This is a genomic window from Mycobacterium sp. 852013-51886_SCH5428379 (assembly GCF_001665575.1).
In the GTDB taxonomy this organism is placed as follows: Bacteria; Actinomycetota; Actinomycetes; order Mycobacteriales; family Mycobacteriaceae; genus Mycobacterium.
The window spans coordinates 1-115,343 of the sequence record NZ_LZSU01000019.1; the positions used below are offsets into that span (position 1 = coordinate 1).

General features: G+C 69.4%; 103 protein-coding genes (1 of these 103 running past the window's edge). 30 read left to right on the forward strand and 73 right to left on the reverse strand.

The window, feature by feature from the left end:
* From lgt to A5757_RS07465, 6 genes are all read right to left on the reverse strand, one after another.
* Positions 1–1,424, reverse strand: a 1,424-nt coding sequence (gene lgt, locus A5757_RS07440) for a prolipoprotein diacylglyceryl transferase (RefSeq protein WP_066830884.1), incomplete at its 3' end; no start/stop codon positions are given.
* Positions 1,421–2,209: a tryptophan synthase subunit alpha gene (trpA, locus tag A5757_RS07445; RefSeq protein WP_066830886.1), complete on the reverse strand. Its 789-nt coding sequence runs from the start codon at positions 2,207–2,209 to the stop codon at positions 1,421–1,423. The genes lgt and trpA, both read right to left, overlap by 4 nt.
* Positions 2,206–3,453, reverse strand: coding sequence for a tryptophan synthase subunit beta (gene trpB, locus A5757_RS07450; RefSeq protein WP_066830888.1), 1,248 nt, complete (start codon positions 3,451–3,453; stop codon positions 2,206–2,208). The genes trpA and trpB overlap by 4 nt, the downstream gene beginning before the upstream one ends.
* A 1-nt stretch (position 3,454) precedes the next feature.
* Positions 3,455–4,273 carry an indole-3-glycerol phosphate synthase TrpC gene (trpC, locus tag A5757_RS07455; protein ID WP_066830890.1) on the reverse strand — a complete coding sequence of 273 codons (819 nt, stop codon included), beginning with the start codon at positions 4,271–4,273 and terminating at the stop codon, positions 3,455–3,457.
* Positions 4,274–4,356: 83 nt separating this feature from the next.
* Positions 4,357–4,968: a TIGR02234 family membrane protein gene (locus A5757_RS07460; protein WP_066830892.1), complete on the reverse strand. Its 612-nt coding sequence runs from the start codon at positions 4,966–4,968 to the stop codon at positions 4,357–4,359.
* A complete protein-coding gene (locus A5757_RS07465) occupies positions 4,965–6,470 on the reverse strand; it encodes an anthranilate synthase component I (protein ID WP_156618238.1) in 1,506 nt (501 codons plus the stop codon). The genes A5757_RS07460 and A5757_RS07465 overlap by 4 nt, the downstream gene beginning before the upstream one ends.
* Positions 6,471–6,502: 32 nt before the next feature.
* Between A5757_RS07465 and A5757_RS07470 the strand changes: the two genes are divergently transcribed.
* Positions 6,503–6,967 carry a peroxiredoxin gene (locus A5757_RS07470; RefSeq protein ID WP_066830897.1) on the forward strand — a complete coding sequence of 155 codons (465 nt, stop codon included), beginning with the start codon at positions 6,503–6,505 and terminating at the stop codon, positions 6,965–6,967.
* On the opposite strand, the gene hisI is transcribed toward A5757_RS07470, so the two are convergent.
* From hisI to hisD, 8 genes are read right to left on the reverse strand one after another with little or no spacing between them, the layout of a single operon-like run.
* A complete protein-coding gene (gene hisI, locus A5757_RS07475) occupies positions 6,955–7,323 on the reverse strand; it encodes a phosphoribosyl-AMP cyclohydrolase (protein WP_066830899.1) in 369 nt (122 codons plus the stop codon). The two genes, A5757_RS07470 and hisI, sit on opposite strands and share 13 nt — an antisense overlap.
* Positions 7,320–8,105 carry an imidazole glycerol phosphate synthase subunit HisF gene (gene hisF, locus A5757_RS07480; protein ID WP_066830901.1) on the reverse strand — a complete coding sequence of 262 codons (786 nt, stop codon included), beginning with the start codon at positions 8,103–8,105 and terminating at the stop codon, positions 7,320–7,322. The genes hisI and hisF overlap by 4 nt, the downstream gene beginning before the upstream one ends.
* Position 8,106: 1 nt before the next feature.
* Complete coding sequence (locus A5757_RS07485; protein WP_066830903.1) at positions 8,107–8,922, reverse strand: inositol monophosphatase; 816 nt, start codon at positions 8,920–8,922, stop codon at positions 8,107–8,109.
* 8 nt (positions 8,923–8,930) lie between these two features.
* On the reverse strand, positions 8,931–9,689 hold the full coding sequence (gene priA / locus A5757_RS07490; RefSeq protein WP_066830905.1) for a bifunctional 1-(5-phosphoribosyl)-5-((5-phosphoribosylamino)methylideneamino)imidazole-4-carboxamide isomerase/phosphoribosylanthranilate isomerase PriA: 759 nt from the start codon (positions 9,687–9,689) through the stop codon (positions 8,931–8,933).
* 5 nt (positions 9,690–9,694) lie between these two features.
* Positions 9,695–10,324 carry an imidazole glycerol phosphate synthase subunit HisH gene (gene hisH / locus A5757_RS07495; protein ID WP_066830908.1) on the reverse strand — a complete coding sequence of 210 codons (630 nt, stop codon included), beginning with the start codon at positions 10,322–10,324 and terminating at the stop codon, positions 9,695–9,697.
* Positions 10,321–10,947 carry an imidazoleglycerol-phosphate dehydratase HisB gene (hisB, locus tag A5757_RS07500; protein ID WP_066830910.1) on the reverse strand — a complete coding sequence of 209 codons (627 nt, stop codon included), beginning with the start codon at positions 10,945–10,947 and terminating at the stop codon, positions 10,321–10,323. The genes hisH and hisB overlap by 4 nt, the downstream gene beginning before the upstream one ends.
* Complete coding sequence (locus A5757_RS07505) at positions 10,944–12,074, reverse strand: histidinol-phosphate transaminase (RefSeq protein WP_066830912.1); 1,131 nt, start codon at positions 12,072–12,074, stop codon at positions 10,944–10,946. The genes hisB and A5757_RS07505 overlap by 4 nt, the downstream gene beginning before the upstream one ends.
* Positions 12,071–13,393, reverse strand: coding sequence for a histidinol dehydrogenase (hisD, locus tag A5757_RS07510; protein ID WP_156618258.1), 1,323 nt, complete (start codon positions 13,391–13,393; stop codon positions 12,071–12,073). Before hisD ends, A5757_RS07505 begins: the two co-directional genes overlap by 4 nt.
* 77 nt (positions 13,394–13,470) lie before the next feature.
* Between hisD and A5757_RS07515 the strand changes: the two genes are divergently transcribed.
* Positions 13,471–13,866 (forward strand): nitroreductase family deazaflavin-dependent oxidoreductase, encoded by a 396-nt coding sequence (locus tag A5757_RS07515; protein WP_066830920.1) that lies wholly within the window; start codon positions 13,471–13,473, stop codon positions 13,864–13,866.
* Between the two features lie 13 nt (positions 13,867–13,879).
* Positions 13,880–14,518: a LysE family transporter gene (locus A5757_RS07520; protein ID WP_066830922.1), complete on the forward strand. Its 639-nt coding sequence runs from the start codon at positions 13,880–13,882 to the stop codon at positions 14,516–14,518.
* On the opposite strand, the gene A5757_RS07525 is transcribed toward A5757_RS07520, so the two are convergent.
* Positions 14,519–15,289 carry an SDR family NAD(P)-dependent oxidoreductase gene (locus A5757_RS07525; RefSeq protein ID WP_066830924.1) on the reverse strand — a complete coding sequence of 257 codons (771 nt, stop codon included), beginning with the start codon at positions 15,287–15,289 and terminating at the stop codon, positions 14,519–14,521.
* An 86-nt stretch (positions 15,290–15,375) separates the two neighbouring features.
* On the opposite strand from A5757_RS07525, the gene A5757_RS07530 reads away from it, so the two are divergent.
* Together A5757_RS07530 and A5757_RS07535 are read left to right on the forward strand one after the other, a co-directional pair.
* On the forward strand, positions 15,376–15,762 hold the full coding sequence (locus A5757_RS07530; protein ID WP_066832217.1) for a hypothetical protein: 387 nt from the start codon (positions 15,376–15,378) through the stop codon (positions 15,760–15,762).
* Positions 15,759–16,343 carry a zeta toxin family protein gene (locus tag A5757_RS07535; RefSeq protein ID WP_066830925.1) on the forward strand — a complete coding sequence of 195 codons (585 nt, stop codon included), beginning with the start codon at positions 15,759–15,761 and terminating at the stop codon, positions 16,341–16,343. The genes A5757_RS07530 and A5757_RS07535 overlap by 4 nt, the downstream gene beginning before the upstream one ends.
* Here the strand turns inward: A5757_RS07535 and nadC are convergent.
* The 3 genes from nadC to nadA are packed head-to-tail and all read right to left on the reverse strand — an operon-like array spanning position 16,340 to position 19,787.
* Complete coding sequence (gene nadC, locus A5757_RS07540) at positions 16,340–17,206, reverse strand: carboxylating nicotinate-nucleotide diphosphorylase (protein ID WP_066830927.1); 867 nt, start codon at positions 17,204–17,206, stop codon at positions 16,340–16,342. The two genes, A5757_RS07535 and nadC, sit on opposite strands and share 4 nt — an antisense overlap.
* Positions 17,197–18,768 (reverse strand): L-aspartate oxidase, encoded by a 1,572-nt coding sequence (locus A5757_RS07545; protein ID WP_066830929.1) that lies wholly within the window; start codon positions 18,766–18,768, stop codon positions 17,197–17,199. The genes nadC and A5757_RS07545 overlap by 10 nt, the downstream gene beginning before the upstream one ends.
* On the reverse strand, positions 18,765–19,787 hold the full coding sequence (gene nadA / locus A5757_RS07550) for a quinolinate synthase NadA (protein WP_066830931.1): 1,023 nt from the start codon (positions 19,785–19,787) through the stop codon (positions 18,765–18,767). The genes A5757_RS07545 and nadA overlap by 4 nt, the downstream gene beginning before the upstream one ends.
* Positions 19,788–19,834: 47 nt before the next feature.
* Here nadA and A5757_RS07555 point away from each other — a divergent pair, with 47 nt between their 5' ends.
* Positions 19,835–20,539: an NUDIX domain-containing protein gene (locus A5757_RS07555; RefSeq protein WP_066830933.1), complete on the forward strand. Its 705-nt coding sequence runs from the start codon at positions 19,835–19,837 to the stop codon at positions 20,537–20,539.
* 42 nt (positions 20,540–20,581) lie between these two features.
* Positions 20,582–21,934 carry a lipase family protein gene (locus A5757_RS07560; RefSeq protein WP_066830935.1) on the forward strand — a complete coding sequence of 451 codons (1,353 nt, stop codon included), beginning with the start codon at positions 20,582–20,584 and terminating at the stop codon, positions 21,932–21,934.
* Here the strand turns inward: A5757_RS07560 and A5757_RS07565 are convergent.
* From A5757_RS07565 to bioB, 3 genes are read right to left on the reverse strand one after another with little or no spacing between them, the layout of a single operon-like run.
* Entirely contained in the window at positions 21,870–22,517 is a 648-nt protein-coding gene (locus tag A5757_RS07565; RefSeq protein WP_066830937.1) for a DUF2567 domain-containing protein, read from the reverse strand. The genes A5757_RS07560 and A5757_RS07565 overlap by 65 nt on opposite strands.
* Positions 22,514–22,741: a hypothetical protein gene (locus A5757_RS07570; protein ID WP_066830938.1), complete on the reverse strand. Its 228-nt coding sequence runs from the start codon at positions 22,739–22,741 to the stop codon at positions 22,514–22,516. Before A5757_RS07570 ends, A5757_RS07565 begins: the two co-directional genes overlap by 4 nt.
* A 2-nt stretch (positions 22,742–22,743) precedes the next feature.
* On the reverse strand, positions 22,744–23,739 hold the full coding sequence (gene bioB, locus A5757_RS07575; RefSeq protein WP_066830940.1) for a biotin synthase BioB: 996 nt from the start codon (positions 23,737–23,739) through the stop codon (positions 22,744–22,746).
* Positions 23,740–23,820: 81 nt separating this feature from the next.
* Between bioB and A5757_RS07580 the strand changes: the two genes are divergently transcribed.
* The gene (locus tag A5757_RS07580) at positions 23,821–24,411 is read left to right on the forward strand and encodes a TetR/AcrR family transcriptional regulator C-terminal domain-containing protein (protein ID WP_066830942.1); all 591 of its coding nucleotides are present in this window, start codon (positions 23,821–23,823) and stop codon (positions 24,409–24,411) included.
* A 2-nt stretch (positions 24,412–24,413) separates the two neighbouring features.
* Here the strand turns inward: A5757_RS07580 and A5757_RS07585 are convergent, their stop codons facing one another.
* The 4 genes from A5757_RS07585 to A5757_RS07600 are packed head-to-tail and all read right to left on the reverse strand — an operon-like array spanning position 24,414 to position 28,122.
* On the reverse strand, positions 24,414–24,941 hold the full coding sequence (locus A5757_RS07585) for a 2'-5' RNA ligase family protein (RefSeq protein WP_066830944.1): 528 nt from the start codon (positions 24,939–24,941) through the stop codon (positions 24,414–24,416).
* Entirely contained in the window at positions 24,942–25,631 is a 690-nt protein-coding gene (bioD, locus tag A5757_RS07590; RefSeq protein WP_066830947.1) for a dethiobiotin synthase, read from the reverse strand.
* The gene (locus A5757_RS07595) at positions 25,628–26,776 is read right to left on the reverse strand and encodes an 8-amino-7-oxononanoate synthase (RefSeq protein ID WP_066830949.1); all 1,149 of its coding nucleotides are present in this window, start codon (positions 26,774–26,776) and stop codon (positions 25,628–25,630) included. Before A5757_RS07595 ends, bioD begins: the two co-directional genes overlap by 4 nt.
* Before the next feature lie 53 nt (positions 26,777–26,829).
* Positions 26,830–28,122 carry an adenosylmethionine--8-amino-7-oxononanoate transaminase gene (locus A5757_RS07600; protein WP_066830951.1) on the reverse strand — a complete coding sequence of 431 codons (1,293 nt, stop codon included), beginning with the start codon at positions 28,120–28,122 and terminating at the stop codon, positions 26,830–26,832.
* 44 nt (positions 28,123–28,166) lie between these two features.
* Between A5757_RS07600 and A5757_RS07605 the strand changes: the two genes are divergently transcribed.
* From A5757_RS07605 to treZ, 4 genes are read left to right on the forward strand one after another with little or no spacing between them, the layout of a single operon-like run.
* Positions 28,167–30,332, forward strand: a complete 2,166-nt coding sequence (locus A5757_RS07605; RefSeq protein WP_066830953.1) for an acyltransferase family protein — start codon at positions 28,167–28,169, stop codon at positions 30,330–30,332.
* Positions 30,333–30,334: 2 nt separating this feature from the next.
* Positions 30,335–32,467: a glycogen debranching protein GlgX gene (gene glgX / locus A5757_RS07610; RefSeq protein ID WP_066832233.1), complete on the forward strand. Its 2,133-nt coding sequence runs from the start codon at positions 30,335–30,337 to the stop codon at positions 32,465–32,467.
* Positions 32,467–34,779 (forward strand): malto-oligosyltrehalose synthase, encoded by a 2,313-nt coding sequence (gene treY / locus A5757_RS07615; RefSeq protein WP_066830955.1) that lies wholly within the window; start codon positions 32,467–32,469, stop codon positions 34,777–34,779. The genes glgX and treY overlap by 1 nt, the downstream gene beginning before the upstream one ends.
* Positions 34,772–36,496, forward strand: a complete 1,725-nt coding sequence (gene treZ / locus A5757_RS07620) for a malto-oligosyltrehalose trehalohydrolase (RefSeq protein WP_066832235.1) — start codon at positions 34,772–34,774, stop codon at positions 36,494–36,496. Before treY ends, treZ begins: the two co-directional genes overlap by 8 nt.
* On the opposite strand, the gene ilvA is transcribed toward treZ, so the two are convergent.
* Positions 36,493–37,776 (reverse strand): threonine ammonia-lyase IlvA, encoded by a 1,284-nt coding sequence (gene ilvA, locus A5757_RS07625; protein ID WP_066830957.1) that lies wholly within the window; start codon positions 37,774–37,776, stop codon positions 36,493–36,495. The two genes, treZ and ilvA, sit on opposite strands and share 4 nt — an antisense overlap.
* Before the next feature lie 49 nt (positions 37,777–37,825).
* Positions 37,826–38,263, reverse strand: coding sequence for a nitroreductase family deazaflavin-dependent oxidoreductase (locus A5757_RS07630; protein ID WP_066830959.1), 438 nt, complete (start codon positions 38,261–38,263; stop codon positions 37,826–37,828).
* A gap of 102 nt (positions 38,264–38,365) precedes the next feature.
* Between A5757_RS07630 and A5757_RS07635 the strand changes: the two genes are divergently transcribed.
* On the forward strand, positions 38,366–38,599 hold the full coding sequence (locus A5757_RS07635; protein WP_066830961.1) for a hypothetical protein: 234 nt from the start codon (positions 38,366–38,368) through the stop codon (positions 38,597–38,599).
* Here the strand turns inward: A5757_RS07635 and A5757_RS07640 are convergent.
* A complete protein-coding gene (locus tag A5757_RS07640) occupies positions 38,578–39,024 on the reverse strand; it encodes an SRPBCC family protein (RefSeq protein ID WP_066830963.1) in 447 nt (148 codons plus the stop codon). The genes A5757_RS07635 and A5757_RS07640 overlap by 22 nt on opposite strands.
* A 29-nt stretch (positions 39,025–39,053) precedes the next feature.
* On the opposite strand from A5757_RS07640, the gene A5757_RS07645 reads away from it, so the two are divergent.
* A complete protein-coding gene (locus tag A5757_RS07645; protein ID WP_066830967.1) occupies positions 39,054–39,719 on the forward strand; it encodes a hypothetical protein in 666 nt (221 codons plus the stop codon).
* Between the two features lie 4 nt (positions 39,720–39,723).
* Here A5757_RS07645 and dnaE read toward each other — a convergent pair whose 3' ends face one another.
* The 5 genes from dnaE to lspA form a co-directional block, all read right to left on the reverse strand.
* Positions 39,724–43,287 carry a DNA polymerase III subunit alpha gene (gene dnaE / locus A5757_RS07650; protein WP_066830969.1) on the reverse strand — a complete coding sequence of 1,188 codons (3,564 nt, stop codon included), beginning with the start codon at positions 43,285–43,287 and terminating at the stop codon, positions 39,724–39,726.
* A gap of 70 nt (positions 43,288–43,357) precedes the next feature.
* Positions 43,358–43,999 (reverse strand): TetR/AcrR family transcriptional regulator, encoded by a 642-nt coding sequence (locus tag A5757_RS07655; RefSeq protein ID WP_066830971.1) that lies wholly within the window; start codon positions 43,997–43,999, stop codon positions 43,358–43,360.
* Between the two features lie 9 nt (positions 44,000–44,008).
* Entirely contained in the window at positions 44,009–44,911 is a 903-nt protein-coding gene (gene rarD, locus A5757_RS07660; RefSeq protein ID WP_066830973.1) for an EamA family transporter RarD, read from the reverse strand.
* Positions 44,908–45,837, reverse strand: coding sequence for an RluA family pseudouridine synthase (locus A5757_RS07665; protein WP_066830975.1), 930 nt, complete (start codon positions 45,835–45,837; stop codon positions 44,908–44,910). The genes rarD and A5757_RS07665 overlap by 4 nt, the downstream gene beginning before the upstream one ends.
* Entirely contained in the window at positions 45,837–46,508 is a 672-nt protein-coding gene (gene lspA, locus A5757_RS07670) for a signal peptidase II (protein ID WP_066830977.1), read from the reverse strand. Before lspA ends, A5757_RS07665 begins: the two co-directional genes overlap by 1 nt.
* Positions 46,509–46,552: 44 nt before the next feature.
* Between lspA and A5757_RS07675 the strand changes: the two genes are divergently transcribed.
* Entirely contained in the window at positions 46,553–47,479 is a 927-nt protein-coding gene (locus A5757_RS07675) for an asparaginase (RefSeq protein ID WP_066830979.1), read from the forward strand.
* 91 nt (positions 47,480–47,570) lie between these two features.
* Here A5757_RS07675 and A5757_RS07680 read toward each other — a convergent pair whose 3' ends face one another.
* Positions 47,571–48,938, reverse strand: coding sequence for a DNA polymerase IV (locus A5757_RS07680; RefSeq protein WP_082929361.1), 1,368 nt, complete (start codon positions 48,936–48,938; stop codon positions 47,571–47,573).
* 32 nt (positions 48,939–48,970) lie between these two features.
* On the opposite strand from A5757_RS07680, the gene A5757_RS07685 reads away from it, so the two are divergent.
* A complete protein-coding gene (locus A5757_RS07685; RefSeq protein ID WP_066830981.1) occupies positions 48,971–49,183 on the forward strand; it encodes an RNA-binding S4 domain-containing protein in 213 nt (70 codons plus the stop codon).
* Here the strand turns inward: A5757_RS07685 and A5757_RS07690 are convergent.
* Together A5757_RS07690 and A5757_RS07695 are read right to left on the reverse strand one after the other, a co-directional pair.
* On the reverse strand, positions 49,170–50,042 hold the full coding sequence (locus A5757_RS07690) for a helix-turn-helix domain-containing protein (protein WP_066832239.1): 873 nt from the start codon (positions 50,040–50,042) through the stop codon (positions 49,170–49,172). The two genes, A5757_RS07685 and A5757_RS07690, sit on opposite strands and share 14 nt — an antisense overlap.
* A 32-nt stretch (positions 50,043–50,074) precedes the next feature.
* A complete protein-coding gene (locus tag A5757_RS07695) occupies positions 50,075–51,565 on the reverse strand; it encodes a carotenoid oxygenase family protein (RefSeq protein WP_066830983.1) in 1,491 nt (496 codons plus the stop codon).
* Between the two features lie 51 nt (positions 51,566–51,616).
* On the opposite strand from A5757_RS07695, the gene A5757_RS07700 reads away from it, so the two are divergent.
* Positions 51,617–52,828, forward strand: coding sequence for an acetyl-CoA acetyltransferase (locus A5757_RS07700; protein WP_066830985.1), 1,212 nt, complete (start codon positions 51,617–51,619; stop codon positions 52,826–52,828).
* Between the two features lie 3 nt (positions 52,829–52,831).
* Here the strand turns inward: A5757_RS07700 and ileS are convergent, their stop codons facing one another.
* Complete coding sequence (gene ileS, locus A5757_RS07705) at positions 52,832–55,948, reverse strand: isoleucine--tRNA ligase (protein ID WP_066830987.1); 3,117 nt, start codon at positions 55,946–55,948, stop codon at positions 52,832–52,834.
* Between the two features lie 237 nt (positions 55,949–56,185).
* Positions 56,186–56,761 (reverse strand): hypothetical protein, encoded by a 576-nt coding sequence (locus tag A5757_RS07710; RefSeq protein WP_231983915.1) that lies wholly within the window; start codon positions 56,759–56,761, stop codon positions 56,186–56,188.
* A 213-nt stretch (positions 56,762–56,974) separates the two neighbouring features.
* Between A5757_RS07710 and A5757_RS07715 the strand changes: the two genes are divergently transcribed.
* The 4 genes from A5757_RS07715 (at position 56,975) to A5757_RS07730 (ending at position 61,228) form a co-directional block, all read left to right on the forward strand.
* Positions 56,975–57,334: a DNA-binding protein gene (locus A5757_RS07715; protein ID WP_066830989.1), complete on the forward strand. Its 360-nt coding sequence runs from the start codon at positions 56,975–56,977 to the stop codon at positions 57,332–57,334.
* A 51-nt stretch (positions 57,335–57,385) separates the two neighbouring features.
* A complete protein-coding gene (locus A5757_RS07720; protein ID WP_066830992.1) occupies positions 57,386–58,120 on the forward strand; it encodes a hypothetical protein in 735 nt (244 codons plus the stop codon).
* A 136-nt stretch (positions 58,121–58,256) separates the two neighbouring features.
* Positions 58,257–59,993, forward strand: coding sequence for an AMP-binding protein (locus A5757_RS07725; RefSeq protein ID WP_066830993.1), 1,737 nt, complete (start codon positions 58,257–58,259; stop codon positions 59,991–59,993).
* Positions 59,990–61,228, forward strand: coding sequence for a hypothetical protein (locus A5757_RS07730; RefSeq protein WP_066830995.1), 1,239 nt, complete (start codon positions 59,990–59,992; stop codon positions 61,226–61,228). The genes A5757_RS07725 and A5757_RS07730 overlap by 4 nt, the downstream gene beginning before the upstream one ends.
* On the opposite strand, the gene A5757_RS07735 is transcribed toward A5757_RS07730, so the two are convergent.
* Positions 61,225–61,926 carry a glycosyltransferase gene (locus tag A5757_RS07735; RefSeq protein ID WP_066830996.1) on the reverse strand — a complete coding sequence of 234 codons (702 nt, stop codon included), beginning with the start codon at positions 61,924–61,926 and terminating at the stop codon, positions 61,225–61,227. The genes A5757_RS07730 and A5757_RS07735 overlap by 4 nt on opposite strands.
* 134 nt (positions 61,927–62,060) lie before the next feature.
* Here A5757_RS07735 and A5757_RS07740 point away from each other — a divergent pair, with 134 nt between their 5' ends.
* Genes A5757_RS07740 through A5757_RS23125 form a run of 3 tightly spaced genes read left to right on the forward strand, consistent with a single transcriptional unit; the run spans position 62,061 to position 64,518 of the window.
* Positions 62,061–62,993, forward strand: a complete 933-nt coding sequence (locus A5757_RS07740; protein WP_066830997.1) for a daunorubicin/doxorubicin resistance ABC transporter ATP-binding protein DrrA — start codon at positions 62,061–62,063, stop codon at positions 62,991–62,993.
* A complete protein-coding gene (locus tag A5757_RS23120; RefSeq protein ID WP_066830998.1) occupies positions 62,990–63,733 on the forward strand; it encodes an ABC transporter permease in 744 nt (247 codons plus the stop codon). Before A5757_RS07740 ends, A5757_RS23120 begins: the two co-directional genes overlap by 4 nt.
* Positions 63,730–64,518 (forward strand): ABC transporter permease, encoded by a 789-nt coding sequence (locus A5757_RS23125; protein ID WP_066830999.1) that lies wholly within the window; start codon positions 63,730–63,732, stop codon positions 64,516–64,518. The genes A5757_RS23120 and A5757_RS23125 overlap by 4 nt, the downstream gene beginning before the upstream one ends.
* A gap of 3 nt (positions 64,519–64,521) precedes the next feature.
* Here the strand turns inward: A5757_RS23125 and A5757_RS07755 are convergent, their stop codons facing one another.
* Positions 64,522–67,686: an RND family transporter gene (locus A5757_RS07755; protein ID WP_066831000.1), complete on the reverse strand. Its 3,165-nt coding sequence runs from the start codon at positions 67,684–67,686 to the stop codon at positions 64,522–64,524.
* A 173-nt stretch (positions 67,687–67,859) separates the two neighbouring features.
* Here A5757_RS07755 and A5757_RS07760 point away from each other — a divergent pair, with 173 nt between their 5' ends.
* Positions 67,860–69,116: a glycosyltransferase gene (locus A5757_RS07760; protein WP_066831001.1), complete on the forward strand. Its 1,257-nt coding sequence runs from the start codon at positions 67,860–67,862 to the stop codon at positions 69,114–69,116.
* Here the strand turns inward: A5757_RS07760 and A5757_RS07765 are convergent.
* The 8 genes from A5757_RS07765 to mutA form a co-directional block, all read right to left on the reverse strand.
* Positions 69,113–70,453 carry a hypothetical protein gene (locus tag A5757_RS07765; RefSeq protein WP_066831002.1) on the reverse strand — a complete coding sequence of 447 codons (1,341 nt, stop codon included), beginning with the start codon at positions 70,451–70,453 and terminating at the stop codon, positions 69,113–69,115. The genes A5757_RS07760 and A5757_RS07765 overlap by 4 nt on opposite strands.
* Positions 70,450–71,793, reverse strand: a complete 1,344-nt coding sequence (locus A5757_RS07770) for a hypothetical protein (RefSeq protein ID WP_066831003.1) — start codon at positions 71,791–71,793, stop codon at positions 70,450–70,452. The genes A5757_RS07765 and A5757_RS07770 overlap by 4 nt, the downstream gene beginning before the upstream one ends.
* A 2-nt stretch (positions 71,794–71,795) precedes the next feature.
* Positions 71,796–73,274: a condensation domain-containing protein gene (locus A5757_RS07775; protein ID WP_066831004.1), complete on the reverse strand. Its 1,479-nt coding sequence runs from the start codon at positions 73,272–73,274 to the stop codon at positions 71,796–71,798.
* A 76-nt stretch (positions 73,275–73,350) separates the two neighbouring features.
* Positions 73,351–79,611, reverse strand: coding sequence for a type I polyketide synthase (gene pks2, locus A5757_RS07780; RefSeq protein WP_066831005.1), 6,261 nt, complete (start codon positions 79,609–79,611; stop codon positions 73,351–73,353).
* 732 nt (positions 79,612–80,343) lie between these two features.
* A complete protein-coding gene (locus A5757_RS07785) occupies positions 80,344–81,621 on the reverse strand; it encodes a serine hydrolase domain-containing protein (protein ID WP_066831006.1) in 1,278 nt (425 codons plus the stop codon).
* A gap of 41 nt (positions 81,622–81,662) precedes the next feature.
* Complete coding sequence (gene meaB / locus A5757_RS07790; protein WP_066831007.1) at positions 81,663–82,661, reverse strand: methylmalonyl Co-A mutase-associated GTPase MeaB; 999 nt, start codon at positions 82,659–82,661, stop codon at positions 81,663–81,665.
* Positions 82,662–84,956 (reverse strand): methylmalonyl-CoA mutase, encoded by a 2,295-nt coding sequence (gene scpA / locus A5757_RS07795; RefSeq protein ID WP_066831008.1) that lies wholly within the window; start codon positions 84,954–84,956, stop codon positions 82,662–82,664.
* Positions 84,957–84,958: 2 nt separating this feature from the next.
* Positions 84,959–86,818: a methylmalonyl-CoA mutase small subunit gene (gene mutA, locus A5757_RS07800; RefSeq protein WP_066832243.1), complete on the reverse strand. Its 1,860-nt coding sequence runs from the start codon at positions 86,816–86,818 to the stop codon at positions 84,959–84,961.
* Between the two features lie 140 nt (positions 86,819–86,958).
* Between mutA and A5757_RS07805 the strand changes: the two genes are divergently transcribed.
* The gene (locus tag A5757_RS07805; RefSeq protein ID WP_231983916.1) at positions 86,959–87,756 is read left to right on the forward strand and encodes a TVP38/TMEM64 family protein; all 798 of its coding nucleotides are present in this window, start codon (positions 86,959–86,961) and stop codon (positions 87,754–87,756) included.
* On the opposite strand, the gene A5757_RS22705 is transcribed toward A5757_RS07805, so the two are convergent.
* The 3 genes from A5757_RS22705 to A5757_RS07820 are packed head-to-tail and all read right to left on the reverse strand — an operon-like array spanning position 87,661 to position 89,691.
* Entirely contained in the window at positions 87,661–88,023 is a 363-nt protein-coding gene (locus tag A5757_RS22705) for a DoxX family protein (RefSeq protein WP_082929364.1), read from the reverse strand. The genes A5757_RS07805 and A5757_RS22705 overlap by 96 nt on opposite strands.
* A complete protein-coding gene (locus A5757_RS07815) occupies positions 88,020–89,240 on the reverse strand; it encodes an SPFH domain-containing protein (protein ID WP_066831010.1) in 1,221 nt (406 codons plus the stop codon). Before A5757_RS07815 ends, A5757_RS22705 begins: the two co-directional genes overlap by 4 nt.
* A gap of 16 nt (positions 89,241–89,256) precedes the next feature.
* Entirely contained in the window at positions 89,257–89,691 is a 435-nt protein-coding gene (locus A5757_RS07820) for an NfeD family protein (RefSeq protein WP_066831011.1), read from the reverse strand.
* A gap of 59 nt (positions 89,692–89,750) precedes the next feature.
* Between A5757_RS07820 and A5757_RS07825 the strand changes: the two genes are divergently transcribed.
* A complete protein-coding gene (locus A5757_RS07825; RefSeq protein ID WP_066831012.1) occupies positions 89,751–90,608 on the forward strand; it encodes a hypothetical protein in 858 nt (285 codons plus the stop codon).
* 41 nt (positions 90,609–90,649) lie between these two features.
* Here the strand turns inward: A5757_RS07825 and A5757_RS07830 are convergent, their stop codons facing one another.
* From A5757_RS07830 to A5757_RS07870, 9 genes are all read right to left on the reverse strand, one after another.
* The gene (locus A5757_RS07830) at positions 90,650–91,693 is read right to left on the reverse strand and encodes a ferrochelatase (protein ID WP_082929365.1); all 1,044 of its coding nucleotides are present in this window, start codon (positions 91,691–91,693) and stop codon (positions 90,650–90,652) included.
* Positions 91,693–92,502 carry an NADH-dependent enoyl-ACP reductase InhA gene (inhA, locus tag A5757_RS07835; protein WP_066831013.1) on the reverse strand — a complete coding sequence of 270 codons (810 nt, stop codon included), beginning with the start codon at positions 92,500–92,502 and terminating at the stop codon, positions 91,693–91,695. Before inhA ends, A5757_RS07830 begins: the two co-directional genes overlap by 1 nt.
* Positions 92,503–92,519: 17 nt before the next feature.
* Positions 92,520–93,284, reverse strand: a complete 765-nt coding sequence (gene fabG1 / locus A5757_RS07840) for a 3-oxoacyl-ACP reductase FabG1 (protein WP_066831014.1) — start codon at positions 93,282–93,284, stop codon at positions 92,520–92,522.
* 55 nt (positions 93,285–93,339) lie between these two features.
* Entirely contained in the window at positions 93,340–94,347 is a 1,008-nt protein-coding gene (locus tag A5757_RS07845; protein ID WP_066831015.1) for a VWA domain-containing protein, read from the reverse strand.
* A 23-nt stretch (positions 94,348–94,370) separates the two neighbouring features.
* Positions 94,371–95,318: a DUF58 domain-containing protein gene (locus A5757_RS07850; protein WP_066831016.1), complete on the reverse strand. Its 948-nt coding sequence runs from the start codon at positions 95,316–95,318 to the stop codon at positions 94,371–94,373.
* The gene (locus tag A5757_RS07855; protein WP_066831017.1) at positions 95,315–96,484 is read right to left on the reverse strand and encodes a MoxR family ATPase; all 1,170 of its coding nucleotides are present in this window, start codon (positions 96,482–96,484) and stop codon (positions 95,315–95,317) included. The genes A5757_RS07850 and A5757_RS07855 overlap by 4 nt, the downstream gene beginning before the upstream one ends.
* A gap of 140 nt (positions 96,485–96,624) precedes the next feature.
* Positions 96,625–97,350 carry an NlpC/P60 family peptidoglycan endopeptidase RipB gene (gene ripB / locus A5757_RS07860; RefSeq protein WP_082929366.1) on the reverse strand — a complete coding sequence of 242 codons (726 nt, stop codon included), beginning with the start codon at positions 97,348–97,350 and terminating at the stop codon, positions 96,625–96,627.
* Positions 97,344–98,777: an NlpC/P60 family peptidoglycan endopeptidase RipA gene (gene ripA, locus A5757_RS07865; RefSeq protein WP_066831018.1), complete on the reverse strand. Its 1,434-nt coding sequence runs from the start codon at positions 98,775–98,777 to the stop codon at positions 97,344–97,346. The genes ripB and ripA overlap by 7 nt, the downstream gene beginning before the upstream one ends.
* A 198-nt stretch (positions 98,778–98,975) precedes the next feature.
* Positions 98,976–99,497 carry a DUF6676 family protein gene (locus tag A5757_RS07870; protein ID WP_066831019.1) on the reverse strand — a complete coding sequence of 174 codons (522 nt, stop codon included), beginning with the start codon at positions 99,495–99,497 and terminating at the stop codon, positions 98,976–98,978.
* 178 nt (positions 99,498–99,675) lie between these two features.
* On the opposite strand from A5757_RS07870, the gene A5757_RS07875 reads away from it, so the two are divergent.
* Positions 99,676–102,540 carry an aconitate hydratase gene (locus tag A5757_RS07875; RefSeq protein ID WP_066831020.1) on the forward strand — a complete coding sequence of 955 codons (2,865 nt, stop codon included), beginning with the start codon at positions 99,676–99,678 and terminating at the stop codon, positions 102,538–102,540.
* 22 nt (positions 102,541–102,562) lie between these two features.
* Positions 102,563–103,144 carry a TetR/AcrR family transcriptional regulator gene (locus A5757_RS07880; protein ID WP_066831021.1) on the forward strand — a complete coding sequence of 194 codons (582 nt, stop codon included), beginning with the start codon at positions 102,563–102,565 and terminating at the stop codon, positions 103,142–103,144.
* On the opposite strand, the gene A5757_RS07885 is transcribed toward A5757_RS07880, so the two are convergent.
* From A5757_RS07885 to A5757_RS07945, 13 genes are all read right to left on the reverse strand, one after another.
* Positions 103,134–103,331 (reverse strand): helix-turn-helix domain-containing protein, encoded by a 198-nt coding sequence (locus A5757_RS07885; protein WP_066831022.1) that lies wholly within the window; start codon positions 103,329–103,331, stop codon positions 103,134–103,136. The two genes, A5757_RS07880 and A5757_RS07885, sit on opposite strands and share 11 nt — an antisense overlap.
* Positions 103,332–103,408: 77 nt before the next feature.
* On the reverse strand, positions 103,409–105,037 hold the full coding sequence (locus A5757_RS07890; RefSeq protein ID WP_066831023.1) for an ABC-F family ATP-binding cassette domain-containing protein: 1,629 nt from the start codon (positions 105,035–105,037) through the stop codon (positions 103,409–103,411).
* Between the two features lie 22 nt (positions 105,038–105,059).
* Positions 105,060–105,869: an enoyl-CoA hydratase gene (locus tag A5757_RS07895; RefSeq protein WP_066831024.1), complete on the reverse strand. Its 810-nt coding sequence runs from the start codon at positions 105,867–105,869 to the stop codon at positions 105,060–105,062.
* Positions 105,870–105,895: 26 nt separating this feature from the next.
* The gene (trxA, locus tag A5757_RS07900) at positions 105,896–106,261 is read right to left on the reverse strand and encodes a thioredoxin (protein ID WP_066831025.1); all 366 of its coding nucleotides are present in this window, start codon (positions 106,259–106,261) and stop codon (positions 105,896–105,898) included.
* A 130-nt stretch (positions 106,262–106,391) separates the two neighbouring features.
* Positions 106,392–107,870, reverse strand: a complete 1,479-nt coding sequence (locus A5757_RS07905; RefSeq protein ID WP_156618243.1) for a hypothetical protein — start codon at positions 107,868–107,870, stop codon at positions 106,392–106,394.
* A gap of 366 nt (positions 107,871–108,236) precedes the next feature.
* A complete protein-coding gene (locus A5757_RS07910; RefSeq protein ID WP_231983917.1) occupies positions 108,237–108,761 on the reverse strand; it encodes a hypothetical protein in 525 nt (174 codons plus the stop codon).
* 77 nt (positions 108,762–108,838) lie between these two features.
* Positions 108,839–109,183, reverse strand: a complete 345-nt coding sequence (locus A5757_RS07915) for a metal-sulfur cluster assembly factor (protein WP_066831028.1) — start codon at positions 109,181–109,183, stop codon at positions 108,839–108,841.
* On the reverse strand, positions 109,180–109,623 hold the full coding sequence (gene sufU / locus A5757_RS07920) for a Fe-S cluster assembly sulfur transfer protein SufU (protein ID WP_197497298.1): 444 nt from the start codon (positions 109,621–109,623) through the stop codon (positions 109,180–109,182). The genes A5757_RS07915 and sufU overlap by 4 nt, the downstream gene beginning before the upstream one ends.
* A 19-nt stretch (positions 109,624–109,642) precedes the next feature.
* On the reverse strand, positions 109,643–110,914 hold the full coding sequence (locus A5757_RS07925; RefSeq protein WP_066831040.1) for a cysteine desulfurase: 1,272 nt from the start codon (positions 110,912–110,914) through the stop codon (positions 109,643–109,645).
* Between the two features lies 1 nt (position 110,915).
* On the reverse strand, positions 110,916–111,686 hold the full coding sequence (gene sufC, locus A5757_RS07930) for a Fe-S cluster assembly ATPase SufC (RefSeq protein ID WP_066831044.1): 771 nt from the start codon (positions 111,684–111,686) through the stop codon (positions 110,916–110,918).
* A 1-nt stretch (position 111,687) separates the two neighbouring features.
* A complete protein-coding gene (gene sufD / locus A5757_RS07935; protein ID WP_066831046.1) occupies positions 111,688–112,887 on the reverse strand; it encodes a Fe-S cluster assembly protein SufD in 1,200 nt (399 codons plus the stop codon).
* The gene (gene sufB / locus A5757_RS07940) at positions 112,884–114,314 is read right to left on the reverse strand and encodes a Fe-S cluster assembly protein SufB (RefSeq protein WP_066831049.1); all 1,431 of its coding nucleotides are present in this window, start codon (positions 114,312–114,314) and stop codon (positions 112,884–112,886) included. The genes sufD and sufB overlap by 4 nt, the downstream gene beginning before the upstream one ends.
* Positions 114,311–115,036: a metalloregulator ArsR/SmtB family transcription factor gene (locus A5757_RS07945; RefSeq protein WP_082929367.1), complete on the reverse strand. Its 726-nt coding sequence runs from the start codon at positions 115,034–115,036 to the stop codon at positions 114,311–114,313. The genes sufB and A5757_RS07945 overlap by 4 nt, the downstream gene beginning before the upstream one ends.
* Before the next feature lie 116 nt (positions 115,037–115,152).
* Between A5757_RS07945 and mptB the strand changes: the two genes are divergently transcribed.
* Positions 115,153–115,343, forward strand: partial view of a polyprenol phosphomannose-dependent alpha 1,6 mannosyltransferase MptB gene (gene mptB / locus A5757_RS07950; protein ID WP_066831051.1) — the 5' end (the start) only. It continues 1,519 nt past the right edge of the window; 191 of the gene's 1,710 nt are visible here — the first part of the coding sequence; its start codon is at positions 115,153–115,155; its stop codon lies beyond the right edge, outside the window.

A 115,343-nucleotide genomic window follows, 5' to 3' on the forward strand; every position in this document is an offset into this window, starting at 1 on the left:
GCGGCGACTTCTTCCGCGACGGCGTCGGCCTCCTCAGCACGCTCGACCGCAGCCTCGTGGGCCTCTTCCGCAGACTCCTCGACCGCGACCGCGTCCTCACCCTCGACACTGCCCAGGGCTGTCGAAGCGTCCGCTTCCTCACCGGCTTCTGCGAACTCCGCCGCCTCGACGATCTCCTCCGACGGTGCCGCCTCGACCGCGCCGATCAACTCCTCGGCCTCGGCCACAGCTTCCATGTCGGTGTCACCGTCAGCGGCATCCTCGGCAGCAATCTCCTCAGCCACCGCCTCCGCTTCATCGGCCCGCTCAGCGGCCTCCTCGAGCTCCGCTTCCTCACCGGCCTCGGCGAACTCCGCTGCCTCGACGATCTCCTCCGACGGCGCAGTTTCCACCGCCTCGGTGAGCTCCTCAGCCTCCGCGACCGCCTCGAAATCGTTGTCGACGTCCGGCGCAAGTTTCTCGGCGTCCGCGACCTTGACCGCCGCCCCGATCCCGGTTGCCGCGACGGCGCCGGTCGCGAAGTCCATGATGGCCTCTTCGACGCCCTCATGCTCCTCGTCGGTGTCTTCCGAGCGCAGCGTCTCCGGATCCTCGCGCCCCTTCGGCGCCAGCATGATGTAGACCACCGCACCGATGAACACGAACATCGACGTGAACGAGTTGATGCGGATGCCCGCGATGTGCGTGGCCATATCGCTGCGCAGCAGCTCGATCCAGAACCGGCCGAGGCAGTATCCCGCAACGTACAGCGCGAACAATCTGCCGTGACCGAGCTTGAAGCGGCGATCAGCCCAGATCAGCACCGCGAAAACCAGCAGGTTCCAGAGCAGTTCGTAAAGAAACGTCGGGTGGACCGTCTCCAGCACCTGGCCCGTTGACACCCCGATCAGGTCGTTGCGAACCCCGTTCGCGTCGACCCGCTCGTAGATCTGCAGACCCCACGGCAGGGTCGTTGGCCCGCCATAGAGCTCCTGGTTGAAGTAGTTGCCGAGGCGACCGATCGCCTGCGCCAGGATGATCCCCGGCGCGATGGCATCCCCGAACGCGGGCAACGGGATTCCTCGCCGCCGGCACGCGATCCACGCGCCGACACCGCCGAGCGCCACCGCGCCCCAGATGCCCAGGCCGCCCTCCCAGATCCGGAAGGCCGCCGCCAGACCGGCGCCGTCGGGACCGAAGTACGTCTGCCAGTCGGTCAACACGTGATAGACCCGGCCACCGATCAGGCCGAACGGCACTGCCCACAGCGCGATGTCGTAGATGACGCCCTGATCGCCGCCGCGCGCCTGCCACCGTCGGTCACCCAGAACCAGGGCCACGACGATGCCGACGATGATGCACAGCGCGTACGCGCGCAGCGGGAACGGCCCCAAATACCAGACGCCTTGCGGCGGACTCGGTAGATAGGCCAGCGTGCTGGTCACGCCGTCGCCTTCTGCCGGACGCCCTCGGCCAGTTCCTCGGTCAGCGCACGCAAGGCCGGGACTCCGTCGGTGAGCGCCGACACCAGCGCCGAGCCCACGATCACCCCGTCGGCGAACGCGCCGATCTCCGCGGCCTGCTGACCCGAACGCACGCCGAGGCCGACGCCAACGGGAATGTCCGACACTGCCTTGATCCGGCTCACCAGCTCAGGCGCCGCGGACGACACCGCATCCCGTGCGCCCGTGACGCCCATGGTCGATGCGGCGTACACGAATCCGCGGGAGGCCTGCGCCGTCTTCGCCAGCCGCTCAGGAGTCGACGACGGCGCCACCAGGAAAATGCGGTCCAGGTCGTGTTCCTCGGAGGCGGCCATCCACTCGTCAGCCTCCTCCGGGATCAGATCCGGCGTGATGAGCCCCATCCCACCGGCCGAGGCCAGGTCACGGGCGAACGCGTCGATCCCCCAGCGCAATACCGGATTCCAATAGGTCATGACGACCGCGCTGCCGCCCGCCGCGCTGATCGCCTCGACCGCTTTCAGCGAATCGCGCACCCGCACGCCGCCCATCAGTGCCGCCTCGGTCGCCGCGGCGATCGTCGGGCCGTCCATGCCGGGATCGGAGTATGCGACTCCGACCTCGATGATGTCGCAACCGGATTCGACCAGGGCCGTCATCGCGGAAATCGATGACGGCACGTCGGGGAACCCCGTCGGCAGATAGCCGATCAGTGCCGCCCGCTGCTCGGAGCGGCAGGCGTCGAACAGACCACCCAGCCGACTCATAGCAGTCCGAACCACTTCGCGGCGGTCTCGACGTCCTTGTCGCCGCGTCCGGACAGGTTCACCAGGATCACCGCCCCGGCGCCGAGTTCGGCGCCGAGTTTCAGCGCGCCGGCCACGGCGTGGGCGGACTCGATCGCAGGGATGATTCCCTCGGTCTTGGACAGCAACGACAGCGCGTCCATCGCCTCGGTGTCGGTGATGGGCCGGTACTCGGCCCGACCGATGTCCTTGAGCAGGGCGTGTTCGGGTCCGACGCCGGGGTAGTCCAGCCCGGCCGAGATCGAATGCGATTCGATGGTCTGACCGTCCTCGTCCTGCAGCAGATAGGAGAACGACCCCTGGAATGCGCCGGGCGAACCACCGGTGAATGTCGCTGCGTGCCTTCCGGTCTCGACGCCGTCACCGGCGGCCTCGTAGCCGATCAGCCGGACGCCGGGATCGTCGATGAACGCGTGGAAGATGCCGATGGCGTTCGAGCCGCCGCCGACGCAGGCGGTGACCGCGTCGGGCAGCCGGCCGGCCTGATCCTGGATCTGGACCCGCGCCTCCATCCCGATGATCCGCTGGAAGTCGCGCACCATCAGCGGGAACGGGTGGGGGCCGGCGGCGGTGCCGAAGCAGTAGTAGGTCTCATCGGCGTTGGTCACCCAGTCGCGGAACGCCTCGTTGATCGCGTCCTTGAGCGTCTTCGACCCCGCCTCCACCGACACCACCTCGGCGCCGAGCAGTCGCATCCGCGCCACGTTGAGCGCCTGGCGGGCGGTGTCGACGGCACCCATGTAGATGACACATTCCAGGCCCAGCAGCGCGCATGCGGTCGCGGTGGCCACCCCGTGCTGACCGGCACCGGTCTCGGCGATGACGCGGGTCTTGCCCATCTGTCGGGCGAGCAGCGCTTGGCCCAACACGTTGTTGATCTTGTGAGACCCGGTGTGGTTGAGGTCTTCTCGCTTCAAGAAGATCCGCGCACCGCCGGCGTGGTCACTGAGCCGTTCCGCTTCGTAGAGCGGCGACGGGCGGCCGCTGTAGTTCTGCTGCAGCCGGTCGAGTTCGTCGAGGAAGGTCTGGTCGCCGCGGGCCTTCTCGTAGGCCGAGGTGACCTCCTCGATGACCGCCATGAGTGCCTCGGGCACGAGGCGGCCGCCGTAGGCACCGAAGTGCCCGCGTTCGTCGGGATCGTGGGTGGTGGGTTCCGCGACGGCTGCGCTGGCGCGCGGTACGTCGGTACCTGCGAAGTCGGCCACGCTATCGCGAGGGCTTCGGGCAGGACGGATGGGTACCTGCGGTGACGAGGTCGGCGACTGCGCTGCGCGGATCGCGGCTGGTGACCAGCCCCTCCCCGACGAGCACTGCGTCGGCGCCCGCGCCGGCGTAGGCCAGCAGGTCGGCGGTGCCGCGCACCCCGGACTCCGCCACCCGGATGACGTTGGACGGCAGTCCCGGAGCAATCCGGGCGAAGCAGTCGCGATCGACCTCGAGAGTCTTGAGGTTCCGGGCGTTGACACCGATGACCGACGCCCCGGCCTGCAGCGCCCGGTCGGCCTCCTCCTCGGTGTGCACCTCGACCAGCGCGGTCATCCCGAGCGATTCGGTGCGCTCGAGGAGCGACTCCAACGCCGACTGATCGAGTGCGGCGACGATCAGCAGCAGCATGTCCGCGCCGTGGGCCCGGGCCTCGTGGATCTGGTACGGCCGGACGATGAAGTCCTTGCGCAGGATCGGGATCGACACCGCAGCCCGCACCGCGTCCAGATCATCGAGGGACCCGTGGAAGCGGCGCTGCTCGGTCAGCACGCTGATGACCCGGGCGCCGCCGTCTTCGTAGGCGCGGGCCAGCTTGGCCGGATCGCCGATCGAGGCGAGTTCGCCGCGCGACGGGCTGGCACGCTTGACCTCGGCGATCACGCCGATACCCGGCTCGCGCAGGGCGGCCAGCACGTTGATCGGCGGAGGCGCCTGCTTGGCGCGTTCCTTGATCTCGCCGAGACTGACGACGGCCTCGCGGGCAGCGACGTCAGCGCGGACTCCCTCGATGATGGAGTCGAGCACAGTCGCCGCACTCATCGGTCCGGTCCCTCCTTGCGCGGTGCCAATTGGTATGCCTTTTCGATCCCTTCAAAGGGTAGTCGCCACGGACCCATTGGCGGTCACCGCCCCTTGGTGTCGGGATTGGTGGGATCGTGCCCCTCGTCGAGCGCGTCCCAGATCATCCGTTCCGACATCGCATCCTCCGCAGACTCCCCCGCCTTCGCCTGTGCGGCTTCGCGTCGCGCGGCCGGTGCCGCGTACTTCGCCGTCGCCGCCGGCGCCCCGGACGAACTCCTGGCCGCACGCATCAGCAGTACTGCGGCGGCCAGCGCGCAGACGGCCGCCACCAGGGTGATCACCGCACCCGTGAAGTAGCGGTGTGTGCCCGTCAGGTCGACGATCGAAATTTCTGCCAGATCCGCGGCACGCGGGGCGACGTCCTTGATGATCCACAGGCTGATCGCCAGATACGCCATCCCCGCACTGGCCGCCGCCACCAGCACGGCCAGCAGCCGCAGCAGCCAGCCCCGCACGGCGAGCACGGCCACGGCTGCCGCGAGCAGCACCAGGGCCAGCGGGATCAGCGCCGTCGACCAGGCCGCTCCGTTGAGTGCGGACGTCTTGGGCAGGCCGAGGCCATCGAAGGACTGCACGTCCACCCAGGTGAAGCGCGACGCGACCCAGAGGGCCGCCGCGGACAGGACCAGGAGGAGTTGGGCGATGCGGGTCATGGTCCGGCCAGCGTCTCCGCGGCGGCGATGGCGCTGAGCACCGCACGCGCCTTGTTCGCGGCCTCGGTGTATTCATAGGGACCGTTCGAGTCGGCGACGACGCCGCCGCCGGCCTGCACGTAGGCGGTGCCGCCGCGCATCAGCGCGGTGCGGATCGCGATCGCGAAGTCGGCGTTGCCCGCAAAGTCGAGGTAGCCGAGCACACCGCCGTAAAGGCCGCGCCGCGTCAGCTCGACCTCTTCGATGAGTTCCATCGCGCGGACCTTCGGCGCACCGGAGAGCGTGCCGGCCGGGAAGCACGCCGTCACGGCGTCCAGCGCGGAGCGGCCCTCGGCGAGACGGCCGGTCACCGTCGAGACGAGATGCATGACGTGGCTGTAGCGCTCGATGTGGCTGTAGTCCTCGACGCGGACCGAGCCCGGCTCGCACACCCGGCCCAGATCGTTGCGGCCCAGATCGACGAGCATCAGGTGCTCGGCGCGTTCCTTCTCGTCGGCCAGGAGCTCCTTCTCGAGCAGGATGTCCTCCTCCTCGGTCTCCCCCCGCCACCGGGTGCCGGCGATCGGATGGGTCTGTGCGCGACCGTCCTTGACCGTCACCAGCGCCTCGGGGCTGGACCCGACGACCGAGAAGTCGAGGTTGCCGTCGGCGTCGGGAACATTGAGCAGGTACATGTACGGGCTCGGGTTGGTGACGCGCAGCATCCGGTACACGTCGAGCGGATCAGCGGGTGTGTCCATCTCGAAGCGCTGCGACGGCACCACCTGGAACGCCTCACCGGCCTCGATGTCACCGACGAGCTTGTCGACGATAGCGGTGTACTCCTCGACCGTGCGCTGCGATCGATGCTGCGGCTGGGGGCGGTCGAACGTGGCCACCGCCGACGCCAACGGCTGGCTCAGCGCCTCGGTCATCACGTCCAGGCGCGCGACGGCGTCGTCGTAGGCCCAGTCCACCCGCTCGTCGGTGCCGTTCCAGTTCACCGCGTTGGCGATGAGGGTGATGGTGCCCTCGTGGTGGTCGACGGCGGCGATGTCGGTCGCCAGCAGGAACAGCATGTCGGGCAGGCCGAGGTCGTCGGTCGCCAGTTCGGGCAGGCGTTCGAGCCTGCGCACCATGTCGTAGGCGAAGAAGCCGATCAGACCGCTGGACAGCGGCGGCAGGCCCGGCAGCGCGGCCGTCTCCAGCAGCGTCAGCGTGTCACGCAGGGCGACGAGCGGATCGCCGCCGCGGGGTGCGTCCTTCGGCGTCTCGCCCAGCCACACCGCCTCGCCGTCGCGGACGGTCAGCGCCGACGGCGCCCCGGCGCCGATGAACGACCAGCGCGACCATGACCGGCCGTTCTCGGCCGATTCAAGCAGGAACGTGCTCGGGCGGTTGGCGGCCAGCTTGCGGTAGGCCGATAGCGGGGTCTCACTGTCGGCGAGGACCTTGCGGGTCACCGGCACCACGCGGTGGTCGGCGGCCAGGGCCCTGAAGTCCTCGCGCGAGGTCGTCTGCACGCCGCGATTGTCCCAGACGTAACGTGTCAACCATGAATCGAGGCGACCGGGTCGACGACTTCACCCTCCCCGACCAGACAGGCACCCCGCGCACGCTGAGCGCGCTGCTCGCCGACGGTCCCGTGGTGCTGTTCTTCTACCCCGCCGCGATGACGCCGGGCTGCACCAAGGAGGCCTGCCATTTCCGCGATCTGGCGGCCGAATTCGCCGCGGTCGGGGCGACGCGGGTCGGGATCAGCACCGACGCGGTGGACAAACAGGCCAAGTTCTCCGACACCCAGCGCTTCGACTATCCGCTGCTGTCCGACACCGACGGCGCAGTCGCGCGGCAGTTCGGCGTCAAGCGTGGGCTGCTGGGCAAGCTGATGCCGGTCAAGCGCACCACGTTCGTGATCGACACCGACCGCACCGTGCTGGAGGTGATCTCCAGCGAGCTGAACATGGAGACCCATGCGGACAAGGCGCTGCAGGTGCTCCGGCAGCGTCAGTCGGCCTGAGGTTCGTCCTGGGTTTCTGCGGCCAGCAGCTGATCGGCGTCGAAGCAGGTGTGCTCGCCGGTGTGACACGCCGCCCCGGTCTGATCGACCTCGAGCAGGACGGTGTCGCCGTCGCAGTCCAGACGCACCGAGTGCACGTACTGCGTGTGACCTGACGTCTCGCCCTTGACCCAGTGCTCGTTGCGCGACCGCGACCAGTAGGTGGCCCGACGGGTGCGCAGCGTGCGGTCGAGCGCGACATCGTCCATCCACGCCACCATCAGCACCTGTCCGGTGCCGCGTTCCTGCGCGACGGCGGTGAACAGGCCGTTGGCGTCGCGTTTGAGGCGCGACGCGATCGCGGGATCGAGACTCACCTGACTGTGATTCCTTCCGCCGCCATCGCCGCCTTCACCTCGCCGATCGTCAGCTCCTTGAAGTGGAAGACGCTGGCGGCCAACACCGCATCCGCGCCCGCGTGCACCGCCGGCGCGAAATGCTCGACCGCCCCGGCGCCGCCGCTGGCGATCACCGGCACGGTGACCGCGCCCCGGACCGCGCGCAGCATCGGCAGATCGAAGCCCGCCTTGGTGCCGTCGAAATCCATGGAGTTCAGCAGGATCTCGCCGACGCCGAGTTCGGCGCCGCGGGCCGCCCACTCGACGGCGTCGATGCCGGTGCCGCGTCGGCCGCCGTGGGTGGTGACCTCCCAGCCGGACGGCGTCGGGTCCGAACCCTCCGGCACCGTGCGTGCGTCGACCGACAGCACGATGCACTGCGAGCCGAACTGACGGGACAGCTCGGCCAGCAGTTCGGGGCGGGCGATCGCGGCCGTGTTCACCGACACCTTGTCCGCGCCTGCGCGCAGCAGCATGTCGACGTCGGCGACCGAGCGGACCCCGCCGCCCACGGTCAGCGGGATGAACACCTGCTCGGCGGTACGCCGCACCACGTCGAGCATCGTCGAGCGGCCGGACGACGACGCGGTGACGTCGAGAAAGGTCAGCTCGTCCGCACCCTCGGCGTCGTAGACCGCCGCCAGCTCCACGGGATCGCCCGCGTCCCTGAGGTTCTCGAAGTTGACGCCCTTGACCACGCGCCCGGCGTCGACGTCGAGGCACGGGATGATGCGGACGGCGAGTCCCCTGTCGGCGGCCATCTCAGTAGTCCTCCGGTGCGCCCGCGGCGAGCACCAGTTCGAGGAGGTCGGCGTGCACCTGTGGGGATGCGGCCAGCACCGATTTCGACGCCGGAGTCCAGGGTTGGCCGGCCAGATCGGTGACGATGCCGCCCGCCGCGCGGATCAGCGCGACGCCCGCGGCGTGATCCCAGATGTGGTGGCCGAAACTGATGGCGCCGCCGAGGACTCCGGCCGAGACGTAGGCCAGGTCGACACCCGTGGCGCCGTGCATCCGCAGCCGGTTGCACTTGCGGCTGAGCTGCTCCAGCACCGCCAGCCGCCACCGGCCCGGAAACCGTCCCCGCGAGTCGATGTTGAACGTGCCCGTCCCGACCACACACTCCGAGAGCGGCCCGGTTCGCAACGCCGGCTGCTCGACTCCGTTGGCGTACAACGGCTTTCCGACCACTGCGGTATAGCGCTGATCGGTGAAGGGCAGCCAGGTCAGCCCGGCGACCGGTTCCCCGTCGCGCAGCAGGCCCAGCAGAATCCCCGCGGTGGGCAGCCCCGCGGCGTAGTTGAACGTGCCGTCGATAGGGTCGAGCACCCAGACCAGCGGGGCGGCGATGTCCTCACCGCCGTATTCCTCACCGTGCACGCCGATCCCGGTCCTGGCGGTGAGCGCCTCGGTGACCTGCCGCTCAATGCTGAGGTCGACCTCGGTGGCGAAGTCGTTGCCCTTCTTCTGGACGGCCGAGTCGGCGCGGTGTCCGGCGACGAACTCCTCGGAGGCGGCGTCGAGGATGGTGGCGGCCTCGGCGACCAGGCTGTGGAGGTCCACCTCGCTGCGTGCCATCGACTCCCCTATCGACTGACCGCTGCGAGAGCCTGCGGCAGCGTGAAACGTCCGGCGTAGAGCGCCTTCCCGACGATCGCGCCCTCCACCCCGCGGGCGGTCAGGGTCGCGATGGCCGTCAGGTCGTCCAGGCTCGACACCCCGCCCGAGGCGATGACGGGGGCGTCGGTGCGGTCGGCGACCGTGCCGAGCAGTTCGAGGTTGGGCCCGCCCAGGGTGCCGTCCTTGGTGACGTCGGTGACGACGTAGCGCGAGCAGCCTTCACGATCGAGTCGGTCCAGCACCTCCCACAGGTCGCCGCCGTCGGTCTCCCACCCGCGGCCTCGCAGCCGGTAGCTGCCTTCGGGATCGCCCGCCTCGCGTTTGACGTCCAGCCCCACCGCCACCCGGTCGCCGTATTCGGCGACGATGCGGGCGCACCACTGCGGGTTCTCCAGCGCCGCGGTTCCGATGTTGACCCGGGCACAGCCGGTCGCCAGCGCCGCGGCGAGCGACTCGTCGTCGCGGATTCCGCCGGACAGTTCAACCTTCACGTCGAGCCGGCCGACGACGTCGGCGAGCAGTTCGCGGTTCGAGCCGCGCCCGAACGCGGCGTCGAGGTCGACGAGGTGGATCCATTCGGCGCCGTCCCGCTGCCAGCCGAGCGCGGCGTCGAGCGCGGAACCGTATTCGGTTTCGCTGCCCGCCTTGCCCTGGACGAGACGCACGGCACGGCCCTCGACGACGTCGACGGCGGGGAGGAGTACAAGACGCGGCTTGGCAGACACTTGCGTCAACCTAGTGCCTCCACCCAGTTCGACAGCAACGCAGCACCCGCATCCCCGCTCTTCTCCGGATGGAACTGGGTGGCCGACAGTGGACCGTCCTCGACGGCGGCGAGGAACGGCACCGAATGCGTGGCCCACGTCAGCTTGGCGTCGTCGCCGCCCTGCCACTGCTGCGCGGCATAGGAGTGCACGAAATAGAAACGGGTGTCCGCGTCGAGGCCGGCGAACAGCGTCGAACCCGCGGGCGCGTCGACCAGGTTCCAACCCATGTGCGGGATGACCGGTGCGTCGAGGCGCACCACCGACCCCGGCCACTGACCGCAACCGGCGGTCTCCACGCCGAATTCGACGCCGCGCGAGAACAGGATCTGCATGCCGACACACACGCCGAGCACCGGCCGGTTCGCCGCGACCCGTTCGGCGACGATCTTGTCGCCGCCGATGTCCCGCAGCCCGGTCATACAGGCTTCGTAGGCACCCACCCCGGGCACGACGAGTCCGTCGGCGTTCAGTGCCGTGTCGGCGTCGGCGGTCACCTCGACCTGGGCCCCTGTCCGCATCAGCGCCCGCTGGGCCGACCGGAGATTTCCCGAGCCGTAGTCGAGGATGACGACCCTCTTGGATGAGGCTGTCACAGAGTGCCTTTCGTGGACGGCACCCCGGTCACCCGGGGATCGAGCTCGACGGCCTGACGCAGCGCCCGGGCCACGGCCTTGTACTGGGCCTCGGTGATGTGGTGCGGATCGCGGCCGTACAGGGTGCGCACATGCAGCGCGATGCGCGCGTTGAACGCCAGCGACTCGAAGACGTGCCGGTTGATCACGGTGTGGTACGGCACGGTGGACCCGGCGATGGTGAACTCCACCATGGATTCCGGCTCGCCGGTGTGCACGCAGTACGGCCGGCCGGAGACGTCCACGGCGGCGTGCGCGAGGCATTCGTCCATCGGGATGAAGGCGTCGCCGAAGCGGCGGATGCCCTTCTTGTCGCCGAGGGCCTGACCGAGCGCCTGGCCGAGCACGATGGCGGTGTCTTCGACGGTGTGGTGGCCCTCGATGTCGATGTCACCGGTGGCGTGCACGGTCAGGTCGAAGCTGGCGTGGCTGCCCAGCGCGGTCAGCATGTGGTCGAAGAACGGGACGCCGGTGGCGATGTCGACAACGCCGGTACCGTCCAGGTCCAGGTCGACGACGATGTCGGATTCCTTGGTCTTGCGTTCGACGCGGGCGCGACGGGTGCCGGTCAGCATGTCGGTCATGACGCTCCTAGGGTTTGGAGTTCGGTCTCGGCGAGTCGGGTGGAGGCGGCCAGCAGCGCGTCGTTCTCCTCGGCCAGCCCGATGGTGGCGCGCAGGAAGCCGGGGATGCCGACGTCGCGGATGAGGATGCCCTGGTCCAGATAGCGCTGCCAGGTGGCTGCTGCATCGGGGAACTCGCCGAAGAGGATGAAATTGGCGTCGCTGGGGATGACGCGGAAGCCGAACTGGCACAGGCCGTTCACCACACGATCCCGTTCGGCGGCCAGCGTGGCGACGCTGGCCAGGGTGTCGTCCGCGTGGCGCAGCGCGGCTCGCGCGGCGGCCTGGGTGATCGAGGACAGGTGGTAGGGCAGCCGCACCAACAGCAGCGCCTCGATCACCGCGGGTGCCGCGACCAGATAGCCGAGCCGCCCGCCGGCGAACGCGAACGCCTTGCTCATCGTGCGGCTCACGACAAGCCGGTCGGGATACTCGTCGATGAGCGCGACCCCGCTGGGCTGCGACGAGAATTCGCCGTAGGCCTCGTCGAGGATGAGGATGCCCGACTCCATCACGTCGAGCAGCCGGCGCAGGTCGTCGAGCGGAACGCTCTGTCCCGTCGGGTTGTTCGGGCTGGTGACGAACACGATGTCCGGCCGGCGTTCGGTGATGGCCCGCACCGAGGCGTCGACGTCGAGTGCGAAGTCCTCCGCGCGGGTGGTCTGCAGCCATTCGGTGCGGGTGCCGTCGGCGATGATGGGGTGCATCGAGTAGGACGGGACGAAGCCGATCGCGGTGCGGCCAGGCCCGCCGAATGCCTGCAGCAGCTGCTGCAGCACCTCATTGGATCCGTTTGCCGCCCAGACGTTGTCGACGGAGACGTCGGCTCCGGTCTGCCGGTCGAGGTAGTCGGCGAGATCGCTGCGCAGCGCGACCGCGTCGCGGTCCGGGTAGCGGTGCAATTCGGTGGCCGCCTCGGCCACCGACCGTGCGACGTCGTCGACGAGGGCCTGGCTCGGCGGGTGCGGATTCTCGTTGGTGTTCAACCGGACCGGTACGGCCAGCTGCGGCGCGCCGTAGGGCGATTTCCCCCGCAGATCGTCGCGCAGCGGCAGATCGGCCAGCGTGATGCGCTGTCCCAGGGTCATGACTCGAACCTCCGCCGTACCGCCTCGCCGTGGGCGGGCAGGTTCTCCGCCTTCGACAGCGTGATGACGTGACCGGCCACGTCTTTGAGCGCGGCCTCGCTGTAGTCCACGACATGGATACCGCGCAGGAACGTCTGCACCGACAGCCCGCTGGAGTGGCGGGCGCAGCCAGCGGTGGGCAGCACGTGATTGGAGCCCGCGCAGTAGTCGCCCAGGCTCACCGGCGAATAGGCGCCGACGAAGATCGCCCCGGCTGAGCGGATCCGGCCCGCGACACCGGCTGCGTCGGCGGTCTGGATCTCCAGATGCTCTGCGGCATAGGCGTTCACGACGCGTACACCGGTCTCGAGGTCGTCGACCAGCACGATCGCCGACTGCTGACCGGTCAGCGCCGCGCTGACCCGCTCGCGGTGCACGGTCGTCTCCAGCTGTCGCCGCAGTTCGGTGTCGGTCGCATCGGCAAGGTCGGGGCTGGTGGTGACCAGCACGCTGGCGGCCATCTCGTCGTGTTCGGCCTGGCTGATCAGATCAGCCGCCACGTGCACCGGATCCGCGGTGTGGTCGGCCAGGATCGCGATCTCGGTGGGGCCGGCTTCGGCGTCGATGCCGACCTGCGAGCGGCAGATGCGTTTGGCGGCGGTGACGTAGATGTTGCCGGGCCCGGTGATCATGTCCACCGGCGCCAGCTCCGCACCAGCTGCGTCTCCCACGTCGGTACCGCCGAAGGCCAGCAGCGCGACGGCCTGCGCGCCGCCGACGGCCCACACCTCGTCGACGCCCAGCAGCGCGGCCGCGGCCAGGATCGTCGGGTGTGGCAGTCCCCCGTGCCCGGCCTGCGGCGGGCTGGCGATCACCAGCGAGTCGACGCCCGCGGTCTGGGCCGGCACGACGTTCATCACCACACTCGACGGGTACACGGCGTTTCCGCCGGGCACGTAGAGGCCGACGCGTTGGACAGGAACCCAGCGCTCGGTCACCGTCGCCCCCGGCGCCAGCGTCGTCGTGGTGTCGGTGCGGCGCTGATCGGCGTGCACGGCACGGGCCCGCTCGATCGCCACCTCGAGGGCGGCCCGCACGTCCGGGGCCAGGTCGGCCAGCGCCGCGGCCAGCCGCTCGGCCGGCACCCGCACGGCGCCGGGACGCACGCCGTCGAACGACTCTCCGTACTCCAGCGCGGCCTCGGCGCCGCGCTCGGCGACCGCGTCGACGATCGGGCGGACCTTCGGCACCACCGCGTCCACGTCGACCCCGCCGCGCGGGAGCACCGACCGCAGCTGCGCCGCGGACAGCGTCGCGCCGCGGAGGTCGATGCGGGACATGGAGACCGTGCCGGTCGCCGGCGATACATTCACGCTGTCCATTGTCCCAGAGCAGGCCAAATCGAAATGAGGCCGACATGAACGCACCGCAATCGAACCTGCCCACGATGTTCCCGCAGTGGCTGGACCGTATTCAGATCAAGTACTTCAACCCCGTGATCAGGCCGCTGGCGGGCCGCGTTCCGGGGCTCGCACTGTTCAAACACACTGGTAGGAAGTCCGGACGCCGCTTCGAGACGCCGGTGACGGCCTACCGGAAGAACAGCCAGCTGGCGATCGTGCTGGGCCACGGGATGACCGACTGGGCGCGCAACGCGATCGCCGCCGGCTCGGCCGACGTCGCGCTGTTCCGTGACGAAGTGCACATCGTGAATCCGCGGATCGTGCCCAACGGGCGCGACGTCGCGGCGCTGCCGTCGTTCGCGAAACGTCAGGCGCGCAATATCGCGGTGTTCGTCGCCGACATTTCTTGACAGAATCTGCGGAATGACCTGGCAGGTGTGGCTCGCGTTCGTGGGCGCCGCCATCGTGATCGCGGTGTCGCCCGGTGCGGGGGCCGTGCAGTCGATGGCCACGGGACTGACCCACGGCGTGAAGCGCGGTCTCTGGAGCATCGCCGGCCTCGAAGCCGGCCTGATGCTGCAGTTGGCGCTGGTCTCGCTGGGTCTCGGGGCCGCGGTGGCCAACTCGATCCTGGCCTTCCAGGTCATCAAGTGGATCGGCGTGGCGTATCTGCTCTACCTGGCGGTGCGACAGTGGCGTGCGGTCCCGGTGAATCTGCGCGAACAGGTCGACCGGACCGTACCCGGTGGTCGCGCGGCACTGGTCGTGCGCGGCTTCCTCGTCAACGCCACCAACCCGAAGGGTCTGGTGTTCTTTCTGGCCGTGCTGCCGCAGTTCGTCGTCCCGACGGCGCCGCTGGTGCCGCAGTACCTGGCGATCGGCGTGACGATGGTGGCCGTCGACGTGGTGGTGATGACGCTCTACACCGCGATGTCGGTGCGGCTGGTGCGCCGACTGAGCTCTCCGCGTCAGCAGACGCTGCTCAACCGGGTGTTCTCCGGGCTGTTCGCGACGGCCGCCGTGGCGCTGTCGCTGGTGCGGCGCGGACCCGCCGCGGTCTGATCAGGCCCGGAACGTCACGCCCCCGTCGACGCTGATCGTCTGCGCGGTGATGAAGCTGCCGTCGTCGGAGAGCAGCAGGGCGCCCAGGGCGGCGATGTCGTCGGGATCGCCGAACCGGGATTTGATCATCTGGCGGGCGCGGGTCTGGTCGACCACACCGTCGGGCATCGGCGTCTCGTCGAATTTGTAGTGCCAGATCAGCCCTGGCGCGATCGCGTTGGCGCGGATGCCCTTCGGTCCGTACTTGCGCGCGATGTGGCGCATGAGCGCCAACTCCGCGGCCTTGCTCATCTGGTAGGCCACCCGGGTGCTCGCGGCGTTGTAGGCGTCGATCGATGCGGTGAACACGATCGCGCCGCCGCCGGCATCGACCATCGCCGGAATCGCGTGCTTCGCGCAGATCACGAAGCCGCGGGTGTTGACGCGCATCACCTCGTCGAACACGTCCAGCGGGAGGTCGGTGACCCCGCCCGGCAGGTAGGCGTCGGCGGTGTTGGCGAAGTTGACGTGGATGCCATCCAGGCGGCCGAAGTTCTCGACCGCCCGGCCGACGATCGCGCGCACCGAGTCCTCGTCGGCACCGTCGAGGGGCACGCCGAGCACGCGCGTGGCGGTCGGGTCGACCTCGGCGGCGACCCGGGCTGCGAGTGCGGCGTCGAGGTCGCCGACGACCAGCCGGGCTCCCTCGTCGGCGTAGCGCCGCGCCAGCCCGTTGCCGATGCCGCCGAGTCCGGCGACGATGACGACCTTGTCCGCAAGCAGTCCTGCCACCGGCCCATAGTGCCGTACCGCGGGGGCGGAAACAGGCGTAGCATACCGCTACAGTTCGTAGCAATCTGCTACACGGAGGTGTGTCGATGACCAACGTCGCCGATCGAGTGACCCGTGTCGCCGCTGATCTCATCGACAGCGCGGCCGCCGAGGGAGCGCGGCAGAGCCGCTCCGCCAAGCAACAGCTCGACCACTGGGCGCGGGTCGGCCGGGCCGTGTCGAGTCATCACACCGCGGCACGGCGGCGCGTCGAGGCCGCCCTCGCGGGTGACGCCGAGCTGAGCACCCTGAGCCCTGAAGAGGGCATCGTCTTCAACGCCGAGATCTCGGCGGCCATCGACGAGCAGCTTGCCGCCACCGATTACGGGCGACTGCTCGCTGAACGTGGCGTCACGACCGTTTCGCTCGACGACGCAGGGCGGATCGTCGAATATCGGCCGGACGGCACGTCGGTGCTCCTCGGCGAGGAGTGAACAGGCTCGACCTCGTCGTCGGCTCGAACGGCGCCGGGAAGTCGACATTCGTCGCATTCACCCTCGCGCCGCTCCTGCCACGCAGCCCGTTCGTGAACGCCGACGAGATCGCCAAACTGCGTTGGCCCTCTGACGCCGAGGCGCATTCGTACGAGGCCGCACGGGTCGCCGCCGCCACCCGATCCGCGCTCATCGCCGCCGGAACCTCGTTCATCGCCGAGACCGTCTTCTCCCACCCGTCCAAGCTCGAACTGATCGACGAGGCCCACGCCCACGGATACGTCGTCGTGCTGCACGTGATGGCGATCCCGGAGGATCTCGCCGTCGAACGCGTCCGGCACCGGGTGAAGGCCGGTGGGCATCAGGTCGCGGAGGAGAAGATCCGCGAGCGGCACCGGCGGCTGTGGGATCTGGTGGCCCGGGGCATCGAGCGCTCGGACAGCGCGACGGTCTATGACAACAGCCGGCGCACCGGTCCGGCGATCGTGGCCCGCTTCGCCGGCGGCGAGATCATCGGCTCGCCGCGCTGGACGAACTGGACCGCCGGGGCGCTGCAGACCCGCTGGCCTACCGCCGGTTAGACATCCAGACCGACGTCGAGCACCCGCACCGAATGGGTGAGCGCACCGATCGCCAGATAGTCGACCCCGGTGCCGGCGTACTCGGCCGCCGAATCCAGCGTCAGCCCGCCCGACGACTCGAGCTTCACGTGCGGGGCGCGGGCGTCCCGGCGCTGCACCGCGATCTGGGTCTGCCACACCGGGAAGTTGTCGAGCAGGATCAACTCGACGTCCTCGCCGAGGATCTCGTCGAGTTGTTCGAGCGAATCCACCTCGACCTCGCAGGACAGCCCGGGCGCGGCCGCCCGCACCGCGCGCAGCGCCGGCCCGACACCGCCGGCCGCCGCTACGTGGTTGTCCTTGATCAGGGCCGCGTCGCCCAGACCCAATCGGTGGTTCTGCCCGCCGCCGACCCGCACGGCGTACTTCTGCAGCAGCCGCAGTCCCGGCAGCGTCTTGCGGGTGTCGCGGATCGCGGCGTTCGTGCCGGCGACCGCATCCACCCACGCCGCGGTCGCGGTCGCGATACCGGACAGATGGCAGACCAGGTTGAGCATCGTGCGCTCGGCGGTCAGCAGGCCCTGGGTCGGTCCGTCGAGCGTGAGCAGCGCCTGACCCGGTTCCAGCCGGGCGCCGTCGTCCACCCGCTGGATGACGCGGTATCCGTCGGCGCCGAGCACCTCGTCGAGCACCAGTAGCGCGACGTCCACGCCCGCGACCACCCCCGGTTCGCGGGTGATCATGGCCGCCGTGGTGCGGGCGTCGGCGGGCACCGTCGCCCGGGTGGTGACGTCCGGGCCGTACCGCAGGTCCTCCTCGAGCGCGCGAGAAACGGTGGCCCGCGCCTCGGCCAGTTCCAGCTCCGACAGACCGGTCAACAGCATGCGCCCGCCCTCACCTTCACCTCGAGCTGATTGTCGGCGATCACCGCGGTGCTGACGGCCTGCACAGGGTCCGCATCAGGGTGGTCGGCCCGGTGGTGCGACCCCCGCGTCTCGGTGCGCTGCCCGGCGGCGGCGGCGACCGCCCGCGCCGTCAGGGTCAGCGCCGCGTCCTCGACGTCGCTGCGTCCGCGCAGGGGGCGGCGCGGGGCGGCGTCGAGCAGCTCGGCGAGGGTGTCGAGGCCGTCGCGGTCCCGTACGACCGACGCGTAGCGCGTCATGGCGTCCTGCAGTGCGGCCCGGGACAGCGCGGGACGGGTCGGGGGGACGACGGAATCCGCGTGCGTCGGACCGGTCGCCGCCGCATGGTCGGCGGCGGCGCGCCCGGCCCGGTCGCCGACGACCAGACCTTCCAGCAGGCTGTTGGACGCAAGCCGATTGGCGCCGTGCATCCCAGTGCGGGCGACCTCCCCTGCGGCGAACAGACCGGGCAGTTCGGTGCGACCGGCGGTGTCGGTCACCACGCCGCCGCAGCTGTAGTGCGCGCCCGGGCGGACCGGGATCGGGGTCTGGGCGGGATCGATGCCGGCGCGCAGACAGGCCGCGGTCACCGTCGGGAATCGCACCGCGAGATCGGGCAGGTGGCGGGCGTCGAGGTAGACGCACGCGTCGCCGGTGGCCCACAGACGCGCCTCGATCGCGGCCGCGACGACGTCGCGGGGCGCGAGATCGCCCATCGGGTGCACTCCGGCGGTCACCGAATCACCCCGGCGGTCGACGAGGTGAGCGCCCTCACCGCGCAGCGCCTCGGTGATCAGCGGCCGCCGACCGCCGTGTCCGTCGAACAGCATCGTCGGATGGAACTGGATGAATTCGATGTCGCTGATCGGCACACCCGCGTCGAGCGCCAGCGCGATGCCGTCACCGGTCGATCCCTCCGGGTTGGTGGTGGCGGCGTAGAGGTGACCGAGTCCGCCGGTTGCCAGCACGACCGAGGGCGCGTGCAGGATGCCGGGCCCGTCGGGGCTGAGCACGAGCACACCGGTGACCGCGGTGTCGTCGCGCAGCACCTGAACGGCGGTGTGGTCGCGCCGGATATCGAGCCGCCGCGCGGCGCCGTCCAGCGCGCGCTGCACCTCCGCACCGGTGGCGTCGCCGCCGGCGTGGATGATGCGTCGGCGGGTGTGCCCGCCTTCGCGGGTGAGCGCCCAGCGGCCGTCGGCCTCGTCGAAGCGCGCACCGGCGTCGACCAGATCGCGCACCGCCCGGAAACCGTCGGCGGCAATGGAGCGCACCGCATCCGGGTCGCACAGTCCGCCGCCGGCCGCCACAGTGTCGGCGACGTGGGCCTCGACCGAGTCATCGTCGTCGTGCAGACCGTCGGGCAGCACCACCGCGATACCGCCCTGGGCGTAGCCGGTCGCGGTCTCGCCGGCCTTGCTGAGTACCACGACCCGCTTGCCGCTGCGGTGTGCGGCCAAGGCGGCGACCAGACCGGCGACGCCGGTGCCGATGACGACGACGTCAGCGCGCTGCTGCCAGAGGCCTGCGCCGCCGCAGTTCATTCTCCGCCGCCGGGTTGTCCGATCTCGATCATCCGCTGAACGCTGCGGCGGGCCAGCCGGGCGGTCTCCCGGTCGACGTCCACCTCGTCGGTGCCGTGAGTGAGGCTGCGCAGCAGGGCGCCGGGGGTGATCATCTTCATGTACCGGCAGGACGCGCGGTCGTTGACGGCCTGGAAGTCGACCTCCGGCGCGGCGCGGCGCAACTGGTGCAGCATGCCGACCTCGGTGGCCACCAGAACCTGGCGGGCGTTGGTCTCGCGGGCGGCGTCGAGCATGCCGCCGGTGGACAGGATCTTGACCCGGTCCTCCGGGAAGGCGCCCTCACCCGCGAGGTACAGCGCAGACGTCGCACAGCCGCATTCGGGGTGGACGAACAGCTCGGCGTCGGGGTGGGCACGGGCCTGATCGGCCAGCTCGTCGCCGTTGATGCCGGCGTGCACGTGGCACTCCCCGGCCCACACCTGCATGTTGGTGCGGCCGGTGACGCGACGGACGTGGGCGCCGAGGAACTGGTCGGGGCAGAACAGCACCTCGCGGTCGGCCGGGATCGATGCCACCACGTCGACGGCGTTGGAGGACGTGCAGCAGATGTCGGTGAGCGCCTTCACCGCCGCGGTGGTGTTCACGTACGACACGACGACCGCGTCGGGGTACTCGTCCTTCCACGCCCGCAGATCGTCGGCGGTGATCGAATCGGCGAGCGAGCAACCGGCCCGCGCGTCCGGAATCAGCACTGTCTTGTCCGGCGAAAGGATCTTGGCCGTCTCGGCCATGAAGTGCACCCCGCAGAACACGATGGTGTCCTCGGGCGCGTCGGCGGCGATCCGCGACAGCGCCAGCGAGTCCCCGACGTGGTCGGCAACGTCCTGGATCGCCGGGAGCTGATAGTTGTGGGCGAGGATGGTGGCGCCGCGTTGACGGGCCAGCCTGCGGACTTCGGCCGCCCACTCCTCGGTGGGCGCCACGTCGGCGAAATCTCCGGCGACGTCCTGGCTGAAGGCGTTCTCAAGCACCGTCATCGGTGGCTCCTCGGTGTCGATCCGGTTTTCGACTTACAATCGAAAACATGGCTCATCCTAACACCGCCCATGAAGTGCTTGCGGTCGTGTTCCAGGTGCGTGGGTTGGCAACTTCCGGTGACGCCGCGCAACCTGGACTTCACGTGCTGCTTTGGCAACGCGCCCTGGATCCGGAGCGCGGGCGGTGGTCGCTTCCGGGTGGACGCCTGGGCGACGACGAGGACCTCACCACCTCGGTCCGCCGCCAGCTCGCCGAGAAGGTCGATCTGCGTGAGGTGGCCCACCTCGAACAGCTCGCGGTATTCTCCGACCCCCAGCGTGTGCCCGACACCCGCACCATCGCGTCGACCTTCCTGGGGCTCGTACCCTCCAACGCGACCCCGGCCCTGCCCGCTGACACCCGCTGGCACCCCGTCGCAGAACTGCCGGAGATGGCGTTCGACCACCGCCCAATGGTCGAACACGCCCACACCAGGTTGGCCGCCAAGCTGTCCTACACCAACATCGGATTCGCCCTCACTCCAGCCGAATTCGCGCTCTCGTCCCTGCGCGACATCTACGAGGCGGCGCTGGGTTACCAGGTCGACGCCACCAACCTGCAGCGGGTCCTGGAGCGCAGAGAGGTGATCACCCGCACCGGATCCGTCGCGCGTTCCGGACGCAGCGGAGGCCGTCCACCGGCGCTCTACCGCTTCACCGAATCTCGCTACCGCGTCACCGACGCGTTCGCCGCGCTGCGCCCGCCCGGGTGAGTCGGCTGGCTTCTTAACGACTCCTTAAGTAACAATGGCCGGATGGACGTGGGCAATGTGGCACGGGAGACCGGCGCCGAGTGGATCGGCCAGCCGCATCACGAGGACGTTCCCGCAGGTGCCCGCCCATCGGTTCCCGCCAAGGACCCGTTCTACGAGCCGCCCGCCGGATTCGAACACGCCCGCCCGGGGACGATTCTGCGATCCCGCAACGTCGAATTGGCGTTCATGGGCGTCGTGCGGCAGAAGCTGACCGCGACCCAGCTGCTCTACCGCACCACCGATTTCAACGGCGACCCGCACGCCACCGTCACCACCGTCGTGGTGCCCACCGAACGCGACCACCGGCGGCCCTGCCCGATCGTGTCCTACCAGTGCGCGATCGACGCCGTCGCCGGCCGGTGCTTTCCGTCGTACGCGCTGCGGCGCGGCGCCAAGGCCGTCGGCGCGCTGGCCCAGATCGAGTTCCTGCTGATCGCCGCCGCGCTGGCCGAGGGCTGGGCGGTGTCGGTGCCGGACCACGAGGGGGTGCAGGGCATGTGGGGTGCGCCCCACGAACCCGGCTACCACATCCTCGACGGCGTCCGCGCGGCGATGAACTGCGAACGCCTCAGGCTGTCGGCCGACGCACCGGTGGGTCTGTGGGGGTATTCGGGCGGCGGCCTGGCAACCGCGTGGGCCGCGGAGACCTGCGGCACCTACGCCCCCGAGCTCAACGTCGTCGGCGCCATCCTGGGCTCGCCCGTCGCCGATCTGGGCCATGCGTTCCGCCGCCTCAACGGCAGCGTCTTCTCCGGGCTGCCTGCCATGGTCGTCGCGGCGCTGACGCAGACCTACCCCGACCTCGACCGCGTCATCCAGGAGCACGCAACCGAAACCGGTAAGGCGATGCTGTTGCGCATCCAGAAGATGACCACCGCCCACGCCGTGTTGCGTTGGGTCGGGATGGACATGGGCAAGCTGGTGGACCGGCCGCTCGAAGAGATCCTGCAGACCCCCGAGGTGCAGGCGGTGTTCGACCGGATCAAACTCGGTACCGCGATCCCGGCACCGCCGATCCTGCTGGTCCAGGCGGTGCACGACCGCATCGTGTCGGTCGACGACATCGACGCGCTCGCCGCGACCTACACCGCGGGCGGGGCCAGCGTCACCTACCACCGCGACATGTTCAGCGAGCACATGCTGCTGCACCCGATGTCCGCGCCGATGACACTGCGCTGGCTGCGCGACCGATTCGCCGGGCGCCCGCTGCGCACCCACATCACGCGGACCACCTGGCCGACGCTGCTGAACCCGTCCACCTACCGCGGTATGGCGCGCCTGATGGTCATCACGGCGAAGGTGGCGACGGGACGACGGGTAGAGCGCCGTCCACTGTCGCTGTTCGATCAGTGAGGCCAGTGGGGCGGTAGTCGACCGGCGGCCAGCCGCCCAGGTCGTCGCGGGACGTCGCGACCGCGCACAGCCCGTAGACCAACGCCGCGATGCCCGCCGGGAACAGCACGAACGTGATGATCTGCAGCGGCGTGTGCCCGAAGAACACCGCAGGCGCCTCGACGACGTAGTGCACCCGGTTCTCCGGATTGATCGGCGCGGCGTCGACGTCGATCGACCCGTACCGCAACCGCACCAGCGCGGCCCCCACCCCGGCCGCTGCGGCCGCTGCGGTCATACAGCCGGCGGCCAGTGCGGCGGCGAGTACCGGACCGCGGTGCGCGCGCCACTGCCAGACCGCGACCGCGGCGACGGCGGCCAGCGCCAGCAGCATGCCGGTGAGCAGGAACGCGGCGGTGAAGAAATGGTCGGCCTCGGCGCCGAGATAGGCCCTGACCCGGTCCCCGGACCGCGACAACGCGACCACACCGCGGATCGGCGGGGCCAGCAGCGCCCACAGTGCACCGACGACCGTCCCGGCCAGAGTCAGCGCCGCGACGGTCACCGCGGCGGCGCGGCGATGCGAGACCCGCGGCGCGGTCACCGCTGGGTCTCCAGGTCCTTCGAGTCGACGACACCGTGGCGCGAGCACTTCGCCCACCAGCCGTCGGGACGCACCTGGACGATCATCCGGCGGCCACAGTCAGCACAGAACCGCGGCGGTTCGAGCCCGAGCTGCGCGGCTGTCGGCACCGCGGTCCCCGCGGACGCGCCGGTGTAGACGTTGTAGCGGCCCGCGCCGACGGGCGCCGGCAGTTCGTCGACCATCACTACAGCGTCGCGTTGAGCGCCTTGATGGGCATCTGCAGGTCGTCGAGCAGCTGGAGATCGGCTTCGGCGGGACGGCCCAGCGTGGTCAGGTAGTTGCCGACGATGACGGCGTTGATGCCGCCGAGGATGCCCTTCTTGGCGCCCAGGTCGCCGAGGGTGATCTCGCGGCCGCCGGCGAAGCGCAGCATGGTGCGCGGGAGCGCCAGCCGGAACGCGGCGACGGCCTTGAGCGCCTCGGTCGCGGGCAGCACCTCCAGATCCCCGAACGGCGTGCCCGGACGCGGGTTCAAGAAGTTCAGCGGGACCTCATGCGGATCGAGTTCGGCGAGGTTCGCGGCGAATTCGGCGCGCTGCTCGAGGGTTTCGCCCATACCGAGGATGCCGCCGCAGCAGACCTCCATGCCGGCCTCGCGCACCATCTCGAGGGTGCCCCACCGCTCCTCCCACGAGTGCGTGGTCACCACGTTGGTGAAGAACGACCGCGCCGTCTCCAAGTTGTGGTTGTAGCGGTGCACACCCATGTCTTTGAGGCGGTCGACCTGCTCCTGGGTCAGCATGCCCAGCGAGCAGGCGATCTGGATGTCGACCTCGTTGCGGATCGCCTCGATGCCGGCGGCGACCTGAGCGAGCAGCCGCTCGTCGGGTCCACGCACGGCGGCCACGATGCAGAACTCGCTGGCGCCGCTCTTGGCGGTCTGCTTGGCGGCCTCCACGAGGCTGGGGATGTCGAGCCATGCGCTGCGCACCGGCGAGGCGAACAGGCCGGACTGCGAACAGAAGTGGCAGTCCTCCGGGCAGCCGCCGGTCTTGAGGCTGATGATGCCCTCGACCTCGACGTCGGGTCCGCAGTGCGCCATCCGCACCTCGTGCGCCAGTGCCAGGAGATCGTCGAGCCGGTCGTCGGGCAACTGCAGCACCTGCAGCGTCTGCTCCTGATTCAGACCTTCGCCGCGCTCCAGCACCTGCTCGCGCGCCACCGCCAGAATGTCGCTCACCCGATCTCCTCTTCAGTTCGTCTGCTCTTCGCGCAAGCGCCCATCACACGACTTGAACGGTGTTCAGGTTAGGGTAACTGCGTGCAACTGCACAAACGCGACGTGGTGGACGCGGCCACCGCCATCCTCGACGACTTCGGCATCGCCGATCTGACGATGCGCAGGCTCGCGCGCGAACTCAATGTCACCCCCGGCGCCCTGTACTGGCATGTCGCCAACAAGCAGGAGCTGCTCGGCGCGGTCGCCGATCGGATTCTGGCCGGCGTGCCGGAGGCGACCGGGATCGTCGAGGTCTGCACCCGGCTGCGGGATGCGCTGCTGTCGCACACCGACGGAGCGGAGCTGGTGTCCGCGAGCTTCGCGGCCGGCCAGTCCGCGGCGATGACCGACGTCGTGGCCCGTCTGACCGAGGCGGTTGTCGACGCCGGCGTCGCCGCGCACCATGCCGGGTTGGCGGCGCGCACCGTCGTCTACTACGTGCTGGGCTTCACCGTCGACGAACAGTCACGGCGGCAGTGGGACGCTGCGGGCGCGGAGCTGCCCGGCGCCGAGCCGGTATGGAGCGACGATGCGACCGCGCGCTTCCGGTTCGGCGTCGATCTGCTCGTCAACGGAATCAACGCCGGCGAACGTGAGCTCGTGATCGACGATTCGCCGATTTCTCGCGCATGAGCTCACGCTCGCGAGATCGGATGCTCGACGCGGTGCTCGCCGTCCCAGTGCCGTAGCCCGGTGAACCGGCAGGCGATGTCCGAGCCGATACCCGGCACCGTCATCGCGGCGGGCAGTTGCTCGGGCGGGAGCCGCCGGGCGAGCGTCACGTGCGGCGTCCACTGCCCCGGCGCAGCGTGCGGCAGCGGCCCGTCCGGGTTGTGCGGGCGGCACGCGTCGTCGACCGCGGCGTGCAACGCGAGCAGGTCCGTCGAGGGCACCAGCAGCCGGACGAGCGTGAGCGTGCGGTGGCCGAACAGCATCGGGGCGCCGATCAGACCGTCGAGCGGCAGCAGGTCGAGCAGCGGGCGCAGGGCGTCGTCGACGGCATCGGGCAGGGTGGCGGCCACGGTGAGGGTGACGTGCGGACGGTTGGTCGGCGAGCGATGGCTCTCCTGACTCCGAATACCCGCCGCGCTGAGATCCGTCCAGAGCCGGCGCACCGCGGCGTCGCTGTCGGGGTCGAACAGCAGCTCGACGGAGTGCACCACTTAGACCAGCTCCGTGATCCATCCGCGGTCGAAGACGGCGGCGCTGAGGTCCTCGAACGCCTCCGGCGACAGCGTTGCCGCACCCGCAGGCAGCACCGCCCGCAGTGCGGCCAGCCCTGCCAGCGCCTCCCGGTTTCCCGTTTCGGCGACACCCGGCGCGGCCGGCCATGCGCCGATGATCAGCCCGGCGCAGGAAACACCCTGCGCGACAAGCGCTTCGAGTGTCAGCGCGGTGTGGTTGAGGGTGCCGAGGCCGGGGGCGACGACAAGCAGCACCGGCGCGGCGAGCGCGACGGCGAGATCACGCAGCGTCACCCCGTCGCGGCCGAGTTCGACGAGCAGTCCGCCTGCTCCCTCGACGAGCACCAGCCGGCCGGGCCCGTCGGCCGTACGCACCAGCTCCACCAGGTCGGCACGGGTGGGCAGCGCGGCATCGGCCCGCGTCGCCGCAGCGACCGGCGCCAGCGGCTCGGGGTAGCGCCAGCCCGGATACAGTTCGCGGACCCCGGACAGCCGCGCGATCTCGACCAGGTCATCGTCGCCAGGCCCGTAAACCGGGTCGATACCGGTCTGGACCGGTTTGCACACCGCGACGTCGATTTCGGCCAGCCGGGCCGCGCAGGCCAGCGCCGCGGTGGCGACGGTCTTACCCACACCGGTGTCGGTTCCGGTGACGATGAGGACGCTCACCCGCGCGCTTCTGACAGCACCTCGGTGAGCACCCGCTCGGCCAGGGCCAATTCCTCGCCGCTCAGCGATGCCCGCGCCGTCAACCGCAATCGCGAGGTACCCGCGGGCACCGTCGGCGGGCGGAAGCAGCCGACGCGTACGCCGCGCTCCAGGCACGCCGTCGCCGCGCCGAACGCGACCTCGGGTGCGCCCAGGATCACCGACACCACCGCCGAGGCCGGGACGTCGGTGACCCCGCACGCCCGCGCCAGCGCGGCGGCGTTGTCGAGAACCGCCTGCGCCCGCCACGGTTCGGCGATCAGCACCTGCAGTGCGGCCGCCGCCGCGCCCACCGCCGCGGGCGCCAGTCCGGTGTCGAAGATGAACGGCCGTGCGGCATCGATCAGGTGGGCCCGTACCTCGGCCGGGCCGAGCACCGCGCCGCCCTGGCTGCCGAGCGCCTTCGACAGCGTCGTCGTCACCACCACGTCGGGCGCACCCGCCAGACCGACCTCGTCGACGAGTCCGCGTCCGCCGCTCCCCCGCACCCCGAGGCCGTGCGCCTCGTCGACGATGAGCAGCGCGCCGTGGCGCCGGCACACCTCGTGCAGCGCGGTCAGCGGGGCCAGCGCACCGTCGGCGGAGAACACGGAGTCGGTGACGACGACCGCCCGCTCCTCGTCGCGCGCGGCCAGCGCCGCCTCGACCGCCGCCACCTCCCGGTGCGGGGTGACCACGACGCGGGCACGGGACAGCCGGCATGCGTCGACCAGCGATGCGTGGGTGAACGCGTCGGACACCAGCAGAGAACCGGGGCCGGACAGCGCGACGACCACGCCCATGTTGGCGGTATAGCCGGCCGAGAACACCAAAGCCGACTCCGCACCCATGAAGGCGGCCAGCTCGCGCTCGAACTCTTCGTGCAGTTCGGTGTTGCCGGTGACCAGGCGCGACCCCGTCGAACCCGCACCCCAGGTACGCAGGGCGTGGACCCCGCCGTCGATGACGCGCTGATCGGTCGACAGGCCGAGATAGTCGTTGGAGGCCAGGTCCAGTCCGTCCGCGATGGCGGGCCGGGCCCGCAGTGCGCGTCGCAGCCCGGCGGCCCGGCGCTGGTCCTCGACCTCGTCGAGCCAGGCCAGCGGGGACAGACCGGCGCGTGTCACAGGGCTACTCCCGGAATGGTGGACGCGAATTGAACACCGTTCAGGTTAGTGCATCAACTCAACGCGCTGGCGACACCCACCACCGCCGAGGTGATCTGCGCGAGCTCGTCGGAAGAGCAGATGTAGGGCGGCATGACGTAGACGAGGTTGCGGAACGGCCGCAGCCACACGCGATGGCGCAGTGCCGCCTCGGTCGCGATTCTCATGTCGACCGGTGCGCGCATCTCCACCACACCGATCGCCCCCAGCACGCGCACATCGGCGACGCCGGGCAGGGTGCGGGCCGGTTCCAGGCCCGCACGCAGCTGCTCTTCGATGCCGGCGATGGTGGCCCGCCAGTCCCCCGCGAGCAGCAGTTCGATCGAGGCCGCGCCGACCGCGCACGCCAGGGCGTTGGCCATGAACGTGGGTCCGTGCATCAGCGCCCCGGCCTCACCGGTGCTGATGGTGTGGGCGATCTCGGTGGTGCACAGCGTGGCGGCGAGCGTGAGATAGCCGCCGGTGAGGCCTTTGCCGACGCACATGATGTCCGGTCGCACCCCGGCGTGGTCGGCGGCGAACAGTTCCCCGGTGCGGCCGAATCCGGTGGCGATCTCGTCGAAGATCAGCAGGACGTCGTGGCGGTCGCACATCGCGCGCAGCTCGGTCAGATAGCGCGGATCGTGGAACCGCATCCCGCCCGCACCCTGCACGACGGGTTCGACGATGACGGCGGCCAGCTCGTGGGCGTGTTCGGCGAGCAGGGCCTCGAACTCCGCAACGTAATCGGCGTCGAACTCCGACGGCACCGCAGGTGCGAACACCTGGCGAGCCAGGATGTCGGTCCACAGCCCGTGCATCCCGCCCTCGGGATCGCACACGCTCATCGGGGTGAAGGTGTCGCCGTGGTAGCCGCCACGCCACGTCATCAGCCGGTTACGGCCGGTCCGGCCCGCCGCGCGCCAGTACTGCAGCGCCATCTTGACGGCCACCTCGACCGACACCGAGCCGGAATCGGAGAAGAACACCGTGTCCAGGCCGGCCGGGGTGACGTCGACGAGAAGTTGCGCGAGCCGCACCGCGGGTTCGTGGGTCAGCCCGCCGAACATGACATGGTTCATGGTGTCGAGCTGCTCGCGGATCGCCGCGTCCAGCACCGGGTGCCCGTGGCCGTGAATGGCCGACCACCATGACGCCATCGCGTCGATGACCTCGACCGGCCGGTCGTCCTCGATGACCGTGATCCACGCGCCGCGCGCCCCGACGGCGACGACCGGCGGCAGCGCCTCGGCGCCGACGGTGCTGTACGGATGCCACACGTGCGCGGCGTCCAGCGCGCTGATCTGGGCGGGCGTCAGGGCAGGCACGGGAAACGAGACTAGCCCCGAGTTAGGTAAATTGACCCTCAACCATGAGCACCTTCACCCCAGCCCGGTCGGCGCGCCCCGCAGACCGGGGCGGGTTCCGGAGTGCCGGAACGGGGACCCGCGACGCGGGGTTCTACCGTCATGACCTCGACGGACTCCGCGGGGTGGCGATCCTGCTGGTGGCCGTGTTCCACGTCTGGTTCGGCCGGGTCTCCGGCGGCGTCGACGTGTTCCTGGCGCTGTCGGGCTTCTTCTTCGGCAGCCGGCTGCTGCGCGCGGCACTGACCCCGGGGGTCAAGACGTCGCCGGTGTCGGAGATCACCCGGCTGATCCGGCGGCTGCTGCCCGCGCTGGTCGTGGTGCTGGCCGCCTCGGCGGTACTGACGATCCTGATCCAGCCGGAGACGCGGTGGGAGACCTTCGCCGACCAGAGCCTGGCCAGCCTCGGCTACTACCAGAACTGGGAGCTGGCGACCACGGCGTCGGACTATCTGCGCGCCAGTGAGACGGTCAGCCCGCTGCAGCACATCTGGTCGATGTCGGTGCAGGGCCAGTTCTACCTCGCGTTCCTGATGCTGATCCTCGGCTTCGCCGTACTGTTTCGCCGCATGCTGGGCCGCCACCTGCGCCTGGCGTTCGTGCTGCTGCTCGTCGCGCTGACGGTGGCCTCGTTCGTCTACGCGGTGTACGCCCACAACGACGATCAGGCGTTCGCCTACTACAACACTTTCGCCCGCGCGTGGGAGTTGCTGCTCGGCGCCCTCGCCGGGGCGGTGGTCGGCCACCTCCGGGCACCGATGTGGCTGCGCACGGTGCTCGCGACGGTGGCGCTGGCGGCGATCCTGCTGTGCGGCTGGTTCATCGACGGCGTCCGGGAGTTCCCCGGCCCGTGGGCGCTGGTGCCGGTCGGGGCCACCGTGCTGTTCGTGCTGTCGGGCGCCAACCGCAATGCCGACCCGCTCCTGGCGACGTCGGGCGGTCGGCTACCCCTGCCGAACCGGCTGCTGGCCACCAAGCCGTTCGTGACGCTGGGCTCGATGGCCTACTCGCTGTACCTGTGGCATTGGCCGCTGCTGATCTTCCTGCTCGCCGAGACCGGCCAGACCCGCGTGAACTTCTGGCAGGGCGCCGCCGTGCTCGCGGTGTCCGGGGTGCTGGCGTGGTTGACGATGCGCTACGTCGAGGAGCCGCTGCGGGCCAAGCGCACGGCGGCCGGCACCGCTCCGGCGCGGACCGGGTTGCGGCGTTCCACGATCGTGCTCGGGTCGACAGTCGCGCTGCTCGGCGTCGCCCTGACCGCGACGTCGTTCACCTGGCGCGAGCACGTCACCATCCAGCGGGCCAACGGCAAGGACCTGCCGACGCTGTCGACCGCCGAGTACCCGGGCGCGCTCGCGCTGACCAACCGCATGCGGGCGCCGAAGCTCCCGATGCGGCCGACGGTGCTGGAGGCCAGGAAGGATCTGCCCGTCACCACCACCGACGGCTGCATCTCCGACTTCGACAACGTCGGCGTCATCAACTGCACCTACGGGGACAAGACCGCGCCGCGGACGATCGCCCTGGCCGGCGGATCGCACGCCGAGCACTGGATCACCGCGCTGGACATCCTTGGACAGCAACACGGGTTCAAGGTGGTCACCTATCTGAAGATGGGCTGTCCGCTGACCACCGAGCAGATGCCGCTGGTGATGGGCGACAACCGGCCCTATCCGGAATGCCACCGGTGGAACGAGGCCGTGATGCCACGGCTGCTGGCCGACCGCCCCGACTACGTGTTCACCACCTCGACGCGGCCGTGGAACATCAAGGACGGCGACGTCATGCCGTCGACGTACCTCGGTATCTGGGAAACCATGGCTCGCAACAACATTCCGGTGCTGGCGATGCGCGACACCCCGTGGCTGGTGCGCGACGGCGAACCCTACATCCCCGCGGACTGCCTGGCCGACGGCGGCGACGCCGTCTCCTGCGGCATCGAGCGCTCCAAGGTACTCTCCGACGACAACCCGACACTCGACTACGTCGAGCGGTTCCCGCAGTTGCGGCCGCTGGACATGAGCGACGCAGTGTGTCGTGACGACTACTGCCGCGTGGTGGAGGGAAATGTGTTGGTCTACCACGACGCTCACCACATCTCGGCGACCTACATGCGCACCATGGTCGACGAACTGGGACGTCAGATCGCCGCCGCCACCGGCTGGTGGTGACGATGTCCCCGTACAACGCGTGGCCTGGGGAGCCCTATCCGCTCGGCGCGACCTACGACGGCGCGGGCACCAATTTCTCGGTGTTCTCCGAGTGCGCCGAACGCGTGGAGCTCTGCCTGATCGCCAAGGACGGCACCGAGGAGCGCATCAACCTCGAAGAGGTCGACGGGTACGTCTGGCACGCATATCTGCCGAACGTGAGTCCGGGCCGGCGCTACGGCTTCCGCGTGTACGGACCGTGGGATCCGGCGGCCGGGCACCGCTGCGATCCCAGCAAGCTGCTGCTCGACCCCTACGGCAAGGCGTTCTACGGCGACTTCCAGTTCGGTCAGGCGCTGTACTCCTACGACCTCGAAGCCGAGGATCTGGCCTCCGGCGGCACCCCGCCGCGGATCGACTCGCTGGGCCACACGATGACCAGCGTCGTCATCAACCCGTTCTTCCAGTGGGGGTCCGACCGCGCACCGCGCACGCCCTATCACGACACGGTGATCTACGAGGCGCACGTCAAGGGGATGACCCAGCGGCATCCGGCGATCCCCGAGGAGTTGCGCGGCACCTACGCCGGTCTCGGCCACCCGGCGATCATCGACCATCTCAAATCGCTGAACGTCACCGCGATCGAACTGATGCCGGTCCACCAATTCATGCACGATCACCGGCTGCTGGACCTCGGGTTGCGAAACTACTGGGGTTACAACACCTTCGGCTTCTTCGCCCCGCACAACGACTACGCCGCGGCCAAACATGCCGGCGGCCCGGTCGCGGAGTTCAAGGCCATGGTGCGGTCGTTCCACGAGGCGGGTATCGAGGTCATCCTCGACGTCGTCTACAACCACACCGCGGAGGGCAACCACCTCGGGCCCACCATCAACTTCCGCGGCATCGACAACGCGGCCTACTACCGGCTGCTCGACGGCGACCTGCGCTACTACAAGGACTTCACCGGCACCGGTAACAGCCTCAACGCCCGCCACCCGCACACCCTGCAGCTGATCATGGACTCGCTGCGGTACTGGGTGCTGGAGATGCACGTCGACGGGTTCCGGTTCGATCTGGCGTCCACGCTGGCCCGCGAACTGCACGACGTCGACCGCCTCAGCGCGTTCTTCGACCTGGTCCAGCAGGATCCGGTGATCAGCCAGGTGAAGCTGATCGCCGAACCGTGGGACGTCGGCGAGGGCGGATACCAGGTCGGCAACTTCCCAGGTTTGTGGACCGAGTGGAACGGGCAATATCGCGACACTGTGCGCGATTACTGGCGGGGCGAGCCCGCAACTCTCGGCGAATTCGCCTCCCGGCTGACGGGCTCATCGGACCTCTACGAGGCCACCGGTCGGCGCCCCAGCGCCAGCATCAACTTCGTCACCTGTCATGACGGCTTCACAATGAAGGACCTGGTGTCCTACAACGAGAAGCACAACATGGCCAACGGCGAGGACAACCGGGACGGTGAGAGCCACAACCGGTCCTGGAACTGCGGGGTGGAGGGCCCGACCGACGATCCGGCCATCAACGAACTGCGCGGTCGGCAGATGCGCAACATGATGGCGACGCTGATGGTCAGCCAGGGCACCCCGATGATCGCGCACGGCGACGAGATCGGCCGCACCCAGCAGGGCAACAACAACGTCTACTGCCAGGACTCCGAGCTGTCGTGGATGGACTGGTCGTTGTGCCAGGCCAACGCCGATCTGCTCGAGTTCACCCGCAAGGTGGTGGCGTTCCGTAAACGCCACCCGGTGTTCCGGCGCCGCCGCTTCTTCGAGGGCAAACCGATCCGCAGCGGCGACCAGGTGCGCGACATCGCGTGGCTGACGCCGGCGGGCCTGGAGATGACCCCGCAGGACTGGGGCGCCGGGTTGGGCCTGTGCGTGACGGTGTTCCTCAACGGCGACGCCATCCCCACGCCCAACGCCCGCGGCGAGCGGGTGGTCGACGATTCGTTCCTGCTGTGCTTCAACGCCGGCGAGGACCCCCACGAATTCGTCCTGCCCGACGCCGACTACGGCGCGCAGTGGGAAGCCGACTTCGACACCGCCCAGCCGTCGGGTCACTCCGACCTCGTCGCTGCGGCCGGCGACACGGTCACGCTGTCCCCCCGATCGATACTCGTACTCCGAAAGACGGCGTGATGTCTGATCCGCGGATCTCCCCTGTCCTGTCCACCTACCGACTGCAGATCCGCGGCGCCGAGAGCGGACAGGCGTTCACCCTCTCCGATGCCGAGGATCTGCTCGACTACCTCGCCGATCTCGGGGTGTCGCACGTCTATCTCTCGCCGATCCTGACCGCGACCAAGGGCTCCACCCACGGCTACGACGTCACCGATCCGACGACGGTGTCGGCCGAACTCGGCGGCGCCGACGGGCTGGCCTCGCTGTCGGCCGCCGCCCGTGCGCGCGGACTCGGGGTGGTCGTGGACATCGTGCCCAACCATGTCGGCGTCGATCAGCCCACCCAGAACCGGTGGTGGTGGGATCTGCTGGAGAACGGCCGTAACTCCGCCTACGCCACGTACTTCGACGTCGACTGGACCGCTGACCCCGATGGTCGAATCCTGTTGCCTGTCCTGGGATCTGACGACGACGTCGCCGATCTCACCGTCGACGGCGACGTGCTCCGGCTGGGCGATCTGGCGTTCCCCGTCGCGCCCGGCACCGGGGACGGCACCGGACCCGAGGTACACGATCGCCAGCACTACCGGCTGATCGGCTGGCGCAACGGCATCTGCGGCTACCGGCGGTTCTTCTCGATCACCTCGCTGGCGGGTCTGCGGCAGGAGGACCGCGAGGTGTTCGATGCGACGCACGCCGAGGTCAAACGCTGGTTCACCGAGGGCCTGGTCGACGGTATCCGCATCGACCATCCTGACGGCCTGGCCGACCCGCCCGGATACCTCGCGTGGCTGCGCGAACTTGTCGGACCGGACGCCTGGATCGTCATCGAGAAGATCCTCGCCGTCGACGAACCCCTGGACCCCAGCCTGCCCGTCGCTGGTACCACCGGATACGACTCGCTGCGCGAGATCGGCGGCCTGTTCATCGATCCCGCCGGCGAGGAAGCGCTCACCGCGCTCTACGAATCCACCGGCGTGGACTACGCCACGATGCCGCGCACCGCGCGCGAGCTCAAGGTCGCCGCGGTCACCGACACCCTCGGCAGCGAGCTGGCCCGGCTACGGCGCGCGATCGTCGCCGCCACCGGTCAGGACCACGAGCAGCTGCCCGCCGCCGTGGCCGCGGTCATCAGCCGCCTCGGCGTGTACCGCTCCGACTATCTCAACCTGGCCACGGTGCTGCCCGTCGCGATCGCCGAAACCCTCGACGAGACACCGGATCTGGCGGACCCGCTGGAGATCGTGTCGGCGGCGGTGGCGGCCCACGGTGAGGCCGCGACACGGTTCCAGCAGTTGTGCGGTGCGGCGACGGCCAAGGCCATGGAGGACTGCCTGTTCTATCGCGACGCCCGACTGGTGTCGCTCAACGAGGTCGGCGGGGAACCCGAGTGGTTCGGCGTCAGCCCGGCGGAGTTCCACCAGCGCGCGGCCGCCCGCGCCCAGATCTGGCCGAACGCGATGACCACGCTGTCGACGCACGACACCAAACGCGGTGAGGACGTCCGCGCCCGCATCGGGGTGCTCTCGCAGGTGCCGACGCTGTGGGCGCAGTACGTCGACGGCTGGCTGGCGCGCACCTCTCCCCCGGACCGGGCGACGGCACTGTTCCTGCTGCAGAACATGTTCGGGGTGTGGCCGGTGACCGGGCAGGTCTCCGACGAGCTGCGCGGCCGGTTGCACGCCTACGCCGAGAAGGCGATCCGCGAGGCGGCGGTGCAGACCACGTGGAACGACCCCGACGAACAGTTCGAGTCCGGCGTGCACAGCTGGATCGACGCGGTGATCGACGGACCCGTCGGGGTGGAGCTCACCCGGCTGACCGAGCAACTCGATCCGCATGCCCGCAACGACGCCCTCGGCCAGAAGCTGTTCGCGCTCGCCGCCCCCGGCGTGCCCGACGTCTACCAGGGCACCGAACTGTGGGACGACAGCCTCGTCGATCCGGACAACCGGCGACCGGTCGACTACGCCGACCGGCGCAGCGAGCTCGCCGCGCTGCAGCACCCCAAGATCCGGGTGGTGCAGGCGGGGCTACAGGCCCGCCGCGACCGTCCGGACAGTTTCCTGGCGGGCGGCTACGCACCGGTGCCGGCGACCGGCGCCGCGGCCGGGCACCTGCTGGCGTTCCGCCGCGGAACCGACGTCATCGCCGCGGCCAGCCGCCACACCGTCGGCCTGTCCGAATCCGGTTGGCGCGATACCACTCTCACACTTCCCGACGGCGACTGGACCGACCGGATCACCGGGCGGCGGGTGAGCGGCACCGTGGCCGCCGCCGACCTGTTCGCCGAACTCCCCGTCGCACTACTGGAGCGTGACCATGCCTGAGTTCGCCGTCTGGGCCCCACGCCCCGAACGCGTCCGACTCGACGTCGAAGGCACCCTGCACCCGATGACCCGCGGTGAGGACAGCTGGTGGCGCGCCGAGGTCGACGCCGCACCCGATGCCCGCTACGGCTTCGTGCTCGATGACGATCCGAAGGTGCTGCCGGACCCGCGTTCGGCCCGGCAGCCCGACGGGGTGCACGAACGCTCCCAGCTGTGGGCGCCCTCGCCGGACGCCTGGACTGACGGCGACTGGGCCGGCCGGTCCATCGAGGGCCGCGTCATCTACGAGCTGCACACCGGGACCTTCACTCCCGAGGGCACGTTCGACGCGGCGATCGGGAAGCTGGATCATCTTGTCGACCTCGGGGTCGACTTCGTCGAGCTGATGCCGGTCAACGCGTTCGGCGGGACCCACGGCTGGGGCTACGACGGCGTGCTCTGGTACGCGGTGCACGAACCGTACGGCGGGCCCGACGCGCTGATCCGGCTCATCGACGCCTGCCACCGCCGCGGGCTCGGCGTGCTCATCGACGCGGTGTTCAACCACCTCGGGCCGTCAGGGAACTATCTGCCGATGTTCGGTCCGTACCTGTCGACGGGCAGCAACCCGTGGGGTGAGTCGATCAACATCGCCGACTCCGACGCCGACGAGGTGCGGCGCTACATCCTCGACTGTGCGCTGCGCTGGATGCGCGACTTCCACGCCGACGGGCTGCGCCTGGACGCCGTGCACGCGCTCGTGGACACCACGGCCATCCACATCCTCGAGGAGCTGTCGGCCGAAACCGACGCGCTGGCAGCCCACTTGGGCCGGCCGCTGTCGCTGATCGCCGAGAGTGACATGAACGATCCCCGGCTGATCACCCCGCGGGATCAGGGTGGGCTCGGGATGACCGCCCAGTGGGACGACGACATCCACCACGCCATCCACGCCGCGGTGTCGGGTGAGCAGCAGGGCTACTACGGCGATTTCGGCTCCGTCGAGACGCTGGCGCAGACACTGCGCCACGGCTACTTCCACGCCGGCACCTACTCGTCGTTCCGGCACCGCAGGCACGGCAGGCCGCTGGACACCGCGACGATTCCGGCCACCCGGCTGCTCGCCTACACCCTTACCCACGATCAGGTCGGCAACCGTGCGATCGGTGACCGGCCGTCGCAGAACCTGACCACCGGCCAGCTCGCGGTCAAGGCCGCGCTCGCGCTCGGATCTCCATATACCGCAATGCTGTTCATGGGCGAGGAATGGGCGTCGTCGTCGCCGTTCCAGTTCTTCAGCAGCCATCCCGAACCGGAGCTGGCGCGGGCGACGGCCGAGGGCCGCAAGAAGGAGTTCTCCGACCACGGCTGGGACGCCGACGAGATCCCGGATCCGCAGGATCCCGACACGTTCCTGCGCTCGAAGCTCGACTGGGACGAGGTCACCGACGGCGACCACGGACGGCTACTCGAGATCTACCGCGGGTTGATCGCGTTGCGCCGCAACGAACCCGACCTCGCCGACCCGTGGCTGGACCACATGACCGTCGACTACGACGAAGCGCAGCGCTGGATCGTCATGCGCCGCGGCAGCGTCGCCGTGGCCTGCAACATGGGCGACGACGCCGTCGTGGTGCCGGTGTCCGGTGAGGTGCTGCTGGCGTGGGGCGAGCCCACCGCCGACGGCGACGGCACCCGGCTGGCGGGTCAGTCGTTCGCCGTCGTCCGGACCGGTTAGAGCAGGTACCGGTAGGCCGGGGAATCCGGCGCGAGCGTCTCGATGTGCATGTCGAGGGCCTGCATGCGGTGCAGCAGCCCGTCGAAATCGGCAGCCGATCCGAGCTCGATACCGACCAGCGCCTCACCGGTGTCGCGGTTGTTGCGCTTGACGTATTCGAAGAGCGTGATGTCGTCGTTCGGACCGAGCACCTCGTCCAGGAAGCGCCGCAGCGCACCCGGCTCCTGCGGGAAGCCCACCAGGAAGTAGTGCTTGAGCCCGAGGTGCACCAGCGACCGTTCGAGCACCTCCCCGTAGCGCGATACGTCGTTGTTGCCGCCGGAGATCAGGCACACCACCGTCGACCCCGGTTCCACGGACGTCTCCAGCAGTCCGGCCACCGACAGCGCACCCGCGGGCTCGGCGATGATGCCCTCGTTCTGATAGAGATCGAGCATCGCCGTGCACACCGCACCCTCGTCCACCGCGGTCAGCGACACCATGTCCCCGGCCGCGCTGAGCACTTCGAACGGCAGCTGGCCGGCCCGGGCCACGGCGGCGCCGTCGACGAACTGGTCGACGTGCTCGAGAGTGACCGGCTCGCCCGCGGTCAGGGCGGTCAGCATCGTGGCCGCACCCGCGGGCTCCACCCCCAGGATCGAGGTGCCCGACGTGCGTTCGGCGAGGTAGGTGGTGATCCCGGAGATGCAGCCGCCGCCGCCCACCGGCACGATCACCAGATCCGGTTCGGCACCGAGATCGTCGAGGATCTCCGCGGCGATGGTGCCCTGCCCGGCCATGGTGCGCAGATCGTCGTACGGCGGCACCAGCGTCGCGCCGGTGCGCTGGACGTCGTCGAGCGCCGCGGCCGCCGCCATGTCGTACGTGGCGCCGCCGGCGATGAGCTCGATGAATTCCCGGCCGTGGTAGCGGATCCGGTCGCGCTTCTGCTTCGGCGTCTTGGCCGGGATGTAGACCCGGCCCTTGACCCCCATGGTGCGACAGGCCAAGGCGAAGCCCTGCGCGTGGTTACCGGCCGACGAACAGACCACCCCGGCGGCCAGCTCGTCGGCCGTCAGCTGGGAGAGCAGGTTGAATGCGCCGCGCAGCTTGTACGAGCGCACCGCCTGCAGATCCTCACGCTTGAGGTAGACGGTGGCGTCGGTGGCATCGGACAGCCGTTCGGAGTACTGCAGCGGGGTCCGGATCACCACGCCCGAAATTCGCGCGGCGGCCTCGTCGATGTCGGCCGCGGTCAGCGGCGGCGAGGTACGAGGTTGCCGGCTCAGATCGGTGGACACCGGTCAATGGTGCCACTGCGGCGCTCGGGTGGCACAGCCGGTGGGCGGCCTACTCGGCGGGAGTGAGCACGAAGACCGGGATCTCGCGGTCGGTCTTCTCCTGGTAGTCGGCGTAGTCGGGATAGGCCTCCACGGCCCGCTCCCACCACTGCGCCTTCTCCTCGCCGAAGACCTCGCGCGCGTCGTACTCCTTGGTGACGGTCTCGTCCTGCAGCTCCACGCGCGGGTTCTTCTTGATGTTGAAGTACCAGACCGGGTGTTTGGGCGCCCCGCCGAGCGAGGCCACGACGGCGTACTCCCCCTGGTGTTCGACGCGCATGAGCGGTGTCTTGCGTAGTTTGCCCGATTTGGCGCCGACGGTGGTCAGCAGGACGACGGGACGTCCGCCGAGCTCGGTGGCTTCCGTGCCGCCCGACTCCATGTATTTCTCGGCCTGTTCGCGGGCCCAGTCCGAGGTGCTCGGCTCATATTCTCCGGTCAGAGGCATGAAACCAGCTTAGGCGGGTATCGCGGGGAGGCTGGCTCTTTTTGGCCCCTGATCCGCGAGTTCGGCTAGCCGAACTTCTCCTGGAGGAGTACCCTGAACCCCGTGACCACCACGACCGGAAACCTGCGTTCGACCGTCGCCCGCGCGACGTGCGACGTCAGTGTGGCCGGGGTCCCGTGGCCGGCGTACAAGCTCTGGGCCCTGCTGGTAGGGCTGATTGCCCTGGTCGTTGCCGGTCTGCTGACGATGAGCGCATCAGTCGGCGTGCTCTCCGGCGCGGCCGCGGCCACTGTGGCCTGGGTCGGGCTGAGCCTCTACTGCGCGTCCTGCCGCTGACCCTCGACCAGCCGGCGCAGCGCGTCGAGATCGGCAGCCACCGCCGCGATGTCCGCCTCGAATTCGTCGTCGGTCATTCCGCGCTGCCGCACGCTGAACACCACCTCGCACCGCGGTTCGCCCGGCCCCGCCGGCAAGATCCGGAAGGGGTTGTAGACCGCCTCCCCCGACGGTAGCCGCACCACGTGGTCGAGCACGCCGAACGTATTGGGCGCGGAGAACTCCACCACGACGGTGCCCATCGGCGAATCGGCCAGCCACCCCTGCGGGCTCTGCCGCAATTCACCCGCCGCCAGCCCCGCCGCCCACGCCGGCCAGGTGCGCGGATCGGCGAGGAAGTCGTAGACCGCCTCCGGCGACGCGTCGATCCACCTGCTCACATGCCGTGACACACCGATATCCGTTTTTGCGCTGTCGTCATCCATCCGACCATCGTCGCGCACACAATGAGCCGATGGACACCATCCCGTCCTGGTTGCGGCCCGGCACACCGGAGAGCCGGCTGCCCGTCCTCGCCGCCCTGCTGGTCGCCATCGCACTGCAGACCGTCATCGCCGACGACTACACACTGATCCCCCGCTGGCCGCTGATCACCCTCGAACTGCTGCTCATCGCCGTGCTGGTCGGGCTCAACCCCGTGCGCTTCGACCGGTCGACGCTACTGGGCCGCTACGCCGGCCGGGTGCTGCTCGCAGCAATCACGCTCGACAACGTCATCTGCGCCGTCGACCTCGGCAAGCACATCCTCGCCGGGGACGTGAGCAACGACGCCGCGATGCTGTTGACCACCGGCGCGTCGATCATCATCACCAACGTCGTCGTCTTCGGCATCTGGTACTGGGAACTGGACCGCGGCGGACCCTTCGCCCGGCTCGCCGGCGACCAGCCGTACCCGGACTTCCTCTTCCCTCAGATGGACAACCCCCAGATCGCCCCGCCGGACTGGCGACCGACGTTCGTCGACTACCTCTACATCAGCGTGACGAACGTGCTGTCGTTCTCCCCCGCCGACACTGCGCCGCTGGCGCGCTGGGCCAAGATCCTGATGACCGTGCAGTCGTCGATCGCGCTGTCGACGGCGGGCCTGGTGATCGCGCGGGCGGTCAACGTCCTCCGCTAGCGCATCAGCCGCCCAGGCAGCCCGGGCCCAGCAACGCCTTGAGGTCACCCATCAGCGCCGAGGACGGGGTCACCCGCAGCGCCTGGTCGAGTTCGAGGGTGGTGATGCGCTCCCCGCTGATCAGCCGCAGATGCACCTGCGAGGTACCCGGATGGTTGGCCAGCACCTGTTTGAGCGCGCTGACCTTGTCGATCGTGCACTGGCGGGTCGGCAGGCTGACCGCCAGCGGACGGTCGACCTGGGCGTTGGAGAAGTCCGGCACGATCAGCTCGTGGGCGATCAGCGCGATGCGGTCGTCGCGGGCGGCCACCTTCGCCTTGACCAGCACCACGACGTCGTCGGCGATCTCCGCGCCGAACAACGAATAGGTCTGCGGGAAGAACAGCACCTCGATGCCGCCGGTCAGATCCTCGAGTTGCGCTGAGGCCCAAGGCAACCCGTTCTTGTTGACGCGCCGGTTCACCGAGGCCAGGATGCCGCCGACGAGGACCTGCGCCTCGTTGGCGACGTCACCGTCGAGGATTGCGGGAATCTGAGTGTCCACCTGCGCGGCCAACAGATGCGCGACGCCGTTGAGCGGATGCCCGGACACGTAGAGTCCCAGCATCTCGCGTTCGAGGGCGAGCTTGTGCTTGTCCTCCCACTCCTCGTCGGGCACCTTGATGGTGAACACGGAATCCCCCAGATCCGCGCCCGACCCGTCGGCCGCGCCGAACAGGTCGAACTGACCCATCGCCTCGGCCTTCTTGGTGCCGAGCACCGAGTCCACGGCGTCGGTGTGCACCAGGAACAGACCCTTGCGGGGATGACCGAGAGAATCGAACGCCCCGGCCTTGATCAGCGACTCCGTCACCTTCTTGTTGCAGGCGGCGATGTCGATCTTGTTCAGGTAGTCCGAGAAGTCGGTGTACTTACCCCGCTCGGTGCGGGTATTCACCAGCGACGCAACGACATTGGCGCCGACGTTGCGCACCGCGCCGAGGCCGAACCGGATGTCGTTGCCGACCGAGGCGAAGTTCTGCACCGACTCGTTGACGTCCGGCGGCAGCACCGTGATGCCCAGCCGGCGGCAGTCCGCGAGATACACCGCAGCCTTGTCTTTGTCGTCGCCGACCGAGGTGAGCAGGCCGGCCATGTACTCAGCCGGGAAGTTCGCCTTCAGGTAGGCCGTCCAGTACGACACCAGGCCGTAGCCGGCGGCGTGCGATTTGTTGAACGCGTATCCGGCGAACGGGAGGATGGTGTCCCACAGCGCCTTGACGGCCTTCTCGGAGAAGCCGTTCGCGGTCATGCCCTCATGGAAACCCTTGTACTCGGCCTCGAGCACCTCGAGCTTCTTCTTGCCCATGGCCTTTCGCAGCGCGTCGGCCTTACCCATCGTGTAGGAGGCGACCTTCTGCGCGATGAACATGATCTGCTCTTGGTAGACGATCAGACCGTAGGTCTCCGAGAGGATCTCCTTGAGCGGTTCCTCCAGCTCGGGGTGGATCGGCTTGATGGCCTGCCGGCCGTTCTTGCGGTCGGCGTAGTCGTTGTGGGCGTTCATGCCCATCGGGCCCGGGCGGTACAGCGCCAGCACCGCGACGATGTCGTTGAACTCAGTGGGCTGCATCCGGCGCAGCAGGTCGCGCATCGGTCCGCCGTCGAGCTGGAACACCCCGAGCGTGTCGCCGCGGCCGAGCAGTTCGTAGGCCTTCGGATCGTCGAGCGGCAGAGCCTCCAGGTCGAGATCGATGCCGCGGTTGGCTTTGATGTTCTCGATGCAGTCGCCGATGATCGTGAGGTTCCGCAACCCCAGGAAGTCCATCTTCAGCAGGCCGATGGCCTCACACGACGGATAGTCCCAACCGGTGATGATCGCGCCGTCCTGCGGGCGGCGCCACAGCGGTATCGCGTCGATGAGCGGCTCGGAGCTCATGATCACCGCGCAGGCGTGCACGCCGGCGTTGCGGACCAGACCCTCCAGCCCGCGCGCGGTCTCGTAGATGGTCCGCACGTCGGGGTCGGTGTCGATGAGGGCGCGGACCTCGGCGGCTTCCTTGTAGCGCTCGTGGTTGGGGTCGGTGATGCCGGAGACCGAGATGTCCTTGGCCATGATCGGCGGCGGGAGCGCCTTGGTGATGCGATCGGCGATGGCGAAGCCGGGCTGGCCGTAGTGGACGCGCGCTGAATCCTTCAGCGCCGCTTTGGTCTTGATGGTGCCGAACGTGATGACCTGGGCGACGCGGTCGCTGCCCCACTTGTTGGCGGCGTAGCGCAGCATCTCGCCGCGGCGACGATCGTCGAAGTCGATGTCGATATCGGGGGCCGACGGCCGCTCCGGGTTGAGGAACCGCTCGAACAGCAGACCGTGCGGGATCGGGTCGATGTTGGTGATGCCCAGTGCGTAGGCCACCAGCGAACCGGCCGCCGAACCGCGGCCCGGGCCGACCCGGATGTCGACGGACTTCGCGTAGTTGATGAGGTCGGCGACGATCAAAAAGTACGACGGGAAGCCCTTGTCGCAGATGACCTTGATCTCGTACTCGGCGCGCCCGATGTACTCGTCGGGCACGACGCCGCCGGGCATGTCCTTGCAGCGGCGCTTCAGACCTTCCATCACCTCGTGGTGCAGCCAGCTGGCCTGATCGTGACCCTCGGGCACCGGGAAGATCGGCATCCGGTCCCGTGGCGTCCACACGTCGGCGTAGGACTGCACCCGCTCGGCGATCAGGAGCGTCGAATCGCACGCACCGGGCACCTGGTCGTCCCACAGCGCGCGCATCTCCGCAGCGGACTTCAGGTAGTAGCCGTCACCGTCGAATTTGAAGCGTGCCGGATCCGACAGCGTCTTGCCGGTCTGGATGCACAGCAACGCCTCGTGGTTCTGGGAGGCGTCGCGGGTGACGTAGTGGCAGTCGTTGGTGGCCAGCGGGCGGATGTCGAGTTTGCGGCCGACCTCGAGCAGCCCCTCCCGCACCCGGCGTTCGATGGACAGCCCGTGGTCCATCAGCTCGAGGAAGAAGTTGTCGGGACCGAAGATCTCCCGCCACTTGGCCGCCGCCTCCAGCGCTTCGCACTCGTGGCCGAGTCGCAACCGGGTCTGCACCTCCCCGGACGGGCAGCCGGTGGTGGCGATGATGCCCTCGGCGTGTTCGGCGATCAGTTCGGCATCCATCCGCGACCACTTGCCGAGCTGACCCTCGAACGAGGCGAGCGAGGAGAGCTTGAACAGGTTGCGCAACCCCGTCGCGTTCTCGGCCATCATCGTCATGTGCGTGTAGGAGCCGCTGCCCGACACGTCGTCGCTCTTCTGCCCCGGGTCACCCCACAGGACGCGTTTGGTGTCGAACCGCGAGCCGGGGGCGATGTAGGCCTCCACCCCGATGATCGGCTTGATCCCGGCATCGGTGGCGGCGTTGTAGAACTCGCTGGCCCCGAACATGTTTCCGTGATCGGTCATTCCGATCGCCGGCATCTCGAGGCGTTTGGCCTCGGCCAGCATCGGCTTGACCTTCGCCGCACCGTCCAGCATCGAGTACTCGGTGTGGTTGTGCAGGTGCACGAACGACTGCGACTGACCGCTCATAGGTGCGCCAGTCTATGGTCGACCACCGACACCCCCTCGGCGTGTCGCGTGCCGTGTCCGAAGATTGCCTCTACTCGTCCGCCGCGACGGGCACCAGACCGCGCGCGAACAGCGAGATGAGCTGCCCGGCGATGGGTCCGAGATCGCCGTTCCCGGTGAACGCGGCGTGGAACGCCATGCCGTAGAGGATCACCTGCAGCATGTCGGCGACGGCTTCGACCTCGGTGTCGGGCTCGAGTTCCCCGCTGCGGACCGCGTCTTCGACCAGCCGCAGCAGAAACGCCCGGATCGGCGAGTGCCCGACGGTCTGCAGCTCGGGGTTGCGGTGGTACTCCAGCCGGGCGCTGATCAGGAACGGCATCATCGATCGGTCCCGGGTGTCGACCTGGGACACGGCGTCGACGAACGCCGAGAGCCGGCCCAGCAACGTGGGTGCGTCCACGGCCGCGCCGACACAGTGGGCGATCACGTGGCGGGCCTCGTCGACGATCGCCTCGTACAGGTCCTCGCGTCCAGGGAAGTAGTAGTGCAGCGTGGGGCGGCTGAGACCGGTGCGCTTGGAGATCGCCTGGAACGTCATCCCCGGGTAGCCACGCTCGTTGAGCACCTCACGAGCAGCGCGCACGATCTCTTTGCGGGTACGCGTCGAGTCGGCACCCACCGGGCGGCCGAGTGCGCGCTGCGCCGCCTTCACCTGGCTCTTGCGCTGCACTCCGCGAACCTAGGACATCGTCGCAGGCCTGGCAACCGTGTCCCGAGGGGGCCTGCGTCGCAGCGCGTCGGCGGCCAGCAACACCAGGGCCAGCCAGATCAGGCCGAATCCGAGCCAGCGGCCCAGCGGCATCGGCTCGTTGCCGATCAGCACGCCCCACGCCATCTGCAGACCGGGGTTGATATAGAAGAGCAGGCCCAGCGTCACCAACGTCAGCCGCTGCGCCGCCGCGGCGAACAGCAGCAGCGGGATCGCCGTCACCGGGCCGGCGAGCAGCAGCAGCGCCATGTGGCCGGCACCGCTGCCCAGGAAGTGGCCCTGCCCGGCCGTCTCCAGCACGACCAGGTAGCCGACCGCGATCGGCAGCGCGAGCAGGGTCTCGACGGCCACACTGACCCGCGGATCGGCGTCCACCACCTTCTTGACCATCCCGTAGACGCCGAACGACAGCGCCAGCACGACCGCAATGTACGGCGGCTCCCCCACCTCGATCGTCAGCAGCACCACCGCGACGATCGCGATCGCCAGCGCCACCAGCTGCCACCGGCCGATCCGTTCCCGGAACACCAGCACCCCCAGCGCCACGCTGACCAGCGGGTTGATGAAGTAGCCGAGCGCGGCGTCCACGACGTGGTCGTGGGTGACCGCGTAGATGTAGGTGCCCCAGTTCACCGAGATCAGCGCCGACGCGCCAGCCAGCAGCAGCCAGGTGCGGCCCGACAGCCGGCGCAGATCGCCGAGGCGGCGTGCGACGGCGACCACCAGCAGCAGGAACACCGAGCTCCACACGATGCGGTGGGCCAGCACCTCAAGGGAGCCGGCGGGAAGCAACAGCAGGAAGAAGCCCGGGCACAGCCCCCACCAGACGTAGGCGCCGACGCCGAAGAGCCAACCAGCCCGGTCTTTGGTCAACGGGCGTTCCGGCGCAACACGTCGATGGCGTGCTGCAGATCCTGCGGATAGGGGCTGGTTATCTCTACCCAGCGGCCGTCGGCGGGGTGCGCGAAGGCCAGCGATCGGGCGTGCAGCCACTGCCGCTCGAGCCCGAGTTTCTTGGCCAGCGTCGGATCGGCGCCGTAGGTGAGGTCGCCGCAGCACGGATGGTGCAGCGCGGCGAAGTGCACGCGGATCTGATGGGTACGACCGGTTTCCAGGTGGACGTCGAGCAGGCTGGCCGCCTGGTGCGCCTCGAGGGTGTCGTAGTGGGTGACACTGTTGCGCCCGCCCTCGACGACGGCGAATTTCCAGTCGTTGCCTCGGTGTCTGCCGATCGGCGCGTCGATGGTCCCGCTGCTGGGGTCGGGATGGCCCTGTACGAGGGCGTGATAGCGCTTCTCGACCGTGCGCTGTTTGAACGCCCGCTTGAGCACCGTGTAGGCGCGCTCCGACAGCGCCACCACCATCACCCCGGAGGTCCCGACGTCCAGCCGGTGCACGATGCCCTGCCGCTCGTGGATGCCCGACGTGCTGATCCGGAAGCCGGCCGCGGCCAGCCCGCCCAGCACCGTCGGCCCGTGCCAACCGACGGTCGCGTGCGCGGCCACCCCCGGCGGTTTGTCCACGGCGACGATGTCGTCGTCGGAGTACAGGATGTCCATACCCTCGATCTCGACCGGTGTGTTCTCCACGGGCGCGGGGGCCTCGGGCAGCCGCACCTCGAGCCAGGCGCCTGCAGTGAGTTTGTCGGATTTCGCCGCCGGGCTGCCGTCGATGTCGACGCCCCCGTCCTCGGCCATCGCCGCGGCCGCGGTGCGCGATACACCGAGCAGCCGGGACAGCCCGGCGTCGACGCGCATACCGGCCAGACCCTCGGGAACCGGCATCGAACGGGTGCTCACTAGCTCTGATCGGCCTTCGACTCGGCCTGATCCGATGCGTCGTCCGGCTGGCGCCTCCCGACGGAATCCGATGCGTCGTCCGGCTGGCGCCTCCCGACGGTGTCGTAGTCGAATCCGAACATCGACAGCACCACCAGCAGGATCGCCCCGCCGACCACGGACGGATCCGCCACGTTGAACACCGGCCACCAGCCGATGGACAGGAAGTCAACGACGTGTCCGCGCAGCGGTCCCGGTGACCGGAAGAACCGGTCCACCAGGTTGCCCATCGCCCCGCCCAGGATCATGCCCAGGCCCAGCGCCCACCACGGCGACACCAGGCGTCGGCCCATCCAGATGATGCCGATCACCACGCCGGTGGCGACCAGCGTCAGCACCCACGTGTAGCCGGTCGCCATCGAGAACGCCGCACCGGAGTTGCGCACCAGGGTCCAGGTCACGGTGTCGCCGATGATCGATACCGGCTGCCCGGGGGTGAGCAACCGCACCGCGAGCACCTTGGTCACCACGTCGAGGGCGAGGACCACCGCCGCGACCGACAGCAACAGGAACAGCCGTCGGCGCGGTCGCACAGCCCCGCCGACGGCACCGCCGTCGCTGCCGACCTCGGTGGCCGCGGGCTCCGCGGCAGCGGTCGCGGGCTCGGCTTTGCCCGGGGTTTCGTCAGTCACGCATCCATCATCCCAAACGCGGCGGGCTGCGGGACAATCCGCACGTGAGCCTTGTCGTGATCAGCACCGGCGGCACGATCGCCACCAGCACCGACGCCGACGGCGTCCGTCGCCCCGACCGCACCGGCGCGGATCTGACCGCCGGACTGGATGTCGCCGTGGTGGACCTGCTCCGCGCGGACAGCTCCGCGCTCGGTCCGCCCGAGTGGGATCTGATCGGCGCCGCAGTGCGCAGGGCGGTCGGTGACGGCGCAGACGGGGTGGTGATCACCCACGGCACCGACACCCTCGAGGAGACGGCCCTGTGGCTGGACCTGACGTATCAGGGCTTCGTGCCCGTGGTCCTGACCGGTGCGATGCGCAGTGCTGACGCCCCCGATGCCGACGGACCCGCCAACCTGCGCGACGCGCTGACCGTCGCCGGCGATTCGGCCGCGCGCGGGCTGGGTGTGCTGGTGGCGTTCTCCGGCCGCGTCCGCCGGCCGCTCGGGCTGAACAAGGTGGGCGGCTCGACGCTGGACTGTTTCGCCGGCCCGGAGGTGGGTGAGGTCACCGCGGGCCGGTTCACCGTCACCGGGCAGAAAAGCGGGGTGCGGTTCGGGGAGCTGACCGCGGCCGACGCGCCGCGGGTGGACATCGCCGCGGTGTATGCGGGCTCCGACGCCGTCGCGCTCGACGCCTTCGCCGCCGCGGGCGCGCGGGCGGTCGTGCTGGAGGCGATGGGGGCGGGTAACGCCGGACCGGACGTCATCGCCGGGGTGCGGCGGTTGTGCGCTGACGGGATCGTGGTGGCGGTGGCCACCCGAGTGCCGGGCGGGAGCGTCAGCCCGGCCTACGGTCCGGGCCGGGAGTTGGCCGACGCCGGGGCGGTCGTCGTCCCCGGCTTGCGGCCGCCGCAGGCGCGGGTGCTGCTGATGGCCGCGCTGGCGGCGGGTCGAGACCCGGGTGAGGTCTTCGCGCGCTGGGGCTGAACCGCCGCGAGCGTGCGTGTTTGCACGCGACACGCCGGGCAATAGTTGGCAGTTTGCGCACGCTCGCGGGTGTTCGCCCACGGTGTCGGTGCTACGTCGCGTCCTCGGAACCCAGTGCGGCGACGTAGTCCGGCCAGTCCAGGCTGTCGACCGGGTTCGCACGCGTCACCTCGGGCGCGGACGCCGGGAAGGTGCGCGTCGGCCCGGGTCCGGTGCTACGGGTCTCGAACCGCACGGTCATGACACCGTGGCCGGCGCCCTGGATCCAACCGTGGCCGAACTCGGGATGGGTGACGTCGTCGCCGACGCCCCACGCGGGCGGTGTCGCGGCGAGCGCGCTGACCGTCGACCCGACGGTGGCGACTGCACCCTGCGCCTCCTCGGTGACCGATTCCAGATTCGGAAACAGCGACTCCTGAAGCACCTCGGTCAGCCCCGAGAAGCCCACGCCCACAAGACGAATGGGTCCGATCTCCGCCGGGTCGAGCAGCAACCGCCGTGCCGTGGCGATCAAGGTCGCCGAATCGGTGGTCGCCGACGGCAGGGTGGCCGAACGGGTCAGGGTGCTCATATCCGACTTCTTGAGTTTGACCGTGACCGTGCGGGCGCCGCGACCGTCCTTCTGCAGTCTGCGGTGTGCGTGCTCCCCGATCGGACCCGCCGCTTCCCGGAGTTGGTCGAGGGTGATGAGGTCGGCCGGGAACGTCGATTCCGCGCTGATCTGTTTGGCCTCGGCGCGTTCGGCGACGGGCCGGTCATCGATCCCCCGGGCCAGCCGATGCAGTGCCGGTCCCACCGTGGCGCCGAGGACGTCGGCGGCCTCGGCGTCCGACAGCGCGGCGAACCGCCCGATCGTCTCGATGCCGATGCGGTGCAACTTGTCCTCGGCCACCGGCCCGATTCCCCACAGCCTGCGCACGGGCAGCCCGTGGAGCAGTTCACGCTGTTCGTCGGGCCGCACCACCCGGACCCCGTCCGGTTTGGCCAGCCCCGACGCGATCTTCGCCAGCTGCTTACCCGATCCGGCGCCGACGGACGCGATCAGGCCGGTCACCTCGCGCACGGTGGCCCGCAGCCGCTCGCAGAACGCCTCGGCCTCCTCGGCCGACGCCCCGGCCAGCTCGACCGGCTCCCCGAACGCCTCGTCGAAGGACAGCTGTTCGAGTACCGGGACCAGGGTCCGCACGGTGTCGAAGACCCGCCGGCTCGCGACGCCGTAGACGACGCCGCGTGGCGGCAGCACCACCGCGGGGGCACCGACCATCCGGCGAGCCTGGTGCATCGGCATCGCCGAGCGGGCGCCGTGCACGCGGGCCTCGTAGCTGGCGCCGGCCACCACACCGCGACCGCCCAACCCGCCGACCAGCACCGGTCGGCCCCGCAGTGTGGGACGGGTCAGCTGCTCCACCGACGCGAAGAACGCGTCCATGTCCAGGTGCAGGACCCACCGCGCGTCCACACCCGCAGATGCTAGGGCGTTAGCCTGACGGGATGCGAGAGGTGCCCATCAGCGATGAGTCGATCCGCCTCGGGCAGTTCCTGAAACTGGCCTCGCTGATCGACAGCGGGGCCGACGCCAAGGCCGTGATCGCCGACGGGATGGTCACCGTCAACGGGGACGTGGAGACCCGGCGGGGGCGTCAACTGCACGCCGGCGACACCGTCGCACTCGGCGACGAGGCCGCCGTCGTCACCCGCGGTTGACCACCCGGACCGCCTCGGCGCTCAGCGTCCGGTCGCACTGATCGCACGCCAACTCCGGGACGAAGTCCGTCCCACACGCGGTGTGGGTGAGCACGAGCGCGGAGCCCTCCGGGGCGCCGAACCACTCCTCGGCCCAGTGGATCGACGCCGCCACCACCGGATAAAACGCGCGCCCCTTCGGCGTGAGGTGATACTCAGACCAGTCCGCGCGGCGAGGATGGGCCGCGGCCTGCAGCACCCCGATGTCGCAGAACACCCGCAGATGTTCGGCCACCAGCGCGGCCGGCGCCCCGAGCCGGGTCTGGAAGTCGCTGAACCGCCGGGTCCCCAGAAACGCGGCACCGATGATCGCCGACGCCCAGCGGTTGCCGAAGATCGCCATCGTCTCCGGGAACAGCCCGGGCGCATCGCCGCGGGTGCGCCTGCGGGTCGTCCCGCGGGGCACGGACCGCTGCCATCCGCCGCTGGGGCCCCACCGTCCGGTGATGTCGGCCGTTCCGGTCTCTCGGCGGCAGCCGGCACACCGCAGCACCGGCGAGAACTCCACCCCGCATCCGGTGTGCTCCATCGCGGGCAGCGTCGTGGCATGCTCGTCCACCCACGTCCGCTCCCAGTGCCAGATGGACACCAGAACCGGCCAGAGCGCCTGGCAGCGCTCGGTGGGCAGATATCCCGCCCGCAGCGGCTGCTGCTGATACACCCGCCGCTCCAGCAGCCCGTCGTCGACGAGGGCCCGCAGCCGGCCTGTCAGCACGGCCGCCGAGATGGGCAGAGTGGTGAAGTCGGTGAAACGCCTTGCGCCCAGCAGGGATTCGCGCACGATCAGCAGGGTCCACTCGTCGCCGAGCAGGCCCAGCATCCGCCCTATCGCGTTGACCTCACCGTCGGTGGTCACCGCGGACTGTGCCAGCGCCGCAACTCGTCGCCGGCCACCCAGGTGGAATGCGTTCCGCTGCAGACCCTCTCAGGCAACCGCAGCGTGCACACCGGGCCGTCGGTGACGCGTGCGGCGTCGAACACCAGGCAGTAGGACGCGTCGTCGTTCATGTCGGTGGTCAGCGTGACCAGGTAGCCGTCGTCCTCCGCGGTGCTGCCGGGCCGCGGCGCCATGGAGGCCTCGCTGCCGAACACCCCGTCGCCGAACGCGTAACGCTCTTCGCTGCCGGTGGACAGGTCGTGGCGGACCAGCCCGTCGAACAGGAACCAGCCCGGCTTGCCGGTGGCGGCATACACGTACCGGTAGGGGCGGGTCTGGTAGTCGCCGTTCATCATCCCGAACTCGGTGAGGCGCTCCGACAGCCGCTCCTCGGTCACCGCCCCGGTGATGAGGTTGAACCGCCAGCGGTGCAGATGCGATTCGAAACCGTCGAGCGCCAGGTAGCGGAAGGCCGCCTCCTCCAACGACTTCGCACCCTTCGTCGACGGTGACGGATTGTCCTGGAAGAACCCGTCGAGCACGATCTCGTCGCCGTACTCGAAGGCGTTGACGAAGTGCAGGGCGTAGGTGGGGGCCGCCTCGAACCACCGCACCTGCGATCGGTCGCCGCGGCGGGGCAGCACCGCGAACCGGGACGGCAGGTCCCGGTGGAACACCGGCGCGTGGATGTCCTGCTTCAACAGCGACGGTTCCCAGAACAGCGGGAAGTCGTTGAGGATCACGTAGTTCTCGGTGAACGCCATATCGTGCGGCATCCGCGGGCCGGGCAGCGGCACGTCGGTGTGGTGCACCAGGTTCGCGTCCTTGTCCACCACGCCGTAACGCAGGAACGGCGCCTCCTTGCTGTAGCTGAAGAACAGCAGCTCCCCGGTGACCGCATCGACCTTGGGATGCGCCGATACGCCCCATTGCGGGAAGTCGCCGTGCCAGGTCTCCTTGCCGAGCGTGTCGGCGGTGTAGGGGTCGACGCGGTACAGGTCGCCGCACATGTAGAAGCTCGTGAGCGCGGTCCCCCGGTGCACGACGACGTCGGTGCTCGACGCGTCCTTCATCCGGGTGCGCGCGCCCCAGCCGTCCTCGCGTTTCGCCGCCGACGGCATCTCGATGAAGCCGGCCCACAGCGGACCGCCGGCCTCATTCTCGGCGAGGAAGCCGTCGGTGCGGACGAACCTGTTGCGGTAGTGAGCTTTTCCGTCGGCGAATTCGACGATGTGGATCATGCCGTCGCCGTCGAACGGGTGATACGCCGTCGCTGCCGGATGCAGCGGGTTCTCGGTGTTGCGCAGATACATGCCGTCCAGATCGGCAGGCACCTCACCGGCGACCACCTCGAGATCGTCGGCGCGCCACTCGGTGAGCTGGGGCCGCCACGGCCCGGTCCGGTACGGGTGATCGTCGTCCGCCGGGAGCGTCGAGGTGAACGTCCCGATGCGTTGTGCGCCCATGGCCGGAAACTACAGTTGACAGAGTGACTCTGTCAATTGAACTATGGGGTCATGCAGGACGTCTGGATTCTCGGCGGGTATCAGAGCGACTTCGCCCGCAATCTGCACCGTGAAGGCCTCGACTTCGCCGATCTGACCGCCGAGGTGGTCGACCGGACACTGGCCGCCGCGCGCCTCGACGCGACCGCGGTCGAGGTCGTCCACGTTGGCAACGCCTTCGGCGAACTGTTCGCCGCGCAGAGCCATCTCGGCGCGATGCCGGCGACGGTCGACGACGCCCTGTGGGGTGTCCCGGCCTCCCGGCACGAGGCGGCGTGCGCGTCCGGCAGCATCGCCGCCCTCGCCGCGCTCGCCGATCTGCGCGCCGGCAACTACGACGTGGCGCTGGTCCTGGGCCTGGAACTCGAGAAGACCGTGCCCGGACCGGTCGGCGCCGGCCACCTCGCCGCCGCGGGCTGGACCGGGCACGAGGATGCGGCCACCAGCAACCTGTGGGCCCAGGTGTTCTCCCGGGTTGCCGACGAATACGACCGCCGCTACGGCCTCGACGAGGCACACCTGCGCGCGATCGCCGACCTGAACTACGCCAACGCCCGCCGCAACGACAATGCCCAGGCCCGGCACTGGACCGTGCCGACGCTCTCCGCCGACGACGAGCAGAACCCCGTGGTGGAGGGGCGGTTACGGCGCTACGACTGCAGCCAGCTCACCGACGGCGGCGCCGGTGTGATGCTGGTGACCGACGCCTACCTGCGCGAGCACCCCGATGCCCGGCCGGTGGCGCGCATCGAAGGGTGGGGACACCGCACCGTCGGCCTCGGACTGGCGCAGAAGCTCGGACGGCACCCGGACTCGCCGTACGTGCTGCCTCACGTCCGTGGCGCGGTGCACGACGCGTTCGGCCGCGCCGGGGTCCCCCTCGAGGCGTTGTCCGGCTTCGAGGTGCACGACTGCTTCACGCCCAGCGAATACCTGGCGATCGACCACATCGGGCTGACCGAACCGGGGATGTCCTGGCAAGCCGTCGAGGACGGCGACATCGCACCGGGCGGACGCCTACCGGTCAACCCGGGCGGTGGGCTGATCGGCGGCGGACATCCGGTGGGCGCCACGGGCGTTCGCATGCTCGTCGACGCCGCCAGACAGGTCAGCGGCACCGCGGGTGACTACCAGGTCGACGGCGCCGACCGCTTCGGCACCCTGAACATCGGCGGCAGCACCGCGACCGTCGTCAGCTTCGTCGTCGGCGCCGCGCCGCGCTGAACGTCAGGCCTTCGTCAGCGCCACCCGCACGCCCTCGCCGATCTCTGCGCCGTCGGTCGGATCGCCGAATTCGAAACTCGTGGCGAGGATCTCGCGGGCGATCAGATCGCGGTGCGTGCGGGCCCAGCCCTCCTGCGGGCCGGGTACCGACATCACCACCGAGATGCGGTCGGAGACCTCCAGACCCGTCGACTTGCGCATCTCCTGCAGTTCGCGAATGCGGTCCTTCGCCCAGCCCTCGGCCTCGAGTTCCTCGGTGACGGTGCTGTCGAGCACCACCAGGCCCGCGCCGTCGGGCAGCGCGGCGGTCTCGGCCGGATCGGCGGCCACCAGGCGCGAGGTGAACTCTCCCGGCTGCAGGACCGCGGGGCCGGCCGTCAGCGTGCCGTCGTCGTTGGCCACCGCCTCCCCCGCCTTGACCGCCTTGATCGCGGCCTGCACGTCGCGGCCCAGCCGCGGACCGGCCACCTTGGCGTTGACGGTGAGCTCGAAGCGGCCGTAGGTGGCGATGTCGTCGGTCAACTCGACGGCCTTGACGTTGAGCTCGTCGGCGATCAGATCGGTGAACGGCTCCAGCTGAGCCGGATCATGAACCGCGACAGTCAGTTTCGACAGCGGCAGCCGCACCCGCAGCTTGTTGGCCTTCCGCAGCGACGACGCCGTGGAGCACACCGCGCGCACCTGGTCCATCGCCGCCACCAGGGCCGGATCGGCGGGCAGTTCGCCGGCGGCGGGCCAGTCCGTGAGGTGGACCGACCGCTCGCCGGTGACCCCACGCCAGATCACCTCGGTGATCAGCGGCAGCAGCGGTGCGGCCAGCCGCGAGGTCACCTCGAGCACCGTGTGCAGCGTGTCGATGGCGTCCCGGTCCTCCTGCCAGAACCGCGAACGTGACCGCCGCACATACCAATTCGTCAACGCCTCGGTGAACTGCCGCAGGTCGTCGCAGGCACCGGAGATGTCACAGGTGTCGAGCGACTCTGTCAGGTCGTCACGCAGCGCCGCGAGCTTGGCCAGGATGTACCGGTCCAGGACGTGCGTGGAATCGGTGCGCCAGGTGCCCTTCTGCGGGGCGTACAGCGTGAGGAACGAGTAGGCGTTCCACAGCGGCAACAGCACCTGACGGACCCCCTCGCGGATGCCCTGTTCGGTCACCACCAGGTTGCCGCCGCGCAGGATCGGCGAGGCCATCAGGAACCAGCGCATGGCGTCGGAACCGTCGCGGTCGAACACCTCGGTCACGTCGGGGTAGTTGCGCAGCGACTTGCTCATCTTCTGACCGTCGTTGCCCAGCACGATGCCGTGGGAGACACAGGTTTTGAACGCCGGGCGGTCGAACAGCGCGGTGGCCAGCACGTGCAGGGTGTAGAACCACCCGCGGGTCTGGCCGATGTACTCGACGATGAAGTCGCCGGGGAAGTGCGGTTCCGCCCCCGAGAACCAGTCCTGGTTCTCGAACGGATAGTGCACCTGCGCGTACGGCATCGACCCGGAGTCGAACCACACATCGAGCACGTCCTCGATCCGCCGCATCGTCGAGCGACCGGTCGGGTCGTCGGGGTTGGGCCGGGTCAGCCCGTCGATGTACGGGCGGTGCAGGTTGTCCGGGCGCACCCCGAAATCACGTTCGAGTTCGTCGAGGCTGCCGTAGACATCAATCCTGGGGTACGCGGGGTCATCCGATTTCCACACCGGAATCGGCGTGCCCCAGTAGCGGTTCCGCGAAATCGACCAGTCTCGGGCGCCCTGCAGCCACTTGCCGAACTGACCGTCCTTGACGTGCTCGGGGTACCAGGTGATCTCCTGGTTGAGCTCGACCATGCGATCCCGGAACTCGGTGACCTTGATGAACCATGACGACACCGCGCGGTAGATCAGCGGGTTGCGGCACCGCCAGCAGTGCGGATAGGAGTGCTCGTAGGTCTCGTGCCGGATCAGCACCGCACCGTTGGCGGCGGCGCCGCCGGTGCGGTTCTTCAGGTCCCGGATGATCTGCGGGTTGGCGTCGAAGACGTGCTGGCCCCGGTAGTCGGGCACGGTGACGTCGAACCGGCCCTTCGAGTCGACCGGCGTCACCGGCACGATGCCGACGGTGTCGGTGGTGGCCTTGTCGTCCTCGCCGTAGGCGGGCGCCATGTGCACGATGCCGGTGCCGTCCTCGGTGGTCACGAAGTCACCGCGCAACACTTGAAATGCATTCTCGGAATCGGCGAAGTACGGGAACGGTGGCGTGTACCGCGTACCCACGAGGTCGGCGCCGGTGAACGTGGCCAGCACCTCGGGCTCTTCCCCGAGTTCGCGGGCGTAGGCCGACAGCCGAGCCTCCGCCAGCACATACTTACCGCCGTCCACTGTCACCTGCACGTAGGCCACATCCGGATTGACCGCGACCGCCTGGTTCGACGGCAGCGTCCACGGCGTCGTCGTCCACACCAGCAGGTGCGATCCGCTCAGCCGGCCGTCGGAAATCCGGAAGCCGACCGTGATCGCCGGATCCTGCCGGCTCTGGTAGACGTCGTCGTCCATGCGCAGCTCGTGGCTGGACAGCGGGGTCTCGTCGTTCCAGCAGTACGGCAGCACCCGCACGCCCTCGTAGGCCAGGCCCTTGTCCCACAGTTGTTTGAACGCCCAGACCACCGACTCCATGAAGCCCAGGTCGAGCGTCTTGTAATCGTTGTCGAAATCGACCCACCGGGCCTGCCGGGTGACATAGCTGCGCCACTCGTCGGTGTAGCGCAGCACCGACTCGCGGCAGGCGTCGTTGAACTTCTCGATGCCCATCGCCTCGATCTGGGCCTTGTCGGTGATCCCGAGCTGACGCTGCACCTCGAGTTCGGCGGGCAGCCCGTGGGTGTCCCAGCCGAAGCGGCGCTCCACCTTGTATCCGCGCATGGTGCGGTAGCGCGGAACGATGTCCTTGACGTAGCCGGTCAGCAGATGGCCGTAGTGCGGGAGGCCGTTGGCGAAGGGCGGACCGTCGTAGAAGACGTACTCCGGCGCGTCGGCGCGGCGGTCGATGCTCGCGCGGAAAGTGTCGTCGGCGCTCCAGAAATCGAGGACGTCGGCCTCGAGCGCCGGGAAGTTCGGGGCGCCGCTGGCCGGCTTGGGGTAGGCGGTCACGTGCGTTCGTCTCCTGTGCCAAAAGTCTCGGCACGGGGACGACGTCGCGCCGGTATGGGCGAGCGCCGCGGTACCACCCCGCTTGCGCACCACAGGGGTACGCCGCTTGATTGAGGCTGTGACGGGCCCGCCCGTCCGGTTCTACTGGGCTTCGGTTCTGGGGAGAACTGAAGGCTGTTCTTCCGGAGGCTCCCCGGTGATGGCCGGATCAGCGCCGCTGACCGCCGATTCTAGCCGTCATTCGACGGGCAGCGCCTCCGAGGTCAGTTCGATCAGGGCGAAGGGGAACTGTTCGGACAGCTCGCGGACCGTGGCCTCGTCGAACCGCGCGGTGTCGTACCACCAGTCGACACACATCAGGCCCTGATCGCGGTAGGCGCGCAGCTCGAGGGCGTACCCCGCCGTCGGTGCGCCGTCCGCGCGCGCCGGGGTGGTGCCCAGATAGCTGAAGAGCGCCTCGGCGGGGGTGTCCCCGTTGAATCCGTCCGAGGACAGCAGCGCCCGGTGCACCAGCCGCACCACTTCGGTGGCGTCCATCTGCCGTTCGCCGACGCAGCACAGATCCACCCCGGCGGGTGCCGAGCCGCGCAGCACGTCGACCGCGACGACACCCTCGCCGATGGTTCGGGCCACGGCGCGGCCGAACGCGGCGAGCAGCAGTTCGTCGCCGGAGAGCCCGAGGGCGAACGCCGCCCCGTCGAGTTCCAGCGTGAGGACCAGATCGAGCGGCGCGGAAATCAGCGCCGGCTCACCGGGAAGCGCCTGACGGTCCACCAACGGCATCCGCAGCTGCGCGGCGACATCGTTGGGCATCGACGGAGTGTCGGGCATCGATTGAGAAGACAAAGAGTGGGACACAGTGCGAGAGGGAGCCATGTGGGGGGCGACCATGGCCCTCACGCTACCCGGGGTGTCCCAGAAATGGGAGACATCTGTCAATTCCGTGACGACCCGGTTAATTTGCGGACTTTGCACCCGAATGTGGCAGGGACTGCCAAAACGCGGGACTGTCGGTATCGTTGGGGGGTGCCCCGGACCGATGAGAACGGCAGACAGCTCAAGGCGCTCCTTGACTACCTTCTGGATGGGGAGGTCGATGCCAAGGCGATCTACGACGCGCTGGGCATCTCGAGCAGTACGTATTACAGAAGGATCAAGGAACCCGATTATCCAGGCGCGGAGGAGCTGCGGCGGGTCGCCGACCGCTTCGAACTCAGTTATCCGGACCTCCAGATCCGCTTCGGCCTGATGAGTCGCCAGGAGATCTGGAACTACGTCGAGTCGGCGCCGATCACGGTCGTGACGGCTTCCGAGGCCCCGCCGACGGTGCGCCGGCGACCCAGAATCTCCGAACTTTCGCCACGTCGCGACGCGCCGCCGCTCTAGGGCTTATGCTTTGCCATAATTTGACTTTGGCGCACAAAAAGGCGAAACCCGATGACTCTGGCAGTGCTCATCGCCATCACGGTTGCATGTATGGCTTGGAGTCTTTGGATCCGGCGGGTGACGTGGAGTTGCCGCTGGGAAGTTGCGGCCACCCTCAACATCGCGCTGCAGATGGCTGCGGTTCTGCTGATGTCACCGCTGGCCTCCGAGACCATCGGACACCTGCTGTACGAACTGACGGGCAAGTGGAACCTCGAGGACTACATCGCCCACGACTGCTACATCGTGGCGGCGTCGGCAATCGTCTACAACACCCTCGGTCGCCTGCAGGACGACAACGCGGTGCAGAGCACGTTCAAACAGCACGTCGAGCGTCCCGCCACGCTGTGCATTCCGCTGCTGCTCGCGACGTTCTCGTTCGGTAACGGCGCCGCGGTCTACCGGGCGGACTTCTTCGACACCCCCACCGACGGCTGGCTGACCGCCTACTGGGTGCTGCTGTGCGGCACGCTGATCTATCTGCTCGGCTACGGCTTCCGCGCGCTGCTGGTGCTGCGTCAGGATCCGCGCTCTCGGCGGATCGCCAATGTCTACCTGGTGGCGTGCACCAGCGGAATCCTGGCCTGCGCCGTGCGCATCACCACCGCCGTCGTGCCGAGTCTTCAGGAGATCGAGGGCGGATCGTTGGTCTGGCTGTTCGCGTGCTCGTGCGGCGCCGGGTTTGCTCTGGCGTCCGGTCATTCCTGGCGTGTGAAGACGAAGTGGTTCACGGGCGCGTCCCGCTGAGGCGCCCCGCGACGATCATCAGCGCATTCGCCGACGTGGCAGCGCATTTCGCGAGCACCGGCGGATGTCGGGATTCGACATACCTTCCTTTATGCTCGAATCACCGTTCGCTGTTGCAACCACGAGAGGCTGGACTATGACTGCGTCTTCTCTGCCTCACGTACTCCGGGAACGCGCGAGCCTGCAGCCGAACGACACCGCCTTCACCTTCGTCGACTACGACACCGACAGCGCCGGCGTGGAAGAGGTGCTGACCTGGTCGCAGCTCTACCGGCGTGCAGTGAACCTGGCGCAGGAACTGGGCGAGCACGCGAAGACCGGTGACCGCGCGGTGATCATCGCCCCGCAGAGCCTCGACTATCTGGTGGGGTTCCTCGGTGCGTTGCAGGCCGGGTTGATCGCGGTGCCGCTGTCGACGCCCGCGCCCGGTGTGCACGACGACCGGATCAGCGCGGTACTGCGCGACGCTGCACCGACCGTGGTGCTGACAACGTCGGCGGTGAGCACCACGGTCGCCGAGTACACGGCGACGCAGGACGGGTCAGCCGCGCCGCGGCTCCTGGAGGTCGACACGCTCGACCTGGACACCCGGCGCCGGGTCAGCAACCGACCCGTCGAGCGCCCGGACACCGCCTACCTGCAGTACACGTCGGGCTCGACCCGCACGCCGGCCGGGGTGATGGTGTCCTACCGGAACCTGTCGGCCAACTTCGAGCAGATCATGGCCGCGTTCCTGTCCCACCACGGCGGTATCGCCCCTCCCGGCACCACGGCCGTCACGTGGCTGCCCTTTTACCACGACATGGGCCTGCTGCTCGGGGTGTTCGCTCCCATCCTCGGCGGATGGCCCACCCTGTTCACCACCCCGCTGTCGTTCCTCGCCCGCCCGGCGCGCTGGATGCAGATGGTGGCGCGCAGCCCGCATGCGATCACCGCGGGCCCGAACTTCGCCTTCGAGCTGGCCGTGGGCAAGACCTCCGACGAGGACATGGCCGGACTCGACCTCGGCAACACGCTGTGCGTGATCAGCGGCAGCGAGCGCGTCCACGACGCCACCCTGCGCCGCTTCGCGCAACGCTTCGAACGCGTCAACCTCCCCGACGACGTGCTCCGCCCGGCGTACGGGCTGGCCGAGGCCACGCTCTACGTCGCCACCAACGCTCCCGGCACCCCGCCGGTGATCGTGCACTTCGAGCCCGAGAAGCTCTCGGCCGGCCACGCGAAACGTTGCGGGCCCACCGGCACGCCGCTGGTGAGCTACGGCAGCCCGAACTCGCCCGCGGTGCGCATCGTCGAACCCGACACCTGCACCGAACTGCCCGGCGGTTCGGTCGGGGAGATCTGGGTGCGCGGCGAGAACGTCTGCCTCGGCTACTGGCAGAAACCCGAACAGACCGCCGCGGTGTTCGAGGCGAAGATCGCCAATCCCTCCCCCGGCACCGACGCGGGTCCGTGGCTGCGGACCGGGGACCTCGGGTTCATCTCCGAGAACGAGCTGTTCATCATGGGCCGGCTCAAGGATCTGCTCATCGTCCGGGGCCGCAACCACTACCCCGACGACATCGAGGGCACCGTTCAGGAGATCACCGGCGGCCGCGTGGCCGCGATCTCCGTCGACGAAGACCGAACCGAACAGCTCGTCACGATCATCGAGGTCAGGCCGCGCGGCGACTCCGACGAGGAGATCCAGGAGAACTACCGCGACCTCCGGAACCGGGTGACGTCGGCCATCTCCACCGTGCACGGGATCAGCGCCACCGACCTGGTGCTCGTCGGGCGCGGATCGATCCCGATCACCACCAGCGGCAAGGTGCGCCGGGCGGCCTGCGCCGACCTGTACCGTCAGGGCGCGTTCACGCGACTCGACGGTTGAGTACGCCGCCTGGCCCACGCCGGCGGCTGTATCCGCTCGCGGCGGGTCTGATCGCGGCCTGGGCCGCGGGTCTGGTCGTGCTGGCCGCGACAGTGCTCTCCGGCGCGGATCTGTACTTCTTCTCCTACTACTCCATCGACTACTCGCTGGGCTTCGTCCGGCGCGGCCTCGGCGGCGAGGTCCTCGGGCTGTTCGGCGACTACTTCGGTGGCATGCGGGTGCTGCGGTGGGTGTCGACGGCGACGTATGCCGCGGCGCTGCTGGCGGTGATGTGGACGGTGTGGACGCACTTCGGTGTCACCCAGCGCCGCCGCATGCTGGCACTGCTGCTCCCGGTGCTGCCGTTCGGTGTCGTGTTCGCGCTGTATTCGGCCCGCCCCGATCTGTACGGCGGCGCGGCGCTGGCCGTCCTCGCGGTGGTCCTGGCCCGCACCCGCAGCCGCCGGACGGCGCAGGTCGCGTGCGCGGCGTACGGGCTGGTCGGCGTAGTCGCCGCACTCATCCACGAAGCGGTCCCCGTCGAGTTCGCGCTCGGCGCGGTGCTGGCGATCGCGACCCTGCCCCGCACGCTGCCGACGCCCGCGCGCCGCGCCGGTGTGCTGATGGCCGTGCTGCCCGGTCTCCTCGCGACCGCCGCGGTGGCCCTGGCCGGCCGGCGCGGGATCTCCGCAGCTCTGTGCGAACAGATCCCGGTCCGCCACATCGAGAACCCCTACGCCCTCGAACAATCACCGCAGGGGGTCATCGACTTCCTCACCGGCCGCAACCGACCCTTCACCGAATACAACGGCTGGATGTGCCGCAACATCCTGCCCATGTGGGATCTGAGCCCCGGACAGGCCGTGCGCTATGTACTGGGTCTCGGTGTCGGGCAGCTCATCGCATCGGCCGTCTTCGGCGCGGTGGTCGTCGCGGTCACCCTCGCCGTCCTGCGCCGCGCGTCGAATGTGCCGTTCGCCGAGTTCCGCGCAGCGCTGCGGGGCTGGGGCTGGTGGACGGCGGCCGCCGGCGCGCTCATGCTGCCGCTGTTCCTCACCGCCTACGACTGGACCCGGTGGATGATCATCATCGGGATGAACATCGCCCTGGTGTATCTGCTGTTCGCCGCGGGCAGACCGCAGGCCGAAGCGCCCGCCGACCGGCGCACGGTGGTGGTCTGCGCGACGGCCGGGATGCTGTTCGCGCTGATCCCGGTCGGGATCGTCGCGGGCTTCGCGGTCCAGCCGCCGATCTAACGGATCACCCGGTAGTCGAACGCCTTCCAGTACCGCACCGGCAGCAACGAGAAGTACCAGTACCGGAAGAAGATCCGCCAGTACCCGTCGGCGTCGAACCGCCGGGTCGAGGTGTGCACGCTACGCGTCGGCAGATAGAACCACTTGCCGGTCTTGCGGGCCCGCCGGATCAGCAGCGCGTCCTCCCCCATCCGCAGTTCCTCGTCGAACCGGAAGCCGGGGAACAGGGAGCGCCGGGCGATCTGGATGGCGTAGGAACCGCCGAACCGGTGCGCCACGTCGTAATAGGCGAACCACGCGCGGGCGTTCCAGCGCCGGTCCAGCGGGGTGATCGTCGTCGTGCCGATCGCCAGCGGTTTCCCCGCGGAGGTGACCTTCGTCTGCAGTTCGGTCAGGAAGCCGGGCCCCAGCAGGGTGTCCGCATCCAGGAACACCACCCAGTCGCTGTCCGGTGACATGTGGTCTGTACCGACGTTCTTCGCAGCCGACACCCCGGTCCTCGGGCTGCGCACGACGCGCACGTTGCCGCCCGCGAAGCCACGCGCGATCTCCCAGGTGCGGTCGGTGGAACCGTTCTCGACGACCACCACCTCGTAGTGGTCCTGCGGATAGTCCAGGGCCGCGACGTGGCGCAGCGTGTCGGCGATGTAGTGCTCCTCGTTGTGTGCGGGAATCACGATCGAGAAGCGCTGCGTCACGGCCGGGATGGTAGCCACTGGCGCGCCCGAGCAGGGGTCTACGTCCGGCCCCCACCCGGTGTGACGGCGGGCCCCGCTGTGCGCCGTGCTCGCTATAGTCGCAAGGTGGTTTTCAGGTCTTCCGGCGCAGCGCGATGATCGAGCTGGACGGTGTCGCGAAGACATTCGAGGGCGGCGTCAGCGCGTTGCAGGACGTCAGTTTCCGCGTTCCGACCGGATCGGTGTGCGCGCTGCTCGGCCACAACGGCGCCGGCAAGACCACCACGATCGGGATCCTGTCGACCCTGCTGATGCCGACGGCCGGGCGTGCGGTGGTGGCCGGCCACGACGTCGTCGGAGAACCCGATCGGGTCCGCGAGAGCATCGGGGTGACGGGACAGGACGCGTCGGTCGACATCATGCTCACCGGGCGCGAGAACCTCGTGCTGTTCGGCCGGCTGCGCGGGCTGCGGCGCAAACAGGCACGTATCCGGGCCGACGAGCTGATCGAGCAGTTCGACATGGTGCACGCGGCCGACCGCACCGTGCTCACCTACTCCGGCGGCATGCGGCGCCGGATCGACATCGCCGCCTCACTGGTCGTGGCGCCGGAGGTGCTGTTTCTCGACGAGCCCACCACCGGACTCGATCCGCGCAGCCGCCGCGACGTGTGGGCGTTGGTGTCGTCGCTGTCCGCCCAGGATGTCACGGTGCTACTCACCACCCAGTACCTGGAGGAGGCCGACGTCCTCAGCGATTCGGTGGTGATCCTCAACGCCGGTCGGGTGGTGGCCGACGGGACCGCCGACGAGCTCAAATCGCGGACCGGGTTCGTCTACTGCCAGGTCTCCCCCGTCCACCCCGCCGATCTGCCGGAGATCGCAGCCGCCCTGGCCGACTTCCGCGGTCTGGAGATCGACCGCGATATGAACACGGTGTCCGTCCCCGCCGACCGGGGCGTGGCCACGCTCGGCGAGGTGTTCCGCCGGCTTGATGACCGCGACATCGACCTGCACGACATCGCGCTGCGCAGACCGTCGCTCGACGAGGTGTTCCTGCACCTCACCGAGCCGCCCGTCACCGCATGACGGCACTGGCCGCCCTCACCGAACGGGTCGTGCGCACCACCGTCCGAGATTTCGACCTCCTGATCGCGGTGCTGACCCCGGTGAGCACGTTCGTCGGGTTCACCGTGGTGCTGCGCGGGGTCATCGACACCGGCTCGATGAGTTATCCGCAGTACGTGCTGCCCGCGATCATCGTGCAGTCGCTGCTGTTCGGCTCGCTGACCACCGCCGACCGCGCGGCCCGCGACCAGTCCTCGGGCTTCGGCACCCGGCTGCGGACCCTGCCCGTTCCACGGTGGGTGCCGCTGGCCGCCCGGATGCTGTACTGCCTGCTGCGCGCCGTCGTCGTCATCGTGGCGGCGGTCGCCATCGCGGCGGTGTTCGGGTTCCGGTTCACCGGCGGCCCCCTGCACGCCGGGGCGTTCGTCGCGCTCGCCCTGGCCCTGACGCTCGGGTTGTCGCTGGGCGCCGACGCGATCGGTACCTGGGTGCGGCGCAGCGATGCCTCCAGCCAGGTGCTGCTGGTACCGCAGCTGCTGCTGGTCCTGCTGTCGACCGGGATGGCGCCCGCCGAGGCGTTCCCCGGCTGGGTGCAGCCGTTCGTCCGGGCGCAGCCGGTGTCCCAGGTGACCGAGACGATGCGCGGTTTCGCCGGCGGGCACGTCGCGGCCGCCAACCTCGCCACCACCCTGGTGTGGGTGCTGGGCCTGCTGGCCGTCTTCGGGGTCGTCGCGGTGCGGATGCAGAGGCGGGTGCGGTGACGCGAACCGAGGTGCGCCGGCACTCGCTGGCGCTGGAGAGCTGCCTGTTCGCCGGCCGGCTGTTCGCCAAGTGGCGCAGGCACCCGGGTGTCCCGGTACAGGCACTGCTGTTCCCGACCGTCCTGCTGATCACCTATAACCTGCTGGTCGGCAAGTCGATGGCGATGATGACCGGCACCGACAACCTCGACGCCCTGGTACCGATGTGCGCGGTGGCCGGCGGCATGTTCGGGGCCATCGGCGCAGCCATCGCGATCCCCAACGAACGGTCGGGTGGACTGCTCACCCGGTTCTGGACGCTGCCGGTGCACCGGGCCAGCGCGCTGACCGGCCGGCTACTCGCCGAGGCCACCCGCACGCTCGTCGGGTCCGTGGTGGTGACCGCCGTCGGCGTCGCGCTCGGTTTGCGCTTCACCGGCGGCTGGCTCGCCGTCGTGCCCTACCTGCTGGTGCCGGTGTTCATCGCGGTGGCGTTCGCGACCTTCGTGACGGCGTTGGCGTTGCGCTCCGAGGGCACCGCGCTGTTCATGTGGCTCGGGACGAGCTCGATCGGGCTGGTGTTCGCAAGCCCCGGTCTGGCGCCGGTGGAGATGTTCCCGGGGTGGCTGCGCCCGTTCGTCGAACACCAGCCGATGGCGTCGGTGATCGAGACGATGCGCGGGCTGTCCACCGGGGAACTGACCGCGGCGCCTGCGCTGGTCACCGCGGGCTGGGTGGTCGCGATCATGGCGGTGTTCCTGCCCTTGGCCGTGCGTGGTTATCGCGCGGCGGCCCGGGGTGAGTAACGCTCAGGTGCGCACGTCGCCGCGCAGAGCCCGGTAGGACTCGGTCGCCTCGCTGAGCCGCTGACGCACCCGTGCCCTGGGCGTGCTCGGCAACGCGACGGTCGCGGGTTCGTCGTCGTCCGCGTGGTCGCCATGATCGGGCGTCGTCGAGGCCGGCGGGTCGTGATCCTGGTATTTCGGTGTCGACGGCCACCAGTTCGCCTTGCCGACCAGCGCGGCGACGGCCGGCACGGTGATGGTGCGGACGATGAAGGTGTCGAGCAGCAGGCCGATCCCGATGACGAAGCCGAGTTGGATGACGGTCGCGATGCTGCTCACCGTCAGCGAGAGCATGGACGCCGCGAAGATCAACCCCGCGGAGGTGATCACGCCGCCCGTCGCACCGACCGTCTTGACGATGCCGGTGCGGATACCGTTGCGGGATTCCTCGCGGATCCGGTGGATCAACAGCAGGTTGTAGTCGGCGCCGACGGCGACGAGCACCAGGAACGCCATGCCCGGCACCGTCCAGTACAGCTTCTGGTCGAAGAAGATGCCGAAGAACGCGACGCCGATGCCGACGGCCGACACGTACGAGATCACCACCGATGCCACCAGATACAGCGGCGCCACCAGCGCACGCAGCAGCAGCACCAGGATCACGAACACCACGATCAGGGTGACGACGACGATGAACTGCACGTCTTTGTCGTAGTAGTTGCGCAGATCGTTCTGCACCGCAGAGAAGCCCACCATCGACACCTCCGACCCCGCCAGCGAGGTGTTGGGCAGCGCGCTCTCGGCGGCGTCGACGATCTCGGCCACCTGATCCATGGCCTCGGTGCCGAACGGGTCCAGCGCGGTCTGCACCAGGTAGCGGGCGGTGTGCCCGTCGGGCGAGACGAACAGGCTGGCGGCCTTCTTGAACTCTGCCTGGGTGAGGATCTCCGGGGGGATGTAGAAGCCCGACATCGGCGGGTTGCTGGCGTCGCGCTTCATCGCCAGCAGGAACGCCGAGGCCTGATCGAGGCCCCCGCCCATCGTCCTGGTCTGGTCGACGAGCAGCTGTACGCCTTCGGCGAGCTGTCTGCTGGAGTCGGCGAGCGTGTTGGCGCCCAGCAGGGCCTCGTTCAGCCGGGTGGTGACGCCGCCCGGCTGGCCCATACCCAGCTCCCTGGCCGCCTCGGTGGCGGTCTTGAGGCTGGTCGAGAGACCCTTGATCGTCTCGTCCAGCGACTGGAAGCCCTCGGTGTTCTGTAGTTCGCGGCCGAGTTCGGAGATGCTGTTGAGCACCGGGCTGTCGCGGGTGGCCACGATGCGGCGCAGATCCTCGCGGGATTCGACGCATTCGGGGTCGGTGGCGCATTCGGGGCTGCGGTCCAGCGACCGCAGTACGGGGGCACCCCAGGCGTAGATGTCGGTGATCCGGTCGACGTCGACACCGATCGCGTTGCCGAGGTCGCGCATGTTCGTCACCAGCGTCGCGGTGCGGTCGATCTCGTCGAGGGTCTTCTCGCCGCCGTACTTGCGCGACATGTCGTCCAGCGCTGAGGCCAGACCCCGCACACTGCCCGCCGCGTTGACCACCCCAGTACGCAGTTCGTCGAGGACATCGGCGAGTTGATGGGCGCCGCCGGACAGGCGGTCGAGGTTCTCGTCGTTCTCGTTGATGAGGGTGCCCGCCTCCTCCAGGCGGGTGCCGACCTCGCCGGCCTGCCAGGTGGCCTTGGCCTGTTCGAGCATCTCGCCGGTCGGTCGGGTGATACCGCGCACCATGTCGATGTTGGGCACGGCCGCGATCCGGGCCGCCATCTGCTCCATGTCGGCCAATGCCCTCGGGGTCCGCAGATCCTGCTCCGAGCGGATGACGACGAACTGCTGCAGGGTGGTGGAGACCGGGAAGTGATCGTCCATGGCGTCGTAACCGATGTTGCTGGTGGCGTCGTCGGGCAGCGCCTTGCGGTCGTCGTAGTTGTACTCGAGGAAGATCGTCCCCACCCCGAGGACGGCCAGCACGCTGAGGCTGGCGACGAGGTGACGCACCGGTTTGCGCACGATGTTGACGCCCGAGCGCCGCCAGAACCGGCCGGTGCGGTCCTTGCGGGGATTCACCCATCCGCGCCGGCCCGCCAGCACGATCAGCGCGGGCAGCAGCGTGACCGATGCCAGGAATCCGATGGTGATGGTGACGGCCAGGGCGGGACCGACCGTCGAGAAGACGGCCAGTGTGGTGAAGCCCAGCCCGAGGAAGGTGATGGCCACGGTGGCCGCCGACCCGGCGATCACCTTGCCGATCGTGCCCAGCGCGCCGACCAGCGCGTCGTCGGACGGCATCCCGCCGCGGACGAGTTCCTGGTACCGGCTGAACAGGAACACCGCATAGTCGACGCCGGCGCCCATCATCATGGCCGTCATCAGCACGATGGTCTGGGGCCCCAGACCGAGGCCGAGCTCGCCGAGGCCGGCCACCACCTGGTTGGCCACCGCCAACGACACCCCGATGGTCACCATCGGGATCAACATGCCGATCAGGCTGCGGTACACCAGGATCAGGATCGTCAGGATCGTGCCCACCGTGGCGATCTCGATGACGATCTGATCGCGGGCGCCGATCGAGTTGACGTCCTCCAGCGTGGCAGGCCCGCCGACGAAATAGGCCTTGAGCGTGGTCCCCTCGGTGACGCTCTCGACGACTTCGACGGCGTTGCGGTAGGCCTCCTGGCCCGCGGGGGTGCCCATCACCCCGGTGAGGGTGACCGGGAGGTTGTAGGCCTTGCCGTCCTCGCTGACCATCACCTCGCGCAGCTCGGGGATGGCGATGAAATCCTGGGTCGACGAAACGTCCGGCACAGTTTTGAGCCGCTCGACCAGCGCGCGGTAGGTCTGCTCGTCGGCCGGGCTCAACCCGGCATCGTCGACGAGGATCACCACCATCGCGTTCGACGCGTTGGCCTCCTGGAAAGCCTCCTGCATCTCGTTGCCGGCCACCAGCACCGGCGACTCGGCAGGCAGGAAATCGGGCGGGTTCTTCTGCGCGACGACCGCCAGCGGCGGGATCAGCAGGAAGAGCACCGCGGCGGTTGCGAGCCAGCCGACGATGACCAGGATCGGATGGCGGACGATGACCCGACCCATGGGGGTCAGGATCCCTTCCGCCAACGCACCGTTGCGCCTGGTGCGCTTCAACATTCCAGCCACGGTACACGGCTCACAACGTCCCGAGTCGAGCCCGGAAATGGCCGTCACACAGGCCCGACGCCCCAAAAGGGAGGTCGGACAAACAGGTGGCGTCCGTGATGCAATCTCGGCGTGCCCCACCCACCGACACCGCATTCGACGCACGGGAACGGACACGTCAACCAATGAAATTCGTCGTGGCCGTCCACGGCACCCGCGGCGATGTCGAGCCGTGCGTGGCCGTCGGACTGGAACTGATGCGTCGTGGTCACGAAGTGACCCTCGCGGTGCCGCCCAACCTCGTCGAGTTCGCGGCATCCGCCGGCGTCGGCGGCGCGGTGTCCTACGGCGTCGACTCCCAGCAGCAGCTGCAGGCCGAGGTGTTCCGCGACTGGTGGGAGTTGCGCAACCCCATCACCGTGCTGCGTGAGGTCCGCGACTACGTGGTCGAGGGCTGGGCCGGCATGTCGGACACGCTGACGTCGATCTCGGCGGATGCCGACCTGATCCTGACCGGCACCACCTACCAGGAACTGGCCGCCGTCGTCGCCGAGGCCCACCACATCCCCCTCGGCGCGCTGCACTTCTTCCCGGTCCGCCCCAACACCCGGGTGCTGCCCCTTCCGCTGCCGTACGCGGCAGCCGAACGGGTCTACGCGCTGGTCGAGTGGGCGCACTGGCAGGTGGTGCGCAGCGCGGAGGCCGCCCAGCGGCGCAGCCTCGGGCTGCCGCCCGTCCGGACCCGCGCCGTGCGCCGGATGCTCGAGGCCGGCGCCGTCGAGATCCAGGCCTACGACGAGGTGTTCTTCCCCGGGCTGGCCGAACAGTGGGCCGACGTGCGACCCGTCGTGGGGGCGCTCACCCTGGAACTGGACACCGAGGCCGACGACGACGTCGCCTCCTGGATCGCGGCGGGCGAGCCTCCGATCTACTTCGGCTTCGGCAGCATGCCGGTGGAGCAGCCGGCCGAGGCGATGGCGAAGATCACCGGGGCGTGTGCGGAGCTGGGGGTGCGGGCGCTGATCTGCTCGGGGGCCTGGGACATCCAGCTGCCCGAGGCGGGGTTGCTCGACCCGGATCGGGTCAAGGTGGTGCGCTCGGTGAACCACGCCGCGGTGTTCCCGATGTGCCGGGCGGTCGTGCACCACGGCGGCGCGGGGACGACGGCGGCCGGGGTGCGCGCCGGGGTGCCGAGCCTCGTGCTGTGGGTGGGGGCCGAACAGCCGATCTGGGGTGCGGCGGTCAAGAAGCTGGGCGTCGGCGACTACCGGAGGTTCTCCAGCACGACGCGCGAAGCGCTGCGCGATGCGCTCGCGGCGATGCTCACACCCGACTACGTGGCCCGGGCCCGCGAGACCGCGGCGAGGATGACCAAACCCGCCGAGAGCATCACGGCCGCAGCGGATCTGCTCGAGGCGGCCGCCCAGCGCGGACGGGCCTAGACGAGGTCGGCCGACAACCCGAATTCGGCCAGCGTCGCGACCGTGACCTCGCGGAGATGGTCCTTGGTGTTGGGCCCGCCCGGCTGATAGCCGACCACCCCGATCGTCACCGTGCCGTTGATGCGGCCCGCGACGACGACCAGGTGCCCGCCGGCGCGTTCGATGGCGGCGCGTTGCACGTCCTGGTCGACGCCGCGCAGCAGTACGTACTCGGCGTCGGTACCGTCGGGGCGGCCCACCAGCGGATCGAGGTCGCCGACGTTCGAACACGAAACCGGTAGATCGCCGAACATCAGGTCGGCGGTGCGCCGCACCGCACGCCGCGGCACGAACGGCGTCAGCGGGAGCAGAGCGAACGTCTCGTCGGGAACCGCGCGCAGATCGGCCAGACCCTGCCGGATGGCGGCCCGGACGGCTGTCAGATCGCCGGTGGCCTGCCCGGGATCGACATCGACGTGGGCCAGCGAGATCGCGTTGGCCCGGGTGTCCCCCGGCGTGCGGTCGCTCATGGCGATCAGCAGCGAGACCGCGCCGTCGCCCGGCCGCATCCGGCCCAGCCGTTCGGCCAGTCGGGCCGAGAATCCGGCGAGCAACGAATAGCTCGTGCCCGCGCGCTGCTCCGCGGCCGTATCCCACGCCTCGATCGGGACGAACGCGTTGATCACCGGCACCACGACCGTGCCCGCACCGGTTCCGCCCGGCGCGACCGGCGGCCGGGAACTGCCGGAGGTGGCGATGTCGTGGCGGCGGCGCAGCGCCAGCCGCGCCGCGGCGGCCAGCGTCCTGCCGTACTCGGGGGTGTCGCGGACGGTGCGCCGCAGATCCTCGACCGCCCCCTGCAGGCGGGGGCGCGACGCGGCCGGGGTGTAGCCGAAGTCGCGCGGTGTACCCGCCGCGGCGTCGGCGATGGTCTGCAGGATCCCGACGCCGTCGGCCAGGCAGTGCGACGCCACGAGGCTGATCGCGGTGGACCCGTCGGTCATCGGCAGCACCCCGAGATGCCAGGCCGGCCCGCGTTCCGGATCGACGGTCAGCTCGGCGCGCTCGTCAAGCCAATCCGACAACGCGGCCCGCGGCCGGGCCGGTGCGGTGTCGATCGGCCCCGGCGGGCCGGGTGCGGCGACCCACCGGTGTCGGCCGAACGGCAGGGGCGAACACTCGATACGTCTGCCGAGCAGCCCGTGGCCGAGATGGCCGTGGAACCGGGCCAGCGCTTCGTGGTCGACGTCGTGTTCGTAGAGCCAGGAGACGTGCGCCAGCTTGCCCGGTCCGGTGGAGCGCAACTGCAGGAACGCCGCCTGGTCGATGAAGGCCAGCCGGTCGTCGGCGGCCGTCATATCGCCGTCGCGGGCAGGTCGAACTCCGCCAGCGTGTCCATGACCTGTTGCGCCAGCCAGGCTTTCGTGTTCTCCGCACCCGGCTGGTAACCGATCACCGCGATCGACACCTTGTCCCCGATCCGGGCGCCGACGACGGTGAGGATCCCGCTGCGCTCCTCGAGCACCCGCCGAGAGATGTACCCGTCGACGCCGCGCATGGTGACGAATTCGGCGTCGGTGCCGTCGGCGCGGCCGATCTCGACCGGCAGCGTCCCCAGGTTCGAACACGACACCCGCAGATCAGAGAACCCGAAGGCGACGTCGGCCATCGCCTGCACGGCCCGCTTCGGGATGAACGGCACCAGCGGCAGCAACGCCAGCGTCTCGTCGGGTTCCTCCCGCATCGTCTGCAGCGCCCGTTTGATCTCGGCGCGCACCCCGGTCAGATCCTCGGTGACGCGCGACGGGTCGATGTGCGCGGTGGCGAGGGTGACGGCGTTGGCCCGATTGTCGCCGAGCGAGCGGTCGTTGATCGGGATCGTGAACGCGACGGCGCCGTCCTCGGGGCGGTGCCTGCCCATGCGCTGCGAGAGCCGCGCGGCGACTCCGGCGAGCAGTGAGTACGTGTTACCGCCCAGGGCTTCGGCGCGGGCGTCCCACGGGCCGCCGTCGACGAAGACCGAGATGGCCGGGGTGACGATCGCCTCGTCGGGCCCGGGGTCCCGCGCAGGTTTGGCCGGCCGCGCGAACTCCTTGCGCCTGCTATAGGCCAGCCGCGCCGCGGCGGCCACCGTGCGACCGGTTTCGGGCAGATCGCGGGCGAGCTGACGGAGGTCCTCGACGACGGCCTGCCGACGGGTGCGGACTTTCGGCGGGGCGTAGCCCAGACCCTCGGTGTTCCCGGTGACGGCGTTGAACACGGTCAGCAATGCGCCGCCACCGTCGCTGAGGCAGTGCGAACCGACCAGGGTGACCGCGGTGGCGCCGTCGTCGAGCGGTTGCACGGCCATGTGCCAGCCCGGCCCCCATTCGGGGTCGACCGGGACCTGCGCGCGGGCGTCCAGCCAGTCGCTGAGCGCGGCGCGCGGCAGCACGTCCTCGGCGATGTCGATCTCGGATTCCGGGCCGAGGGACTCCACCCACCGGTGCCTGCCGAACGGCAGCGGCGACGGTTCGATGTGCCGGCCGGCCAGTCCGTAGCCGAAGTTGCGGTGGAACCGACGCAGCCCCTCGTAGTCGACGGGATGTTCGTAGATCCAGACGCACTGCATGACCGCGGCCTGCCCGGTCGCGCGCAGGCCCAGGAACATCGCCTGATCGAGATACGGAACCAGCTGGTCGGACGTCGGAGACGCCATACTCACCGACCGACTACGGGAACCAACTCGCTGCGCTGCCTGCGCGCGCCGTGGGCGGCGGTGGACAGCGACTCCCGGCCGGCGTCGGCGGTGCCGCCGTCGGCGACCCGGAGGAACCATGTCTGCATCGCGCGAACGTACCGCTCGATCGACTCGCGGGCGATCGGGTTGTCCGGGAAGCAGACGGTCAGCGCGGTCTCGCGTTCGGTGCGGTTCACGTACAGCCCGACCTGGAACGCCGAACGCGCGTCGGTGTACAGCCGGCCGTTCATCGCCTCCCACTGGGCGATGACGCCCGGCGACAGCGGCGGCAGACCGGCGTCGAGGTACGACAGCATTGGCACGCCGGGCTCGGGGTTGCGGATGCCCGCCGACTTGCCCAGTTCCACGACGAGTTCGAACGGGACGTGCGCGAGGTGCAGTCCGCCGTCGAAGGACTGCTGCGCGTGGCGGGCCGTGGCGCCGAAGTCGGAGGGGTCGGCTTGGACGGTGACCGGGACGACGCCGGTGAACCAACCGGTCGTCATGAACTCCTCGGGCGTACGCCGGGTCGTGGTCGGCGTGATGATGTAGTAGTCGCGGTTGCCGCTGAACTCGAGATCGGTCAGCGCACCGCAGGCGAAGACGCCACCGATGAAGCGGGCGCCCGCCGCCGCGCAGACGGCCTCGAAACGTTCGCTCTGCTGGCGGTCCAGCAGCCGCACGGTCATCAGCTCACCCGAGCAGGGCACCGACGGATCACCCAGCGGCAGCGGGAAGCGCGGCTTGGAACCACCGTTGGCCGACGCGATGTCGACCCACTCGGCCACCTCGGGGGACGCCGGGCTGAGCGCCGAGGTGTAGTCGTGCTGGCTGAGGCAGTAGTCGTCGTAGCTGCCCGGCTCGGGCAACTGCAGCGGCGCGCCGCCACCGACCAGCGTGGTGTACATCAGATGGATCTCGACGAGCACCAGTCCCATGAACATCGCGTCGGTGTGCACGTGGTCGACGCTGATGTAGAAGGTGAAGTGGTCGGCCCGCTGGATCACCCCGAAACTGAAGCAGTTCCACTGCAACGGATCCGGTGTGGCCAGCACGTGCTCGCGCCACTGCGCTGCGGTCACCTCGCCGTGCTCGGTCGGCACGAACTTGATGTCGCGGGGGTTGCGCGCGGTCCGACGGACGACCTGATCGGCGTCGGTGAACTCGAACCGGCTGTGGTACGTGTCGTGGCGGCGCAGGTAGGCATTGATGACGTGCGTCATCGCCCGGGTGTCGCAGCGGCCCGGCATATCCCACGCCGGGATCAGCAGCCGCGCCATGTCGGTGCCCTGCTCGCGGTGCGTGCGGAACGCCCGGATGTGCTGTTCCTGCTGATAGCTGACCGGTACGTCGCTGATCGGCGCATCGGCCATCTTCGCCGCCGACGCCGGCGACGGATCCCAGGAGATCAGGGTGCCGGGGGTACCGATCCAGTCCTGGATCGACTTCATCGCGACCATCAGCGCCTCCTCGGCATCGCGTTCGGGTGGCCGACGGTGGCGTTTGCCCCTGTGCCGGCCCAGATGTTGTGCTTCGTCACGACGGCGGAGCCGTCCCGGTCTCACCGGCGAGCGTGTCGGCCAGTCGCTGCGCCAGCGCCCGCACGGTGGTGATGTCCGTCGACACGATCCGGATACCGGTCTCGGTCTCGATGCGGGTGCGCACCTCCAGCGTCCCCAGCGAGTCGAGACCATACTCGGACAGCGGGCGGTCGGGGTCGACCGCCCGGCGCAGGATCAACCCGATCTGGTCCGACACCAGTTTGCGCAACCGACCCGGCCACTCCTCGCGGGGCAGCTGGTACAAGTCGGTCAGGAACGCACTCGACGTCGTCGCCGTCTGGCCGACCGATCGGAACGCCTCGGCGAACGGGCTGGCTTCGGCGAACGCCGCCAGCCACGGCGCACCGGCGACCGGCGCGTAGCCCGAGTAGGCCCGGTCGTGACGCAGCAGCACGTCGAAGGCGTGGGCGCCGTCATCGGGCAGGATCGCCATCGCGGCGTCCTGCGCCAGCCCCTGGCCGGCGCCGATCTCCGCCCACGCACCCCACGCGATGGAGTTGGCCGGCAGCCCCTGGGCCCGGCGCCAATGGGTGAACGCGTCCAGCCAGGCGTTGGCCGCCGCGTACGCGCCCTGGCCGGGCGAGCCGACCATGGCCGCCGCCGAGCTGAAGGAACAGAACCAGTCCAGCGGCTGGCGCAGGGTCGCGGCGTGCAGATGCCACGCGCCGAACACCTTCGGCGCCCAGTCCCGGTCCACCAGCTCGTCGGTGATGTTCGTCAGGGTGGCGTCCTCGATGACCGCGGCGGCGTGCAGTACGCCGCGAACGGGCAGCCCGGTGGCGGTGGCCGCGGCGATCAGCCGGTTCGCGGTGGCGGCGTCGGCGACGTCACCGAGGGTCACCTCGACCTCCGTGCCCGCCGCGCGCATCCGCTCGACCACGCGCTGGACGTCCGGGCCTGGCGCCGAGCGGCCGTTCAGCACGATGCGTCCGCAGCCGGCGGCGGCCATCTGTTCGGCCAGGTAGAGGCCGAGTCCGCCCATACCGCCGGTGATCACGTACGCGCCGACGGCACGGAACACCGGTGCGTCCTCGGGCGGGACGACCGCATCCGTGCGTCCGGTGTGCTCGACGTCGAGGACGAGCTTGCCGGTGTGTTCGGCGGCGCCCATCACCCGGATGGCGGTGGCGCCGTCGTGCAGCGGGTAGTGCGTCGTCTCCGGCAGCGGCAGCACGCCGTCGGCGATCTGTTGATAGACCGTCTCCAGCAGGCGCCGCATGACGTCGGGGTTGGTCAGGGTCAGCAGCGCCAGGTCGACGGCGTAGAAGGCCAGGTTGCGGCGGAACGGGAACAGGCCCATCTTGGTGTCGCCGTAGATGTCGCGTTTGCCGATCTCGACGAACCGGCCCCCGAAGGACAGCAGTTCCAGCCCGGCGCGCTGCGCGGCACCCGGCAGCGAGTTGAGCACGATGTCCACGCCGTAGCCGTCGGTGTCGTGGCGGATCTCGTCGGCGAACGCGGTGCTGCGGGAGTCGTAGACGTGCTCGATCCCCCAGTCGCGCAGCAGCTTCCGGCGTTCGGGGCTGCCGGCGGTGGCGTAGATCTCGGCGCCCGCGGCCTTGGCGATCGCCAGGGCGGCCTGTCCGACGCCGCCGGTGGCCGAATGGATGAGCACCTTGTCGCGCGACGAGATCCGGGCCAGATCGTGCAGCCCGTACCAGGCGGTGGTGTGTGCGCTGGGCACGGCGGCGGCCTGCTTCTCGGGCAGCGTGTCGGGCAGCTTCACGGCGAGGTTGGCGTCGCAGGTGACGTAGGTGGCCCATGCGCCGTCGGCGGAGATGCCGGCCACCCGGTCGCCCACCGCGAGATCGGTGACGCCGGCGCCGACGCCGGTCACCACACCGGCAAAATCCGCACCCAGACGGGGCATCCGGCCCTCGAAACTCGGGTAGCGACCGTAGGCGACGAGGACGTCGGCGAAGTTCAGGTTCGAGGCCGCGACCGCCACCTCGATCTGTCCGGGTCCGGGGGCGGCGCGGTCGAACGCCACCAGCTCGAGGGATTCGAGGTCACCCGGAGTGCGGATCTGCAGCCGGACACCGCCGGACTCGAGGTCCACGACGGTGCGGCGGCGCTCGTCGGCCTGCAGCGGGCCCGCGTTGAGCCGCGCCACGTGGAAGTGGCCGTCGCGCCAGGCCGTCTCGTCCTCATCGGAACCCGACAGCAGCTGGTCGGCCACCAGCGCGACATCGGTGCCCGCGTCCACGTCGATCAAGGTGGCGCGCAGCTCGGGGTGTTCCAGGTTGACCGCGCGCACCAGGCCGCGGACCCCGCTGTGTTCGAGGTTCGCGACATCGGTGGGCTGCACCGTCGCCGCATCGCGGGTCAGGACGAACACCCGGGGCGCCTCGCCGGGCACCTCGGTGATGCGCTGCGCGAGGTGCACGAGGTGACGCACGTGGGCGGCACCGCGCGCCGGGATCTCGTCGCGGTGCGGACCCGGTTCCCCGGCGACGATGACGACGCCCGTGTGCGGATCGGCCTCCAGACGCTCGCCGATCACGTCGGCCGCATCGGTGTCGGAGGGGGTGCCGTCTCCCCCGACGGGCCACGCGACCGTCGACACCTCGACGTCGCCACGCGTGAGCGCCAGCGCCAGCCGGCTCGCCAGGGCGTCGGCGCCGGTGTCGATGACCAGCCAGCGGCCGGCGTCCAGGTGCGCCGGGGCGGGCGCATCCTGCTCGCGCCAGTCGATCGTCAGGAGCCGGTCGTTGAGCAGCCGTTCGCGGCGGCCGCCCGCGGTCGAACCGGTGCCCATCCGCAGACCCTCGACGCTGAGCAGAACGGCGCCGTCCTCGTCGAGGACGTCGATGTCGGCCTCGACGGCGGCGGCGCTGACCGTGGTCACGGTGACGTGGCAGTAGTGCGCGTGGCGGGTCGAGCCGTGGGTGCGGATGCGCCGCACACCCAGCGGCAGCATCAGCGTTCCGGTGGCGTCGGCGGCCAGCGCGGGATGCGCACCGACGGCCTGGAAGCAGGCGTCGAGCAACGCGGGATGGATCGCGTACGCGGACTGCTGGGACCGGATGGAGCCCGGCAGTGCGACCTCGGCGAGCACGGTGTCGGCACCGTCGGCGGTGTTGGTGGCGACCAGACCGGAGAACGCGGAGCCGTACTCGATGCCGCGCTGGGCGAACCACGCGCGCAGCGCCGCACCCTCGACGCGGTCCGGGTGGGCGGTCAGCAGCGCGTCGATGTCGCGGGCGGCCCGAGTGCCGGCCTCGGGCGCGTGCAGAACGGCCGTGGCGCGGCGGATCTCGGTGCCCTGGTCGAAGGTCTCGACGACGAACTCGGCGGTGCCGGGCCGTTTCACGGTGGCGACCGCGGAGACCGGGGTCTGCTCCTCCAGCAGGAGCAGTTGTTCGAAGCTGACGTCGCGAACCTCGGCGCCGGCGCCGAAGAGTGCGTCCGAGGCCGTCAGCGCCATCTCGCAGTAGGCCGCACCCGGCAGTGCCGCCACGCTGTGCACCTGGTGGTCGCCGAGCCACGGCTGCTGCGCGGTGCCGACGTCGGCCTGCCACACGTGGCGTTCGGGCTCTTCGGGCAGCCGGACGTGGGCGCCCAGCAGCGGATGGACGGCGACGGTGGCCGCGCCCTGGTCCTGGCCGCCGCGGGTCAGCATCAGCAGGGTGCGGGTCCAGGTCGGCAGCGGGGCGTCGACCAGCCGGCCCTGCGGGTAGAGCACGGAGAAGTCGATCTGCCCGCCCGCGGCGTGCAGTTCGGCGACAAAGCCGAGCAGACCCTCGGGCACGTCCTGTTCGCGACGCATCGCGGCCAGCGTGGACAGGGAGATGTCCATGCTGCGGCCGGTCTGGTCGACGGCATGGGTGAGCAGCGGGTGCGGTGACAGCTCGCCGAACACCCGGTAGCCGTCCTCCAGCGCGGCCTGCACGGCGGCCGAGAACCGCACGGCGTGACGGAGGTTGTCGGCCCAGTAGTAGGCGTCGAACTCTGGGATGTCCCGCGGGTCGTAGAGGGTGGCCGAGTAGTACGGGATCACCGGGTCGAGCGGTTCGATGTCGTCGAGGACGTCGGTCAGCTCGTCGAGGATCGGGTCGACCTGCGGAGAGTGCGAGGCGACGTCCACCGCGACCTCGCGGGCCATCACGCCGCGGCGCTCCCACTCGTCGATGAGCGCCCGGATCGTCTCGCGAGCGCCGCCGACCACGGTCGACTCCGGCGAGGCGATGACCGACAGCACCACGTCGCTGATGCCGCGCGCGGCGAGTTCGCTCAGCACCTGCTGGGCCGGCAGCTCGACGGAGGCCATGGCGCCGGATCCGGCGATCCCGGCCATCAGCCGCGAGCGCCGGCAGATCACCTTCACGCCGTCCTCGAGCGACAACCCGCCCGCGACCACGGCCGCGGCCGATTCACCCATCGAGTGGCCGATCACCGCGCCCGGGCGCACCCCGTAGGACTTCAGCGTGGCCGCGAGCGCGACCTGGACGGCGAAGACGGTCGGCTGGACGCGGTCGATGCCGGTCACCTTCTCGGGCGCGGACATCGCCTCGGTGACCGAGAATCCGGCTTCGCGGGCGATCTGCGGTTCCAGCTCGGCGACCGTGGCGGCGAACACCGGTTCGGTCTCCAGCAGTCCCCTGCCCATCCCGGCCCACTGCGACCCCTGGCCGGAGAACACCCAGACCGGTCCGCGGTCGCCTGCCGCAACGGAGGCGAGGTGCCGGCTGTCGCTGTCGGCGGCTTCGCGTAGCTGTTTGATCAGCCCTGCGTGGCTGTTGGCCAGCACGGCGGCCCGCACGGGCCGGTGGGAGCGCCTGCGCGTCAGCGTGTAGGCCAGATCGCGCAGATCGACTTCGGTGTGTCCGTCGACCCAGTCGGCGAGCCGCGCGGCGGTGCGGCGCAGTTCGTCGGTCGAGGTGGACGACAGCGCGAACAGCAACGCGCCGTCGACCGGTTCGGCGTCCGAGGGCACCTGTGCGTCGGGCGCCTGTTCGAGCACCGCGTGCACGTTGGTGCCGGACAGACCGTAGGACGAGACCGCGGCCCGGCGCGGTCCGGAGCCCTCGTGCGGCCACCGGGTGATCTCCTGCGGCACGAACAGGTTGGTCTTGATCCGCGCCATCTCGTCGGGCATGCGGTGGAAGTGCAGGTTCTGCGGGACTGCCGCGTGCTGCAGCGACAGGACCGCCTTGATGAGGCCCACGGCGCCCGAGGCGGACTGCGAGTGCCCGAAGTTGGTCTTGGCTGCGCCCAGTGCGCACGGTGCGTCGGTGCCGTAGACGGCCGCGAGGCTGGCGTATTCGATCGGATCGCCCACCGGGGTGCCGGTGCCGTGGGCCTCGACCATGCCGACCGTGGCCGGATCGACCGCACCAGCGGCGAGCGCGGCGCGGTAGACCTCAACCTGCGCGTCGCGGGAAGGGGTGGCGATGTTGACGGTGTGGCCGTCCTGGTTGGCGGCGGTGCCCTTGACGACGGCCAGGATGCGGTCGCCGTCGCGCTGGGCGTCCGGCAGGCGCTTGAGGAACAGCACAGCCGACGCCTCACCGGAGACGAAGCCGTCGGCGGCGACGTCGAATGCGTGGCAGCGGCCGGTCGGCGAGAGCATGCCCTGCGCCGATCCGGACGACAGTTTGCGCGGTTCCAGCGTCAGCGAGACACCGCCGGCCAGCGCCAGGTTGCTCTCGCCGTCGTGCAGGCTCTTGCACGCCATGTGCACGGCAAGCAGGCCCGAGGAGCAGGCGGAGTCCACGGTGTAGGCGGGTCCGCGCAGTCCGAGCGCATAGGAGATGCGGCCCGACGCCAGGCTGAAGTTGTTGCCGGTGAAGCCGTAGGGCCCCTCGATGGCGTGGGCGTCGGCGGCGAGGAGTTGGTAGTCGCCGTGGGTCATACCGATGAAGACGCCGGTCAGCGATTCCGCCAGGACGGTCGGGTCGACGCCCGCGTGCTCGACGGCCTCCCACGCGGTCTCCAGGAGTAATCGGTGCTGCGGGTCGATCGCGGTGGCCTCGCGCTCGCTGATCCCGAAGAACTCGGCGTCGAAGGCGCCCACGTCGGGAAGGAAGGCGCCCCACTTGGACACCGAGCGGCCGGGGACGCCGGGCTCCGGGTCGTAGTAGTCGTCGGCGTCCCAGCGCTCGAGGGGAATCTCGGTGACGAAGTCCTCTCCGCGCAACAACGCTTCCCACAGCTGTTCGGGCGAGTCGATCCCGCCGGGCAGCCGACAGGCCATGCCGATGACCGCTATGGGGGTGACCGGTGCGTCAACCACGGCTGCAAACCTCTTCCGAACGGGAAAACCTGTACCGACAGCGGACCCGATAGTGACCGATCTCCGCGCAGGTGTGGGTGCTCCGTGCGCGTCGATCAGGACTACGGTGGTCCATACCGGCGTCGAGTTGGTCCGGCAGTTGCCGGTCCGTCTCCGCAGAATCTATACGAGCAAATTCGTGCCATTCATTGCTTGTTCAATATCTGCCGCCGAAATGTTACACGAAACACGTCAAAATTACAGTTTCCGGTGGCGATTTTGCCCTGACCTGCGGCTCTTCCCCCTGAGGCCACTCATGTTCGTCTTGGCCTACTCTTGGCTTACTCTCAGGTTTCTCCAGGGGCCCAAATCTAGCAAATCATCGCCCGCGTCATTTTTGTTCCTGTGAGCGGGCTGTGTGGTCGCCGTCGCACCACGTATGTGACGTAAACCACGTGAATTAGGGGGCGATTGTGCCTGTACAGAGCGGGGATCGGGGCGTCTCGGCGAGCCGATCGGACGCCACGGAGGCGGCGCGGCCGGCCGGTCCGGTGCCGCACCGGTGCGCCGGGTCCGCGACTGTGGCAACAGCCCCCGGAATAACACCCCTTACGGCGACCGGACCGTCAGCAAACTCCGGCCGCGGCGCCGGGCGGTATCGAACGCACGGCTCGACCCGATCATGTGAAAAAAATTTATTGACGGGCCCGACCATCTGAGCGGGCCGACGGCCCGTCCGGGCAGGTCGGCCAGCTACTGCGACAGGCGGCGGTCGGCAGCCGGTGCGGTGGCCGCGTAGGCGGCACCCAACTCCGGTACGGGCAGATATCCGCGACGCTGTGCGCGGGCGACGTCGCGCCGGATCAGCACGTTCAGGCCGGCGATCGCGCCCATGTCCAGGAGCATCGGCGTGAGCAGCCGGTTGTGCACGAAGCCGATCGACAGCCCCGAGGCCGGGTCCGCCCAGCCGGTGGAGCCGCCCAGCCCCACATGGCCGAAGCCGCGCATGACGCCGAACGGCAGGGAGTGGTAACCGAGATGGAAGGCCAGTGGGACGCCGATGTTGCGATCCGGCCGCAGATTCGGTTTGCCGGTCAGCCCGGCGGAGATCTCCGGGGACAGCATTTCGGTGCCGTCCAAGCTGCCACCGTTGGCGATGGCCCCGTACATCTTGGCCAGACCGCGGGCGGTCGCGACCCCGTTGGCCGCCGGGATCTCCGCGTCCAGGAACGGGATCTCACCCTGCACGACGGCCTTCATCCCCGGGAAGTACAGCGACCCGAACATTCCGGAGAACTGCAGCGCGGCGACCTTGGGGGCGACGAAATTGAACACCGGGTTGGCGATGGACCCCTGCGGCGCGAGAATCTGCGCCACCGTGGTCGCCGAGCCGGCGGGCGGCCGGCCCAGGTGCAGCCCGTCGGTGTTGAGCGGTGCGGCGAGTTCGGTGCGGATCAGCTCGGCCATTCCGCGTCCGGTCACCGCGCGCGCCAGACCCGACATCAGCCAGCCGTACGTCAGCGCGTGGTAGGCGGAGTGGCCGTGCAGAAACCGGTTGACCGGCATGGCCGCCAACCGCTCCTCCATCGCCAGATGATTCAGCAGGTCGCCCTTGCCGACGCCGTTGAGCTGGCTCAACCCGGCCCGGTGGCACATGACGTCGCGGACGGTGATGCCCGCCTTGCCGTTGGCGGCGAACTCCGGCCAGAAGTCGGCCACCGGCTGGTCGTAGGAGATCAGTCCGCGGTCGACGAGACGGTGGATGACCGTCGAGGCCATCCCCTTGGTCGCCGAGAACACCATCGCGCCGGTGTCCGCGGTCCAGTACCTGGTACCGCGCCGGTCGCTGTAGCCGGTCCAGACGTCGACGACCGGTGCACCGTTGAGGTAGATCGCCAGCGCCCCGCCGCCGAAGCGGCGGCCGTGGAACAGCTCGTTGAAACCGCGCAGCGTGCACGCGAAGTTCCGGTCGGCGGCACCCTGGACGCCGTGTGGGAGCACAGCGCTGCGCTCCCGTGTGGACTGAGTCACACGGAGACTGTACCGCTGAGATCTGCTAATTAAACGCGCGGTTATCGAGTCGTTAACCGCAGGTCGGCCGCGTCGAGGAGGCGCTGCGCCGCGAGCGCCGGAGTCAATTCGCCGTCGCGCACCTGCCGTTCGACGTCCGCGCGGATCCGACGTACCTCTGCGCTGCCCATCACCCGGTCCAGGACCGCGTCGCGCACCAGCGACCACGTCCACTCGACCTGCTGGGTGCGCCTGCGGCTCTCGAACTCCCCCGCCTCGGTGAGCACGTCGCGGTGGCGGCACACGGTCTCCCACAACTCCTGCAGACCGGAACCCTCGAGCGCGCTCATCGTCAGCACCGGCGGCCGCCACAGCGTCTCGCGGGGATAGATCAGCCGCAGCGCGGTGGTGAGCTCGCGCGCCGCCGCCTTGGCCTCCACCAGGTGCGCGCCGTCGGCTTTGTTCACGACCACGATGTCGGCGAGTTCGAGCACACCCTTCTTGATCCCCTGCAGCTGATCGCCGGTGCGCGCCAACGTCAGGAAGACGAAGGTGTCGACCATGTTGGCCACGGTGACCTCGGACTGCCCCACGCCGACCGTCTCGACCAGGATCACGTCGTAACCAGCCGCCTCCAACAGCACGATGGTCTCGCGGGTGGCCTTGGCCACGCCGCCGAGCGTGCCCGAGGTCGGCGACGGCCGGATGTAGGCGTCGGGGTGCACGGCCAGCTGCGCCATCCGCGTCTTGTCGCCGAGGATCGAGCCGCCGGTGCGGGTCGAGGACGGGTCGACGGCCAGCACCGCCACCCGGTGGCCCTGCTCGATCAGGTGCATGCCGAGCGCCTCGATGGTCGTCGACTTGCCGACGCCCGGGACGCCGGTGATGCCGACGTGCATCGCCGAACCGGCCTCGTCGGTGAGTTCGAGGAGCAGCTCCTGCGCCCGCTGCCGGTGGTCGGCGCGGGTCGACTCCACCAGGGTGATCGCCCGCGCCAGCGCGGAGCGGTCGCCGTTGCGCAGACGGGCGGCGAGTTCGTCCGCCGCGGGCAGCGCGCTCATCTAGCCGAGGTCGTAGCCGAGTCGGTCCGCGAGCTTGGCCAGCAGCCCCGTCGCGGCTTCGGCGATCACCGTGCCGGGCGGGAAGATCGCCGCCGCACCGGCGGCGTAGAGCTCGTCGAAGTCGCCGGGCGGGATCACGCCACCGACGACGACCATGATGTCGGGCCTGCCGACCTCGGCGAGCGCGTCGCGCAGCGCCGGCACCAGCGTGAGGTGCCCGGCCGCCAGCGAGGACACCCCGACGACGTGCACGTCGTTGTCGGCGGCCTGGCGCGCCACCTCGTCCGGGGTGGAGAACAGTGAGCCGACATCGACGTCGAAGCCGATGTCGGCGAAGGCCGTCGCGATGACCTTCTGGCCGCGGTCGTGCCCGTCCTGACCCATCTTGGCGACCAGGATGCGCGGACGGCGGCCGTCGGCTTCGGCGAACTTTTCGACGAGTTCGGTCGCTGTGTTCATGCGGGCCATGTTGTCCCCACTTCCCGCCTCGTCGCGGTACACCCCGGAGATGGTGCGGATCTCGGCGACGTGGCGGCCGTAGACCTTCTCCAGCGCGTCGGAGATCTCCCCCACCGTCGCCTTGGCTCGGGCCGCGTTGATCGCCAGCGCCATCAGATTGTTGCCCAGCCCGTCAGAATCGTCCCCGGGCCGGGCTGCCCCCTCGGCCCCGGCCGCTCGGGACAGCTCCTCGAGCGCAGCCCGGGTGGCGTCTTCGTCCCGCTCGCTGCGCAGCTTCTCGAGTTTGGCGAGCTGTTCGGCGCGGACCCGGCTGTTCTCGACCTTGAGGACCTCGATCTCGTGATCCTCTTCGACCTGGTACTTGTTGACCCCGATGACGGTCTGGGCGCCGGAGTCGATGCGTGCCTGGGTGCGGGCGGCGGCCTCCTCGATGCGCAGTTTCGGGATGCCGTCACTGATGGCCTGGGCCATCCCGCCGTGCGCGACCACCTCACCGATGTGCATGCGGGCCGCGGTCGCCAGCTGATGGGTCAGCCACTCGACGTAGTACGAGCCGCCCCACGGGTCGATCGGCCGCGTGGTGCCGGACTCCTGCTGCAGCACCAGCTGGGTGTTGCGGGCGATCCGGGCGGAGAAGTCGGTGGGCAGCGCCAGCGCCTCGTCGAGGGCGTTGGTGTGCAGCGACTGGGTGTGGCCCTGGGTGGCGGCCATCGCCTCGATGCACGTGCGCGCGACGTTGTTGAACGGATCCTGGGCGGTCAGTGACCAACCGGAAGTCTGCGAATGCGTGCGCAGCGACAACGACTTGTCGTTCTTGGGCGCGAACTCGGCGACCAGTTCACTCCACAGCAACCGGCCGGCCCGCAGCTTGGCGACCTCCATGAAGAAGTTCATGCCGATGCCCCAGAAGAACGACAGCCGCGGGGCGAACTTGTCGATCGACAGCCCGGCGTCCAGGCCGGCCTTGATGTACTCGACGCCGTCGGCCAGCGTGTACGCCAGCTCGAGGTCGGCGGTGGCCCCGGCCTCCTGGATGTGGTAGCCCGAGATCGAGATCGAGTTGAACTTGGGCATCTTCGTGCTGGTGTAGCCGAAGATGTCGGAGATGATCCGCATCGACGCCTTGGGCGGATAGATGTAGGTGTTGCGGACCATGAACTCTTTGAGGATGTCGTTCTGGATGGTGCCCGCGAGTTTCTCCGGCGGCACCCCCTGCTCCTCGGCCGCGACGACGTAGAGCGCCAGGATCGGCAGCACCGCGCCGTTCATCGTCATCGACACCGACACCGTCGACAGGTCGATGCCGTCGAACAGCTGGCGCATGTCGAGGATCGAGTCGATCGCCACGCCGGCCATCCCGACGTCACCCTGTACGCGCGGGTGGTCGGAGTCGTAGCCGCGGTGGGTGGCCAGGTCGAAGGCGACCGACAGACCCTTCTGCCCGGCGGCCAGGTTGCGCCGGTAGAACGCGTTGGACTCCGCGGCGGTGGAGAAGCCGGCGTACTGGCGGATGGTCCACGGCTGGTTGACGTACATCGTCGGGTACGGCCCGCGCACGAACGGTGGCGCACCCGGGAAGGTGTCCAGTGGATAGCCGTCCGCCACCGCCGCGTCGCGGTCGGCTTCGACGTACACCGGCCGGACGTCGATGCCCTCCGGGGTGGTCCATTGCAGCTGTTCGGGGGTGTATCCGTGCGCGCCGGCGGCGCCGGCGACGAACTCGCCGACGGCGGCTTCGGTCGCCGGCTCGGTGGCGGGGCCGGTCGACCCTCCATCGCGCAGCGGGACCTCGGCGAAACTGCCGATGACGGCGGCCTTCTCTCCAGTGGCGGTCATGCTCAGGCCCCCATTCGGGTCAGCAGGTCGGACAGGGCTCCGACCGCGTCGATCTTCGCGGTGAGGAAGTCGTCCGGCTGCGGTTCGGTGTCGGCGACCGCTTTCTGCGGGCCGGCCAGACAGACGTGTTCGACGCCGGCGGCGTGCGCCGCGGCGACCACGGCGGCAGCCTCACCGGCGTAGCGGGCGTCGGTGCCGCAGACGACCGCGACGGCCGGCGCGGAATCCAGGGCCTTGACGGCCCCGGCAACGCTCTCGGCGTCGAGGGGGCCGGGGTTGACCGCCGCGATGCCGCCGGAGGCGAGCAGGTTGGCGGCGAATGTGGCTCGGATGTTGTGTTCGGCGAGCGGGCCCAGCGGCAGCAGCAGCGCGGTCGGCCGTGCGCCGGTGCGCGCGAGGTACGCGTCCGACCGGTCGCGCAGCTCCTCGAATCCGGCGGCGTAGCGGGCCACGGCGGTGAGTGCCTCCCCGGCGGGCAGCGGCTCCTCCCCCAGGTTCGGATATTCGTTCACACCGGTCAGCGCAGTGCGGCGGTGGGCGATGTCGTCACGCCGCTGTGCGGACACCTCGGCCACGCGTTCGGCGACGTGGTCGCGCGCCTCGGCGAAACCGCCTCGAGATTCGATCTCCTGGAACAGGGTCCACGCCTGGTCGGCCACCTGAGCGGTGAGGTCCTCGACGAACCATGAGCCGGCCGCCGGATCGAGCACCCGGCCGATGTGGGACTCCTCCAGCAGCAGCAGCTGGGTGTTGCGGGCGATGCGCCGCGCGAACGACCGCGACGTGCCGGGATATCCGTCGGGGATCGCGACGTCGAACGGATGCACCAGCACGGTGTCGGCGCCGCCGACGCCGGCGGAGAACGCCGCGAGCGTCGTGCGCAGCATGTTCACCCACGGATCGCGCTGGGCCATCATCGCCAGCGAGGACACCACATGCACCGTGGCAGCGCCCGCGTCGGGCGCACCGACCACCTCGGCGACCCGCGCCCAGAGCAGCCGCAGCGCGCGCAGTTTGGCGATGGTCATGAACTGGTCGTCATCGGCGGCGAGCCGGAAACTGATCTGGCGCAGCGCGTCGGCGCTGCTGAGCCCGGACTCGGTGAGCAGCCGCAGGTAGCTCACCCCGGCGGCGACGGCCCCGGCGAGTTCCCAGGACGCGCCCGCGCCGAGGTTGTGCAGCGCCGCGCCGTCGACGGTGATCGTCCGCACGTGTCCGTCGAAGCTGCCGACCCGGGCCGCGGTGGCGACCACCTCGGCGATCTCCGGCGCGGGCTTTTCGCTCAGCGGCGCGGTCAGCGGATCGGCGCCGAGGTCGACCGACAGGCGGCTGCGCTGTTCGTCGTCCAGGGCGGACAGCAGTTCCAGCATCGCGTCCGCGGCGGCGGTGAAGTCGGCGCCCGCGTCGAGCTGGACCGGGACGAGGTCGACGAACACCCCGTCGAGCAGCCGGCCGAGGTCGGCGGCGGCCACCCCGCCGTTCCCGCCGACACGCAGCACCAGCGCGCTGACCCCCTCGGTGAGGGCGAGCAGCACGTCACCGTTGGCGCCATCGGAGCCGGTGTTCGCGGCGGGGAAGCTCTCGGCGACCTTCCATCCGGCGATCACGTCGCGCAGGGCGTCACCGCCGCGGACGAACGGCCAGCGGCCGGGCAGCGGGGATTCGGGCAGCGCGTCGAGCGCCGTGTACAGCGGCCGGACCGGGAACCCCTCGTAGGTCGGCGCGTCGAGCAGCCGCTCCGGTTCCGGCGGCAGGTCGGCCGGATCGCGCCGCGTGCTCTTGGCCAGCACGCCGGCCACCGCGGTCCGCCACTGCGCCAGACCCTCCTCGAGCACATTCGACCCCTGCACCGACACCGGCATCTCCTGTTGTCGCAGCGTGTGACTGACCCGTCCGCCCATCAGGCTAAATGATCGCCATCACCGACTTGTCCGCTGGTCGTGGCTACCGCCGTACCGCGCCGACGGCCCGATGTCACTCCCGCCCCGTATCGTTGACGAACGTGAAAGCCGTTGTCAGGACCGTGCGGACCGTACGGTCCGCACTCGTCGGCGCGGCGCAGCAGATGCCGCGCAGGCGGCTGATCGCGATGGCGGTCGCGGGTGTGATTCTGGTCGCATTCGCCTGGGCGGTTCCGCTGCCCACCGCGGTGCAGCTGCGGGACTGGGCGACGTCCGTCGGGCCCTGGTTCCCGCTGGTGTTCCTGTTGGGGCACATCGTGGTCACGACGTTCCCGTTCCCCCGCACGGCGTTCTCGCTGGCGGCCGGCCTGATGTTCGGTCCGGCGCTGGGCGTGTCGATCGCGGTGGCTGCGAGCACGGTCAGCGCGCTGCTGGCGGTGCTTCTGATCCGCGCCCTGGGCTGGCAGCTGAGCGCTCTGGTCAGCCATCCGGCGGTCGACCGGCTCGACGAGCGCCTGCGGCAGCGCGGCTGGCCGTCGGTGTTGTCCCTGCGGCTCATCCCGGTCTTCCCGTTCGCGGTGGTGAACTACGCCGCGGGCGCCTCGAAGGTGCGACTGGTGCCCTATACCCTCGCGACGCTGTTCGGGCTGCTGCCCGGCACGGTCGCGGTGGTGGTACTCGGCGACGCGCTGACCGGTCGGGTCGATCCGCTGCTGGTGGTCGTGTCGGCCGGTATCGCCTCGGTCGGTGTGCTCGGCCTGCTCTACGAGACCCGGGCGCACCGCAGGCGGCCGGCCGCAGCGTCAGCGGGTGTCGGGCCCCTTGGCCGTGAGGACGGCCCAGAACACCAGGAAACCCGCCGCGGGCACGAAGTTGATGAGGCGGTCACGCACCCGTAGATGCGCCCCGACCGCGAGGACGAAGTACAGCGTCAACATCGCGGTGGTCAGGCGCCCCAGCGGCGGATACCGGTGGCCGGCCAGTAAGCCGACCGCCGACGCGGCCTTGACCGACGGAAACACCCACCGGATGTTCGCCGGAACCCCGACGGAGTCGAGGGACTTCTCGATCGGCGGCAGGGGAATCGCACACGCCACCGCATCGGCGGCCTGCAGAGCGGCCAGCGCCGCGTAGCCGCGCCGGGATCGCAGGCCGCCGGAGGTCATGGCTGTCCGTCCCCGTGCCGTCCCTGGGTGTGCGCCGAGAGATCCTGCTGCGACAGCGGCGGGTACTGCATCTGGGGTGGCGCAGGCGGCGCGGGCGGCAGGGCGCCGACGTCGGTGCTCCGGCGCGCATCGGCCTCGGCCTTGGCCACGGCCTGGGCGATCTCCGGATCGGTCTGGGTGTCGAACCAGCCGGCGACCTCGTCGCTGTCGTCGGCGGTGCCGGGATGCACGTCGTCGACCGGCGACGGGGTGTAGCGGAAGACCCCGTCCTCCCCTGGCGCCCCGAGCAGTTTGGTGAAGCCCTGCAGCGCCGACCCGAAGTCGCTGGGCACCACCCACACCTTGTTGGCTTCGCCCTTGGCCATCTGCGGCAGCGTCTGCAGGTACTGGTAGGCCAGCAGTTCGGGGGTGGGCCTGCCGGCCTTGATCGCCGCGAACGTCTTCTCGATCGCCTTGGCCTGGCCCTGGGCCTGCAGATACGCCGCGGCCCGCTCACCCTGCGCGCGCAGCATGCGGGACTGCCGGTCGGCCTCGGCGGCCAGGATCGCCGCCTGTTTGGCGCCCTCGGCGGCGAGGATCTGCGCCTGCTTCTGGCCCTCCGCCTGTTTGATGGCCGCCTCGCGACTGCCCTCGGCGGTGAGGATCATGGCGCGCTTCTCACGGTCGGCGCGCATCTGCTTTTCCATCGAGTCCTGGATCGACGGCGGCGGGTCGATGCTGCGCAACTCGACGCGGGCGACCCGCAGCCCCCACCGGCCGGTGGCCTCGTCGAGGACCCCGCGCAGCTGTCCGTTGATGGCGTCGCGGGAGGTCAGGGTCTGCTCCAGCGTCATCCCGCCGACCACGTTGCGCAGCGTGGTGGTGGTCAGCTGCTCGACGCCGACGATGTAGTTGCTGATCTGGTAGACCGCCGCCTGCGGATTGGTCACCTGGAAGTAGACGACGGTGTCGATGTTGACGGTCAGGTTGTCCTCGGTGATCACCGGTTGCGGCGGGAACGAGACGACCCGTTCACGCAGATCCACCCGGGCCCGGATCTTGTCGACGAACGGCAGCAGCAGGGTCAGCTGACCGGACACGGTCTTGCTGTAGCGGCCGAGCCGTTCGATGACGGCGGCCTCGGCCTGCGGGATGAGGGCCACCGACTTCGCGACGATCACCACCGCGAAGATGACGAGTACGGCGAGCAGGATCAGTCCGGCGACGGCACCGTCCACGTGCGGGCTCCTTCGTTCAGGGGTTGCGCCAGACGACCGCGGTGGCGCCGTCGATCCGCATGACGGTCACCTGGTCGCCGGGTTCGTACACATCGTTGTCGTCGAGGGGGCGGGCCGTCCAGACCTCGCCGTCGAGTTTCACCTGGCCTTCGTGGCGGGCCACGCGGTCCAGCACCAGAGCGGGCTTACCCTCCAGCGCCTGCGCCAGATCGGGTACCCCGCCGCCCGAGGTCAGCCGGCGCCGCAGCGCGGGCCGTACCGCCACCAGCAGCAGCACCGACACCGCGAGGAACACCACCCCGTCGGCCCAGATCGGCCAGTCCAGCAGCCAGCTCGAACCCGTCGCGGCCAGCGCACCGCCGGCGAGCATGAGCAGGAACATGTCGCCGGTCAGCACTTCTGCCCCGGCCAGCACCAACGCCAGGATCAGCCAGATCAACCAGACAGGCATGACGCCACCCTATCGCGTGAGCCACTGCCACCGCCCTGAACAACTACACTGCGTGGATCATGTGGTGTCCCAGTGCAACGCTTGCGGTGTGGGCCAATGCCTGGCTCGCGGGAACCGCCGCGCCCGACGATGTCCTCGACGCGTTGTCCGCTTGGGCGCCAAGGCATCTGGTCACCGCGTACGACTCGGTGGCGGCGAGCCGGACGGGTCTGCCGTGGCCCGACCTCAACGACTCCGGCGGCGTGTCGATGCTGCAGACGGTGCGCACCGCCGCGGGGTTCACCCCCGGCGGGCCGGCCCTCACCGTCGCCCTCCCGGTGCCCGGCGACGTCCGCGGACTCCCGGCGGGCACCCAGTTCCAGCGCGACGCGATCGCGGTCGGTGAGGCGCTGATCGTCACCGACACCCACCACCCGTCCAACGCCGTGGGCATCGTTCCCGACTTCGAGTTCGACGAGGTCGGTGAGGACGCGGAGTTCGATCCGGACGTCTCGGCGCTGTCCTGGACGGTGTACTCGGCCCCGGGGACACCGCCGGCCGCCTTCATCGACCTGGGTGAGGCGGAGTACGAGCTGCGGTCGGCCGTGCGCGCCGCCGCCGATGCGCTGGGTGCGCTGCAGGCGGGCGCGGCGGGCACCGACATCGACGATCCCCGCGGGCTGGTCGAGCAGGTGCTGGAGAGCGGGCGCGCGCACCGCCTGCCCGACAACGCGCCCACCCGCGCGGTGCGGGTCCTGGAGAACGCCGCGCACGTCGACGCCATCGTCACGGTCAGCTCGGGGCTGATGCCCATCGGTCTGCAGAGCTCCTCGGAGGTCCAGATCGCCAGCGACGCGCTGCGTCCGCTGGTCGGGGTGGTCCGCGCGGCGCGGCTCGCGGCGCTCAGCGCGGTGCTCTACGCCGCCTGGGAGCGCTGACCGAGCACACACCTTCACGTTCGCGACAACCGCGAACGCACTCAGTCGCTGAACACCGCCACGCACCGCGGCGAATCCCGGCACACGGTTCCGTCGACCGTGTGGCCGCAGCCGGGCACGGGGTCCGGGCCAGCGGTACGCCGGGGCGCGCGGCCGGTCTCCAGTTCGTCGATGAGGTCGAGCGCCAAGCGCGCGTAGCGCCGGTCGGCGTTGGGGGTGGTGGCGCGCGCGAACGCGACGCCGAGTTCAGCGGCCTGCTCGGCGACTTCGTTGTCGAGGTCCCACACCACCTCGATGTGGTCGGAGACGAATCCGATCGGCACGACGATCACGGCCCGGGTGCCGCGCTCGGCGAGCGCCGAGAGGTGGTCGCCGATGTCGGGTTCCAGCCACGGGATGCGCGGCGGGCCGGACCGGGACTGCCACACCTGGTCGTAGTCGTCGACACCCGCCGCGGCCGCGACCAGCCGGGCTGCGTAGCCGACCTGACGGCTGTAGAGGTTGGGACCGTGGCGCCCGTCGGCGGCGGTCGGAATCGAGTGCGCGGTGAAGACCACCCGGGCCTCGTCGCGCAGCTCGGCCGGAAGTGATTGCGCCGCAGCGGCGATCGCCTCGGCGAACATCTCGACGAACAGCGGGTGGTCGAAGTAGTGCCGCAGCTTGACCAGTTCCGGGGCGCCGTCGCCTGCGGCTGCGCGGCCCCGCCCGATGTCCTCGTTGTACTGCGTGCAGCTGGAGTAGCCGCCCCACGCCGACGTGGCGAGCACCGCGGCGCGGCGCACGCCGTCGTCCCGCATCCGCGCCACTGTGTCCTCGACGTAGGGCGCCCAGTTGCGGTTGCCGAAGTACACCGGCAGTTCGCGGCCCTGCTCGGCCAGCTCGGCCTCGATCGAGGCGATCAGTTCGCGGTTGATGCCGTTGATCGGCGACACCCCACCGAAATGTAGATAGTGCTCGGCGACGCTGGCCAGCCGCTCGCGCGGGATGCCGCGGCCACGGGTGACGTTCTCCAGGAACGGCATCACGTCGTCGGGCCCCTCGGGCCCGCCGAAGGACAGCAGCAGCAGCGCGTCGAACGGCTCCACTAGAGCAACTGGGTGCTGGCGCCGCCGTCGGCGTAGACGACGGTGCCGGTGGTCGCGGGCAGCCAGTCCGACAGCAGCGCGCACACGGTCTTGGCCACCGGCGTCGGATCCTTCATGTTCCAGCCCAGCGGGGCCCGCTGATCCCAGCCCTCCTCGAGCAGTTGCATCTGCGCGCCCGCCTCGTCACCGAGGGCGCCGCCGACGATGGCACTCATCGCGAGTGTCCGGATCGGTCCTGCCGCAACGAGATTCGACCGCACACCGAACTGTCCGGCCTCGCGGGCGACGAACCGGTTGACCGATTCCAGTGCGCTCTTGGCCACGGTCATCCAGTTGTATGCCGGCATCGCCCTGGTGGGATCGAAGTCCATGCCGACGATGCCTCCGCCGGAGTTCATGATCGGCAGCACGGCCTTGGCCAGCGACGCGTACGAATACGCGGAGATGTGGATGCCCTTGGCGACGTCTTCGTAGGGGGCATCGAAGAACGGGTTGACACCCATGCCGGTCTGGGGCATGAAACCGATCGAGTGCACCACCCCGTCGAGCTTGTTGCCCTCGCCGATCTCGGCGCTGATCCGCTCGGCCAGCGAGCCGAGGTGCGACTCGTCCTGCACATCGAGTTCCAGCAGCGGCGGCTTCGAGGGCAGCCGCTCGAGGATGCGCTCGATCAGCCGCATCCGGTTGAAGCCGGTGCAGATCACCTCGGCGCCCGCCTCCTGCGCGACCTTGGCGATGTGGAACGCGATCGACGAGTCGGTGATGATCCCCGTGACGAGGATGCGCTTACCTTCCAGAATGCCTGTCATCTAAGTCCTTATCTGTCTCAGTGGCCCATGCCCATGCCGCCGTCCACCGGGATCACCGCTCCGGCGATGTATCCGGCGTCCTCAGAGGCAAGGAAGCTGACGGCGCCCGCGACGTCCTCGGCGGTGCCGACGCGTTTGGCCGGGATGAATTCGAGCGCCCCGGCCTGGATCCGCTCATCCAGTGCGCGGGTCATCTCGGTGTCGATGTAGCCGGGGGCGACCACGTTCGCAGTGACGTTCGCCTTCGACAGCTCGCGGGAGATCGAGCGGGCCATGCCGATCAGGCCGGCCTTGGCGGCCGCGTAGTTGGCCTGGTTACCGATTCCCCACATGCCCGACACCGACCCGATGAAGATGATCCGGCCGAACCGCTTGCGCTGCATGCTGCGCGACGCCCGCTGGGCCACCCGGAACGCGCCGGTCAGGTTGGCGTCGATGACGTTGCTGAACCGCTCCTCGGTCATGCGGATGAGGAAGGCGTCCTGGGAGATGCCGGCGTTGGAGACCAGCACCTCGACCGGGCCCTGATGCTCCTCGACCTCGGTGAACGCCCGGTCGACCGCGGCGCTGTCGGTGACGTCGCAGACGACGCCGAAGAGCCCGTCGGGGACGCCGGATCCGCGGTGGGTGACGGCCACCTTGTGGCCGTCGGCGGCCAGTCGCTGGGCGATGGCCAGACCGATGCCCCGGTTACCGCCGGTGACCAGAACGGATCGGGAGACGAACGGGGGCGTGCCGCCCGCGGCCGGGCTTTCGGTGTCGCCTACTGCGCTGTCGGTCATGTCCGTCAACTTAACGTCTGGCCCGTCGTCGGCCGAAATCGCCTCGCCTGCGGCATCAGCCGGGCAGGCGACGGTTGAGCAGCAGCGCCGCCAGCGCCGAGAGCGCCAGCACCAGCGCCCCGAGCCGCAGCCAGCCGACGCTCGCGTCGCCCCTGATGGTCTCGTAGCCGATCTGCTGCTGCAGGTTCGCGTACACCTCGCGCAGCTGCTCGAGGCTGGAGGCCGTGAACGCCTCCCCTTCGGACAGGTCCGCGATCTTCTTGAGCATCGCGTCGTCGACCGGGACGGGCTGGCGCTGATCGTTGATCTCGACGTAGCCGTAGGGGGTGCCGAACGAGATGGTCGAAATCGGCACGCCCTGGTCCTTGGCCGTGCGTGCGGCGGTGAACGCGCCCTTGGGGTTGTCCGGGTTGGACGGCACGGTCTCCTTGCCGTCGGAGAACAGCACGATCCGCGCGGGCGGGTTCTCGTCGCCGCCGCCGATGACGGCGCCGACGGTGGCGATGGCCTGCAGTGCGGTGAAGATGCCCTCACCGGTGGCGGTGCGGTCGGCCAGCTGCAGTTTGTCGATCGCGATCTTGGTGGCCTCGCGATTGGTGGTCGGCGACACCAGCACCGTGGCGGTGCCTGCGTAGGCGATCAGACCGAGGTTGATGCCGGGAGTCAGCTCGTCGGCGAACTGTTTGGACGCCTCCTGTGCGGCGGCGAGCCGGCTCGGTGCGACGTCGGTGGCCCGCATGGACTGCGAGACGTCGATGACGAGCATCACCACCGCCCGGTTGCGCGGGATGCGAACGTCGTGGGTCGGCCCGGCCATCGCGATGGTCAGCAGGGTCAGCGACGCCACCAGCAAGATCGCCGGCAGATGGCGCCACCGGTTGGGCCGCTGTGGCGCGACGCTCTCCAGCAGCTCCATGTTGGCGAAGCGCAGGATCCGCTTCTGCCGGGCGGTCTGCACGATCACGTACAGCCCGACGAGCCCCGCGACCGCCAGCAGGAACAGGAAGAACCACGGGTGTTCGAATCCCGAGAGCGACATCGGGCCGAGCAACGGTAAAGTCATGTGCTACTTGTCTTTTCGTCCTTTTAGCGGGCCGCCATGGCACCGCGGCGGCGGCTCGCGACGAACCGCACCACATCGGCGATCCAGTCGCGGTCGGTGCGCAGGGTCAGCAGGGGCGCGTCGCAGCGGCGCAGCGTGCGGGCCACCTCGGCGCGGTGCTGGGCCGCCGCCTTCTCGAAGTCGTCGCGGAGCCGCTGGTCGATGGTGAACTCGCGGGTGACGCCGGTCTCGGTGTCCTGCAGGATCACGTCGCCGACGGCGGGCAGCTCGATGTCGCGCGGATCGAGCACCTCGATGCCGAGGACCTCGTGCCGGCCGGCGATCGCGCGCAGTGGACGCATCCAGTCGATCGGGCCGAGGAAATCGCTGATGATGACCGCCATCCCGCGCCTGCGCTCAGGTCGGCGCAGCGAGTCGATCGCCTCGGCCAGATTGCCGCGGACCCCGGTCGGAGCTCGCGGTGTGGTGGCGATCGTGCGCAGCATCTCCTGTTCGTGCATGCGCCCCGACAGGGCAGGCACCCGCCGCGTGGTCTCGCCGTTGGAGATGATCGCGCCGATCCGGTTGCCGCCGCCGCTGTTGAGGAACGTGATCGCCGCGGCGGCCGCCACGGCGAGATCGCGCTTCTCGCAGCCGGCGGTGCCGAAGTCCAGGCTGGCCGACATGTCGACCACCAGCCAGGTCTCCAACTCGCGGTCGGCGATCATCGTCCGCACGTGCGGCACGGTGGTGCGCGCGGTGACCGACCAGTCCATGCGGCGGACGTCGTCGCCCGGCTGGTAGATCCGCGACTCCCCCGGCTCCGAGCCCGGGCCCGGGATGAGGCCGAGGTGGTCGCCGTGCAGGACGCCGTCGAGTTTCCGGCGGACCGTCAGCTCGAGTTTTCGCAGCGCGGCCGACAACGCCGGATCGCGGATCTCACCGCGTTCCAGGGACGGCAGGTCGACGGATCGGCCTTGGGATTCGGTCACCGACCGCCCGCCGCGCCGGCGCCGGCCGGGACCGCGGGCGGAGTCGAATGCCCTTGCTGCGGAATGGCATTCACCTGCGGCAGTGCGACCGTCTGCATGATGCGGTTGATCACCGTCTCGGAGGACACCTCGTCGGCCAGCGCGTCGTAGGTCAGCACGAGCCGGTGACGGAGCACGTCGGGGATGACCTCGACGACGTCCTGCGGGATGACGTAGTCGCGTCCGCGCACCAGGGCCAGCGCGCGGGAGGCTGCGATGATGCCCAGCGACGCACGCGGGGACGCGCCGTAGGCGATCCACGCCTTGGCGTCGGGCATCCCGAACTTCTCCGGTTCGCGGGTCGCGGTGACGATACGGACGACGTAGTCGACCAGGGCGTGGTGCACGAAGGTGTTGGCGGCCACGTCCTGGAGCCGCAGCAGATCGCCGGGGCCGAGGATCTGCTTGGGCTCCGGCGGCTTGACGCCCATCCGGTAGATGATCTCGCGCTCTTCCTCGGGCGACGGGTAGTCGATGTTGAGCTTGAACAGGAAGCGGTCGCGCTGCGCTTCGGGCAGCTGGTAGACGCCCTCCTGCTCGATGGGGTTCTGGGTGGCCATCACCAGGAACGGCTGGGGCAGCGGGAACGTCTTGCCGCCGATGGAGATCTTGCGCTCGGCCATCACCTCGAGCAGTGCGGACTGCACCTTGGCGGGCGCGCGGTTGATCTCGTCGGCGAGCAGGAAGTTGACCACGACCGGGCCGAGCTCGATGTCGAACTCCTCCTTGCCCTGGCGGAAGATGCGGGTGCCGATGATGTCGGTGGGCACCAGGTCGGGGGTGAACTGGATGCGGGCGAACGACCCGCCGACGACCTTGGCGAACGTCTCGACGGCGAGGGTCTTCGCGACACCGGGCACACCTTCGAGCAGGACGTGGCCCTTGGCGAGCAGACCGACGAGCATCCGCTCCACCAGCCGGTCCTGGCCGACGATGATGCGCTTGACCTCGAAGACGGCGCGCTCGAGGGTGTGCACCTCACTCTGCAGACCGCCGCCGCCAGAGGTCGGTGCCTGCGCCGGGGCCTGGCCCTGCGGCGCGGCGTGGGAGCCGGCGGGATAGCCGGGCGCGGGGTTCTGACCGGAAAAGTTTCCGGCGCCCTGCGGCTGCCCACTCGGTGACGTCATCGAGGTTCCTCCCACTGTCTTCGCTTCAAGGCGTGCCGCAGGCGTATCCCGCGTCAGCGCCCGGCGCCGCGGCGCCCGCCGTCAACTATTCCAGGCACTCCGGAATCCGTCGACGTGCCCTCCTGCCGGGGTGGCCCGGGTCAGGACTCGATGATGCGGGCGACGTAGGGCTGCAGGCCGGCCTTGCGCAACGGGCTGACCGTCACCTTGCCCGCGCTGCCCGACGATTCGAGCATCTGCCCGTTGCCGAGATAGATCGCGACGTGCTGGCTGCCGCCCGGCCCCCAGAAGAGCAGATCGCCGCGCTTGCCCTGGGCCAGCGGCACTTTGCGGCCGGTGTTGTACTGGTCGCCGGAGTACTTCGGGATCAGTACGCCCACACCGGCGTAGGAGAATTGCGTGAAGCCCGAGCAGTCGTAGCCGACGGTGCCCGCACCCGAGTCGATGCCGGTGCTCGGCCCGTTGGGTTTACCGCCGCCCCACGAGTACGGGGTGCCCATCTGCGAGGCGCCGCGCCGGATGACGTATTCGATCGCCTGCGGTCCGCGCACGCGTCCGGGAGCGACACCAGCGGCGGGTGCGGCGCCGCCGAGCCCGATGGTGGACAGGAACTTGCGACCGAGGTCCATCGTCACCTGCGTGGCCTGCGCGGTCGCCTGCAGCGAGGCGTTCGCGATGGCCAGCGGGTCACCGGGCGCACCCGCGCTGAGGAGTTTGGGCAGCGTCGGATCCCACTGTCCCTCGTCCGGTGCGGCGCCCGCGGCCGCGGCGGAACCGAACAGCACCGCGAGCGCGGCGAACACGGATACCAGCGGGACGGCGCAGCGAGAAGCGAGGCGGCGCAGGAACGTCAAGAACATCACCATTCGATCAATCGGGTTGCGTACGGCGTCATACCGCTGGTGCGCACCGGTGAGACCTTGACGACCGAACCGGTGTAGGGCGCTTCGAGCATCTGCCCGTTGCCCAGGTAGAGCGCGACGTGCTGGCTGGCATTCGGTCCCCAGAAGAGCATGTCGCCGCGGCGCATCTCGGAGGTGGGAACCTTGCGGCCCGCGTTGTACTGCGAGCCGGAGTAGTGGTCGAGTTTGATGCCGACGCCGGCGAACGCGTACAGCATCAGGCCGGAGCAGTCGAAGCCGACGGTGCCCGCACCCGAGTCGATGCCGTTGCTGGGCCCGGTGGCATTGCCGCCGCCCCACGAGTAGGGCACGCCCATCTGCGACATCGCGCGCTTGATGACGTACTCGGTGGCCTGTTGGCCGTACACCCGCGGGATCGCGCCGTTGTTGGTGTAACCGCTCGGGGTGGGCAGCAGCCCCAGCTTCTGCAGGAAGTTGCGGCCCATCTGCTGGGTGACCTGCGCCGAGGTGGCGGTGATGCCGAGCACGGCGTTGATGATCGCGATCGGGTCGCCGCTGACGAACGCACTCGGGATCGCGGGCAGCGTCGGATCCCACAGCGGCACGTCCCACTTGGCCGCCGCGGGGGCCTGCGCACCCGGGGCCTTGTCCCAGTTCGTCCCGGCAGGGGCCGGCGCTGCGGCCGGACCGGCCGCCTTCTGCACCGGAGCCGACACCGGCTGGGCGGCGCGGGCCTGGTCCAGCCGGGCCTGCGCGGCAGCGCGTTCTGCGACGAGTCGGTCCAATTCGGCCTGCTGGTCACCGAACGTGCGCTGCGCCGAGGTGAGCGCCTCGACGGCGACGGCCTGGCTGGCCTCGGCGTCGGCGGCGGCCTGGTCGGCCTGCTGTTTGGCCAGCCGGGCGGCGGACTCGCGGTTGATCTGCTCGGTGCGCGCGCGCTGCAGGTTCGCCATGACCTGCGCGGAACTCACCGAAAGGGTCTCGGCCGCCGCGGCGGTGTGCAGGATGTCGACGGGGTCCGCAGCGGTCAGATACGACCGCGACGGACCGTTGACGTAGGTGGCGGCGGCGAATTGGTCGAACCGCTTCTGGGCGGCGGAGATCGCGATGGTCGCGTCCTCGACGCCGATCTGGCTCTCTTCGAGCTCGCGCTGCGCGGCGGCCGCGGCGTCGCGGGCGTTCTGCACGTCGACGATCGCCTTGTTCACGCTCTCCTGCTGACCCTGCACGGCCGCGCCGAGATCCTGCAGCTGCTGGTTGGCGTTGGCGACGGCGGCCACCAGGGTGCCGATGCCGTCCGGGTCGGCGCCGGCGGCGCTGCCGCCCCAGAGCCCGGTGGTGACGAGCATGCCGGCGGCGATCGACACCGCGACGGCCCCGCGATACCGGGGAGCTTGCCTTTGACGATGGGCGCAGGTGGAGCGCTTCATTCGACTCAAGTCTCCTCGGGGCTGGTTGCGGAACCGTGCGCAGTAGTCACAGTAGGCACAACTACAACATGGGTACCGAATGCACCGTACGTCACAAAAGACGCTAAAGAAACTTTAGTCACAAATTACATTGTTGTAATTATGTGTTGTGTTATCGAATGGTGATATTGCAATTCCGCGGACCCGCGCGGAACGGCGTCACACCTGGTCAGAGCGGGTATCGGGGGCGGGCCCGACGGACGCGGGCGCGATTCGGCCGCTCCACGTCTGCAGCAAACGAGTGGCCGCCGCGGCGGCCGCGACGAGCAACACCAGCGCAATCGTCAAAAGCGTCCACGGAAAGTCATCCGTGGTGATCTGGTCGACGAAATTCTGCGCCGACTGCACCGGGTTGCCGGTCTTGGCAAGGTCTTGCCCGGCCTCCAGGGTGACGCGGTCGATCGAGTCGCTGTAGGTTCCCGCAAACGACGGACTCAGCGCGAGCACGGTCGAGTCGGGATAGGCGATGCCCACCTCCGTGGCGATGTCGCGCAGCGGAGTGTCCAGATGCGGGTCGCGGTCGATGACGACGATCTTGAGGTCGATGCCGTCGGCCTGCGCCTCGGACACGACCTGACGCAGGCCGGCCTCATCGGCTCCCGGGGGCGCGCTGACGCCGTCCTCGCCGACCTCGGCGAGCACCTTGTTCAGATCGAGGTCCGGCGGGATGAAGCCGGGCATGACATGAAGGTCCGTCACAACGCAGCACGGTACCTCCCGGGCGGGTACCCCGACGGCAGCACCCGCGGGTGGAGACGAGACTGTGACCCACCCTGGAGTGTTTTGCAGGACAAGCGTACTGTTAAGCTGGAGCGCCGCCGACACAGCCCGTCGCGGCGAGAACTACCGGGGAGTTGATATGAGCGATAAGGATTCGTCGAAGAACTCATTTGATGCCCGCGACACCCTCGAGGTCGGGGACAAGTCTTACGAGATCTACCGCCTCGATGCCGTGCCCGGCACCGAGAAGCTGCCGTACAGCCTGAAGGTCCTGGCCGAGAACCTGCTGCGGACCGAGGACGGCACCAACATCACCAAGGATCACATCGAGGCCATCGCGAACTGGGATCCGCAGGCCGATCCCAGCGTCGAGATCCAGTTCACCCCGGCCCGGGTGATCATGCAGGACTTCACCGGCGTGCCCTGCATCGTCGACCTCGCCACCATGCGCGAAGCCGTCGGCGATCTCGGCGGCGACCCACAGAAGGTCAATCCGCTCGCGCCCGCCGACCTGGTCATCGACCACTCCGTGATCGCCGATCTGTTCGGCACCGCCAACGCGTTCGAGCGCAACGTCGAGATCGAATACGAGCGCAACGGCGAGCGCTACCAGTTCCTGCGCTGGGGCCAGGGCGCCTTCGACGACTTCAAGGTCGTCCCGCCCGGCACCGGCATCGTGCACCAGGTCAACATCGAGTACCTGGCCAGTGTCGTGATGGCTCGTAGCGACGCTGAAGGAAACACCGTCGCCTACCCCGACACCTGCGTGGGCACCGACTCCCACACCACCATGGAGAACGGTCTCGGCGTGCTCGGCTGGGGCGTCGGCGGCATCGAGGCCGAGGCCGCGATGCTCGGCCAGCCCGTGTCGATGCTCATCCCCCGCGTCGTCGGCTTCAAGCTGCGCGGCGAGCGCCGCCCCGGCGTCACCGCCACCGACGTGGTGCTGACCGTCACCGAGATGCTGCGCAAGCACGGCGTCGTCGGCAAGTTCGTGGAGTTCTACGGTGAGGGCGTGGCCGAGGTGCCGCTGGCCAACCGCGCCACCCTGGGCAACATGAGCCCCGAATTCGGTTCCACCGCAGCGATCTTCCCGATCGACGAGGTGACCATCGACTACCTGCGGATGACGGGGCGCACCGACGATCAGCTCGCGCTCGTCGAGGCGTACGCCAAGGCGCAGGGCATGTGGCACGACCCGAGCCGCGAGCCGAAGTTCTCCGAGTACCTCGAACTCGACCTCGCCGACGTCGTCCCGTCCATCGCCGGACCGAAGCGTCCCCAGGACCGCATCGCGCTCGACGACGCGAAGTCGGCGTTCCGCAAGGACATCCACAACTATGTGGGCGGCGAGGACGCGAGCGAGAAGCCCGAGGAGAAGTCGAAGCTCGACGAGGCCGTCGACGAGTCGTTCCCGGGCAGTGACCCCGCCGTGCTGTCGTTCTCCGACGACGGCGAGGAGGGCGGCAAGAGCGCCGAGGCCCCGCTGTACTCGGCGGCCAACGACGCCGAAGGCCGGCCCACCAATCCGGTGACCGTGAAATCCGACGAGCGCGGCGAGTTCGTCATCGACCACGGCGCGGTGGTGATCGCTGCGATCACCTCCTGCACCAACACCTCCAATCCCGAGGTGATGATCGGTGCGGCACTGTTGGCCAAGAACGCCGTCGACAAGGGCCTGACCAGCAAGCCGTGGGTGAAGACCACGATGGCTCCGGGTTCGCAGGTGGTCACCGACTACTACGACAAGGCCGGCCTGTGGCCGTATCTGGAGAAGCTGGGCTTCTTCCTCGTCGGTTACGGCTGCACCACCTGCATCGGCAACAGCGGGCCGCTGCCCGAGGAGATCAGCAAGGCCGTCAACGACAACGATCTGGCGGTGACCGCCGTCCTGTCGGGTAACCGCAACTTCGAGGGCCGGATCAACCCGGACGTCAAGATGAACTACCTGGCGTCCCCGCCGCTGGTCATCGCCTACGCCCTGGCCGGGTCGATGGACTTCGACTTCGACAGCAACCCGCTGGGCACCGACAACGACGGCAACGACGTGTTCCTCAAGGACATCTGGCCGTCGCAGCAGGACATCAACGAGACGATCGCCAACGCGATCAACACCGAGATGTTCAAGAAGAACTATGCCGACGTGTTCAAGGGCGACGACCGGTGGCGCAACCTGCCCACCCCGAGCGGTGACACGTTCGAGTGGGCCGAGGATTCGACGTACGTGCGCAAGCCTCCGTACTTCGACGGGATGCCTGCCGAGCCCGAGGCGGTCAGCGACATCACCGGCGCACGCGTGTTGGCTCTGCTGGGTGACTCGGTGACCACCGACCACATCTCCCCCGCCGGCAGCATCAAGCCGGGCACCCCGGCCGCGCAGTACCTCGAATCCCACGGCGTCGAGAAGAAGGACTACAACTCCTACGGCTCGCGCCGCGGCAACCACGAGGTGATGATCCGCGGCACCTTCGCCAACATCCGGCTGAAGAACCAGCTGCTCGACGACGTGTCGGGCGGGTACACGCGCGATTTCACCCAGGATGACGCGCCGCAGGCGTTCATCTACGACGCCGCGCAGAACTACGCCGAGAAGAACATCCCGCTGGTGGTGCTGGGCGGTAAAGAGTATGGGTCGGGTTCCTCCAGGGACTGGGCGGCCAAGGGCACCAGCCTGCTGGGCGTGCGCGCCGTCATCACCGAGTCGTTCGAGCGGATCCACCGGTCGAACCTGATCGGCATGGGCGTCATCCCCCTGCAGTTCCCCGAGGGTGAGTCGGCGGCGTCGTTGAAGCTCGACGGCACCGAGACGTTCGACATCACCGGCATCGAGGAGCTCAACGAGGGTCGGACACCCAGCACGGTGCACGTCACGGCCACCAAGCCGGGCGGTGAGAAGGTCGAGTTCGACGCCGTCGTGCGCATCGACACCCCCGGTGAGGCGGACTACTACCGCAACGGCGGCATCCTGCAGTACGTGCTGCGCAACATGCTGAAGTCCAAGTAAGTAGCGCAGCAGGGATTCGAAGATGCCCCGGGTAACCGACGATCATCTGGCGGCGCGTCGCCGCCAGATCCTCGACGGTGCCCGGCGCTGCTTCGCGGAGTACGGATACAACGAGGCGACCGTGCGACGGCTCGAACAGACCATCGGGCTGTCGCGCGGCGCCATCTTCCACCACTTCCGCGATAAGGACACGCTGTTCTTCGAGTTGGCGCGCGAGGACGCGGAGCGGATGGCCGACGTCGCCGCCCGCGAGGGACTGATCCAGGTGATGCGCGACATGCTGGCCGCGCCCGAGCAGTTCGACTGGCTGGCCACCCGGTTGGAGATCGCGCGCAAGCTGCGCAACGATCCGGTGTTCCACCGCGGCTGGGTCGAACGGTCGGCCGAGCTCTCGGCGGCCACCACGGAGCGGCTACGCCGGCAGAAGCAGGCCGGCCGGCTGCGCGATGACGTGCCCAGCGATGTGGTGCAGACCTATCTGGATCTGGTTCTCGACGGGTTGGTGGCGCGGCTGGCCTCCGGCGACGATCCGGCCCGGCTCAGTGCCGTGCTGGACCTCGTCGAGGCCTCGGTGCGTCAGCAGACGTCGGACGTCACGAACTGACGCGACGGGAGCGGTGGTTCGGTCCACCCCGGCTGCGCATCGTCGTCCCGGACTCGCGCAGCATGCTGTGGATCGACCCGTAGGACCGCCCCGTCGATGCGACCAGCGAGCGGATGCTCGCCCCCTCCTCGTACGCGCGCCGCAGTTCGCTCAACAACTGATCCCTGGACTGCTCCGAATCCCTCATCGCATCTCCCCGCTCGTGAAGCCCCCGACTCAGCGGTGAGATACCCAGCCCAGCTGGGGCTAATCCTGTGCGACGCGTCAGGCGAGCTCGATGAGGTCCCGGTACTCGTCGGACCAGTAGTCCTCGGTGCCGTCGGGCAGCAGGACCACCCGTTGCGGGTCGAGCGCTTCGGCTGCGCCGGGGTCGTGGGTCACCAGCACGACGGCGCCCTGGTAGCTGCGCAACGCGTCGAGCACCTGTTCGCGCGACGCCGGATCGAGGTTGTTGGTGGGCTCGTCGAGCAGCAGGACGTTGGCGGTCGACGCGACGAGACCGGCCAGCGCCAGCCGGGTCTTCTCGCCGCCGGACAGCGTGCCCGCGAACTGGTCCAGCTGGGGGCCGGTGAACATGAACGCCCCGAGCAGTCCGCGCAGATCCTGTTCGCCGGTGTCGGGTGCAGCGTGGCGGATGTTCTCCCAGACGGTGGCGTTGCCGTCGATGGTGTCGTGCTCCTGGGCGAAGTACCCGAGCTTGAGGCCGTGTCCGGGTTCGATGGCCCCGGCGTCAGCCTTCTCCACCCCGGCCAGGATCCGCAGCAGCGTGGTCTTGCCCGCGCCATTGAGGCCGAGTACCACGACGCGGGAGCCCTTGTCGATCGCCAGGTCGACGCCGGTGAAGATCTCCAGCGAGCCGTAGGTCTTGGTCAGACCCTTGGCGACCAGCGGGGTGCGCCCGCACACCGCGGGCGTCGGGAACCGGATCTTGGCGACCTTGTCGGCCACGCGTTCGTCGTCGAGTTCGGCGAGCATGCGGTCGGCGCGCCGCAGCATGTTCTGCGCCGCGACGGCCTTGGTGGCCTTGGCGCCCATCTTGGCGGCCTGCGTTCGCAGCGCGGATGCCTTCTTCTCGGCGTTGGCGCGTTCCCGGCGTCGGCGCTGTTCGTCGGTGGCCCGGGCGTCGAGGTACTTCTGCCAGCCCATGTTGTAGACGTCGGCCTCGCCGCGGACCGCGTCGAGGAACCAGACCCGGTTCACCACGTCGGCCAGCAGTTCGACGTCGTGGCTGATCACCACGAGGCCGCCGGTGTGATTCTGCAGGAAGCCGCGCAGCCAGCCGATGGAGTCGGCGTCGAGGTGGTTGGTCGGCTCGTCGAGCAGCAGGGTCGTGTCCGACCCGGAGCCGGTGTCGGAGGCGGCGAACAGAATGCGGGCCAGCTCGACGCGGCGGCGCTGACCGCCGGACAGGGTGCGCAGCGGCTGGGTCAGGATGCGCTCGGGCAGACCGAGGCTCGCGCAGATCCGGCCGGCCTCACTCTCGGCGGCGTATCCGCCGAGCGACGAGAACCGCTCCTCGAGCACGCCGTAGCGCTTCACCGCCTTGTCGCGGGCGGCGTCGTCGGCGACCTCGGCCATCAGGGCCTGCTGCTTCTCCAGCTCGGCCAGCAGGGTGTCCAGCCCGCGCGCCGAGAGCACCCGGTCGCGCGCGAGCATGTCGAGATCACCTTCGCGGGGGTCCTGCGGCAGGTAGCCGACCTCGCCGCTGCGGGTCACCGAGCCGGCGTAGGGCTCGCCCTCGCCGGCCAGGATGCGCATCGTGGTGGTCTTCCCGGCCCCATTGCGGCCCACCAGGCCGATCCGGTCGCCGGGCTGGACGCGCAGCGCCGACCCTTCGACGGAGAGCAGGGTGCGCGCCCCGGCGCGGACCTCCAGGTCCGTTGCGGTGATCACGCCGTCTGCTCCTCACATGTCGTTACTTGTCGTCGGTGAAACTCGGCGGCCGTCGCTCCGCGCGCGCAGCGACCGCTTCTTCGAAGTTCGCGGTGAGCAGGCGCACGTAGAGCTGGCCCAGGCCCTCGGCCTGCATATGCCCTTCCAGGCTAGCGGCGTCCATCCCACTCCACAGTGTGCGCTTGGTCAACTCGATTCCCGGCCGGGAGAACGCCGCGATGCGTTCGGCGACGTCGAAACAGGCGTCGAGCAGCTCGTCGTCGGGCACGGTCCGCGACACCAGGCCGATGCGCTCGGCCTCCTCGGCGGTGACGTCGCGGCCGGTCAGCATGATCTCGAAGGCCCGCGACGAGCCGATGGCCCGCGGCAGCAGGTAGCTGAGCCCCAGTTCACTGGCCGTCAGGCCGTTGTTGATGCCCGCGGCCCGGAAGTAGGCGCCCGAGGCGGCCAGCCGGATGTCGGCGGCGAGCGCGAGGCACAACCCACCCCCGATGGCCGCTCCGTTGACCGCGGCGATCACCGGCTGGTGCATCTTGCGCAGCGCCAGGATGACGTCGTCGAGCACCTCCATGGACCGCAGCGCGTACGTCGGCCGCGTCAGTCCGTCGACGTGCGGAACCGAACCCGCCGACTTGTGGTCGGCGCCGGAGGAGAATCCTCGGCCCGCCCCGGTGAGCACCACCGCACGCACCGAGTTGTCGTAGGTGAGCTCACCGAGCACCTCGCGCAGCGGCACCATGACGTCGAACGCCATGGAGTTCATCCGCTCGGGGCGGTTGAGAGTGATCAGGGCGACGTGCGGACGCGGCCGGTCGACGAGAACGTGTGTCACTCGTGCACGTTATCGCGCACGCGGGCTCACTCCGGTTGGCCGTCGCCCTGTGCCGCGATCGCGGCGTCGATGTCGAACTCCTTGACCTTCTGCACGAGGTCCTCGAGGGCCGCGGGAGGCAGGGCGCCGGCCTGGTTGAATACCAGCTTGCCCTTCTTGAACGCCATCAGCGTGGGGATGGAGCGGATGTCGGCGGCCTGGGCGAGCGCCTGCTCGGCCTCGGTGTCGACCTTGGCGTACACCACGTCCGGATGCTTCTCCGAGGAGGCCGCGAACGTGGGCGCGAACGCCTTGCACGGTCCGCACCAGGAGGCCCAGAAGTCGACGAGCACGATCTCGTTGTCGGTGATCGTGTCGTTGAATTGATCAGCGGTGATGTCTTGCGTTGCCATGACCGGTCCAACGTCGGGGTCGGGGTCGATGTTCCCGGGTACCGGACGGCGCCGCGTGGCTTCGCCGATGACAAAGCCGCCCCGGCCGGAACCGGGGCGGCTTGTCATGTGCGCGCGAGTAGCGGTGGCCCTAGCCGACCGAGCCGGAAGCCGAGCTCGAGGAGCTCGAGGAGCTCGAAGAGCTCGACGCACTGCTATCGCTGGACGACGCGCCGGAGCTCGACGAACCGGCGCTCGGGGCGACCCGGCTCACGCCGCCGACGTTCGAGGTGCCGGACTCGGTACCCGAGGTGCCGCTCGAGGTCGAGGAGGCCTCGGTCTTGTCCTTCGCAGTGCTCTTGCCGAGGACGCGGTCCTTCAGCCGGGATAGCGAACCGTCGCGCTTGACCTCCACGGTGGCCGTCTCGGCGGTGGGCGCCGACTCCCCAACGGTCTTCGCGACCGGGGTCTCGGCGGCGGCCGGCGTGACGTCGGCGGCCGGAGCCGCCGACCGCGCAGCCGTACCGGAGGTTGTCGCCATCGTCGCAGTGGCCGTTATCGTTTCCACGGGGATCAGCGTGGGCTGCGTCTTCGGCGGCACATTCGGGTCGTCGGGGGTGACCGGTGTGACCGGCGTCCCCGTGAGCGCCCTGGTCAGTGCGTTCGGGAAGTCGACCAGCGCATACCGCACGAGACCGCCCTGCGAACTCGGGTCGAGTTGGCTGGGCCATTCGAGCGCACGCGGTTCGCAGCCGGCGGCAGCCGAGCAGATGCTGAAGAACGGCGTGTACCCGTTGACGAAAGCGTTGGCGAGTTTGATGGGCAGGCTGATCAGCTCGCCGGCCGCGGTCGTGATGTCACCCTCGTTGATCGCCTGGTGGATCGTGTCAAGGGCGATCGTGAACTGGAACCCGACGGTCTGGAACGGACCCACGAGGGCCCTGGTCAGGCCGGCCTCGGACAGCGCGCCGAGCAGTGCCGGCAGCTCCGAATCGGCGCCCCCGGGCAGGCTGGCAATCAGCTGGCCGGTGAGGTCGTTGAGCGGTGTCAACGGCTGGACCACGCGCAGGAAGTTCTCGACGAACCAGTAGTTGAACTCGAAGAGGGCCTGGGTGAACACGCCCGGCACCTCGTCGCCCTGGCGAGGCTGCCATCCCGGTGTCGCGCCCTCCGTCGGGGTGTCGTAGCGCAGGATGTCGGGGAGCACGTTGGACAGGAAGTTCTGCACCTCTGGGCCGATGTTGGTGAACAGACCACCGTCGATCCGCTCCGTGTCCGGGTTGTCCGGTCCGAAGAGTGCCTTCTGGAGCGTGGTGCCGGAGAGTTCCTGGAAGGCACGGAGGGCCTCGAACGTGGCCGCGGGATCGCTCGCACTCTGCACGATGATCTTTCCGATGTCGCCGAGGATGTCGGCCCCACCCAGCGCGGCAGCCAGCGACTGTGAGGCGTTCGCGCTGTTGATCAGCAAGTAGCCCGAGTTCACCAGCGTCTCGGTGAAAGACTGCTGCAGCAGTACGAGGGGGTTCTCGGCGGCGGCAAGGGCCACCGCGCTCGTCGCCTTGCGGACATCGTGCTGGATGTCGGTCGTCGTAGGCGTCACCGGGCTGATGGCCATTGCGCCGGCGCCCACGGTTGCGACGCCTGCGACGAGAAACTTGTTCAGGGCCGATTGCTGGCGGTCCGGCGAGCATTCGCCGTCCGTCGCATACGTCCGAGAAGCTATGTGCACTGTGGCTCCTGTGTTCAGTCTGAGATTCGCCTGAGTGGCACGTGAAGATTATCTGAAAATTCCCTGAGCGCAATAGGTTGCCCTAACCTAACTTTGAACAGCTTAGTAGTTGAACAGAACGGCATCTCACCCGCTCTGCACGCGTTTCGGAGCTAGACGAGCACCGCGCGAGATCAAAGATCTACGGTGCGACCGCTAGCTATTGCGGCCAACCTCGGTTCACCGGCGTCGGGTTCGATGCTGCTCAGCGCGATCCCCGCCCGGTGCTTATGCGGTGTTGCCGTCGGGGGTGCGGCCGGCACTTGCCAGTGCCGTGGCCAGCGCGGAGTTCAGCAGCAGTTCCCGCCGCCGGGTCGGCCACCAGAACAGTTCGATGGCCAGCAGGCCCAGGTACACGCACGAGGCGACGGTGTCGCGGATCGAGCCGGCCGTGGCGTCGAAGACCGCGACGCCGAGGGCAACGGCCAGCACCAGCCAGAGCACCCAACGGTAGGTCTGCGACTTCTCTGCCGCTGCCCGCAGTCCCGCGCTGTAGTCGATCACGCCGCCGGCCAGGCGGTCGCCGTCGACCGGATATCCCCGCCGGGCGGCGCGCACGATCCGCACGCGCTCGGCGCCGGTGAACGCGTCCGCACCCGGCCAGTAGTGCCGCATCCGCGCCTCGGTGAACGGTCCCAGCACCGCGCCGGTGACCACCGCGACGATGACGCCGACCAGCGGGACACCGGAGTCGAGTACGGCCAGCGCGCCGAGGAACAGCCCGATGACGACCCCGAGCAACAGGCACCGCACAGCCCGACCACCCCGCCATACCGTCGCCCACGCCGCCACCACAGCGTGATTCTGACCGGGCGAGGCGGCGTTGGGAGCTAGACGGTGAAACCGAGAGCGCGGAGCTGTTCGCGACCGTCCTCGGTGATCTTGTCGGGTCCCCACGGCGGGTTCCACACCCAGTTGATCTTGATGTCGTCGACGAGGCCCGCTCCCACCAGTGCGGTGCGCGACTGATCCTCGATGACGTCGGTCAGCGGGCAGGCCGCCGAGGTCAGTGTCATGTCGATCAGCGCGACGTTGCGGCCGTCGCCCTTCTCGATGTCGAGGCCGTACACCAGGCCCAGATCCACGACGTTGATGCCCAGTTCCGGGTCGACGACGTCGCGCATCGCCTCTTCGAGGTCGAAGATCATCTCTTCGCTCGCTGTGGTCTCACTCATCGCTGTTCCTCCGGAATATCGACACTCTGCGCCAGGGCGGACTTGAACGCCGTCCACCCCAGCAGGGCACATTTGACCCGCGCCGGGTACTTCGCGACGCCCGCGAACGCCACCCCGTCGCCGATCAGGTCCTCGTCGCCGTCCACGGTCCCCCGCGACGACACCATCTCGGTGAACGCGGCGACCGTCTTGAGCGCATCGCCGACGGTCTGCCCGATCACCTGGTCTGCCAGCACCGACGTCGACGCCTGGCTGATCGAACAGCCCTGCCCGTCGTAGGACACGTCGGTCACGGTCTCGCCGTCGCCGGACAGCGTCACCCGCAGCGTGACCTCGTCGCCGCAGGTCGGGTTGACGTGGTGCACCTCGGCGCCGAACGGTTCGCGCAGGCCGCGATGATGCGGATGCTTGTAGTGGTCCAGGATCACCTCCTGGTACATCTGCTCGAGCCTCACGGAATCACACTCCGAAGAATTCTCGGGCCCGCTTCACCCCGGCCACCAACCGGTCCACCTCGTCGAGGGTGTTGTACACCGCGAACGACGCCCGCGCGGTGGCGGCGATGCCGAACCGGCGGTGCAGCGGCCACGCGCAATGATGCCCGACGCGCACGGCCACCCCGTCGTCGTCGAGCACCTGCCCGACGTCGTGGGCGTGCACGCCGTCGACGACGAACGACACCGGCGACCCCCGGTTCTCCAGCACGGTCGGTCCGATGATCCGGACCCCCTCGATGCCGGACAGTCCGTCGATGGCGGCGGCGACCAGTTGCGCCTCGTGCTCCTCGACGGTCGCCATGCCGATCTCGCCGAGATAGCGGGCGGCCGCGGCGAGACCCACGACCTGCGACGTCATCGGGGTGCCGGCCTCGAACCGCTGCGGAGCGGGTGCGTAGGTCGCCGATTCCATGGTGACGGTCTCGATCATCGATCCGCCGGTCAGGAACGGCGGCATGGCGGCGAGCAACTCGCGCCGGCCGTAGAGGACGCCGATTCCGTTGGGCCCCAGCATCTTGTGGCCGGAGAACGCCGCGTAGTCGACGCCGAGGGCGGCGAAGTCGGTCACCTGGTGCGGCACCGACTGGCAGGCGTCGAGCACCGTCAGTGCGCCGACTGCCTTGGCCCGGGTCACCAGTTCGGCGACCGGCGCGATCGCGCCCGTGACGTTCGAATGATGGCTGAACGCAACGACTTTCACGCGTTCGTCGAGATCGAGGGAGTCCAGGTCGATGCGTCCGGCTTCAGGCCCCTCGGAAATAACGCCGTACCACTTCAGCGTCGCACCCGTCCGCCGGGCCAACTCCTGCCACGGGATCAGGTTCGCGTGGTGTTCGAGTTCGGTGGTGACGATGACGTCACCCGGACCGACCGAGTACCCCTCGAACCGGTCGTCCCCCAGGACGTAGGCCACCAGGTTGAGTGCCTCGGTGGCGTTCTTGGTGAAAACCAGCTCGTCGGGGCTCGCTCCGACGAACGCGGCGATGTCGGCTCGACCCTGCTCGTAGGCGTCGCTGGCCTCCTCCATCAGCTGGTGCGCACCACGGTGCACGGCGCCGTAGGAGGTGGTCAGGAAGTCCCGCTCGGCGTCCAGGACCGCGAGCGGCCGCTGCGAGGTGGCGCCCGAGTCGAGGTACGCCAACGTGCTCCCGCCGCGCATCACCCGCGACAGGATCGGGAAGTCGGTCCTGACCCTGGCGAGGTCAGCCACGTCCAGGACCCGCGCGGCCGTCATGTCAGGCCCCCGCGGCGGCCTGGGCGAAGCGCTCGTAACCGTTGGCCTCGAGTTCGTCGGCCAGTTCCGGACCGCCGGACTGCACGATGCGGCCGCCCACGAACACGTGCACGAACTGCGGCTGGATGTAGCGCAGGATGCGGGTGTAGTGGGTGATCAGCAGTACGCCGCCGTTCTCGGTCTCCTGGTAGCGGTTGACGCCCTCGCTGACGACGCGCAGCGCGTCGACATCCAGACCGGAATCGGTCTCGTCGAGGATCGCGATCTTCGGCTTGAGCAGGCCCAGCTGCAGGATCTCGTGGCGCTTCTTCTCGCCGCCGGAGAAGCCCTCATTGACGCTGCGCTCGCCGAAGGTGGGATCGATGTCCAGATCCGACATGGCGGACTTGACCTCTTTGACCCAGTGCCGCAGCTTCGGCGCCTCACCGCGCACGGCGGTGGCCGCGGTGCGTAGGAAATTCGACATCGACACGCCGGGCACCTCGACGGGGTACTGCATCGCCAGGAACAGGCCCGCGCGGGCGCGTTCGTCGATGCTCATCTCGAGCACGTCCTCACCGTCGAGGGTGATCGACCCCGAGGTGACGGTGTACTTGGGGTGGCCGGCGATGGCGTAGGACAGGGTGGACTTGCCGGATCCGTTGGGCCCCATCACCGCATGGGTCTCCCCCGACCGCACGGTCAGGTCGACACCCTTGAGGATCTCGACGTCCTCGCCGCCCTCGGCGGAGACGACGGAGGCGTGCAGGTCCTTGATTTCGAGTGTGGTCATATCAGCTGTTGCTCGCTTCGGTGATTGCTAGTTCTCGTTCGATGGCTTCGGTCAGGCGCTCGCGGACGGCGGGGACAGCGATCTTGGCGATGATCTCGCCGAAGAAGCCGCGCACCACCAGGCGGCGGGCCTGCTCCTCGGGGATGCCCCGGGCACGCAGGTAGAACAGTTGCTCGTCGTCGAACCGGCCGGTCGCACTGGCGTGGCCGGCGCCGACGATCTCGCCGGTCTCGATCTCCAGGTTGGGCACCGAGTCGGCGCGGGCGCCGTCGGTGAGCACCAGGTTGCGGTTGATCTCGAAGGTGTCGGTGCCGACGGCCTCCGCGCGGATCAGTACGTCGCCCACCCACACCGTGTGCGCATCGGGCTTCTTCGAATCCGGATCGCCCTGCAGCGCACCCTTGTAGAGCACGTCGGACTTGCAGTTCGGCTGCGAATGATCGACCAGCAGCCGGGATTCGAAGTGTTGACCGTCGTCGGCGAAGTACGTGCCGAGCATCTTGGCGTCGCCGCCGGGCCCGGTGTAGCGCACCGTCGCCGTCGTGCGGACCACCTCGCCGCCCAGGGTCACGTTGACGTGCCCGAGCACCGCGTCCTTGCCGAGCTTCGCGTGGTGGGCGCTGACGTGCACCGTGTCGTCGGCCCAATCGGCGATCCAGATCACGCCGAGCCCGGCCGAATCACCGACGATGATCTCGACGTTGTCGGCGTAGGTGCCGCTGCCGCGCAGGTCGACCACGACGATGGCCCGGGACAGCTCCTCGACCCGGATCTGCAGGTGCCCGTAGGCCACCTCACCCGCACCGGGGCCGGTGATGTCGATCTCGATCGGCTCGGTCACCTCGGTGTCGCGGGCGACGGTCACGATCGTCGCCGTCTCGAACGACGAATACGCCTGCGCCGCAACACGATCCGAAGGCACACCGGCCTGACCCAGGCGTTCGTCGTCACGGCCCACCGTCTCGACGGTGACGCCGGGACCCTCGGTCACCGCGATCCCGGGCTGCGCCGTCGCGGGCGCAGTGCCGTCGTGCAGACCGCGCAGCCGCCGCAGCGGGGTGAACCGCCACAGCTCGTCGCGACCGCCGGGGACCTCGAAGGCATTGACGTCGAAGGACGAGAACAGCTCGCCCTTGTTCAGGTTGAGGACCGAACCCGCCTTGGCGGCGCCCTCAACGGCATTGCTGAGTTCCTGGGTCACCCGACGGCTCCTTCCATCTGCAGCTCGATCAGGCGGTTGAGCTCGAGGGCGTATTCCATCGGCAGTTCCTTGGCGATCGGCTCGACGAAGCCGCGCACCACCATGGCCATCGCCTCGTCCTCGGTGAGCCCGCGGCTCATCAGGTAGAACAGCTGATCGGCGCTGACCTTGGACACGGTCGCCTCGTGACCCATCGTCACGTCGTCCTCACGGATGTCGACATAGGGATAGGTGTCAGAGCGGCTCACCGAATCCACCAGCAGCGCATCGCATTTCACGCTCGAGCGCGAGCCGTGCGAACCCTTGTTGACCTGAACCAGGCCGCGGTAGGACGCTCGGCCACCGCCGCGGGCCACCGACTTGGACACGATGTTCGACGACGTGTGCGGCGCCAGGTGCAGCATCTTCGCGCCGGTGTCCTGGTGCTGACCCTCGCCGGCGAACGCCACCGAGAGCACCTCGCCCTTGGCGTGCTCACCGGTCATCCACACCGCGGGGTACTTCATGGTGACCTTGGAGCCGATGTTGCCGTCGACCCACTCCATGGTCGCGCCGGCCTCGGCGCGCGCCCGCTTGGTGACCAGGTTGTAGACGTTGTTCGACCAGTTCTGGATGGTCGTGTAGCGGCAGCGCCCGCCGGGCTTGACGATGATCTCCACGACCGCGGAGTGCAGCGAGTCGCTCTTGTAGATCGGCGCGGTGCAGCCTTCGACGTAGTGCACGTAGGCGTCCTCGTCGACGATGATCAGCGTCCGCTCGAACTGGCCCATGTTCTCGGTGTTGATGCGGAAGTAGGCCTGCAGCGGGATGTCGACGTGCACGCCCTTGGGGACGTAGATGAACGACCCACCCGACCACACCGCGGTGTTGAGGGCGGAGAACTTGTTGTCGCCGGCCGGGATCACCGTGCCGAAGTACTGCTTGAACAGCTCGGGATGCTCGCGCAGACCGGAGTCGGTGTCCAGGAAGATGACGCCCTGGGCCTCGAGGTCCTCCCGGATCGAGTGGTAGACGACCTCGGACTCGTACTGCGCGGCGACACCGGACACCAGCCGCTGCTTCTCGGCCTCGGGGATGCCCAGCTTGTCGTAGGTGTTCTTGATGTCGGCGGGCAGATCGTCCCAGGTGGCGGCCTGCTTCTCGCTGGAGCGCACGAAGTACTTGATGTTGTCGAAGTCGATGCCGTCGAGGTCCGAACCCCAGTTGGGCATCGGCTTCTTGTCGAAGGTACGCAGGGCGCGCAGCCGGACGTCGAGCATCCACTCCGGCTCGCTCTTCTTGGCGGAGATATCTTTGACGACCGCCTCAGAAAGACCCCGCCTGGCCGAGGCGCCCGCGACGTCGGAGTCGGCCCAACCATAGCCGTACTTGCCCAGCGAGGCGATGGCCTCTTCCTGGCTGAGCTGAGTCTCGGGGGTGGCGGTCATGTCGACGCTCCTTGTTGGTTTTCGGATTTCAGCGGTACGTGGGTGGTGCAGGCGCAGTCACCGTTGACGATCGTCGCCAGCCGCTGCACATGGGTGCCTAGGATCTCGGCGAACGCCTCGCGTTCGGCCTCGCAGAGCTCGGGGAACTCCTCGGCGACGTGGGACACCGGGCAGTGGTGCTGGCAGATTTGTACCCCACCGACCGGACCGCTCATCGCGGTGGTGGTCGTGGCGTACCCCGCGTCGGTCAGCGCGGCGGCCACCCGGCCTGCCGTGCGCTCGACGTCCTGTCCAACAGCATCGGGTGCCGGGTTTACTCCCGCGAGGATGGTGTCGATGCGGCGTCGCGCGAAGGTGCGGACCGCCTCGTCGCCACCGAGTTCACGCAACTGCCGCATGGCGGCGGCCGCCAGATCGTCGTAGGCGTGCCCCAGCTTGGCCCGCCCCGCCGCGGTCAGCCGATAACGCTTGGCGGGTCTGCCGCGGCCGGTGTGCTGCCACGCCGCGGCCGCGCTGGCCTGGGCGTCGCCGGCGTCGACGAGTGCGTCGAGGTGCCGCCGGATACCCGCTGCGGAGATCCCCAGCCGCTCGGCGATGGCCGATGCGGTTATCGGGCCCTCGAGCAGCAGTTGGACGATCGCACTGCGGGTGTGGCCGTCGAGCACCGACACGGGGCTACCCGTGCCGGGCACCTCTCGTCGGGCCTGGCGGTCGATTTCCACAACACCATTGTGACGGAATTCGACCTGCGCATCCACCAAGGTAACCCTTAGTCACACGTGACGGTGCCGACAGTGCGTGACCGGGGGCTCACCGGGCCGGACGCTAGTCTGCTCGAATGGCTCGTGCGGCGGAGCGACTGAAGGCGGTGTCCGCCTCGTTCTCGAACTCGCTGTCCGCCTCCGTCAGTCGCTGGCACGGCGACGAGCGCACCGTCGGCTCGCCTCTCACCGAGGCCGAGGTCGCGGTGATGCGCCGCACCCGGCTGTTCGGCGCGACAGGCACGGTGCTGATGGCGATCGGCGCGCT

Excerpts from the sequence above, each read along its gene's own strand:
- hisB (WP_066830910.1), bottom strand. The coding sequence starts at position 10,947 with ATGACCGACATGCTGACCGGCACCCGTCGCGCCCGCGTCGAACGCAAG.
- A5757_RS07690 (WP_066832239.1), bottom strand. The coding sequence starts at position 50,042 with ATGCTGGGCCTGCTCGGCGACGAGTGGACCCTGCTGATCGTGCGCGAA.
- glgX (WP_066832233.1), top strand. The coding sequence starts at position 30,335 with ATGTCCCCGTACAACGCGTGGCCTGGGGAGCCCTATCCGCTCGGCGCG.
- A5757_RS07470 (WP_066830897.1), top strand. The coding sequence starts at position 6,503 with ATGAATCGAGGCGACCGGGTCGACGACTTCACCCTCCCCGACCAGACA.
- nadC (WP_066830927.1), bottom strand. The coding sequence starts at position 17,206 with ATGCTGTTGACCGGTCTGTCGGAGCTGGAACTGGCCGAGGCGCGGGCC.
- A5757_RS07640 (WP_066830963.1), bottom strand. The coding sequence starts at position 39,024 with ATGGATGACGACAGCGCAAAAACGGATATCGGTGTGTCACGGCATGTG.
- A5757_RS07700 (WP_066830985.1), top strand. The coding sequence starts at position 51,617 with ATGCAGGACGTCTGGATTCTCGGCGGGTATCAGAGCGACTTCGCCCGC.
- A5757_RS07720 (WP_066830992.1), top strand. The coding sequence starts at position 57,386 with ATGACTCTGGCAGTGCTCATCGCCATCACGGTTGCATGTATGGCTTGG.
- A5757_RS07770 (WP_066831003.1), bottom strand. The coding sequence starts at position 71,793 with ATGGCGTCTCCGACGTCCGACCAGCTGGTTCCGTATCTCGATCAGGCG.
- A5757_RS07760 (WP_066831001.1), top strand. The coding sequence starts at position 67,860 with ATGAAATTCGTCGTGGCCGTCCACGGCACCCGCGGCGATGTCGAGCCG.
- A5757_RS07555 (WP_066830933.1), top strand. The coding sequence starts at position 19,835 with ATGGCTCATCCTAACACCGCCCATGAAGTGCTTGCGGTCGTGTTCCAG.
- A5757_RS07925 (WP_066831040.1), bottom strand. The coding sequence starts at position 110,914 with ATGACGGCCGCGCGGGTCCTGGACGTGGCTGACCTCGCCAGGGTCAGG.
- A5757_RS07485 (WP_066830903.1), bottom strand. The coding sequence starts at position 8,922 with ATGGCACGCAGCGAGGTGGACCTCCACAGCCTGGTCGCCGAGGCCGCC.
- A5757_RS07740 (WP_066830997.1), top strand. The coding sequence starts at position 62,061 with ATGATCGAGCTGGACGGTGTCGCGAAGACATTCGAGGGCGGCGTCAGC.
- A5757_RS23120 (WP_066830998.1), top strand. The coding sequence starts at position 62,990 with ATGACGGCACTGGCCGCCCTCACCGAACGGGTCGTGCGCACCACCGTC.
- A5757_RS07855 (WP_066831017.1), bottom strand. The coding sequence starts at position 96,484 with ATGACGTCACCGAGTGGGCAGCCGCAGGGCGCCGGAAACTTTTCCGGT.
- A5757_RS07515 (WP_066830920.1), top strand. The coding sequence starts at position 13,471 with ATGAACGCACCGCAATCGAACCTGCCCACGATGTTCCCGCAGTGGCTG.
- dnaE (WP_066830969.1), bottom strand. The coding sequence starts at position 43,287 with ATGAGCGGTCAGTCGCAGTCGTTCGTGCACCTGCACAACCACACCGAG.
- A5757_RS07875 (WP_066831020.1), top strand. The coding sequence starts at position 99,676 with ATGAGCGATAAGGATTCGTCGAAGAACTCATTTGATGCCCGCGACACC.
- A5757_RS07825 (WP_066831012.1), top strand. The coding sequence starts at position 89,751 with ATGTGGTGTCCCAGTGCAACGCTTGCGGTGTGGGCCAATGCCTGGCTC.
- A5757_RS07820 (WP_066831011.1), bottom strand. The coding sequence starts at position 89,691 with ATGCCTGTCTGGTTGATCTGGCTGATCCTGGCGTTGGTGCTGGCCGGG.
- A5757_RS07570 (WP_066830938.1), bottom strand. The coding sequence starts at position 22,741 with ATGGTCGACGAACTGCCGGCGCCCGTCGGCGCGGGCCGCTACAACGTC.
- A5757_RS07845 (WP_066831015.1), bottom strand. The coding sequence starts at position 94,347 with ATGACTTTACCGTTGCTCGGCCCGATGTCGCTCTCGGGATTCGAACAC.
- hisD (WP_156618258.1), bottom strand. The coding sequence starts at position 13,393 with ATGTCCCGCATCGACCTCCGCGGCGCGACGCTGTCCGCGGCGCAGCTG.
- A5757_RS07725 (WP_066830993.1), top strand. The coding sequence starts at position 58,257 with ATGACTGCGTCTTCTCTGCCTCACGTACTCCGGGAACGCGCGAGCCTG.
- trpC (WP_066830890.1), bottom strand. The coding sequence starts at position 4,273 with ATGAGTGCGGCGACTGTGCTCGACTCCATCATCGAGGGAGTCCGCGCT.
- treY (WP_066830955.1), top strand. The coding sequence starts at position 32,467 with ATGTCTGATCCGCGGATCTCCCCTGTCCTGTCCACCTACCGACTGCAG.
- A5757_RS07685 (WP_066830981.1), top strand. The coding sequence starts at position 48,971 with ATGCGAGAGGTGCCCATCAGCGATGAGTCGATCCGCCTCGGGCAGTTC.
- scpA (WP_066831008.1), bottom strand. The coding sequence starts at position 84,956 with ATGACCGCCACTGGAGAGAAGGCCGCCGTCATCGGCAGTTTCGCCGAG.
- A5757_RS07560 (WP_066830935.1), top strand. The coding sequence starts at position 20,582 with ATGGACGTGGGCAATGTGGCACGGGAGACCGGCGCCGAGTGGATCGGC.
- A5757_RS07645 (WP_066830967.1), top strand. The coding sequence starts at position 39,054 with ATGGACACCATCCCGTCCTGGTTGCGGCCCGGCACACCGGAGAGCCGG.
- A5757_RS07695 (WP_066830983.1), bottom strand. The coding sequence starts at position 51,565 with ATGGGCGCACAACGCATCGGGACGTTCACCTCGACGCTCCCGGCGGAC.
- ripB (WP_082929366.1), bottom strand. The coding sequence starts at position 97,350 with ATGGTGATGTTCTTGACGTTCCTGCGCCGCCTCGCTTCTCGCTGCGCC.
- trpA (WP_066830886.1), bottom strand. The coding sequence starts at position 2,209 with ATGAGTCGGCTGGGTGGTCTGTTCGACGCCTGCCGCTCCGAGCAGCGG.
- A5757_RS07605 (WP_066830953.1), top strand. The coding sequence starts at position 28,167 with ATGAGCACCTTCACCCCAGCCCGGTCGGCGCGCCCCGCAGACCGGGGC.
- A5757_RS07630 (WP_066830959.1), bottom strand. The coding sequence starts at position 38,263 with ATGCCTCTGACCGGAGAATATGAGCCGAGCACCTCGGACTGGGCCCGC.
- A5757_RS07870 (WP_066831019.1), bottom strand. The coding sequence starts at position 99,497 with ATGCCCGGCTTCATCCCGCCGGACCTCGATCTGAACAAGGTGCTCGCC.
- A5757_RS07710 (WP_231983915.1), bottom strand. The coding sequence starts at position 56,761 with ATGCCCAACGATGTCGCCGCGCAGCTGCGGATGCCGTTGGTGGACCGT.
- A5757_RS07755 (WP_066831000.1), bottom strand. The coding sequence starts at position 67,686 with ATGTTGAAGCGCACCAGGCGCAACGGTGCGTTGGCGGAAGGGATCCTG.
- ripA (WP_066831018.1), bottom strand. The coding sequence starts at position 98,777 with ATGAAGCGCTCCACCTGCGCCCATCGTCAAAGGCAAGCTCCCCGGTAT.
- fabG1 (WP_066831014.1), bottom strand. The coding sequence starts at position 93,284 with ATGACCGACAGCGCAGTAGGCGACACCGAAAGCCCGGCCGCGGGCGGC.
- A5757_RS07775 (WP_066831004.1), bottom strand. The coding sequence starts at position 73,274 with ATGGTCGCGATGAAGTCGATCCAGGACTGGATCGGTACCCCCGGCACC.
- sufC (WP_066831044.1), bottom strand. The coding sequence starts at position 111,686 with ATGACCACACTCGAAATCAAGGACCTGCACGCCTCCGTCGTCTCCGCC.
- A5757_RS07885 (WP_066831022.1), bottom strand. The coding sequence starts at position 103,331 with ATGAGGGATTCGGAGCAGTCCAGGGATCAGTTGTTGAGCGAACTGCGG.
- A5757_RS07505 (WP_066830912.1), bottom strand. The coding sequence starts at position 12,074 with ATGACCCTGGGACAGCGCATCACGCTGGCCGATCTGCCGCTGCGCGAC.
- A5757_RS07520 (WP_066830922.1), top strand. The coding sequence starts at position 13,880 with ATGACCTGGCAGGTGTGGCTCGCGTTCGTGGGCGCCGCCATCGTGATC.
- A5757_RS07530 (WP_066832217.1), top strand. The coding sequence starts at position 15,376 with ATGACCAACGTCGCCGATCGAGTGACCCGTGTCGCCGCTGATCTCATC.
- treZ (WP_066832235.1), top strand. The coding sequence starts at position 34,772 with ATGCCTGAGTTCGCCGTCTGGGCCCCACGCCCCGAACGCGTCCGACTC.
- inhA (WP_066831013.1), bottom strand. The coding sequence starts at position 92,502 with ATGACAGGCATTCTGGAAGGTAAGCGCATCCTCGTCACGGGGATCATC.
- A5757_RS07545 (WP_066830929.1), bottom strand. The coding sequence starts at position 18,768 with ATGAACTGCGGCGGCGCAGGCCTCTGGCAGCAGCGCGCTGACGTCGTC.
- sufU (WP_197497298.1), bottom strand. The coding sequence starts at position 109,623 with ATGTACCAGGAGGTGATCCTGGACCACTACAAGCATCCGCATCATCGC.
- sufB (WP_066831049.1), bottom strand. The coding sequence starts at position 114,314 with ATGACCGCCACCCCCGAGACTCAGCTCAGCCAGGAAGAGGCCATCGCC.
- meaB (WP_066831007.1), bottom strand. The coding sequence starts at position 82,661 with ATGAGCGCGCTGCCCGCGGCGGACGAACTCGCCGCCCGTCTGCGCAAC.
- trxA (WP_066831025.1), bottom strand. The coding sequence starts at position 106,261 with ATGGCAACGCAAGACATCACCGCTGATCAATTCAACGACACGATCACC.
- nadA (WP_066830931.1), bottom strand. The coding sequence starts at position 19,787 with ATGACGGTGCTTGAGAACGCCTTCAGCCAGGACGTCGCCGGAGATTTC.
- hisF (WP_066830901.1), bottom strand. The coding sequence starts at position 8,105 with ATGGCCGCCGACAGGGGACTCGCCGTCCGCATCATCCCGTGCCTCGAC.
- A5757_RS07880 (WP_066831021.1), top strand. The coding sequence starts at position 102,563 with ATGCCCCGGGTAACCGACGATCATCTGGCGGCGCGTCGCCGCCAGATC.
- A5757_RS07460 (WP_066830892.1), bottom strand. The coding sequence starts at position 4,968 with ATGACCCGCATCGCCCAACTCCTCCTGGTCCTGTCCGCGGCGGCCCTC.
- A5757_RS22705 (WP_082929364.1), bottom strand. The coding sequence starts at position 88,023 with ATGACCTCCGGCGGCCTGCGATCCCGGCGCGGCTACGCGGCGCTGGCC.
- A5757_RS07915 (WP_066831028.1), bottom strand. The coding sequence starts at position 109,183 with ATGAGTGAGACCACAGCGAGCGAAGAGATGATCTTCGACCTCGAAGAG.
- A5757_RS07765 (WP_066831002.1), bottom strand. The coding sequence starts at position 70,453 with ATGACGGCCGCCGACGACCGGCTGGCCTTCATCGACCAGGCGGCGTTC.
- mutA (WP_066832243.1), bottom strand. The coding sequence starts at position 86,818 with ATGCCGGTGTCGGTGCAGGGGTCGAATGTGCTCGAGGAGGGTCTGGCG.